The organism is Streptomyces sp. NRRL S-920 (genome assembly GCF_000717945.1).
Classification (GTDB): Bacteria; Actinomycetota; Actinomycetes; order Streptomycetales; family Streptomycetaceae; genus Streptomyces; species Streptomyces alboniger.
Map to the genome: position 1 here is coordinate 1 of NZ_JODF01000040.1, position 99,783 is coordinate 99,783.

Annotated in this window: 93 protein-coding genes, 1 tRNA gene and 4 pseudogenes; 42 read left to right on the forward strand and 56 right to left on the reverse strand. The window is 70.9% G+C overall.

The genetic code is table 11. The features are described 5' to 3' along the window. Nucleotides 1-548: pseudogene (locus tag IG54_RS0125280) on the forward strand (hypothetical protein); the annotation flags it as partial. A gap of 36 nt (nucleotides 549-584) precedes the next feature. On the opposite strand, the gene IG54_RS0125285 reads toward IG54_RS0125280, so the two are convergent. Then, nucleotides 585-1,109 carry a GbsR/MarR family transcriptional regulator gene (locus IG54_RS0125285; RefSeq protein ID WP_030788828.1) on the reverse strand — a complete coding sequence of 175 codons (525 nt, stop codon included), beginning with the start codon at nucleotides 1,107-1,109 and terminating at the stop codon, nucleotides 585-587. 124 nt (nucleotides 1,110-1,233) lie between these two features. Between IG54_RS0125285 and IG54_RS0125290 the strand changes: the two genes are divergently transcribed. Then, nucleotides 1,234-2,169, forward strand: a complete 936-nt coding sequence (locus IG54_RS0125290; RefSeq protein WP_051819921.1) for an ABC transporter ATP-binding protein — start codon at nucleotides 1,234-1,236, stop codon at nucleotides 2,167-2,169. Next, a complete protein-coding gene (locus IG54_RS0125295; protein ID WP_030788831.1) occupies nucleotides 2,166-3,785 on the forward strand; it encodes an ABC transporter permease in 1,620 nt (539 codons plus the stop codon). Before IG54_RS0125290 ends, IG54_RS0125295 begins: the two co-directional genes overlap by 4 nt. Nucleotides 3,786-3,800: 15 nt before the next feature. Here IG54_RS0125295 and IG54_RS0125300 read toward each other — a convergent pair whose 3' ends face one another. From IG54_RS0125300 to IG54_RS0125350, 11 genes are all read right to left on the reverse strand, one after another. Continuing rightward, nucleotides 3,801-5,027: a cytochrome P450 gene (locus IG54_RS0125300; RefSeq protein ID WP_051819922.1), complete on the reverse strand. Its 1,227-nt coding sequence runs from the start codon at nucleotides 5,025-5,027 to the stop codon at nucleotides 3,801-3,803. A 101-nt stretch (nucleotides 5,028-5,128) separates the two neighbouring features. After that, on the reverse strand, nucleotides 5,129-5,797 hold the full coding sequence (locus tag IG54_RS0125305; RefSeq protein WP_030788836.1) for a response regulator: 669 nt from the start codon (nucleotides 5,795-5,797) through the stop codon (nucleotides 5,129-5,131). Continuing rightward, nucleotides 5,794-7,149, reverse strand: coding sequence for a sensor histidine kinase (locus IG54_RS0125310; RefSeq protein WP_030788838.1), 1,356 nt, complete (start codon nucleotides 7,147-7,149; stop codon nucleotides 5,794-5,796). Before IG54_RS0125310 ends, IG54_RS0125305 begins: the two co-directional genes overlap by 4 nt. 74 nt (nucleotides 7,150-7,223) lie before the next feature. Continuing rightward, the gene (locus IG54_RS0125315; protein ID WP_030788840.1) at nucleotides 7,224-7,901 is read right to left on the reverse strand and encodes a response regulator; all 678 of its coding nucleotides are present in this window, start codon (nucleotides 7,899-7,901) and stop codon (nucleotides 7,224-7,226) included. After that, entirely contained in the window at nucleotides 7,898-9,274 is a 1,377-nt protein-coding gene (locus IG54_RS0125320) for a sensor histidine kinase (RefSeq protein ID WP_324615428.1), read from the reverse strand. The genes IG54_RS0125315 and IG54_RS0125320 overlap by 4 nt, the downstream gene beginning before the upstream one ends. A gap of 10 nt (nucleotides 9,275-9,284) precedes the next feature. Then, nucleotides 9,285-10,550, reverse strand: coding sequence for an acyltransferase family protein (locus IG54_RS0125325; RefSeq protein WP_078594473.1), 1,266 nt, complete (start codon nucleotides 10,548-10,550; stop codon nucleotides 9,285-9,287). Next, nucleotides 10,543-11,496 (reverse strand): alpha/beta hydrolase, encoded by a 954-nt coding sequence (locus IG54_RS0125330; RefSeq protein ID WP_030788849.1) that lies wholly within the window; start codon nucleotides 11,494-11,496, stop codon nucleotides 10,543-10,545. The genes IG54_RS0125325 and IG54_RS0125330 overlap by 8 nt, the downstream gene beginning before the upstream one ends. A gap of 199 nt (nucleotides 11,497-11,695) precedes the next feature. Further along, nucleotides 11,696-12,574: an alpha/beta hydrolase family protein gene (locus IG54_RS0125335; RefSeq protein ID WP_030788852.1), complete on the reverse strand. Its 879-nt coding sequence runs from the start codon at nucleotides 12,572-12,574 to the stop codon at nucleotides 11,696-11,698. A gap of 127 nt (nucleotides 12,575-12,701) precedes the next feature. After that, nucleotides 12,702-13,946 (reverse strand): kynureninase, encoded by a 1,245-nt coding sequence (locus IG54_RS0125340; RefSeq protein ID WP_030788855.1) that lies wholly within the window; start codon nucleotides 13,944-13,946, stop codon nucleotides 12,702-12,704. Next, entirely contained in the window at nucleotides 13,939-14,790 is an 852-nt protein-coding gene (locus tag IG54_RS0125345; RefSeq protein WP_030788858.1) for a tryptophan 2,3-dioxygenase family protein, read from the reverse strand. Before IG54_RS0125345 ends, IG54_RS0125340 begins: the two co-directional genes overlap by 8 nt. Before the next feature lie 141 nt (nucleotides 14,791-14,931). Then, the gene (locus IG54_RS0125350) at nucleotides 14,932-15,558 is read right to left on the reverse strand and encodes a CGNR zinc finger domain-containing protein (RefSeq protein ID WP_030788861.1); all 627 of its coding nucleotides are present in this window, start codon (nucleotides 15,556-15,558) and stop codon (nucleotides 14,932-14,934) included. 112 nt (nucleotides 15,559-15,670) lie between these two features. On the opposite strand from IG54_RS0125350, the gene IG54_RS0125355 reads away from it, so the two are divergent. Next, nucleotides 15,671-16,852, forward strand: coding sequence for an NADH:flavin oxidoreductase (locus tag IG54_RS0125355; RefSeq protein ID WP_030788864.1), 1,182 nt, complete (start codon nucleotides 15,671-15,673; stop codon nucleotides 16,850-16,852). 275 nt (nucleotides 16,853-17,127) lie between these two features. On the opposite strand, the gene IG54_RS0125360 is transcribed toward IG54_RS0125355, so the two are convergent. The 7 genes from IG54_RS0125360 to IG54_RS0125390 form a co-directional block, all read right to left on the reverse strand. Beyond that, complete coding sequence (locus tag IG54_RS0125360) at nucleotides 17,128-17,541, reverse strand: DUF3151 domain-containing protein (protein ID WP_030788867.1); 414 nt, start codon at nucleotides 17,539-17,541, stop codon at nucleotides 17,128-17,130. Nucleotides 17,542-17,620: 79 nt separating this feature from the next. Beyond that, nucleotides 17,621-18,649, reverse strand: coding sequence for a class II fructose-bisphosphate aldolase (gene fbaA / locus IG54_RS0125365; protein ID WP_030788870.1), 1,029 nt, complete (start codon nucleotides 18,647-18,649; stop codon nucleotides 17,621-17,623). 115 nt (nucleotides 18,650-18,764) lie between these two features. Beyond that, entirely contained in the window at nucleotides 18,765-19,316 is a 552-nt protein-coding gene (gene pyrE, locus IG54_RS0125370; RefSeq protein WP_030788873.1) for an orotate phosphoribosyltransferase, read from the reverse strand. 10 nt (nucleotides 19,317-19,326) lie between these two features. Beyond that, a complete protein-coding gene (locus IG54_RS0125375; protein WP_030788876.1) occupies nucleotides 19,327-20,121 on the reverse strand; it encodes an aldose epimerase in 795 nt (264 codons plus the stop codon). Between the two features lie 25 nt (nucleotides 20,122-20,146). Further along, nucleotides 20,147-21,097: an SRPBCC family protein gene (locus tag IG54_RS0125380; RefSeq protein WP_030788879.1), complete on the reverse strand. Its 951-nt coding sequence runs from the start codon at nucleotides 21,095-21,097 to the stop codon at nucleotides 20,147-20,149. Between the two features lie 60 nt (nucleotides 21,098-21,157). Beyond that, nucleotides 21,158-22,726: a polyamine aminopropyltransferase gene (locus tag IG54_RS0125385; protein ID WP_030788883.1), complete on the reverse strand. Its 1,569-nt coding sequence runs from the start codon at nucleotides 22,724-22,726 to the stop codon at nucleotides 21,158-21,160. Between the two features lie 67 nt (nucleotides 22,727-22,793). Then, entirely contained in the window at nucleotides 22,794-23,318 is a 525-nt protein-coding gene (locus IG54_RS0125390; protein WP_030788886.1) for a DUF2617 family protein, read from the reverse strand. Nucleotides 23,319-23,575: 257 nt separating this feature from the next. On the opposite strand from IG54_RS0125390, the gene IG54_RS42580 reads away from it, so the two are divergent. Then, complete coding sequence (locus IG54_RS42580) at nucleotides 23,576-23,989, forward strand: hypothetical protein (protein WP_199809589.1); 414 nt, start codon at nucleotides 23,576-23,578, stop codon at nucleotides 23,987-23,989. Between the two features lie 66 nt (nucleotides 23,990-24,055). Beyond that, nucleotides 24,056-25,255, forward strand: a complete 1,200-nt coding sequence (locus tag IG54_RS0125400; protein WP_030788893.1) for a pyridoxal phosphate-dependent aminotransferase — start codon at nucleotides 24,056-24,058, stop codon at nucleotides 25,253-25,255. A gap of 72 nt (nucleotides 25,256-25,327) precedes the next feature. Here IG54_RS0125400 and IG54_RS0125405 read toward each other — a convergent pair whose 3' ends face one another. Together IG54_RS0125405 and clpB are read right to left on the reverse strand one after the other, a co-directional pair. Then, a complete protein-coding gene (locus tag IG54_RS0125405; RefSeq protein ID WP_030788896.1) occupies nucleotides 25,328-25,876 on the reverse strand; it encodes a YbjN domain-containing protein in 549 nt (182 codons plus the stop codon). A 252-nt stretch (nucleotides 25,877-26,128) separates the two neighbouring features. Then, nucleotides 26,129-28,732 (reverse strand): ATP-dependent chaperone ClpB, encoded by a 2,604-nt coding sequence (gene clpB / locus IG54_RS0125410; RefSeq protein WP_030788899.1) that lies wholly within the window; start codon nucleotides 28,730-28,732, stop codon nucleotides 26,129-26,131. Between the two features lie 148 nt (nucleotides 28,733-28,880). On the opposite strand from clpB, the gene IG54_RS0125415 reads away from it, so the two are divergent. Then, the gene (locus IG54_RS0125415) at nucleotides 28,881-29,261 is read left to right on the forward strand and encodes a pyridoxamine 5'-phosphate oxidase family protein (RefSeq protein WP_037897672.1); all 381 of its coding nucleotides are present in this window, start codon (nucleotides 28,881-28,883) and stop codon (nucleotides 29,259-29,261) included. A 114-nt stretch (nucleotides 29,262-29,375) separates the two neighbouring features. Here the strand turns inward: IG54_RS0125415 and IG54_RS0125420 are convergent, their stop codons facing one another. Further along, nucleotides 29,376-29,735, reverse strand: coding sequence for a hypothetical protein (locus IG54_RS0125420; protein ID WP_078594475.1), 360 nt, complete (start codon nucleotides 29,733-29,735; stop codon nucleotides 29,376-29,378). Next, nucleotides 29,732-29,884: a hypothetical protein gene (locus IG54_RS42170; RefSeq protein WP_167532708.1), complete on the reverse strand. Its 153-nt coding sequence runs from the start codon at nucleotides 29,882-29,884 to the stop codon at nucleotides 29,732-29,734. Before IG54_RS42170 ends, IG54_RS0125420 begins: the two co-directional genes overlap by 4 nt. Nucleotides 29,885-30,024: 140 nt before the next feature. On the opposite strand from IG54_RS42170, the gene IG54_RS0125430 reads away from it, so the two are divergent. Continuing rightward, nucleotides 30,025-31,032: a helix-turn-helix transcriptional regulator gene (locus tag IG54_RS0125430; RefSeq protein ID WP_420712281.1), complete on the forward strand. Its 1,008-nt coding sequence runs from the start codon at nucleotides 30,025-30,027 to the stop codon at nucleotides 31,030-31,032. Between the two features lie 23 nt (nucleotides 31,033-31,055). Continuing rightward, on the forward strand, nucleotides 31,056-31,796 hold the full coding sequence (locus IG54_RS0125435) for a helix-turn-helix domain-containing protein (protein ID WP_078594478.1): 741 nt from the start codon (nucleotides 31,056-31,058) through the stop codon (nucleotides 31,794-31,796). Here the strand turns inward: IG54_RS0125435 and IG54_RS0125440 are convergent. From IG54_RS0125440 to dnaK, 5 genes are all read right to left on the reverse strand, one after another. Further along, nucleotides 31,759-32,310: a hypothetical protein gene (locus IG54_RS0125440; RefSeq protein WP_051819924.1), complete on the reverse strand. Its 552-nt coding sequence runs from the start codon at nucleotides 32,308-32,310 to the stop codon at nucleotides 31,759-31,761. The genes IG54_RS0125435 and IG54_RS0125440 overlap by 38 nt on opposite strands. Before the next feature lie 122 nt (nucleotides 32,311-32,432). After that, nucleotides 32,433-32,894: a heat shock protein transcriptional repressor HspR gene (locus tag IG54_RS0125445; RefSeq protein ID WP_030788917.1), complete on the reverse strand. Its 462-nt coding sequence runs from the start codon at nucleotides 32,892-32,894 to the stop codon at nucleotides 32,433-32,435. 1 nt (nucleotide 32,895) lies between these two features. After that, nucleotides 32,896-34,089, reverse strand: a complete 1,194-nt coding sequence (gene dnaJ / locus IG54_RS0125450) for a molecular chaperone DnaJ (RefSeq protein ID WP_030788920.1) — start codon at nucleotides 34,087-34,089, stop codon at nucleotides 32,896-32,898. A gap of 33 nt (nucleotides 34,090-34,122) precedes the next feature. Continuing rightward, nucleotides 34,123-34,848 carry a nucleotide exchange factor GrpE gene (gene grpE, locus IG54_RS0125455; RefSeq protein ID WP_030788923.1) on the reverse strand — a complete coding sequence of 242 codons (726 nt, stop codon included), beginning with the start codon at nucleotides 34,846-34,848 and terminating at the stop codon, nucleotides 34,123-34,125. After that, nucleotides 34,848-36,710, reverse strand: coding sequence for a molecular chaperone DnaK (dnaK, locus tag IG54_RS0125460; RefSeq protein WP_030788926.1), 1,863 nt, complete (start codon nucleotides 36,708-36,710; stop codon nucleotides 34,848-34,850). The genes grpE and dnaK overlap by 1 nt, the downstream gene beginning before the upstream one ends. A 348-nt stretch (nucleotides 36,711-37,058) precedes the next feature. On the opposite strand from dnaK, the gene IG54_RS0125465 reads away from it, so the two are divergent. The 6 genes from IG54_RS0125465 to IG54_RS0125490 all read left to right on the forward strand — a co-directional run bounded on the left by IG54_RS0125465 (nucleotide 37,059) and on the right by IG54_RS0125490 (nucleotide 46,742). After that, nucleotides 37,059-39,326 carry a (Fe-S)-binding protein gene (locus tag IG54_RS0125465; RefSeq protein ID WP_030788929.1) on the forward strand — a complete coding sequence of 756 codons (2,268 nt, stop codon included), beginning with the start codon at nucleotides 37,059-37,061 and terminating at the stop codon, nucleotides 39,324-39,326. A gap of 145 nt (nucleotides 39,327-39,471) precedes the next feature. Further along, entirely contained in the window at nucleotides 39,472-40,857 is a 1,386-nt protein-coding gene (locus tag IG54_RS0125470) for an FG-GAP-like repeat-containing protein (RefSeq protein WP_030788932.1), read from the forward strand. 56 nt (nucleotides 40,858-40,913) lie between these two features. Further along, nucleotides 40,914-42,383, forward strand: a complete 1,470-nt coding sequence (locus tag IG54_RS0125475) for an FG-GAP-like repeat-containing protein (protein ID WP_158708926.1) — start codon at nucleotides 40,914-40,916, stop codon at nucleotides 42,381-42,383. 257 nt (nucleotides 42,384-42,640) lie between these two features. After that, nucleotides 42,641-44,122, forward strand: coding sequence for an FG-GAP repeat protein (locus tag IG54_RS0125480; RefSeq protein WP_078594480.1), 1,482 nt, complete (start codon nucleotides 42,641-42,643; stop codon nucleotides 44,120-44,122). A 92-nt stretch (nucleotides 44,123-44,214) separates the two neighbouring features. After that, nucleotides 44,215-45,654 (forward strand): FG-GAP-like repeat-containing protein, encoded by a 1,440-nt coding sequence (locus tag IG54_RS0125485; protein ID WP_030788941.1) that lies wholly within the window; start codon nucleotides 44,215-44,217, stop codon nucleotides 45,652-45,654. A gap of 119 nt (nucleotides 45,655-45,773) precedes the next feature. Continuing rightward, nucleotides 45,774-46,742 carry a Yip1 family protein gene (locus IG54_RS0125490; RefSeq protein WP_030788944.1) on the forward strand — a complete coding sequence of 323 codons (969 nt, stop codon included), beginning with the start codon at nucleotides 45,774-45,776 and terminating at the stop codon, nucleotides 46,740-46,742. Nucleotides 46,743-46,827: 85 nt separating this feature from the next. On the opposite strand, the gene IG54_RS0125495 is transcribed toward IG54_RS0125490, so the two are convergent. Continuing rightward, nucleotides 46,828-47,325, reverse strand: coding sequence for a phosphoribosyltransferase (locus tag IG54_RS0125495; RefSeq protein ID WP_030788947.1), 498 nt, complete (start codon nucleotides 47,323-47,325; stop codon nucleotides 46,828-46,830). A gap of 8 nt (nucleotides 47,326-47,333) precedes the next feature. Next, nucleotides 47,334-47,909, reverse strand: a complete 576-nt coding sequence (gene dcd, locus IG54_RS0125500) for a dCTP deaminase (RefSeq protein WP_030788950.1) — start codon at nucleotides 47,907-47,909, stop codon at nucleotides 47,334-47,336. A 544-nt stretch (nucleotides 47,910-48,453) separates the two neighbouring features. On the opposite strand from dcd, the gene IG54_RS0125510 reads away from it, so the two are divergent. After that, nucleotides 48,454-48,527: transfer RNA gene (locus tag IG54_RS0125510), tRNA-Gly, on the forward strand. Between the two features lie 50 nt (nucleotides 48,528-48,577). Here IG54_RS0125510 and IG54_RS0125515 read toward each other — a convergent pair. From IG54_RS0125515 to IG54_RS0125555, 10 genes and pseudogenes are all read right to left on the reverse strand, one after another. Next, on the reverse strand, nucleotides 48,578-49,747 hold the full coding sequence (locus IG54_RS0125515; RefSeq protein WP_030788953.1) for a tyrosine-type recombinase/integrase: 1,170 nt from the start codon (nucleotides 49,745-49,747) through the stop codon (nucleotides 48,578-48,580). Further along, nucleotides 49,747-49,959 carry an excisionase family DNA-binding protein gene (locus IG54_RS0125520; RefSeq protein ID WP_030788957.1) on the reverse strand — a complete coding sequence of 71 codons (213 nt, stop codon included), beginning with the start codon at nucleotides 49,957-49,959 and terminating at the stop codon, nucleotides 49,747-49,749. The genes IG54_RS0125515 and IG54_RS0125520 overlap by 1 nt, the downstream gene beginning before the upstream one ends. After that, on the reverse strand, nucleotides 49,952-51,247 hold the full coding sequence (locus IG54_RS0125525) for a replication initiator (RefSeq protein WP_030788960.1): 1,296 nt from the start codon (nucleotides 51,245-51,247) through the stop codon (nucleotides 49,952-49,954). The genes IG54_RS0125520 and IG54_RS0125525 overlap by 8 nt, the downstream gene beginning before the upstream one ends. Nucleotides 51,248-51,418: 171 nt before the next feature. Then, a complete protein-coding gene (locus IG54_RS0125530; RefSeq protein ID WP_030788963.1) occupies nucleotides 51,419-51,664 on the reverse strand; it encodes a hypothetical protein in 246 nt (81 codons plus the stop codon). Between the two features lie 25 nt (nucleotides 51,665-51,689). Further along, nucleotides 51,690-51,884, reverse strand: a complete 195-nt coding sequence (locus IG54_RS0125535; RefSeq protein WP_030788966.1) for a hypothetical protein — start codon at nucleotides 51,882-51,884, stop codon at nucleotides 51,690-51,692. 14 nt (nucleotides 51,885-51,898) lie between these two features. Continuing rightward, nucleotides 51,899-52,090: a mobile element transfer protein gene (locus tag IG54_RS0125540; RefSeq protein ID WP_030788970.1), complete on the reverse strand. Its 192-nt coding sequence runs from the start codon at nucleotides 52,088-52,090 to the stop codon at nucleotides 51,899-51,901. 30 nt (nucleotides 52,091-52,120) lie between these two features. After that, complete coding sequence (locus tag IG54_RS43485; protein ID WP_324615430.1) at nucleotides 52,121-52,798, reverse strand: DUF2637 domain-containing protein; 678 nt, start codon at nucleotides 52,796-52,798, stop codon at nucleotides 52,121-52,123. 66 nt (nucleotides 52,799-52,864) lie between these two features. Continuing rightward, a pseudogene (locus IG54_RS43085) lies at nucleotides 52,865-54,238 on the reverse strand (FtsK/SpoIIIE domain-containing protein); the annotation flags it as partial. Then, nucleotides 54,238-54,594 carry a hypothetical protein gene (locus IG54_RS0125550; protein ID WP_030788974.1) on the reverse strand — a complete coding sequence of 119 codons (357 nt, stop codon included), beginning with the start codon at nucleotides 54,592-54,594 and terminating at the stop codon, nucleotides 54,238-54,240. The pseudogene IG54_RS43085 and the gene IG54_RS0125550, both read right to left, overlap by 1 nt. Nucleotides 54,595-54,758: 164 nt before the next feature. Further along, nucleotides 54,759-55,544 (reverse strand): GntR family transcriptional regulator, encoded by a 786-nt coding sequence (locus IG54_RS0125555; RefSeq protein ID WP_030788977.1) that lies wholly within the window; start codon nucleotides 55,542-55,544, stop codon nucleotides 54,759-54,761. Nucleotides 55,545-55,651: 107 nt separating this feature from the next. Between IG54_RS0125555 and IG54_RS0125560 the strand changes: the two genes are divergently transcribed. From IG54_RS0125560 to IG54_RS43090, 3 genes are read left to right on the forward strand one after another with little or no spacing between them, the layout of a single operon-like run. Continuing rightward, the gene (locus IG54_RS0125560; protein ID WP_030788979.1) at nucleotides 55,652-56,059 is read left to right on the forward strand and encodes an NUDIX hydrolase; all 408 of its coding nucleotides are present in this window, start codon (nucleotides 55,652-55,654) and stop codon (nucleotides 56,057-56,059) included. A 46-nt stretch (nucleotides 56,060-56,105) separates the two neighbouring features. Continuing rightward, nucleotides 56,106-56,537, forward strand: a complete 432-nt coding sequence (locus IG54_RS0125565; RefSeq protein ID WP_030788981.1) for an ATP-binding protein — start codon at nucleotides 56,106-56,108, stop codon at nucleotides 56,535-56,537. Beyond that, complete coding sequence (locus IG54_RS43090) at nucleotides 56,534-56,917, forward strand: hypothetical protein (protein ID WP_420712282.1); 384 nt, start codon at nucleotides 56,534-56,536, stop codon at nucleotides 56,915-56,917. Before IG54_RS0125565 ends, IG54_RS43090 begins: the two co-directional genes overlap by 4 nt. 528 nt (nucleotides 56,918-57,445) lie before the next feature. Here the strand turns inward: IG54_RS43090 and IG54_RS43095 are convergent. The 3 genes and pseudogenes from IG54_RS43095 to IG54_RS43100 all read right to left on the reverse strand — a co-directional run bounded on the left by IG54_RS43095 (nucleotide 57,446) and on the right by IG54_RS43100 (nucleotide 59,519). Beyond that, complete coding sequence (locus IG54_RS43095) at nucleotides 57,446-57,652, reverse strand: hypothetical protein (protein WP_234336342.1); 207 nt, start codon at nucleotides 57,650-57,652, stop codon at nucleotides 57,446-57,448. Between the two features lie 216 nt (nucleotides 57,653-57,868). Further along, nucleotides 57,869-58,198, reverse strand: a pseudogene (locus tag IG54_RS43850) (HNH endonuclease); the annotation flags it as partial. Further along, a complete protein-coding gene (locus tag IG54_RS43100; protein ID WP_234336343.1) occupies nucleotides 58,161-59,519 on the reverse strand; it encodes an AAA family ATPase in 1,359 nt (452 codons plus the stop codon). The pseudogene IG54_RS43850 and the gene IG54_RS43100, both read right to left, overlap by 38 nt. A gap of 945 nt (nucleotides 59,520-60,464) precedes the next feature. Here IG54_RS43100 and IG54_RS0125570 point away from each other — a divergent pair. Next, a complete protein-coding gene (locus IG54_RS0125570) occupies nucleotides 60,465-61,139 on the forward strand; it encodes a DUF4232 domain-containing protein (RefSeq protein WP_030788983.1) in 675 nt (224 codons plus the stop codon). Nucleotides 61,140-61,179: 40 nt separating this feature from the next. On the opposite strand, the gene wecB is transcribed toward IG54_RS0125570, so the two are convergent. The 3 genes from wecB to IG54_RS0125585 all read right to left on the reverse strand — a co-directional run bounded on the left by wecB (nucleotide 61,180) and on the right by IG54_RS0125585 (nucleotide 64,068). Continuing rightward, on the reverse strand, nucleotides 61,180-62,382 hold the full coding sequence (wecB, locus tag IG54_RS0125575; protein WP_234336344.1) for a non-hydrolyzing UDP-N-acetylglucosamine 2-epimerase: 1,203 nt from the start codon (nucleotides 62,380-62,382) through the stop codon (nucleotides 61,180-61,182). Beyond that, on the reverse strand, nucleotides 62,379-63,725 hold the full coding sequence (locus IG54_RS0125580) for a glycosyltransferase (protein ID WP_158708927.1): 1,347 nt from the start codon (nucleotides 63,723-63,725) through the stop codon (nucleotides 62,379-62,381). Before IG54_RS0125580 ends, wecB begins: the two co-directional genes overlap by 4 nt. A gap of 118 nt (nucleotides 63,726-63,843) precedes the next feature. Beyond that, a complete protein-coding gene (locus IG54_RS0125585) occupies nucleotides 63,844-64,068 on the reverse strand; it encodes a hypothetical protein (protein ID WP_234336345.1) in 225 nt (74 codons plus the stop codon). 199 nt (nucleotides 64,069-64,267) lie between these two features. Between IG54_RS0125585 and IG54_RS43855 the strand changes: the two genes are divergently transcribed. The 5 genes from IG54_RS43855 to IG54_RS0125615 all read left to right on the forward strand — a co-directional run bounded on the left by IG54_RS43855 (nucleotide 64,268) and on the right by IG54_RS0125615 (nucleotide 67,520). Beyond that, nucleotides 64,268-65,017 carry a serine/threonine-protein kinase gene (locus tag IG54_RS43855; protein WP_420712280.1) on the forward strand — a complete coding sequence of 250 codons (750 nt, stop codon included), beginning with the start codon at nucleotides 64,268-64,270 and terminating at the stop codon, nucleotides 65,015-65,017. Continuing rightward, entirely contained in the window at nucleotides 65,014-65,274 is a 261-nt protein-coding gene (locus IG54_RS0125600; protein WP_158708928.1) for a hypothetical protein, read from the forward strand. The genes IG54_RS43855 and IG54_RS0125600 overlap by 4 nt, the downstream gene beginning before the upstream one ends. A 140-nt stretch (nucleotides 65,275-65,414) precedes the next feature. Further along, nucleotides 65,415-65,780 carry a PH domain-containing protein gene (locus IG54_RS0125605; RefSeq protein WP_030788999.1) on the forward strand — a complete coding sequence of 122 codons (366 nt, stop codon included), beginning with the start codon at nucleotides 65,415-65,417 and terminating at the stop codon, nucleotides 65,778-65,780. A gap of 217 nt (nucleotides 65,781-65,997) precedes the next feature. Continuing rightward, nucleotides 65,998-66,951 (forward strand): SGNH/GDSL hydrolase family protein, encoded by a 954-nt coding sequence (locus tag IG54_RS0125610; protein WP_234336347.1) that lies wholly within the window; start codon nucleotides 65,998-66,000, stop codon nucleotides 66,949-66,951. A 122-nt stretch (nucleotides 66,952-67,073) separates the two neighbouring features. Then, nucleotides 67,074-67,520 carry a DUF7144 family membrane protein gene (locus tag IG54_RS0125615; protein ID WP_030789005.1) on the forward strand — a complete coding sequence of 149 codons (447 nt, stop codon included), beginning with the start codon at nucleotides 67,074-67,076 and terminating at the stop codon, nucleotides 67,518-67,520. Between the two features lie 93 nt (nucleotides 67,521-67,613). On the opposite strand, the gene IG54_RS0125620 is transcribed toward IG54_RS0125615, so the two are convergent. After that, nucleotides 67,614-68,522, reverse strand: coding sequence for a LysR family transcriptional regulator (locus IG54_RS0125620; RefSeq protein WP_030789008.1), 909 nt, complete (start codon nucleotides 68,520-68,522; stop codon nucleotides 67,614-67,616). A gap of 153 nt (nucleotides 68,523-68,675) precedes the next feature. Between IG54_RS0125620 and IG54_RS0125625 the strand changes: the two genes are divergently transcribed. Together IG54_RS0125625 and IG54_RS0125630 are read left to right on the forward strand one after the other, a co-directional pair. Next, nucleotides 68,676-69,944, forward strand: coding sequence for an SGNH/GDSL hydrolase family protein (locus tag IG54_RS0125625; protein ID WP_030789011.1), 1,269 nt, complete (start codon nucleotides 68,676-68,678; stop codon nucleotides 69,942-69,944). A gap of 89 nt (nucleotides 69,945-70,033) precedes the next feature. Beyond that, the gene (locus IG54_RS0125630) at nucleotides 70,034-71,443 is read left to right on the forward strand and encodes an MFS transporter (RefSeq protein ID WP_106977085.1); all 1,410 of its coding nucleotides are present in this window, start codon (nucleotides 70,034-70,036) and stop codon (nucleotides 71,441-71,443) included. Here the strand turns inward: IG54_RS0125630 and IG54_RS0125635 are convergent. Together IG54_RS0125635 and IG54_RS0125640 are read right to left on the reverse strand one after the other, a co-directional pair. Next, nucleotides 71,428-71,859, reverse strand: a complete 432-nt coding sequence (locus IG54_RS0125635; protein WP_030789017.1) for a hypothetical protein — start codon at nucleotides 71,857-71,859, stop codon at nucleotides 71,428-71,430. The two genes, IG54_RS0125630 and IG54_RS0125635, sit on opposite strands and share 16 nt — an antisense overlap. A 99-nt stretch (nucleotides 71,860-71,958) precedes the next feature. Beyond that, nucleotides 71,959-72,372, reverse strand: a complete 414-nt coding sequence (locus IG54_RS0125640; RefSeq protein WP_030789019.1) for an SH3 domain-containing protein — start codon at nucleotides 72,370-72,372, stop codon at nucleotides 71,959-71,961. 183 nt (nucleotides 72,373-72,555) lie between these two features. Between IG54_RS0125640 and IG54_RS0125645 the strand changes: the two genes are divergently transcribed. The 5 genes from IG54_RS0125645 to IG54_RS0125665 all read left to right on the forward strand — a co-directional run bounded on the left by IG54_RS0125645 (nucleotide 72,556) and on the right by IG54_RS0125665 (nucleotide 79,019). Beyond that, entirely contained in the window at nucleotides 72,556-73,605 is a 1,050-nt protein-coding gene (locus IG54_RS0125645; RefSeq protein WP_037897677.1) for a daunorubicin resistance protein DrrA family ABC transporter ATP-binding protein, read from the forward strand. Then, nucleotides 73,602-74,450, forward strand: coding sequence for an ABC transporter permease (locus tag IG54_RS0125650; RefSeq protein ID WP_030789025.1), 849 nt, complete (start codon nucleotides 73,602-73,604; stop codon nucleotides 74,448-74,450). The genes IG54_RS0125645 and IG54_RS0125650 overlap by 4 nt, the downstream gene beginning before the upstream one ends. Before the next feature lie 167 nt (nucleotides 74,451-74,617). Then, nucleotides 74,618-75,499 (forward strand): hypothetical protein, encoded by an 882-nt coding sequence (locus IG54_RS41455; protein WP_063756263.1) that lies wholly within the window; start codon nucleotides 74,618-74,620, stop codon nucleotides 75,497-75,499. Between the two features lie 436 nt (nucleotides 75,500-75,935). Further along, on the forward strand, nucleotides 75,936-76,955 hold the full coding sequence (locus tag IG54_RS0125660) for an endonuclease/exonuclease/phosphatase family protein (protein WP_051819953.1): 1,020 nt from the start codon (nucleotides 75,936-75,938) through the stop codon (nucleotides 76,953-76,955). 63 nt (nucleotides 76,956-77,018) lie between these two features. Continuing rightward, a complete protein-coding gene (locus IG54_RS0125665) occupies nucleotides 77,019-79,019 on the forward strand; it encodes an FUSC family protein (protein ID WP_051819934.1) in 2,001 nt (666 codons plus the stop codon). Nucleotides 79,020-79,055: 36 nt separating this feature from the next. Here the strand turns inward: IG54_RS0125665 and snpA are convergent, their stop codons facing one another. Beyond that, nucleotides 79,056-79,691, reverse strand: a complete 636-nt coding sequence (gene snpA / locus IG54_RS0125670) for a snapalysin (RefSeq protein ID WP_030789036.1) — start codon at nucleotides 79,689-79,691, stop codon at nucleotides 79,056-79,058. A 219-nt stretch (nucleotides 79,692-79,910) separates the two neighbouring features. Here snpA and IG54_RS0125675 point away from each other — a divergent pair, with 219 nt between their 5' ends. Both IG54_RS0125675 and IG54_RS0125680 read left to right on the forward strand, forming a co-directional pair. Further along, nucleotides 79,911-80,885 (forward strand): LysR family transcriptional regulator, encoded by a 975-nt coding sequence (locus IG54_RS0125675; RefSeq protein WP_030789039.1) that lies wholly within the window; start codon nucleotides 79,911-79,913, stop codon nucleotides 80,883-80,885. A gap of 190 nt (nucleotides 80,886-81,075) precedes the next feature. Continuing rightward, nucleotides 81,076-81,924, forward strand: coding sequence for a hypothetical protein (locus IG54_RS0125680; protein WP_030789042.1), 849 nt, complete (start codon nucleotides 81,076-81,078; stop codon nucleotides 81,922-81,924). Nucleotides 81,925-81,959: 35 nt separating this feature from the next. Here IG54_RS0125680 and IG54_RS0125685 read toward each other — a convergent pair whose 3' ends face one another. Further along, nucleotides 81,960-84,068 carry a PhoX family protein gene (locus tag IG54_RS0125685; RefSeq protein WP_030789045.1) on the reverse strand — a complete coding sequence of 703 codons (2,109 nt, stop codon included), beginning with the start codon at nucleotides 84,066-84,068 and terminating at the stop codon, nucleotides 81,960-81,962. 1,086 nt (nucleotides 84,069-85,154) lie between these two features. On the opposite strand from IG54_RS0125685, the gene IG54_RS43640 reads away from it, so the two are divergent. From IG54_RS43640 to IG54_RS0125700, 3 genes are all read left to right on the forward strand, one after another. Continuing rightward, on the forward strand, nucleotides 85,155-85,787 hold the full coding sequence (locus IG54_RS43640; RefSeq protein ID WP_324615429.1) for a VWA domain-containing protein: 633 nt from the start codon (nucleotides 85,155-85,157) through the stop codon (nucleotides 85,785-85,787). A 98-nt stretch (nucleotides 85,788-85,885) separates the two neighbouring features. Continuing rightward, on the forward strand, nucleotides 85,886-87,505 hold the full coding sequence (metG, locus tag IG54_RS0125695; RefSeq protein WP_030789051.1) for a methionine--tRNA ligase: 1,620 nt from the start codon (nucleotides 85,886-85,888) through the stop codon (nucleotides 87,503-87,505). A 156-nt stretch (nucleotides 87,506-87,661) separates the two neighbouring features. Further along, the gene (locus IG54_RS0125700) at nucleotides 87,662-88,564 is read left to right on the forward strand and encodes an endonuclease/exonuclease/phosphatase family protein (protein WP_078594497.1); all 903 of its coding nucleotides are present in this window, start codon (nucleotides 87,662-87,664) and stop codon (nucleotides 88,562-88,564) included. On the opposite strand, the gene IG54_RS0125705 is transcribed toward IG54_RS0125700, so the two are convergent. Further along, nucleotides 88,491-89,117, reverse strand: a complete 627-nt coding sequence (locus tag IG54_RS0125705) for a TetR/AcrR family transcriptional regulator (protein WP_051819939.1) — start codon at nucleotides 89,115-89,117, stop codon at nucleotides 88,491-88,493. The two genes, IG54_RS0125700 and IG54_RS0125705, sit on opposite strands and share 74 nt — an antisense overlap. A 119-nt stretch (nucleotides 89,118-89,236) precedes the next feature. Between IG54_RS0125705 and IG54_RS0125710 the strand changes: the two genes are divergently transcribed. From IG54_RS0125710 to IG54_RS0125730, 4 genes and pseudogenes are all read left to right on the forward strand, one after another. Then, complete coding sequence (locus IG54_RS0125710; RefSeq protein WP_030789062.1) at nucleotides 89,237-90,112, forward strand: NAD(P)-dependent oxidoreductase; 876 nt, start codon at nucleotides 89,237-89,239, stop codon at nucleotides 90,110-90,112. 71 nt (nucleotides 90,113-90,183) lie between these two features. Continuing rightward, nucleotides 90,184-91,119 (forward strand): hypothetical protein, encoded by a 936-nt coding sequence (locus IG54_RS0125715; protein WP_030789065.1) that lies wholly within the window; start codon nucleotides 90,184-90,186, stop codon nucleotides 91,117-91,119. Between the two features lie 15 nt (nucleotides 91,120-91,134). Continuing rightward, nucleotides 91,135-91,334 (forward strand): annotated as a pseudogene (locus IG54_RS40550) (TetR/AcrR family transcriptional regulator); the annotation flags it as partial. A 319-nt stretch (nucleotides 91,335-91,653) separates the two neighbouring features. Next, nucleotides 91,654-91,833, forward strand: a complete 180-nt coding sequence (locus IG54_RS0125730) for a hypothetical protein (protein WP_030789072.1) — start codon at nucleotides 91,654-91,656, stop codon at nucleotides 91,831-91,833. 146 nt (nucleotides 91,834-91,979) lie between these two features. Here the strand turns inward: IG54_RS0125730 and aspS are convergent, their stop codons facing one another. Then, complete coding sequence (gene aspS / locus IG54_RS0125735) at nucleotides 91,980-93,758, reverse strand: aspartate--tRNA ligase (protein ID WP_030789075.1); 1,779 nt, start codon at nucleotides 93,756-93,758, stop codon at nucleotides 91,980-91,982. Between the two features lie 164 nt (nucleotides 93,759-93,922). Here aspS and IG54_RS0125740 point away from each other — a divergent pair, with 164 nt between their 5' ends. Continuing rightward, nucleotides 93,923-96,139 carry an ATP-binding SpoIIE family protein phosphatase gene (locus tag IG54_RS0125740; protein ID WP_051819942.1) on the forward strand — a complete coding sequence of 739 codons (2,217 nt, stop codon included), beginning with the start codon at nucleotides 93,923-93,925 and terminating at the stop codon, nucleotides 96,137-96,139. 66 nt (nucleotides 96,140-96,205) lie between these two features. Here IG54_RS0125740 and IG54_RS0125745 read toward each other — a convergent pair whose 3' ends face one another. The 3 genes from IG54_RS0125745 to IG54_RS0125755 all read right to left on the reverse strand — a co-directional run. Continuing rightward, entirely contained in the window at nucleotides 96,206-97,240 is a 1,035-nt protein-coding gene (locus IG54_RS0125745) for an AI-2E family transporter (RefSeq protein ID WP_030789081.1), read from the reverse strand. A gap of 49 nt (nucleotides 97,241-97,289) precedes the next feature. Further along, complete coding sequence (locus IG54_RS0125750; protein WP_030789084.1) at nucleotides 97,290-98,246, reverse strand: pirin family protein; 957 nt, start codon at nucleotides 98,244-98,246, stop codon at nucleotides 97,290-97,292. 172 nt (nucleotides 98,247-98,418) lie between these two features. Beyond that, nucleotides 98,419-99,783 (reverse strand): glycerophosphodiester phosphodiesterase family protein (locus IG54_RS0125755; RefSeq protein WP_051819954.1); only part of this gene is annotated, 1,365 nt, incomplete at its 5' end.

The following is a 99,783-nucleotide window of genomic DNA, read 5'->3' on the forward strand; positions in this document are numbered from 1 at the left end:
GGCTGGGCGGGGTCTCCCGGGGGGCTTGGCCTTCGCGAGGGTCGCGGGGTTCTCGGGGTTCTCGGGGCGCTCGGGGTGCTGAGGCGGCTGGGGTCACGGAGGCGGCTGGGGTCAGTGAGGTGACCGGGGTCAGTGAGGCGGCGGGGGGTTCCGGGGTGGCTGCCGGTGGCTCCGGAGAGGGGCATACGTGGCTGCGGAGCTGCCAGTCCTTCGTACGGACCCTCGCCGCGCGGCCCTCGCGGGTGGCGTCGACGCCGGCGCCCGGCCCCTCGCGGCTGCGGGTCGAGGCGGACGGGGTCACGCTGGTCGACCTCGACAAGCCGGTCGAGGGCGTCCGCGTGAGCGCGGGGGACGGCGGGCTTGCCCAGGTGGAGATCCGGCCCTCGTCCGTGGGCGCGGAGGCGGCACCGCTGCGGGTGCGGGCGCGGACCGTGACGGTGTCGGGAGCGGACTTCCGCTACCGCGCGGACTCGGCGGTGGCGGGGCCGGTCCGCACGAGGACGTGGACGGTCCGGCAGGGGGCGTGGGGGCTGACCTTGCCGCGGTGAGGTGTCACGAGGGGTCCCGGGGCCGCGGAGTCGGGGTCAGTGGTCCTCTGGGAAGAGTGACTTCCTGTGGGTGCGCCAGCGGGACATCATCGCGGCCAGCTCCTCCTGGAGGAACTCGAAGAACGCCAGGGTCTCCGCGAGGCGCCGCCCCGCGGGCGTGTCCGCGCCGAGGCCGGCGATGCCGTCGCGCAGCGCGTTCTCCCAGCGGTTGAGGACCGCGTCACGGTTGCCCACCGCCTCGTACCACTGGTTGCTGTGCACCCGGAAGAGATCACGCCGCGTGCCCGGTTCCCGCTCGCGGGAGACCAGGTGCTGCTGGGTCAGATAGCGCACGGCACCGGAGACCGCCGCGGGGCTGACGCGCAGCCGCTCCCCCAGCTCCGCCGACGTCAGCGCCCCCGAGTCGGAGGCGAGCAGCGCGGCGAAGATCCGTGACGGCATCCGCGGCATGCCCGCCTCGACGAGCTGCGAGGCGAACTGTTCTACGAAGCGGGAGACCACCTCCGCGTCCCGGTCCGCCTCGGCCGCGCCCTCTACGTCACCCGCGCGCTCGCTCGTCATACGTCGATCATCTCCCTGCTCACCCTCACCCTTCGCCCTTCTTCGCCCTTCACCCGAGCCCGAACCGGAGTTTATACGGTTCATTAGCTTCACAAGTTTGTGAAATACGCGTATCTTCAGAATCATGACGAAGGCACTCACCGTCTCCGGACTGCACAAGTCGTTCGGCAGGACCCACGCCCTGGACGGCCTCGATCTGGACGTCGAGACCGGCGAGGTGCACGGGTTCCTCGGGCCCAACGGATCCGGGAAGTCCACCACCATCCGCGTCCTGCTCGGCCTGCTCCGCGCCGATTCCGGCGCCGCGCAGCTGCTCGGCGGGGACCCCTGGCGCGACGCCGTCGCCCTGCACCGCCGCGTCGCGTACGTCCCCGGCGACGTCACCCTGTGGCGCAACCTCTCCGGCGGCGAGGTCATCGACCTGTACGGGAGGCTGCGGGGCGGGCTCGACCGGGCCCGGCGCGACGACCTCGTCGAACGGTTCGAGCTGGACCCGACCAAGAAGGGGCGTACGTACTCCAAGGGCAACCGCCAGAAGGTCGCCCTCGTCGCCGCCTTCGCGTCCGACGTCGATCTGCTGATCCTCGACGAACCGACCTCCGGGCTCGATCCGCTGATGGAGGAGGCGTTCCGGCGCTGCGTGGCCGAGGAGCGCGAACGCGGGCGGACCATCCTGCTCTCCTCGCACATCCTCAGCGAGGTCGAGACGCTCTGCGACCGCGTCAGCATCATCAGAAAGGGACGGACCGTCGAGAGCGGCTCCCTGACCGAGCTGCGCCATCTGACCCGGACCAGCGTCACCGCCGAACTCGCGGGCTCGCCAGGCGAGTTGTCCCGCCTGCCCGGCGTCCACGATCTCGACGTGACGGGCCACCGGGTCAAGCTCCAGGTCGACACCGACAAGCTCGACGCCGTACTCCGGTCGCTGACCGAATCGGGCGTCCGGTCGCTGACCAGCAACCCGCCCACCCTGGAGGAACTGTTCCTGCGGCACTACCAGGGCGGTACGGAGGATACGGGCGGTACGGGCAACGCGGAGGACGCGGTGATGGCGCGATGACCGCCGTCGCCTCACGCGCCACCGCCCTCCCGGCGAGCGAACGCGGGACGGGTCAACTCGCCGGGACCGGCACCCTGTTGCGGCTGGCGCTGCGCCGCGACCGGGTCATGATGCCCGTCTGGATCCTCGTCGTCGCCGGTCTTGTGCTCGCGATGCCGGGCTCCCTGGAGAGCGTGTACGGAACGGCCGCTGAGCGCGCCGACGCCATGGAGACGATGAACTCCAACTCCTCGATGCGGGCCATGTACGGCCCCGTCTTCGGCGACTCGCTCGGCGCCCTCTCCGCCTGGCGCATCGGCTGCTACGCGGGTGTGCTCGCCGCCGTCATGAGCCTGGTCATCGTCGTACGCCACACCCGCGAGGAAGAGGAGTCGGGGCGCCAGGAGATGCTCGCCGCGTCCATGGTGGGGCGGCGGGCGCCGCTCACCGCCGCGCTGCTCGCCGCGTTCGTGGCCAACGCCGGGGCCGGGCTGCTGATCAGCGCGGGCATGGCGGGGCAGGGCGTGCGCGGGGCGCTCGCGCTCGGCCTCGGGATCGCCGGCACCGGCATGCTCTTCGCCACCCTGGCGGCGATCGCCGCGCAGCTCACCGAGAGCGCGCGGCTGGCCAAGGGGCTGACCGGCGCGGCCCTCGGGACGGCGTTCGTGCTGCGGGCCGCGGGCGATTCGGGAACGGCGGACGGCTCGTCCGTACCGACCTGGCTCTCGCCCCTCGGCTGGCAGGAGAACGTGCGGGCCTTCGCGGGCGAGCGCTGGTGGGTGCTCGCCCTCGTCGTCGCCGCGACCGTGGCGCAGGGCGTGGTCGCGTACGAACTGGCGGGGCGGCGCGACGTCGGGATGAGCTTCCTGCCGACGCGGCCCGGGCCCGCGCGGGGCCGCGTCGCCACCGCGGGCGCGCTCGCCCGGCGCCTCCAGCGGGGTGCGGTGCTGGGCTGGACGGCCGGGTTCCTGCTCGCCGGGCTGGTGTTCGGGCAGATGGCGTCCGGCGCGGCCGACATCGTCGGTGACAACGAGAGCACCCGCGACATCATCGAGCGGATGGGCGGCCGGTCGGACCTGACGGAGGCCTTCCTCTCCACGATCATCGGACTGTTCGGCATGGTCGCCGGGTTGTTCGTGGCGTCGTCAGTGCTGCGGCTGCACGCCGAGGAGACCTCGCAGCGCGCCGAGCCGGTCCTCGCGGGCGCGGTGGGGCGGCTGCGGTGGGCCGCCGGGCATCTGGTGATCGCCTTCGGCGGGTCGGCGCTGCTGATGACCGTCTGCGGGATCGGCGTGGCCGTCGGGCACGGCGAGGACGCGGGGGCGGTGCTGGGCGCCTGCCTGGCGCAGCTCCCCGCGGTCTGGGTGCTCGGCGGGCTCACGGTGCTGTTCGTCGGCGCGTACCCGAAGGGGGCGGTGGCGGCCTGGGCCGTGGTCGGCGGCTGCCTCGCGATCGGCTGGATCGGCCCGGCGCTCGACCTCCCCCGGGCGGTCATGAACCTCTCCCCCTTCGGCCACCTGCCGAAGCTGCCGGGCGCCGCGCTGTCCTGGCCCCCGCTGATCACGCTCACCCTGCTGGCGGCGGCGCTGACCGGCGTGGGCCTCGCGGCGTTGCGGCGCAGGGACATGACGAACTGACCCACACCTGGCGCCTCACACCTCGACGGGCAGTTCCCGCAGGCCCCGGATCACGAAGTTCGGGCTGCGCTCCGGCTCCCTCACGAGCCGGAGCGAGGGGGCCCGGCGCAGCAACGTCCGCATCGACGCGGCGAGTTCGATACGGGCCAGCGGCGCGCCGATGCAGTAGTGGACGCCCGCGCTGAAGGAGATGTGCGGGTTGTCGCGGCGGGCGAGGTCCAGTTCGCCGGGGCGGGTGAAGGCGACCGGGTCGTGGTTGGCGGAGCCGAAGAGGAGCGCCAGTTCGGAGCCGCGGGGGATCGTCACGCCGTCGATCTCGATATCGTCGAGGACCCAGCGTTCGAAGAGCTGGAGCGGGGTGTCGTAGCGCAGCAGCTCCTCGACGGCCGTGGGGATCAGGCGGTCCGGATCCGCGCGCAGGGCGGCGAGTTGGGCGGGGTTGCGAAAGAGCGCGTACCAGCCGTTGGCCGTGGCGTTGACGGTCGCCTCGTGCCCCGCGTTCAGGAGCAGCACGCACGTCGAGATCATTTCCTGCTCGCTGAGCGACTGCCCGTCCTCGTACGCGGCGATCAGGCCCGAGATCAGGTCGTCCCCGGGCCTTTCGCGGCGACGCTCGATCAACTCCCGCAGGTAGGCGGTGAATTCGAGCGAGGCGCGCACCGCGCGGGCCGCCGTCTCCTTGGACGGGTGCAGCTCGTACATCCCGCAGATCGCCGCCGACCAGGGGCGCAGCAGCGGGCGGTCGCTCTCCGGGATGCCGAGCATCTGGGCGATGACCGCCACGGGCAGGGGCTCGGCGACCCGCGCGACGAGGTCGCCGCCGCCGTCCGCCACGAGGCCTCGCGCGAGGGCGTCCGCCAACTCCTCCACATACGTACGCAGTTGCTCGACCGTGCGGGGCGTGAACGCCTTGGAGACCAGGCGGCGGATGCGGGTGTGCGTGGGGGGTTCCAGGTCGAGCATGCCGTTGTCGTTGAGCATGTGGAACGGCTCCTGCTCGGGGGGCGGGGGTGTGCGTCCGAACTCCTCGTGGGTGAAGCGGTGCAGGTAGGTGCGGCCCAGACGGCGGTCTCTCAGCAGGGCCGTGACGTCTGCGTGGCGCGGGATCAGCCACTGGTCGGTGGGCGCGTAGTAGTGGACTCGGCCGGCCTCGCGGAGCCGGCCGTACGCCGGGTACGGGTCGGCGACGAACTCCGGGTCGGCGGGGGTGAGGATCGCGGAGGGCTCCGGGCGGGCGGGCATGACTCGACGCTAGGCGTGCCCGGTGTTCGACGCCAGGCGCCGTCCGGTGTTCGGGGAACACCGCGGGCGCTCTGTGGCCGGGCCACCGCGGGACACGCCCGTCAGCCCGGTGTCACCAGCCTCGCCTCGTATGCGAAGACCGCCGCCTGCGTGCGGTCGCGCAGGCCCAGCTTCACCAGGACCCGGCTGACGTGCGTCTTGATCGTGGACTCGGCGACCACCAGGCGCGCGGCGATCTCCGCGTTCGACAGACCCTGCGCGATGAGCACCAGGACCTCCGTCTCGCGCTCGGTGAGTTCGCCGTACTGCTGCGCCTGGGCCGCCGCCGAGAGCCGCGGTGTCTGGGCCAGCTTGGAGAACTCCGTGATCAGGCGGCGCGTCACCGTCGGGGCCAGCAGCGCCTCACCGGACGCCACCACCCGTACGCCGTCGGCGAGTTGGCGGGCGGAGGCGTCCTTGAGGAGGAACCCGGACGCCCCGGCGCGCAGCGCCTGGTACACGTACTCGTCGAGGTCGAAGGTGGTCAGCACGAGCACCTTCGCCTCGCCCTCGGACGCGATGATCTCGCGGGTCGCCTCGATGCCGTTCAGCTCGGGCATGCGGATGTCCATCAGGACGACGTCGGGGGCGAGATCGCGGACCCGTTCGATCGCCTCGCGGCCGTTCACCGCCTCGCCGACGACCTCGATGTCGGGCATGGCGTTGAGCAGGACGGAGAACCCCTCGCGGACCATCATCTGGTCGTCCGCGATCAGGACGCGGATCGTCATGCGACGTCCTCCCCCGCCGGGTCGAGCCGGTCGGCGAGCGGAACGGGCAGGAAGACCGTGACCTCGTAGCCGCCCTCGGGCGTCGCCTCCGCCGTCATCTCGCCGTTCAGCATCGTGACGCGCTCCCGCATGCCGGTGATCCCGTGGCCGGCGCCCGGTGAGGGTTTCAGCAGGCCGGTCGCCGGGCCGTTGACGATGCGCAGGCCGAGGCCGCCGAGGACGTAGCCGACCTCGACGCGGGCCGGGGCGCCGGGCGCGTGGCGCAGACTGTTGCTGAGTGCCTCCTGCACGATGCGGTACGCGGAGAGTTCCACCCCCTGCGGGAGTTCGCGGACCGCTCCGGTGACGGCCTTGTCGACGGTCAGTCCGGCGTCCCGCACGTTGTCCAGGAGCCGGTCGAGGTCGGCCAGGGTCGGCTGCGGGGCGTCCGGTGCCTCGTAGTCCTCCGCCCGTACGACGCCGAGGACGCGGCGCAGCTCGGTCAGCGCGGCCACCGCGTTCTCCCGGATGGTCACGAACGCCTGCTCCAGCTCGGGCGGCGGGTTCTCCACGCGGTAGGGCGCGGCCTCCGCCTGGATGGCGACCACCGACATGTGGTGCGCCACCACGTCGTGCAGCTCACGGGCGATGGTGGTGCGCTCCTCCAGGAGCGTGCGCTTGTCGCGCTCGATGGCGGTGACGGTGCGCTGCACGGTGACCTCGCGCTGCGCCTCGCGGCGCACGTGCACCACCGTGGTGACGAGCAGCGCGAGCGCCGAGAAGAACAGCATCGCCGGGGCATCGGAACTGCTGTAACCATTGGCACCGACGTCGAAGAAGGCCTCGGCGGCCAGGGCGTACGCCACCGTCAGGAGCCACATCCACAGGGCGGTACGGGGCCGGGTGCGCAGGGCGACCACGACCATCACCACGATGTGCGCGAAGAAGGCGTCGGGCGTCCACGGCCAGCCCTCCCAGCTGTTCCCGAGCGCCGCCGTGAACGGCGTCGACACCAGCGACACCCAGAACGCGCCGACCGGCCTGACCAGCGTCATCAGGACGGCGACCGCCGGGATGAGACCGCCGAGGAAGAACGCGGCCTCATTGCCCCCGATGCCCACCTGGAAGGCGATGGAGACGGTGATCAGGGCCGCGCCCACCACCAGGGCGTGGCGGTTCCAGACGGCGTACGGACGTATCTGCTTCGGCAGAAGGCGCGCGCCCCGCCCGCTCGCCGTCCGCGGGGGCAGCAGCCGGTAGGCGAAGACGTCTCGGAACAGCGCCTCGCGCAGCCCGCCGAGGATCTCCCGCGCGAGATGGAACTCCGGACTCTTGGGGCCTCTGGCCCTGAGCTGCTCAGTCGTTTCGGTCACGTCTACGACGGTACGGGGGCCCGGCCCGCGCGGCGTCCGCACCAGGACGGGTCCTGGCGGGTCCGTCCCAGGTACTACCCGGCCTGCCCGGAGGGCCTCACCACCCCTGTCTCGTACGCGAACACCGCCGCCTGCGTGCGGTCCCGCAGGCCCAGCTTCACCAGGATCCGGCCCACGTGCGTCTTCACGGTCTGCTCGGCGACGACCAGGTCCGCCGCTATCTCCGCGTTCGACAGGCCCCGTGCGATGAGGGCCAGGACCTCCGTCTCACGCCCGGTCAGCTCGCCGACGCGGGGCTTGAGGGGGCCGCGCGGGCCGCCGTCCATGCGGGAGAACTCGGCGATCAGGCGTCGGGTGATCCCGGGGGCCAGCAGCGCGTCCCCCGCGGCCACTACCCGGACGGCCTCGGCGAGCTGGTCGGCGGAGGCGTCCTTCAGCAGGAAGCCGGAGGCGCCCGCGCGCAGCGCCTCGTACACGTACTCGTCGAGGTCGAACGTCGTCAGGACCAGAACCCGCACCCCGGGCTGCTGGGACGTGATGCGGCGGGCGGCCTCGATGCCGCTCAGCTCGGGCATGCGGATGTCCATCAGGACCACGTCGGGTGTCAGCTCGGCCACCTTGGCGACCGCGTCCCGCCCGTCGACCGCCTGGCCGACGACCTCGATGTCCGCCTCCGCGTTCAACAGGACCGTGAAGCCCTGTCTGACCATGATCTGGTCATCGGCGATCAGCACCCGGATCGTGTCGCTCACTGACTTCCCCCGTTCGTCACAGTCACAGTGCTCTCTTGGTCCTCAAGGGCGCTCTCGCCGTCCCTCAGGGCGCTCTCGCTGCCCGTCGGCAGGAAGGCGGACACCTCATAGCCGCCGTCCGGCAGCGGGCCCGCGGCTATGTCCCCGCCGAGCATGGCGGTCCGCTCACGCATCCCGAGCAGCCCGTGCCCGGCACCCGGTGAGGGCGGGGCCTGGGTGCGGGCGGCGGTGTTGGCGACACGGACGCGCAGCCCGGCCCCGCTGTACGCGAGGCCGATGCGCACGGTCGAGCCCGGCGCGTGGCGGATGGCGTTGCTCAGCGCCTCCTGCACGATGCGGTAGGCCGACAGATCCACACCGGGCGGCAGCGGGCGCCGCTCCCCGGAGTCCTCGCGGTGGACGGTCAGCCCGGCCAGGCGGGCGTTGTCGACGAGGCCGTCGAGACGGTCGAGGGTGGGCAGCGGGGCCTGCGGCGCGGATTCGGAGTCCTCGGGGTCCTCCGAGCGCAGGACGCCGAGGACGCGGCGGAGTTCGGTGAGGGCCTCCACGGCGTTCCCCCTGATGCCCGCGAGGTTCTCCTTCAGCTCCTCGGGCGGGTCCTTGACCAGGTGCGGGGCCACCTGCGCCTGGATGGAGATCACGGACATGTGGTGGGCGACCACGTCGTGCAGTTCGCGGGCGATGCGGCTGCGCTCCTCCAGAAGCGTGCGGCGGGCCCGCTCCTCCGCGGTGAGCGTCTCCTGCTCGACGAGCCTGCTGCGGACCTCGCGGCGGCCGCGCAGCAGCGTGCCGATCACCGTGACGGCTCCGAAGACGATCGCCGAGAGCTGCACCGTCGAGTCGGACGGGCCCGGGTCGATCGTCGCTTGCAGCACGAGTGGCGCCCCGACGCTGACGGCGAACGCCACCACGGCGGCCGGTGTCGTCACCCGCAGCGCGAGCAGCAGCGTCAGGGCGGCGTGCGCGACGAACGACGGCGGCGACCACGGCCACGGCTCGGAACCCGCTCCCGTGGGGATCGCCGCGCAGGCGGCGACGAACATGTTCACCAAGAGGGACAGCCACCACGCGGGGACCGGGCGCACCAGGGCGAGCACGAGGGCCACGGCCTGCGCCAGGCTCGTGAACGTGCCCAGTATGTAGCCCAGTTGGTAACTTCCCGCCACCTGGTCGAGGTTGCCGACCAGCGTGCCGATGGCGACGCACAGGATCACGAAGTGCGGGCCCCAGCGCAGTCGGCGCGGCCTGGCGCGCGGCGGCAGCGGCATGGGCGCCAAGGTCCACAGCTCTCCGCGGAGCCCCCTCAACCCGCCCGCCAGGACGATCCGGTCCACCCGCTCACCCTCGCCGCGCTCGCGGCCCCCACGCTCCACAAGATCAACTCTAGACATGCCGCGCCGCCTTCGCTCCCGCCCCCGGACCGCGGTGCACGCGCACCACCCGGGAGCCTCCCCCACGCCGCTTCGGGCGCCCTCGCTCGAACGTGCGGAACGCCGCCCAGCAGACCGCGAGCGCCACCGCGAAGGGCGGCAGCCAGGCGAGCCGGGTGAGCGCCCAGCCGGGCCCGTCCGGCACCGTGTGCAGGCCCGGCAGGGGTCCACCGGCGAGCAGGCCGAGCGCGGTGACCGCCATCAGGGCCGTCTGGTGCCAGAGGAAGATGGTCATCGCGGAGAGGTTGACCAGCGCCACGGCCGCCCAGCTCGCGGGCCGGCGCGTCCAACGCCGCAGGGGCTCCCGCAGCAGCAGCGCGAGGCCGCACTGGGCGAGACCGAAGGCGACCACGGCCAGGGTGGGCGGGTCGAGGTTCGACACCGGCTCGCCGGGGACGCCGACCATCGAGGCGGGATAACCGCCCCACAGGATCAGCCCGGCGGCCCCCGCCGCCCCGCCCAGGAGCAGCACCCAGCCCGAGCGCCGCGTCAGCTCGCCCCGCGTCCAGGCCGCGCCCAGGGTGTAGGGCACGAGCCAGCCCGCCGCCACATTGACCCAGCCGAGCCCGGCGGGGCCGTCGAAACCGAACCGTATGAGGTCCACGTGCAGTACGACGGCCAGCGGCCACAGCGGGTTGAGCCGTGAGACCAGCGGCGTCAGCGCGGTGAGGACGGCGAAGACCAGCAGGAACCACAGTGGGGAGAGCGCCAGCTTGAGCAGCGTGTGGACCGTGTCCGGGCCCGTGCCCGACAGGCTCAGGCACGCCCCTATGACCGTCCACAGGGCGAGCACGGCGGCGACCGGCCTGGAGAGACGGCCGAGCCGGGCCGCGAGCCACGGGCCGTAACCGATGCCCCGCCGGCGTGCCGCCGCGTGGCTCCTCGCCGCCATGTGCCCGCCCACCAGGAAGAACACGGCGAGGGTCTGGAAGACCCAGGAGATCGGCGCGAGCCATGGCATGTACCGCAGCGGGCTCGCGGCGTGCAGCACGCCGCTGTCCGACACCAGGGCCGTGACCAGCCAGTGGCCGCCCACCACACCGAGGATGGCGAGGGCCCGCAGGGCGTCGACGGCGCGGTTCCGCCCGGGCGGTGTCGCGGCGTCGATGTGCCGGACCAGCGCCCGAGCGCGAGCGACCGCACGCGCCCGTGTACCTACCGCCTCGCGCGCCCGTGTACGTACGGTCTCACGCACCCGTGTACCTACGACCTCACGCATGGGTGACCTCCGGGCCGTCCCCGCGCGCGATCCGTGCGAGGTTCTCCAGTGGGACGGAGCCGGGCTTGAGGTAGTCGCTGTGCCCGCCGCCGCCTGCCGCGAAGACGCGGGCCCCGAAGCCGCCGGAGACCGGGTCGGTGCCGAAGCCGACCGTCGTGCCGAAGAGGTCGGCACTGGTGTGCGGCACGTCGGCGATCCAGTCGTCGGCGCCGCGGCCGGCCCATATCCGCGCCGGGGTGTGCAGATCGGCCGCCTTGTCGACGCCGGTGCCGGGGCTGCCGAAGAACGCGATGTCCGTAACGTCCAGGCCCCTGGGCCCGGATGCCGCGCTCGCGCACACCACCGAGCCGTACGAGTGGCAGAGCAGGGACACGCGCGCGTGGGCGTTGATCCCGTGCAGGTCGTCCACGAACGAGCGCAGCGCGGGCGCCGCGCCGTCCGCGCGGCCCGTGGTCAGTACGGCGGGGCTGACCGTGCCCGGTGTCTCGTATCCGAGCCAGGCCACCACGGCCGTGCGCGGGCCCAGTTCGCCGTGCAGGGCGCGGGCGCCGGAACGCAGCCTGCCGTACGAATCGAGGGACGTGTCCGAACCCGGCACCAGCACGGCGACGCGCTCGGCGCCCGCCAGGTCACCGAACACCTCGGCGGTGCGGCCCGCGCCCCGCCCGTCGAAGGCGAGGAAGTGCCGGTCCGGTGAGGCCATGGCGCGCAGCACGGCGGCCCGCTCCCGTGCGCCGTACCGCTCGGCCATGCGGGCGGCCTCGGCGGCGTTCGACCTGTTCGCCGCATACGCGTCGGTCAGGTCCTGTGCCGTGACACGGCCGAGCGCGGCGGGGGCCGGGGCGGGGATCTCGGGGCGTGCCGCGCCCGACAGCGGGAACGCCACCGCCGCGGCGACACCGGCTGCCAGCAGAGTGCGGCGCAGCCGCCCGGCCCTGATCCTCATCGTGCGTTCCCTTCCGCCCCGCGTGCCGGTTCTCCGACTCGCGTCCATGGGTGGAAAGTTATGGATCAGACCTCGTCGCCCACATCACACCGGGGTATGCAACCTCCGCGTAGCTCTCAGGTATTACGGGTATCACTGGGGACCTCCCCCAGGGGCCACGGGGCCCGCCCCGCGCCCGCCGCCCGCGCCCCCGCCAACCTCAGTACGCCAACTGCGCGATCTCCTCCGCGACCACCGCGCACGCGTCCGCCGCCGGGTCGATCAGCGGAAAGTGGCCCACGTCCTCAAGGAGCGTGAGGCCCACCACCTCGCCCGCCTTGGCCGCCGCGTCCGCATACGCCTCGGCCACCGCCTGCGGCACCCCGATGTCCTCGCGGCCCTGCACGACGGTCGTGGCGATACCCGTCGGGAGCAGCGCGGCCGGGTCCGCGTACGGCAGCCGCTCCTCGAACTTTGCGGGGCCGCCGAGCAGTTGGGACGCGGCGTTGCCGCACACCCCCAGCTCCTCCGCGACCTTGAAGTGCGCGATCGGGGCGAGCGCGACGACGCCGCGCAGCGGGGCCGGGCGGTCGGTGCGCCAGGGTGCGTCGGCGGGCAGCAGGTGCCGCGCGGCCGCCCACAGCGCGAGTTGGCCGCCCGCCGAGTGCCCGGTGACCACCGTGCGGCGCGCGTCGGCCGACGGCAGAGCGGTCCGCACGAGCGAGGGCAGCGCGTCGAAGGCGGCGGCCACGTCGTCGAGGGTCTCCGGCCAGCGCCCCGCCACCGGGCTCGTGCCGCCCTGGGCGGGGATGGGGCTGCCCCTGCGGTACTCGACGTTGGCGACCGCGAAGCCGCGGCGCGCGAGGAAGTCCACGAACGGCGTGAAGTGCCAACGGTCGTACGGCGTGCGCCAGGCCCCGCCGTGCAGGGCGATGACCAGCGGCGCGGGCCGGGCCAGGTCGCCCCGGGGCGCGTAGAAGTCGATGACCTGGTCGGGGTGTTCGCCGTAGGCGGCGGTGGCGTCCGGCTCCACGGTGGGATGCGAGTAGACGGCTTCGGCCTCGGCGGCATCGCGGGCCACGGCGGCGTCGTCCGGCATGCGGCAACCTCTCAACGGCAGTGCGGCTGGCAGGTCCGTCCCGTCCCGCCCAAACTACGGAGTACCGAGAGCGGAGGGACGGGACCAAGATCCGCCGGACGCTATCAGTCCGGCGTACGCGCGGGCATCACGCGTCCAGGGTCTCCGCCAGGACGCGCGCCGCCCGCTCGGCGTCGGCGAAGGAGACATACAGCGGGGTGAACCCGAAGCGCAGCACGTCCGGCGGCCGGAAGTCGCCGACCACGCCCCGCTCGATCAGGCGCTTCATGACGTCCCCGGCACCCTCGCAGCGGAGCGCGACCTGGCTGCCGCGCTCGGCGTGCGCCACCGGGGTGAGCGACTCGACCCGCCCCTCGGGTACGTACGCCTCGACGCACCGCAGGAAGAAGTCGGTCAGAGCGAGCGACTTGGCCCGCAGCGCGTCGACGGAGACCCCGTCCCAGACGTCGAGGGCCGCCTCCAGGGCGAGCATCGACAGGATGTCGGGCGTGCCGACACGGCCGCGCGTCGCCCCTCGCGCCGCCTCGAACTCGGGGTGCATCCCGAACGGCTCGGCGTGCGAGGTCCAGCCGGGCAGCGGCGAGTCGAAGCGGGCCTGGTGCTCCTCGCGCACATAGAGGTACGCGGGCGAACCCGGCCCGCCGTTCAGGTACTTGTACGTGCAGCCCACCGCGAGGTCCACGCCGTGCGCGTCCACGCCGACGGGCAGGGCGCCCGCCGTGTGGCACAGGTCCCAGACGGCGAGGGCGCCCGCCGCGTGGACGGCCGCCGTCAGACCCGGCAGGTCGTGCAGGCGGCCCGTGCGGTAGTCGGCGTGGTTGAGCAGCACGGCGGCCGTGCGGGAGCTGAGCGCGGCGGGCACCTCGGCCGGGGCGAGCGGGGTGATGCGGCAGCCGGTGAGGCGGGCCGCCGACCGCGCGATGTACCCGTCCGTGGGGAAGGTCGTGGCGTCAACGATGATCTCGTCGCGCCCCCCGCCCGGATGACCGCCACCGCCCGCAGCCTCGCCGGAGGCCCCGCCGGAAGCCTCGCCGCGCGCCAGCCGCACCGCCCCCACCAGCGCCTTGAAGACGTTCACGCTCGTCGAGTCGCCGACGACGACCTGGCCCGGGGCGGCGCCGATCAGCGGGGCGACGCGGTCGCCGATGCGCTCGGGCGCGGTCCACCAGTTGCTCTCGTCCCAGGAGCGGATGCGCAGCTCGCCCCACTGGCGGGCGATGACGTCCGCGACGCGGCCCGGCACGTTCGCGGGCAGCGCGCCCAGGGAATTGCCGTCCAGGTAGACGGTGTCATCGAGGACGAACTCCACGCGCTTGGCGCGCAGTTCGTCCTTCTGATCCAGGGAGTCCGCCTCCTGCCGCAGGTCAGACATGGCTCCTCGCCGTCCACAGCTCCGGGAAGACGTTCTTCGTCGCGCGCTTCTCCAGCCAGGCCACCCCGGCCGAGCCGCCCGTGCCCGTCTTGGAGCCCATCGCGCGCCGCGTGGCGACCAGGTGGTCGTTGCGCCAGCGCCAGACCAGCTCGGCGACGTCCGTCAACGTCTCGCCTAGGCGGGCCAGTTCGTCGCTCTCGTCGCCCGCGTAGAGCTTCGTCCAGACGGCCTCCACCTCGGGCGAGGGCTCGTACCGCTGCGAGAGGTCGCGCTCCAGGACGGCGGCCGGGACCGCGTGGCCGCGCCGGGCGAGGAGCCTGAGCACCTCGTCGTACAGGCTCGGCTCGTGCAGCGCCTTCTCCAGCTCCGCGTGGACGCGCGGCGCGCCCCGGTGCGGGACCAGCATCGACGCCGACTTGTCGCCGAGCAGGAACTCCATGCGGCGGTACATCGCGGACTGGAATCCGGAGCCCTCGCCGAGCGCGCCCCGGTAGGAGTTGAACTGCGCCGGGGTCAGCCCGGCGAGCGGCTTCCAGGAGTGGTTCAGGGCCTCGAGCTCGCGGATGCTGCGCTTGAGCGCGGCCACCGCGACGGGGACCTCCTCGCGGCGCAGGGCCTGCGCCGCGGTCTCCCACTCGTGGACGATCACGGTGAACCACAGCTCCATGACCTGGGTGGTGACCAGGAAGACCATCTCGCCGGGATCGTCCGAGCGCAGATGCTGGAGGTGGGTGAGGACGTCCGCCTGGACGTAGTCCTCGTACGGGGTGGTGCCCGCGAAGTCGAGGTTCGGGCTCTCGGCCGCGTGCGCCTCGGTGGGCGTCTCATGCGCCTCTGGGGACATCGCTGTCTCCTCGATACGTACTCCGGGTAGCGGTCCGCCCCTGCCGGTACCGGCACGGGGGCCCCGGTCCCCACCGGAATCTTCTGCAACTTTCCCCGAAACGGCAAGGCACACACGTTCGAGCTAGGAAGCTGACAGCAGCTAACGCCGTACGTTGTTGTCGGCCACGCCCTCTTGTGCGCGGCGCCGCTCCCGGCAGGCGCGCAGATGGGCGGCGTTCCCGCAGCCCCGCACCGAGTGCCAGACGCCGCTGTTGTTGCGGGAGCGGTCGTAGAACGCGGCGGCGCAGGACGGGTTGCGGCAGATCTTCAGGCGGCGCCAGACACCGGACGCCTGGGCGAGCAGCCCCTCGGCGAGGACCGCGGAGGCCAGCCAGCGGGCGCCCGCGCCCTCCGGCTCCACGGTCAGCGTGCCGTCCCCCGCGAGCCCGACGACGACGGGCGCGGAGGTGAAGCGCACCGCGTCCCCGTCCCCGCCGCCCCCCGCGGCGAGCGCCCGCCGCACCTGGTCGCGCAGACAGCGCAGCTTCGGCAGGTCCTCCTCGGTCAGTACGAGGTGTACGTCGGGCCGCCCCGTCTCCCCCGCCCAGCCGCGCACGGCGAGGTCGGCCCACTCCTGGGCGGCGCCGAGCGCGCCGTCCCCCAGCAGGTCGGGCAGGTCGGCGGGCCCGGGGCGGCCGGCGGGCGCGGTGTTCAGGAGTTCCTGGACGAGGGCGAGGCCGCCGGGCGCGGGACTCAGGCAGTGGCGCTCGGTCGCTGGCCAGTTCATGCCCTTCAAGGTACCCGGCGAGGCACCCGCCCGAAGGGGGAAACCAGCTATCGGCCTACAGTGCTGTCAGCAACGTAGGACGTCACTCGTACCGAGAGCCCAGGAGGGCCGCATGGAAGCCACGGAAGCGACGCCGGAAGCCACCGGGACGACAGGGACGGGCGCCCCCACGGACACCTCCACGGACGCCTCACGCGCCGCACGCGTTCTCGGCCGCCCCTTCGCCATCAACGGCCTCACCCTGCCCAACCGCATCGCCATGGCCCCCATGACCCGCGAGTTCTCGCCCGAGGGCGTGCCGGGCGCGGACGTCGCCGCGTACTACGCGCGCCGCGCGGCGGGCGGCGTCGGCCTGATCGTCACCGAGGGCACCTATGTCGACCACGCCTCGGCCGGCAGCAGCCACCGCGTCCCGCGCTTCCACGGCGAGGCGGCGCTCGCGGGCTGGCAGAAGGTCGCCGAGGCCGTGCACGCGGCGGGCGGCAGGATCGTTCCGCAGCTCTGGCACGTGGGCGCGACCCGCGACGAGGGCCAGGGCCCGATCCCCTCGGCGCCCCCGGTCGGCCCTTCCGGCCTCGGTCTGGACGGCGAGGCCAAGGGTCACGCGATGACCGGCGCCGACATCGACGCGGTGATCGCCGCCTTCGCCGACAGCGCGGCCGCCGCCGAGCGGATCGGCTTCGACGGCATCGAACTGCACGGCGCGCACGGCTACTTGATCGACCAGTTCCTCTGGGGCACCACCAACCGCCGTACCGACGGCTACGGCGGCGACCTCGCCTCGCGCACCCGGTTCGCGCGCGAGATCGTCGAGGCGGTGCGGGGGGCGGTCTCGCCGACCTTCCCCGTGATCTTCCGGTTCTCCCAGTGGAAGGCGAACGCGTTCGACGCGAAGCCGGCCGCCGGTCCGGCCGAGCTGGAGTCCCTGCTCGCCCCGCTGGCGGCGGCGGGCGTCGACGCCTTCCACGCCTCCACGCGGCGCTACTGGCTCCCCGAGTTCGAGGGCAGCGACCTGAACCTCGCGGGCTGGGTCAAGAAGCTCACCGGCAAGGCCACGCTGTCGGTCGGCTCGGTCGGCCTCGACAAGGAGTTCGTGGGCCCGCAGGGCTGGGCCAAGGAGACGGCGTCCACGGGGATCGATCTGCTCCTCGACCGTATGGAGCGGGACGAGTTCGACATGATCGCGGTGGGGCGGTCGCTCATCGCGGACCCGGAGTGGGCCCACAAGGCGGTTACTGGCCGCTTGGCCCAGGCGGTGCCATATGACGTGACGCTGCTGGGCCAGTTGCGCTAGTCGTCGGTTCCTCGCCTGCGGGCCGGATGTGGCTGGTCGCGCAGTTCCCCGCGCCCCTGACGGGGCGCTCCGCGAGGCCGCTTGTGGAGAGCCCGTCCGGCGATTGAGGACGAGCCCGGAGGGCGATCGACGGCACGACAGCGCGGGCGCGCGGTGGCTGGTCGCGCCCACGCGGCGGAGCCGCACATGTGACAGCCCCGCGCCCCTGACGGGGCGCCCCGTCAGGGGCGCGGCAGTGCGGGCCCGCGCCGCAAGCGACGTAGGCCCGCCCCAGGTCAGCCCAGCGTCGCCGCCGCGGTCTCCGAGGAGTCCCGCAGGAAGCCCGCGCAGCGCTCGTACTCCTCCTGCTCGCCGATCGCCTGCGCCGCCCGCGCCAGCGCATGCAGCGCCCGCAGGAAGCCGCGGTTCGGCTCGTGCTCCCACGGCACCGGGCCGTGGCCCTTCCAGCCGCTGCGGCGCAGGGAGTCCAGGCCGCGGTGGTAGCCCGTACGGGCGTACGCGTACGACTCGACGACGTTGCCGCGCTCGTACGCCTCGTCGGCGAGCCGCGCCCAGGCGAGGGAGGACGTGGGGTACTTGGCGGCGACGTCGGCGGGGTCCGCGCCGTTCGCGAGCAGCTCGCGCGGCTCCGGCTCGTCGGGCAGGTGGGTCGGGGGCGGTCCCCCGAGCAGATCCTTGTGAATGGCCATGGGCCCAGTCTGCTGCATCGCGGCACGGCGAAGGCCCCGGGTCGGGTGACCCGGGGCCTACACCGTGCGGAACGGGGTGCTACTTCAGCCGCGTGCCCGTGGAGCGCAGGTTCGCGCACGCCTCGGTGACGCGCTTGGCCATGCCCGCCTCGGCGAGCTTGCCCCAGGTGCGCGGGTCGTAGGTCTTCTTCGAGCCGACCTCGCCGTCGACCTTCAGGACGCCGTCGTAGTTCTTGAACATGTGGTCCGCGACGGGCCGCGTGAAGGCGTACTGGGTGTCGGTGTCGAGGTTCATCTTCACGACGCCGTTCTCCAGCGCGGTGGCGATCTCCTCGGCGGTCGAACCGGAGCCGCCGTGGAAGACGAAGTCGAACGGCTGCGAGCCGGCCTTGCCGTACTTGGCGCCGACGCCCTCCTGGAGGTCCTTGAGCAGCTCGGGACGGAGGACGACGTTGCCCGGCTTGTAGACGCCGTGGACGTTGCCGAACGACGCGGCCAGGAGGTAGCGGCCCTTCTCGCCGAGGCCCAGGGCCTCCGCGGTGCGCAGGGCGTCGTCGACGGTCGTGTACAGCTCGTCGTTGATCTCGTGGCTGACGCCGTCCTCCTCGCCGCCGGTCGGGGTGATCTCGACCTCAAGGATGATCTTCGCGGCGGCGGCCTTCGCGAGCAGCTCCTGGCCGATGGCCAGGTTGTCGGCGAGGGTCTCGGCGGAGCCGTCCCACATGTGCGACTGGAACAGCGGGTTCCGGCCGGCCTTGACGCGCTCGGCGGAGACGTCGAGCAGCGGGCGGACATAGCCGTCCAGCTTGTCCTTCGGGCAGTGGTCGGTGTGCAGCGCGACGGTGATGTCGTACTTGGCGGCGACGATGTGCGCGAACTCGGCGAGCGCGACCGCGCCGGTCACCATGTCCTTGCTGTACTGGCCGCCCAGGAACTCCGCGCCACCGGTGGAGATCTGGATGATGCCGTCGCTCTCGGCCTCCGCGAACCCGCGCAGTGCGGCGTGCAGGGTCTGCGAGGAGGTCACGTTGATGGCCGGGTAGGCGAACTTGCCTGCCTTCGCCCGGTCGAGCATCTCGTTGTAGACCTCGGGAGTTGCGATGGGCATGTGTCCGCTCCTTGTGATGTGCGGGTTGGGTGCTGTGCTGCTTGACCCTGACCTGGGGGCGACGACATCGTCGCCCCCATCTTTCCAGACTCGGCCGCCGGTCCGGGCTCGGCCGTCAGTCCAGGCCGAGGTCGTCCTTCGAGTACGCGAAGAGGTACGGCACGCCCGCGCCCTCGGTGATCTTCTCGCCCGCGCCGGTGGCCCGGTCCACGATGGTGGCGACGCCGACGACCTCGGCGCCCGCCTCCCGGACGGCCTCGACGGCGGTGAGCGGCGAGCCGCCGGTGGTGGAGGTGTCCTCGACGACGAGTACGCGGCGGCCCTTGATGTCCGGGCCCTCGACGCGGCGCTGCATGCCGTGCGCCTTGGCGGCCTTGCGGACCACGAAGGCGTCCAGGCGCCTGCCGCGCGCGGCGGACGCGTGCAGCATCGCGCCGGCGACGGGGTCGGCGCCCATGGTCAGGCCGCCCACGGCGTCGAAGTCGAGGTCGGCGGTGAGGTCGAGCAGCACCTGGCCGACCAGGGGGGCGGCCTCGCCGTCGAGGGTGATGCGGCGCAGGTCGATGTAGTAATCGGCTTCGAGACCCGAGGAGAGGGTCACCTTGCCGTGCACCACGGCCTTGTCCTTGATCTGCTGGAGCAGCGCGCCACGTACGTCGTCAGTCATGCCGCTCAGCTTAAAGCCGCGTCCAGGTCCAGGTCGTCGCCGTCTCCAGCGGCTCGATGGGTGTCACCAGGCGCGGCGCGGTGTTGAGCCCGTTGGGCGGGCCGGTCTGCGGCTCCACGCACACGGCCGCCTCCTGCTCGTCGTAGACGACGACCCACTGCTCGCGGCTGGTGACGTTCAGCGCGAGCCGTCCGGGCCAGGTCAGCGTCACGTCGACGCCCTCGGGCATGCCGAAGCAGTCGTCCCAGGGGCCGGGTGCGGGCTCGACGCGGCGGCCGGTGGGGAGGTGGTCGTCGCCGCGCTCCTCCTGCCAGGCGGGGTCGAAGTCGATGCGTACGGGCTCGCCGCCACCGTCGAGGACGCGGTGGAACCACGGGTGCCAGCCCGCCTGCGCGGGGAAGGAGTCGCCGTACGTCTCGATGCCGAGGCGCAGCGTCAACGCCTCCTCGGTGAGTTCCACGATCTGGGTGACGCGGCCGGGGTAGGGCCAGGGAGCGGTCAGGTCGTACGTGAAGACGGCCTCGGTCTTCGAGGTGCGTGCCGTGCGCCAGCGGGCGTCACGGGCGAAGCCGTGGATGGCGTGCGGCGGGGAGTTCAGCGGCATCTGGTGGACGCTCGCGCCGTCGCGGAACTGCCCGTCCCGGATCCGGCCGCACCACGGCACCATCGGGAAGCTGCCGTAGCGCTCCCCCTGCCTCAGCAGCTCGACGCCGTCGATGCGCAGGCTTCCGATGCGGCAGCCGTTGCCCGGCTGCACGGTCACTTCCGCGTCGCCCGCGGTCAGGGTCACGTCTTCGGTACTCACGGGCCCGACCCTACGGCGTACGCGGTCACCGGCGGCGGCGCAGGGCCCTGCCGAGCACGATGGCGGAGGCGAGCGCGAGGGCGGCGGCGGGGGCGGCCCAGCGGAGCGTGGCGCTGCCCGCGAGGGTCTCGGGGGCGGGCGCGGGGGCGTACCGGCCGCGGGGCGGGGCGTGGTCGACCTCCTCGGCGCTGCGGCCGATCATCGTGCGGCGGGCGTGCGCGGCCTCGGCGGGCGGGACGTCGATGTCGCTGACGTCGTCGTCGATGTCGTCAATACCGTCGACGCCGTCGACGCCGTCGACGCCATCGACGCCGTCGATATCGTCGAGGTCCTCGGCGTCGTCCACGTCGTCGATGTCGTCCAGGTCTTCGACGTCGTCCACGGCATCTGCGTCGTCCAGGTCGTCCGCGTCGTCCGCGTCGTCCGCGTCGTCTACGTCATCGGCCTCTTCGCCGCGCCGCGCGAGGGACGGCGGCGGCGCCTCCGTCTCGACGGCGGTGGGGGTCGCGGGCCGGGGCTCGTCCGGCTCCGCGGGGCCGGAGTCCGCGGGCGCCGCCTCCGCGAGCCCCTCCGCGAACCGGTCGAGGAGCCTGCGCACCGCCGATTCCACAACCTGTGGAGAACTTTCCATGATCCGGCCGTCCGCGGTGGCCGTCCCACCGAACACGACCGTCGTCCCCGCGACGGCCGGCACGAGCCGCACCGTCAGCGAGAGCTTCACCGAACCGGAGCCGCGCACCTCCGCGCCCTCGCCCTCGATCGCGTACGCCCCGGCGGCACGGCCCTCGGTCCTCGCCGCCCCCCGGTAGGTGATGGTGTGCCCCCCGACGCGCACCTTGAGGCGACCGGAGAGCGGGCCCGCCGTCTCCTCCGCGGCGCGCTGAAGGCCGGGCACCGCCCCGGCGACCCGCTCGGGGTCTGCCAGGACCTGCCGGAGCCGCTCTGCCGAAACCGGAACGAACACCTCATGCTCCATGGCAGTGGAGCCTACCCACGCACTCGACTCTATGTACGTCGCTTCGCTCGACCGTGTACGTCAGTTCGCGTAACGCGGATGCACCAGGGTCGACGCCGGCAGCCCCGCCACCCTGGTCGGCTCGGCCGAGCGCATCCCCGCGCGCACCACCTCGGAACCGGCCGCGGGCAGCAGCACGGGACGCGCCCGCGAGGCCAGCACGAACCCCCAGTCGCGGGGCGCCCGCGCCCCCTGGGAGGTGCGGTCGGGTCCGGCGGCGAACCCGGACCGGCGCCCGCCCACGCGGTACGGCACGGTCTTCAGGCCCGCCGCGCGCAGCGTCGCCTCCACCGTCCAGAAGGCCCGCGGCCGGACCGACACGGGGCCCGCGTGCACGGCGAGCCGGCCACCGGGGGCGAGGACGCGGGTGGCGAGGCCGTAGAACTCCTGGGAGTACAGCTTCGCGCTCGCGGTGATGCCGGGGTCCGGCAGATCGGAGATCACCACGTCGTACCGCTCGCGGGCCGAGCGCAGCCAGTGGAACGCCTCGGCGTGCGCCACCCGCACCCGGCGGTCGCGGTAGGCGTGGCCGTTCAGCTCGCTCAGGGCCGGGTCGTGCCGGGCCAGCGCGACGACGCCCGCGTCCAGCTCGACGACGTCGACGCGGCGCACCCCCGGGTGGCGCAGCACCTCGCGCGCGGCGAGGCCGTCGCCACCGCCGAGGACGAGCACGCGCGCGTGGGGGCCCCGCATCGCCGGGCGGACGAGCCCCCGGTGGTAGCGGTGCTCGTCGCGTCCGCTGATGCGCAGGCGTCCGTCGAGGAAGAGGTCGAGGGAGCGGCGCCGGCCTCCGGTGAGGACGACTTCCTGTACGTCGGTCTGGACGGCGACGCGCACGTCCGCGCCGTACACCGCACGCCGCGCGGCCCGCTCGAAGTCGTCGACGAGCACGGCCGCCGAGGCGAGCACGGCCAGCACGGTGATGTTCGCGCCGACCAGCACCCAGCGGCCGCGCGTGCTCAGGTCCCGCCCGAACAGGCCGAGGACGAGCGCGCCGCCCGCGAGGGCGTTCACGGCGCCGGTGAACAGGGCGCCCGTGAGCTGCCCGAACATCGGCAACAGCAGGAAGGGGAAGGCGAGGCCGCCGACCAGCGCGCCCACGTAGTCGGCGGCGAACAGGTCGGCGACGGCGCCCCCGGCGTCCTGCCGCCGGATGCGCTGGATGAGCACCATCAGGAGCGGCACCTCGGCGCCGATGAGGACTCCGATGGCCAGCGAGAACGCGACCAGGAGGGAGCGGGAGCCGCCCGCCCAGACCTCGCCGTGGTCACCGGTCCACGCGAAGGCCGCGTACAACGCCATGGCGCTGCACCCGCCGACCAGCGCGAGCGCCGCCTCGACGACGCCGAACCAGAGGGCGGCGCGGCGGCGCAGCCGCTTGGCGAGCAGGGACCCGATGCCCATGGCGAAGACCATCACCGAGAGCACGACGGAGGCCTGGGTGACGGAGTCGCCGATCAAGTACGCGGCGAGGGCGACGAGTTCCAGTTCGTAGACGAGTCCGCAGGCAGCGCAGACGAACACGCCCGCCAGAACGAGGAACCGTCCTGCCCGGGGCGAGACCGGCAACCGCACCGATGACTCGAGCACCCCAGCACGCTACGTCACCGCATGCTCACACCGGGTCCCCCAAATGGGTGCACATCGAAGGCGCCCCTCACAGCGCCGCCGGAAGCGGCATCCGCACGCCCACCCGGGTCCGCGTGGCGACCAGCTGGCCGTCCTGCGGATACGCGTGCCACGTACGCCACATCACCGAGCCCTCGTGCCGCTGCGCCAGCAGGGCCGTGAAGGCGTACGGGCTGCCCGGGAAGACCCCGGCGAGACCATGCGGGTGCTCGGTCACCAGTGCGAGCAACTCCTGGGCGCGGCCCGCGAACCGGCCGCGCGACAGCGTCTCCACGCGCGCGGCGAACTCGTACTCCCAGTCACCCACCCGCTTGGAGACGCCCAGTGGGAGCGGTGTGCTGCTGCCGGGGATACAGGCCACGGTCTCGGAACAGCTGCCCTGCTCCTCCTCCAGCAGCACCTGGTGCGAGGCGCCGAGGAGTCTCAACTGCATCTTCGCGTCGGCCAGTTCCACATCGAGGGTGGCCAGCGCCGGCAACGGCTCGCGCCCCAGGGCCCAGGCGAGGTCCGCGGCGCGCGTGTCGGTATAGACAGTCTTCAGGGTCGTGAGCATGGGTCGGCTCCGCTAACACGCAATGGAGGTGGGGCCGACGCGCCCGGATACGGGCACCGGGCGGTCGGAATACCGGCTCGTGCCCACGAGCACGTCACGTGCAGGTCTCCAGACTTCGGCCTGCCAAACCCGTGACGGACGTCCGAGGGCGGTACTGGCGGTTAAGAGGGAATCATGGTCGGCGACAGTGCCACTGCGTTTTTACCCAACTTCGTAGGGTTTCCATCCCCCTGGGGGCTCCACAGTTCAACTGTTCAATGCCGCAATCAACGTCGGAGCGCCCGGCGGGAGTTGTCTCCCGCCGGGCGCTCACTGGAATCGGTGGACCAGCTGCCCCGTGTCAGCTGCCTCCGCCGCATCCGCCCCCGCCCCCGCACGAGGAGCTGCTGCTCCCGCACGAGGAGCTGCTGCCGCACGAGGAGCTGCCCCCGCACGAGGAACCGCCGCCGCTGTCGCCGCCCCCGGCCCACCAACTGCCGCCGCCCGCCGCGGTGGAGGCGGTGCCCGAGCGCCGGCCCCCACGGTGGCTCCTGCGGCCGTACGAGACATTGGCCGCCGCGACCACGGCAAAGATGATCACCGCGGCGAAGATGAAGGCCACGAACATGACCACCACGCTCCTTCCGTTCCCCCGAAGCGCGGTCCCCCCGTGGGCCCCGCTGCTTGCGTGACAGGGGGATGCCCCCCTGCGGGACGGCCCAAAGCAGAGTTGAGGAACTCCAGAGGTTCGACGGAGGATGGCCGCCATGACCTCCACTTCCGCGAGCGGGCGCCCGCTGCTCAACCGCCGCCTCGCCGAGTTCGGTACGACGATCTTCGCCGAGATGTCCGCGCTCGCGGTGTCGACGGGCGCGATCAACCTGGGCCAGGGCTTCCCCGACACGGACGGCCCCGAGTCCGTCCGCGAGGCCGCGGTGCGCGCGCTGCGCGACGGCCGCGGCAACCAGTACCCGCCGGGCCCCGGCGTCCCCGAGCTGCGCACGGCGATCGCCGAGCACCAACTCGCCCGCTACGCCCTCGCCTACGACCCCGACCGCGAGGTCCTCGTGACGGCGGGCGCGACCGAGGCGATCGCGGCGTCCCTGCTCGCCCTCGTCGAACCGGGCGACGAGGTCATCGCGCTGGAGCCCTACTACGACTCGTACGCCGCCTCGATCGCGCTGGCGGGCGGCGCGCGCGTCCCGGTCACCCTGCGCCCCTCGGACGGCCGCTTCCGCCTGGACCTGGACGAGCTGCGCGACGCGATCACGCCACGCACCCGGCTGCTCCTCATCAACACCCCGCACAACCCCACCGGCACGGTCCTCACCCGCGCCGAGCTGACGGAGATCGCGAAGCTGGCCGTCGAGCACGACCTGCTCGTCGTCACCGACGAGGTCTACGAACACCTCGTCTTCGACGACGCCGAGCACATCCCGCTCGCCTCCTTCCCCGGTATGCGCGAGCGCACGGTCACCATCGGGTCCGCGGGCAAGACGTTCTCGTTCACGGGCTGGAAGGTCGGCTGGCTGACGTCCACACCGGAGCTGGTCGCCGCGGTCCGCTCGGCGAAGCAGTTCCTCACGTACGTCTCCTCGGGCCCCTTCCAGTACGCGATCGCGGAGGCGCTGGCCCTGCCCGGCTCCTTCTTCGCCGACTTCCGCGCGGACATGCGGGCCAAGCGGGACCTGCTCAGCGAGGGTCTGACGGCGGCGGGCTTCGATGTCTACCGGCCGGCCGGCACGTACTTCGTGACGACCGACATCCGCCCGCTGGGGGAGACCGACGGCTTCGCGTTCTGCCGCGCGCTGCCCGAGCGGGCCGGTGTCGTCGCCATCCCGAACGCGGTCTTCTACGACCACCGGGAGGCGGGCGCGCCCTTCGTCCGCTTCGCCTTCTGCAAGCGGACGTCGGTCCTTGAGGAGGCGGCGGCCCGCCTCAAGACACTGGCGGGCTGAGGCCGCCGCCGGTACGCCGAGAGCCCGGCCGGGGTGTCATCCCCGGCCGGGCTCTCGCGCGCGTACGGACCCTCAGGCCTCGTCGTCGCCCTGCTTCTCGCCGGCCTCGCCCTCGGCGGAGTCCACCTCGGACTCCAGGCCCAGCTGCTCGACGAGCCAGCGGTCGAACTCGATCGCGGCGCGCACCCAGCTGACGGTCGAGGACACGAAGTGCTCCAGGGAGACTCCGGTGCCGATCAGCATCTGGGCCTCGCCGATGAGGCGGACCGTGCCGTCGTCGTGCGTGTGGCTGTAGACCTTCGGCCACAGCGTGCGGCGGTTCCAGTCGTCGATCGACTCCAGGAGCTGCTGCTTCTGCTCGATCTGGTGGGGCCGGTCGTAGAACGTCCGCACCGAGAAGACCTGCTGGTCGTCCTCGCCGCGGAACATGAAGTACGTACGGAACTCCTCCCACGGCGCCGCGAGGTCACCCTCGTCGTCGACGACGTGCTTGAGCTCCATCTGGTCCAGGAGCTGCTTGACCAGGTCCTGGTCGGGGACGACGGGGCCCGCCGGTCCTGCGCCCTGCGGCGGTTCGGGCTGTCCCCCGAAATTCGGAATCGAGGACGGGTCGATGCTCACGTGCGTAGTCCCTTCGTACGGATTCCGCCATCCTCTCCCAGAAGGGGGCCCTAATCGCAACCCCGGCACAGCGTCTGCCCGGTTTCCGCCGTCGGCCGACCGCGGGCCGTGGTCCGTCCTCGCGCAGTTCCCCGCGCCCCTGACGGGGCGCTCCTGACGGGGTCGTGCCCCGTAGGGGCGCGGGGAACTGCGCGAGCAACCGACGATCCCCCGCGGTCGGCGGACAACCGCCACCCGGCAGACGGGAAGCCGTTACAAGGACTTCCCGGTCGCGGGGCCCACGAGGAGGCCGTCGCCCACGCGGTCCACGCGGACCGTGTCACCGTCCGTCACCTCACCCGCAAGGATCTCCTTGGCGAGGCGATCGCCGATGGCCGTCTGGATGAGGCGCCGCAGGGGCCGCGCGCCGTACGCCGGGTCGTTGCCCTCCAGGGCCAGCCAGTCCAGCGCCTCGGGAGTGACGTCCAGCGTGAGGCGCCGCTCGGCGAGCCGCTTGGCGAGGCGGTCGATCTGGAGCTTGGCGATGCGCGCCAGCTCGTCCTTGGTGAGCGCGGAGAAGACGACCAGGTCGTCGAGGCGGTTGAGGAACTCCGGCTTGAAGGAGGCCCGGACCACTTCGAGGACCTGCTGCTTCTTCTCCTCCTCGGAGGTGAGCGGCTCGACCAGGTACTGGCTGCCGAGGTTGGAGGTGAGGACCAGGATGGTGTTGCGGAAGTCCACCGTCCGGCCCTGCCCGTCGGTGAGGCGCCCGTCGTCGAGGACCTGGAGCAGGACGTCGAAGACCTCCGGGTGCGCCTTCTCGACCTCGTCGAGGAGTACGACGGAGTACGGGCGTCGCCGCACCGCCTCGGTGAGCTGGCCGCCCTCCTCGTACCCGACGTAGCCGGGAGGGGCGCCGACGAGCCGGGCGACGCTGTGCTTCTCGCCGTACTCGCTCATGTCGATGCGGACCATGGCCCGCTCGTCGTCGAAGAGGAAGTCCGCGAGGGCCTTGGCCAGCTCGGTCTTGCCGACGCCCGTGGGGCCGAGGAAGAGGAAGGAGCCGGTCGGGCGGTCGGGGTCGGCGATCCCGGCGCGGGTGCGGCGCACCGCGTCGGAGACGGCGCGCACGGCCTCGCCCTGGCCGATGAGCCGCTTGCCCAGCTCGTCCTCCATGCGCAGCAGCTTCTGCGTCTCGCCTTCGAGGAGGCGCCCGGCGGGGATGCCGGTCCAGGCGCCCACCACGTCGGCGATGTCGTCGGGGCCGACCTCCTCCTTGACCATGGTGTCCTTGGACTGAACGGCCTCCTCCTCGGCCTCGGAGGCGGCTTCGAGGTCGCGCTCCAGGGTCGGGATCTCGCCGTAGAGCAGCTTGGACGCGGTGTCGAAGTCGCCGTCCCGCTGGGCGCGTTCGGCCTGGCCGCGCAGTTCGTCGAGCTTCTCCTTCAGCTCACCGACGCGGTTGAGGGACTGCTTCTCCTTCTCCCAGCGGGCGGTGAGGCCGCGCAGCTCCTCCTCCTTGTCGGCGAGGTCGCGCCGCAGCTTGTCCAGACGCTGCTTGCTCGCCGGGTCGGTCTCCTTGCTGAGCGCCAGCTCCTCCATCTTCAGCCGGTCGACGGCGCGCTGGAGTTCGTCGATCTCGACGGGCGAGGAGTCGATCTCCATGCGCAGCCGGGAAGCGGCCTCGTCGACGAGGTCGATGGCCTTGTCCGGCAGGAAGCGGGAGGTGATGTACCGGTCGGAGAGCGTGGCGGCCGCCACCAGCGCGCTGTCCGCGATCTGGACCTTGTGATGAGCCTCGTAGCGCCCCTTGAGGCCGCGCAGGATCGCGATGGAGTCCTCGACGGACGGCTCGGCGACGAGCACCTGCTGGAAGCGGCGCTCCAGGGCGGGGTCCTTCTCGATCCGCTCGCGGTACTCGTCCAGGGTGGTGGCGCCGACCATGCGCAGCTCACCGCGGGCGAGCATGGGCTTGAGCATGTTGCCCGCGTCCATGGCGGAGTCGCCGCCGGCGCCCGCGCCCACGACGGTGTGCAGCTCGTCGATGAACGTGATGATCTGCCCGTCGCTCTCCTTGATCTCGGATAGGACGGTCTTGAGCCGCTCCTCGAACTCGCCGCGGTACTTCGCGCCCGCGACCATCGCGCCGAGGTCGAGGGAGACGAGCCGCTTGTTCTTCAGCGACTCCGGGACGTCGCCCTTCACGATCCGCTGCGCGAGGCCCTCCACGACGGCGGTCTTGCCGACGCCCGGCTCTCCGATGAGCACGGGATTGTTCTTCGTACGCCGGGAGAGCACCTGGACGACCCGCCGGATCTCCTGGTCCCGCCCGATGACGGGGTCGAGCCGTCCTTCGCGGGCCGCGGCGGTGAAGTCGGTGCCGAATTTCTCCAGCGCCTTGTACTGACCCTCGGGGTCGGGTGTGGTCACCCGGCGCCCTCCCCTTGTCGTCTCGAATGCGTTGAGCAGTTTCTTGTCCGTGGCCCCGTGACCGGCGAGCGCCTCCCCGGCCCGGCCGCCCTTGGCGGCGATGCCGATGAGCAGGTGCTCGGTGGAGAGGTACTCGTCACCCAGCTCCTTCGCGCGCCGGTCGGCGTCATTGATGACGGCGAGCAGTTCGCGGTTGGGCTGCGGCGGCGCGACGGTGGACCCGGTCACGCTGGGCAGCGCCGCGAGCACCCGCTCGGCGTCCGCGCGCACGGCCGCCTGATCGGCGTCGACGGCGGCGAGGAGGTCGGTGATGTTCTCGTTCTCCTCACCCTCAAGCAGCGCAAGCAGCAGATGCGCGGGGGTCAGATCCGGGTGCCCGTCCTGTACGGCCCGGTCGCCTGCCGCGTTGATCGCGGCCCGGCTCCTGTTGGTCAGCTCTGCGTCCACGTGCGCATGTCCTCCTTACGGCTTCCCACCACTGGCGGCCGCCCACCGGGCGTCCCACCACTCATGCTGACTAAGTCAACGTACACAAAGTTGAGTCTATTCCACTCAAGGGGATGATGGGGAGACGGGGCGGCTAAGTTCCGTACCCATGAGCTTCTGGCGTGAACGGCACCTGTGCACCTTGACCACCCTGCGCCCGGACGGCACCCCGCACGTGGTCCCGGTCGGCGTGACCTACGACCCGGAGGCCGGGATCGCCCGCGTCCTCGCGCGGAAGACGAGCCGGAAGGTCGTCCACATCCTCGCGGCGACGGGCGTCGCGGACGGCCCGGGAGCGCGGGTGGCGGTCTGCCAGTTCGAGGGCCGGCGCTGGGCCACGCTGGAGGGGATCGCGACGATCAGGACGGAACCGGCGGAGATCGAGGCGGCGGAGCTGCACTACGAGGCCCGCTACGGGCGGCGCCCCTCGCCGAACCCGGACCGCGTCCTGATCGAGATCGAGGTGACGCGGACCATGGGGAAGGCGTGACAGCGCCCCTATCTCCTCCCGCACACACCACAGCGGCGCCACCGTGTTCAGGTCCACGGTGGCGCCGCTGCTGGGGGAAGCACCTGCGCGATTTACAACGACGGGGGAATCGCGTCAGGCACTGCGGGGGGTGGCTGTGATGCTGTCCGGGGCGCTCGTCATCGCCCCGGGGTCCTGCTGCTCCTGCTCTCCGACGAGCTGGTGGTCGCGCCGGTCGAGATTGACGAAGACCATGCCGTACCGCACGGCACACCGCACCGGCTGCGGCGCGCCCCGCGGCCGCCGCAGGCACCGGTAGGCCCGGATCTCCTCCTCGTCGTCACGCGTGACGACGATCGGCTCGCCGAGCAGGGTCACCATCAGCGAGTCGCCGCGATGGGGGATCGCGGTCACGAGATCGATGAAGTGCCACCCGGAGCGGTAGGCCGTGGCCATTTCCCGGCGGAAGGTGCGGTCGTCAGGAGGGGTGCTCATGCCTCGCCACCCTTCGGCAGACCATGCCAGGACAGATCCGACTCCGGCGCGGATACCGAAGACCGGCCGGCCGGCTCGCTGTTCCAGGAGAGATCCAGCGTGGTCACCGCGCCCAGGCCCAGCCCGACGGAGAAGGTGGTGACAAGCACCGAGCGAAGCATGCGCTTAAACATGATCGGCTTCGTCCTCACTTGGTAGGTTCGTCTCCCCCGGCCCAACAAGACGATGTCTCAATCGAGCACGTCAAAGCCACAGGGTGGATGCATCATGTTCCTGCACGTTCAGGACCCTGGGGGGTGGAGATTTGCTCACAACACACGCTAAACCGACACATCCTCACCCCTCGACTCCACTTTGCGACGAGGGTTCAAGGCTTTACGCCAGCGCGCTGAGCAACGGTCGCCTGGCGCGTTCGGAGGCTGAGAACGCGCCCTGCCTCCTCGAGTCCAGCCTGCTGCGCCCCGACCCCGACGACGTCGACTGGCTCCGGCCGGTTCCCCCGTCCGCCGCGCTGGCCCAGCGCCTCAACCCCATCGAACGGGAAATCCAGGACCGGCGGCGACTCGCCGTACAGCTCACCGACATCTTCGAGCCATTTATGTCCATCACGGCCCGGAGCGAGCCGACGGGCGGCCATTCGATCACCGTGCTGGAGAACAACGGGCACATCGACGCCGCCATCGAACGGGCCACGGCCGAATGCCGTTTCGAGATACTCACCGCTCAGCCGGGCGGCGGTCGCAGCGAGGACTCGCTCACCGTGGCGTTGCAACGCGGCCAGACCGTTCTCGAACGCGGCATCACGATGCGCACCCTCTACCAGCACACCGTCAGACACAGCCAGGGGACCCTCGCGTACGCGGCGCGCATGGCGAAGGGCAATGTCCAGATCAGGACCCTGGAAGAGCTGATCGACCGGCTGATGATCTTCGACCGCACGGTCGCGCTCATCCCGGCCCGCGAGGACCGCCAAGTCGCGCTGGAACTGCGCCACCCCGGCATCGTCGAGTACCTCGCCAAGGTCTTCGAACACGAGTGGAGCCGGGCGACCCCGCTCCTCGACGAGGTGCCGTACGCCCCCTCCACCGACGGGATAACCGGCGTCCAGCGCTCCATCGCCAAGCTGCTCATCGAAGGCCACGTCGACGAGGCCATCGCCCGCCGCCTCGGCATGAACGTCCGCACCTGCCGCGCCCATATCGCCAAGATCGCCGCGGCCCTCGGCAGCGGAAGCCGCGCCCAACTCGGCTACCTCATCGCCCAGTCGGGGATCCTGGACCAGAACCGCACGCAGTGAGCGCGGAGCAGGAGGGAGCCCGTATGGCAGGCCGACGCGCACGCGAAGCGCGGTTGCCCTCCGCCACGGACACCCCCGCGGCCACCTCCGCGAACACCCCCAGGGACGCCCCCGCGGTCGCCGTCCTCGACGGTCTCGACCGCATCAACTCGGCCATCGACCAGGCCATGAACGACGTCACGGAGGAGTTCCTCGCCATCCAGCCCGGCGGCACCCGCCCGCCCGAGACGCTGGCCGAGGCCTTCCCCAGGGACCAGGCCCTGCTCGGCCGGGGCTGCCGGATGCGGACCCTCTACCAGCACACGACGCGCCACTCCCTGCCCGTACTCGCCTACTTCGAGCAGCTCGACGGCGACGCCGAGGCCCGCACCCTGGACGAGGTGACCGACCGCCTCTTCGTCTTCGACCGGACCGTCGCGTTCATCCCGGCGAGCAGGGACCGCAGCATCGCCTTGGAAGTGCGCCAACCGGCCCTCGTCGAGTACTTCGCCACCACCTTCTGGCGGCTGTGGCGCCTGGCCACCCCCATGTGGCCCCAGGCCGCCCCGCAGGTCTCGGAAGGCGGTGTCACGCCCCGCCAGCGCGCCATAGCGGCCCTCCTCGTCGAAGGCCTCACCGACGCCGAGATAGCCGACCGCCTCGGCATGAACATCCGCACCGCCCGGGTCCACATAGCCAAACTCGCCGCCACCCTCGGCAGCGAGAGCCGCGCCCAGCTCGGCTACCTCATCGGTCAGTCAGGTCTTCTCGACCGCGCTCAGTAGCGCCCGCCACCGCCAGCCACTCCCGCAGCAGCGCCTCCCGCGCGGCCGCCCGCGGCGAGCCGCCCTCGTGCCGCCGCCCCCACTCCGCCATCGCCGCCAGCGTCGTCAGGAGCGTGCCCGCGCCCTCCGTGAGGCGGGTCAGGAGGGCTCGGGAGAGGTCGTACTCCGCGGGGGAGTAGCCGACCGCCGCTGCCGTGTACGCCGTCAGTTCCGTGTCGTCGGCGCCGTCGGGGCCGCTCACGCGGACCGTCATCGTGGGAGCCCCGTCCGTACCGCCCAAGCCGACCGTCAGGACCATGTCGACGGCCGCGCCCAGATGGCGCTTGAGGGACTTCACCGGCACGTCGTCGACCATCAGGGAACGCACGTCCTCCCATGGCCAGAACTCGTCCTGCTTGTCACCGAGAGCCACCACGCCCTCCGGGGTCAGGCGCACCCCCGGAGCGAGGCCGGACGGCTTCGCTCCCACGTACACATCGCCCTCGGCTATCCAGAACAGTCCCACCATGGCCATGCCGAACTACCCACTTCCCCCAGTACCGACAATCACTTCAGGTCGTCAGACGCAACGCGCGTCGGGGCCGGGAGGTTCCCACCTCCCGGCCCCGACGGGCGTCCCGCACAGAGATCGCCGAGCTACTCCGTCGCCCTCTTGGGACGCCAGACCACCAGCGCGCTCGCCTGCTGCACGTCCTGGTAGGGGACGAGGTCGCGGCGGTACGAGGCGTGCACCGCCGCTTCACGTTGCTGCATGGCGGCGGCGGCTCCCTCCACGGCCGCGGACAGCTCCGCGACGCGCGACTGGAGCGCGGCGACCTGGTTCTCCAGCTCGATGATGCGCTTGATGCCGGCGAGGTTGATGCCCTCCTCCTGCGACAACTGCTGCACGGTGCGCAGCAGTTCGATGTCGCGGGCGGAGTAGCGGCGGCCGCGGCCCGCGGTGCGGTCCGGGGAGACCAGACCCAGGCGGTCGTACTGGCGCAGGGTCTGCGGGTGGAGGCCGCTCAGCTGGGCGGCCACCGAGATGACGTACACCGGCGTCTCATCGGTGAGTTGGTACGCGCTACTGAAACCGGACTGTCGACGACGGCCGTCCATCTCATGCTCCCTTCGCGGCCTGGAACAACTCTGCGCGCGGGTCGTCGCCCGCGGTCGCCTCGCGGTAGGACTCCAGGGCTTCCCTCGCCTCGTCCGACAGGGATGCCGGGACCGACACCTCCACCGTCACGAGCAGGTCGCCCCTGGTGCCGTCCTTGCGGACCGCGCCCTTGCCGCGGGCCCGCATCGTACGGCCGTTGGGGGTGCCCGCGGGCAGCTTGAGGGTGACGGCGGGTCCGCCCAGGGTCGGCACCTTGACCTCGCCGCCCAGTGCCGCCTCCGGGTACGTCACCGGCACCGTGACCGTGAGGTTGTCGCCCTTGCGGCCGAAGACCGGGTGGGTGTCGACGTGCACCACCACGTAGAGGTCACCGGCCGGGCCGCCCCGCTCGCCGGGCGCGCCCTTGCCGCGGAGCCTGATCCGCTGGCCGTCGCTCACCCCCGCGGGGATCCGCACCTGCATGGTGCGGGACGACTTCGCGCGTCCCGAACCGGCGCAGACCTCGCACGGGTCCTGGGCGATGAGGCCCCGGCCCTTGCAGTCGACGCACGGGTCGGTCAGCGAGAAACCGCCACCGCCGCCGCGCGAGACCTGGCCCGTGCCGACGCAGGTCGGGCACACGCGCGGCGTGCCGTTCTTGTCGCCGGTGCCGGAACAGGCCTTGCAGGCGGCCTGGGAGGACATGCGGAGCGGCACCGTCGCGCCGTCCACCGCCTCCGTGAAGCTCAGCGTGACCTCGGACTCGATGTCCTGGCCGCGCCTCGGCTGCGTACGCGTGCCGGAACCGGCACCCGCGCCGCCGCGGTTGAACAGGCCCCCGAAGACGTCACCGAGGCCGCCCCCGAAGCCGCCGCCGGCCGCTCCACCGCCACCCGGGGCGCCGCCTCCGAAGAGGTCGCCCAGGTCGAAGTTGAACGAACCGCCGCCGCCTCCGGGGCCCTGCCGGAATCCGCCGTTGCCGAAGAGAGCACGCGCTTCGTCGTACTCCTTGCGCTTCTTGGGGTCCCCGAGGATGTCATTCGCCTCGGAGATCTCCTTGAAGCGCTCCTCCGCCTTGGCATTGCCCGTGTTGGCGTCCGGGTGGTTCTCGCGGGCGAGCTTCCGGTACGCCTTCTTGATCTCGGCCTCGGTGGCGTCCTTGGGGACGCCGAGGACCTTGTAGTAGTCCTTCTCGATGAAGTCCTTGGTGCTCATCCTCGACGTCCCTCCTCACTCATGTCGTAGCCGTCAGCCCTCGTCCGGGCCACCGGTCTCCTTCTCGTCCGAGCCCTCCGCGGCGGCCGCGGGACCCGCGGTGCCCTCGGGGGATTCGTCGCCCTTGACCGGCTGCGCGCCCGGCTGCGGCTCGGCGACGGCCACCCGCGCGGGGCGGATGGTGCGCTCGCCGATGCGATACCCCGGCTGGAGGATCGCGACGCACGTCGTCTCGGTGACGTCCGGGGCGTAGCTGTGCATCAGGGCCTCGTGGATCGTCGGGTCGAAGGGCTCGCCCTCCTTGCCGAACTGCTGGAGGCCCATCTTGGCGACGACGGTCTCCAGCGCCTCGGCGACCGACTTGAAGCCGCCGACCAGCTCGCCGTGCTCACGGGCGCGGCCGATGTCGTCGAGGGTCGGGAGCAGCTCGGAGAGGAGGTTCGCCGAGGCGATCTCCTTCACCGCGACCTTGTCCCGCTCCACGCGACGGCGGTAGTTCTGGTACTCGGCCTGAAGCCGCTGGAGGTCCGCCGTGCGCTCGTTGAGCGCGGTGCGGGCCTGGTCCAGCTGGGCGGTCAGGCCCGTGACACTCGCGTCCTGGGCGGGCGTCGTCTTGCTTTCCGCGTCCCCGGCCGGGGCCGCCGGGCCCTCCTCGGTGGAGGGCTCGGCGGCCTTCGGCGCCGCGTCATCAGGGGTGGCGCCAGAGGGGACGTCAGGCTTCTCGGCGTTCTCACCGAAGCCCGGGGTCTCCTCGGTCATCAGGCAGCGCCGCCCTTCGCGTCACCGGGCTTCTCGTCGTCGACGATCTCGGCGTCGACGACCCCGTCGTCCTCCTTGGGCTGCTCGCCGCCGGGGGCCGCGCCCTCGGCGCCGGCCGCCTGCGCGCCCTGGGCGTCGGCGTACATGGCCTGGCCCAGCTTCTGCGAGACGGCGGCGACCTTCTCGGTGGCGGTGCGGATCTCGGCCGTGTCCTCGCCCTTGAGCTTCTCCTTCAGCTCGGTGACGGCTTCCTCGACCTCGGTCTTGACGTCACCGGGGACCTTGTCCTCGTTGTCCTTGAGGAACTTCTCGGTCTGGTAGACGAGCTGCTCGCCCTGGTTGCGGGACTCGGCGGCCTCGCGGCGGGCGTGGTCCTCGTCCGCGTACTTCTCGGCCTCCTGGCGCATGCGGTCGACCTCGTCCTTCGGCAGCGAGGAGCCGCCGGTGACGGTCATCTTCTGCTCCTTGCCCGTGCCGAGGTCCTTCGCGGTCACGTGCATGATGCCGTTGGCGTCGATGTCGAAGGAGACCTCGATCTGCGGGACGCCGCGCGGGGCCGGGGGCAGGCCCGTCAGCTCGAACATGCCGAGCTTCTTGTTGTACGCCGCGATCTCGCGCTCGCCCTGGTAGACCTGGATCTGCACCGACGGCTGGTTGTCCTCGGCCGTCGTGAAGATCTCGGAGCGCTTGGTCGGGATGGTCGTGTTGCGCTCGATGAGCTTCGTCATGATGCCGCCCTTGGTCTCGATACCAAGCGACAGCGGGGTCACGTCGAGGAGCAGGACGTCCTTGACCTCACCCTTGAGGACACCGGCCTGGAGCGAGGCGCCGATGGCGACGACCTCGTCCGGGTTCACGCCCTTGTTGGCGTCCTTGCCGCCGGTCAGCTCCTTGACCAGCTCGGCGACGGCCGGCATGCGGGTGGAGCCACCGACGAGAACGACGTGGTCGATCTCGGAGAGCTGGATGCCCGCGTCCTTGATGACGTTGTGGAACGGCGTCTTGCAGCGCTCCAGGAGGTCGGACGTGAGCTGCTGGAACTGGGCGCGCGTGAGCTTCTCGTCCAGGTGCAGCGGGCCCTCGGCGGAGGCCGTGATGTACGGGAGGTTGATCGTGGTCTCCGTGGAGGAGGACAGCTCGATCTTGGCCTTCTCGGCCGCCTCGCGCAGGCGCTGGAGCGCCATCTTGTCCTTGGAGAGGTCCACGCCGTGGCCGTTGTTGAACTGCTTGACCAGGTAGTCGACGACGCGCTGGTCCCAGTCGTCACCACCGAGGTGGTTGTCGCCGTTCGTCGCCTTCACCTCGACGACGCCGTCGCCGATCTCGAGGAGCGAGACGTCGAAGGTGCCGCCACCGAGGTCGAAGACCAGAATGGTCTGGTCGTCCTTGTCGAGGCCGTAGGCCAGGGCGGCGGCGGTCGGCTCGTTGACAATACGCAGCACGTTCAGACCGGCGATCTCACCGGCCTCCTTGGTGGCCTGGCGCTCCGAGTCGTTGAAGTACGCCGGGACGGTGATGACCGCGTCGGCGACCTTCTCGCCCAGGTACGCCTCGGCGTCGCGCTTCAGCTTCTGGAGGATGAACGCGGAGATCTGCTGGGGGTTGAACCCCTTGTCGTCGATGTCCACCTTCCAGTCGGTGCCCATGTGGCGCTTGACCGACCGGATGGTCCTGTCCACGTTGGTGACCGCCTGGCGCTTGGCGACCTCGCCGACCAGCACCTCGCCGTTCTTCGCGAAGGCGACGACGGACGGCGTGGTCCTGGCGCCTTCGGCGTTGGTGATGACGGTGGGCTCGCCGCCTTCGAGAACGCTGACGACGGAGTTAGTCGTGCCCAGGTCGATGCCGACCGCACGTGCCATTTCGGTTCCTCCAGATGTACTTCTTGAGTGGATCTGGCTCAAGCATGCAGGAGCGCTTCGCTGGAGTCAACAGAGCTGAGTCAAGGAGGCTCAACTCTTATCCCGGGCTTACGCGCAAGTCGGGCCTCCCGGGGGCTCCGTATTCGGCTGCGAGTCTCGTTTGGTTGCGCGCGCAGTTCCCCGCGCCCCTTCGGGGCGCCACCCCGACCGACTCGGCAAGGGTTGCCTGAGCGACGCAGATCACCGGGTTGCTGGCTACAGTGCGGCGGAGTAAGTGGGTAGTCTCAGACGGACTGCATAAGTTACCGCTTAGTAATAGTTCGCCTCGCAGGCCCGAGGAGCCCCCAAATGCAACTCGCCGCGATCATCGTGTCGCTGGTCCTAATCGTGGTCGGCGTCGCGCTGTTCGGCCGTGCCATCGTGCGGATCTACCAGTTCATGCGGCTCGGCCAGCCCGTGCCCGCCGGAACCCGGACCGACTACCCCGTCCAGCGCACCCTCACCGTGGTCAAGGAGTTCCTCGGCCATACGCGCATGAACCGGTGGGGCATCGTCGGCGTCGCGCACTGGTTCGTGGCGGTGGGCTTCTTCTCGCTGCTGCTGACGATCGTCAACGCCATCGGCCAGCTGTTCAAGGCCGACTGGATGCTGCCGATCATCGGCGAGTGGGCGCCGTACAACGTCTTCGTCGAGTTCCTCGGCACGATGACCGTGCTCGGCATCGTGACGCTGATCGTGATCCGGCAGCTGAACCGTCCCGGCAGGCCCGGCCGCAAGTCCCGCTTCGCCGGGTCCAACACCGGCCAGGCGTACTTCGTCGAGACCGTCATCCTGATCGTCGGCATCTGCATCTTCACGCTGCACGCCCTGGAGGGCGCCCAGCACCACGTGGACAGCTACGAGGCCTCGTTCTTCATCTCGTACCCGCTGGTCTCGGCGCTCCAGGACCTGGACGTCTCCACCCTCCAGAACCTCACGTACTTCTTCGCGGGCGTGAAGATCGCGACGTCGTTCATCTGGATGATCACGGTCTCCCTGAAGACCGACATGGGCGTCGCCTGGCACCGCTTCCTCGCCTTCCCGAACATCTGGTTCAAGCGGGACGCGGACGGCTCCACCACCCTCGGCGAACTCCAGCCCATGACCAGCGGCGGCAAGCCCATCGACTGGGAGGACCCGGGCGAGGACGACACCTTCGGCGTCTCCCAGGTCGAGCAGTTCTCCTGGAAGGGCCTGCTGGACTTCTCCACCTGCACCGAGTGCGGGCGCTGCCAGTCGCAGTGCCCCGCCTGGAACACCGGCAAGCCGCTCTCGCCGAAGCTCCTCATCATGTCGCTGCGCGACCACGCGCACGCCAAGGCGCCGTACCTGCTCGCGGGCGGCGGCAAGACCATGGAGGGCGAGGAGAAGGCGTCGGCCGAGCAGCTCGCCGATGTCCCCGCCGCCGCTCTCGCCGAGGCCGAGCGTCCGCTCATCGGCACCCTCGAAGAGAACGGCGTCATCGACCCCGACGTCCTGTGGTCCTGCACCACCTGCGGCGCCTGCGTCGAGCAGTGCCCGGTCGACATCGAGCACATCGACCACATCGTCGACATGCGCCGCTACCAGGTGATGATCGAGAGCGCGTTCCCGTCCGAGGCGGGCACGATGCTCAAGAACCTGGAGAAGAAGGGCAACCCCTGGGGCCTCGCCAAGAAGCAGCGCGTGGAGTGGACCAAGGAGGTCGACTTCGAGGTCCCGATCGTCGGCAAGGACGTCGAGGACCTCACCGAGGTCGACTACCTCTACTGGGTCGGCTGCGCGGGCGCCCTGGAGGACCGGGCCAAGAAGACCACCAAGGCCTTCGCCGAGCTGCTGCACATCGCGGGCGTCAAGTTCGCGATCATGGGCGGCGACGAGAAGTGCACCGGTGACTCCGCCCGCCGCCTGGGCAACGAGCCGCTGTTCCAGCAGCTCGGCCAGGAGAACGTCGCGATGCTGAACATGGCGTACGGCGAGGACGACGACGACCCGGCGACGAAGAAGCCCAAGTCGTCGAAGAAGATCGTCGCGACCTGCCCGCACTGCTTCAACACCATCGCGAACGAGTACCCGCAGCTCGGCGGCGACTTCGAGGTCATCCACCACACCCAGCTGCTCCAGCACCTCATCGACGAGGGCAAGCTGATCCCGGTGACGCCGGTCGAGGGTCTGATCACGTATCACGACCCCTGCTACCTGGGCCGTCACAACAAGGTCTACACGCCCCCGCGCGAGATCATGTCCGCCGTCCCCGGCCTGCGCCAGCAGGAGATGCACCGCCACAAGGAGCGCGGCTTCTGCTGCGGTGCCGGTGGTGCCCGGATGTGGATGGAGGAGCGGATCGGCAAGCGCATCAACACGGAGCGGGTCGATGAGGCGCTGTCCCTCAACCCCGACATCGTCTCCACCGCCTGCCCGTTCTGCCTCGTCATGCTCACCGACTCGGTGAACGGCAAGAAGAACGACGGCCAGGCGAAGGAATCGCTCCAGGTCGTCGACGTCGCGCAGCTGCTGCTCGACTCCGTGAAGACACCGGCCGACCCGGCGGGCGACGAGGAGTCGGCGGACACGCCGGAGCCCGAGCCGGTCAAGTAGGCATCCTGGTACGGCGAAAGGCCGGTTCCGCCCTCTTTTTTGGGCGGGGCCGGCCTTTCCCTTCGCACAACCCTTCGTACACCTCGCGAGTCACACACCCGGAAGCCCAGCTCCATCCAAAGGCCCCCACTTCCGGGAGTACCACGTGCGCGTACGAAACCTCGCCGTCACCGCCACCGTCGCGGCCCTCGCCGCCACGGGGCTGACGCTGCCGCTGGCCGGTTCGGCGAGCGCCGCATCCGTGCGGAAGGACGACTTCAACGGCGACGGGTACCGCGACCTCGCGATCGGCTCGCCGCGCACCAACTCCGTCACCGTGACCTTCGGTTCGGCGGCCGGGCTCGCCTCCAACCAGGCGACGACCCTCACCCAGAACTCCCGCCAGGTGCCCGGCGTGACCGAGCCCGAGGACGAGTTCGGCGAGAACGTGACCACGGGCGACGTCAACCGCGACGGCTACGCCGACCTCGTCGTCGGCGCCCCCGGCGAGAAGGTCGACGGCAAGCCGTCCGGCGCCGTCACCATCATCTGGGGCGGCAAGAACGGCTTCCACGACGGCGGCCGCGTCGTGACCTCCCCCGCCGACACCACGGGCCGCTTCGGCGAGGCCACCGTCTGGACCGACTTCGACGGCGACGGAAGCCAGCAGCTCGCCGTGGTCAGCGGCGACAACTGGTGGTACTACAGCGACGGGAACGAATTCGAGCGCCCGCTCGGCCTGGAGGTCGACTTCATCCCCGAGGGCACCCGCCTCGACGGCATGGTCGCCGGGAACTTCAAGCAGGCGGACGGCATCAGCCTCGTCCTGTACGGCGAGCGCGCGGACGGCGGCGCCTGGACCGCCCACATGCACGGCGGCGCGGGCGACTACGGCTACAACGCCGAGATCCTCGGCGAGGGCGACGACCCCACCGCCACCCGCGACGCGGCCACCGCCGGTGACGTCAACGGCGACGGCTACGCCGACCTGATCACCGGCAACGCCCGGGGCGGCAAGGGCGGTTCGGTCACCGTGCGCCTCGGCGGTGACCGGAAGTTCAGCGCCCCGACGACGTACCACCAGGACAGCGCGGGCATCCCCGGCACCGATGAGACCGGCGACGGCTTCGGCGCGTCCGTCTCCGCCGGCGACGTGACCGGCGACGGCCTGGCCGACCTCGCGGTCGGCGCCCCCGGTGAGACCGTCGGCGCGGTCGCGGGAGCGGGCAGCGTGACGTTCCTGAAGTCCTCCGGCGGGCACTTCACCTCGGGCAAGTCCTGGCACCAGGAGACCTCGGGCGTACCGGGCGTCGCGGAGCCGGGCGACCACTTCGGTACGTCCGTACGCCTCAAGGACATCAACAAGAACGGCAAGGCGGACCTGGCCACCGGTGCCATCGGCGAGGACATCGACACGACCCGGGACGTCGGCGCCGTATGGTCCCTGCGCGGCACGGCGACCGGCCTGACCTCGTCCTACGCCACCTCCTTCAACGGCAGTGACTTCGGCGTCGGGGGCGTGGACGCGGGCTTCGGACACACTCTGCGTTGACCTTCCCCGCCCGCGGGGCGACTTGCCTTCCCTTTAACTCAGTTGGAGACATCTCAGTGACTCAGCACGTGCGCAAGTCCGCGCGCAGGCCCGCGCGGAACAAGCTCATCACCGCGGGCGCCCTCTGCGCCGCCACGGCCCTCGGCCTCACGGGCCTGACGGCGGGCGGCGCCTCGGCCGCCACGCCCTCCCAGCTCCGCGCCGACTACAACGGCGACGGCTACGCGGACCTCGCGGTCGGCGTACCCGGCGCGACGGTCGGCGGCAAGACCGGCGCCGGATACGTCAACGTCGTCTGGGGCGGCAAGGGCGGCCTCGGCAAGCACGGCTCGGTCACCGTCAGCCAGGCCACCACGGGCGTGCCCGGCACCGCCGAGGCGGGCGACAAGTTCGGCAAGGCCGTCGACTCGAACGACATGAACGGCGACGGCTACGCGGACCTGGTCGTCGGCGCCCCCGGCGAGGACATCGACGCCGCCCTGGACGCGGGCACCGTCACGATCGTGTGGGGCTCCGCGAGCGGCTTCAAGGGCGGCTTCACCGCGGCCTCCGGAGGAAACAGCGAAGCCCGCGGGTACGGGGCGGTGCTCACCACCGGCGACTACGACAGGGACGGCGACAAGGACATCGCCCTCAACACCCACTTCGACGAGAGCAGCTCGCTCGCGATGCGGCCGGGCCCGTTCACCGCGGGTTCGCCCGCCACGCTCTCCCGTATCCAGGGCTGGCACTTCGCCGGGCCGACCGTCGTGACCAGCGGTGACTTCGACGGTGACGGCGGCGACGACATCGCCCTGGCGTACGACGGCATGGAGATCAGCGGCACCGAGGTGCTGAGCCGGGCGTCCGGCACGTGGAAGACGACGTGGTCCAGCGGCGAAACCACCTACTCCGCCCTGGCCGCCGGTGACTTCGACGGCGACGGCACCGACGACCTCGCCATCGGCCACGTCCAGCCCAACCCCGAGTCCGAGCGCGCCGCCTGCGAGGACCGCCTCGGCGGCGCCATCCTCACCGTCTACGGCAAGAAGGGCGGCACGTTCGGCGACGGCGGCTCCTCCTGCACCACGCAGGACAGCCCGCAGGTCGGCGGCACCGCGGAGGCCGACGACAACTTCGGCGCGCACCTGGCGTCCGCCAACGTCGACAAGGACGGCATCGACGAGCTGATCGTCGGCGCCGACACCGAGGCCGTCGGCACCGCGAAGAACGCCGGTTCCTACTCGGTCCTCGCCTCGCTCGGCACCGGCGAACACCTCGTCGGCCCCTCCTTCAGCCAGAACTCCACGGGCGTGGCGGGCACGGCGGAGACCGGCGACCGGCTCGGCGCCGCCGTAACCACCGGCGACTACAACGGCGACACCTACCCGGACATCGCGGTGGGCGCGCCGGGCGAGGACGGCAAGGGCGGCGTCTGGTACGCCGCGACCCCGAAGGACGGCCCCAACCCGCCGGTCACCTCGGTGACGCCGGGCAAGCTGGGGCTCTCGGGCGCCAAGGAGTACGGGGCGGTGCTTGGCCGGTAGGCCTTGGACGGTGTCTTCAGTTGGCCGGTAAGTCACCGGCTTCGCCGAGTTCGTCCTCAAACGCCGGACGGGCTGGAGAGATCCAGCCCGTCCGGCGTTGGCGTTTCCCCGCCAAACCCCCCGAACACCAGCAACCTCTCCCAACTCCCCATTCCCGTACAACCCTTGAGGCCCCCCGACGGTCTCCCCTTCGCCGACCACGGCGTGACGCCAGGGCCAACGCCCGGTGAACGCCCCGCCTGCCGCAGGAGATCCGCATGGCCCAGCACAAGCGCACCACCGCCACCAGACCGGGACGCATACGCCTCGCCGCGGCGACGGCCGTCGCTGCCGCGCTCTCCGGTGGACTGCTCACCGCCACGGCGACCACCGCCACCGCCGCGCCGGCCCCCGCCACACAGCCGGACGAGGCCGACTTCAACGGCGACGGCGTCGCGGACCTCGCCACCTCCGCCCCGAGCGCGTACGTCGGCGGGAAGGCCGAGGCCGGCCAGGTCACCGTGACCTACGGCGGCGCCGAGCGGCACCACACCACGTACAGCCAGAACAGCGCGGGCGTGCCCGGCGACGCCGAGAAGGGCGACAGCTTCGGCGCCGACACCGCGTACGGCGACTTCAACCGCGACGGGTACGACGACCTCGCGGTAGCCGCGTTCGGCGAGGACGTCGGCTCGGACGTCGACGGCGGCACCGTACAGATCCTGTGGGGCTCGAAGAACGGCCTGGCCGGGGGGACCACGCTCAAGGACCCGCGCCCCACCAAGCACGACTTCTTCGGCGGGCCCCTCCAGGCGGGCGACTTCGACGGCGACGGCAAGGACGACCTCGCCCTCGGCGCCCGTTCCGGCACGGCCACCATCGACGTGTACGAGGGCGGCTTCACCCGCGCCGGCGGCACCGGCCGCCACTACACCGTCACGCCGCCCATCCAGAGCGGCACCGACGCGGGCCCGTTCAACCTGCACTCCGGTGACGTCAACGGCGACGGCAAGGACGACCTGATCGTCGACGGCTACTCCGTCGCCGGGGGCGAGAACGCGAACCTCTGGCTGCCCGGCAGCGCGAACGGCGTCACGACGACCGGTGTACAGCGGCTGCCCGGCGGCGTCATCACCGACGTGGGCGACACGGACAGCGACGGCTACGGCGACATCATCATCGGCCTGACCTGGGACGACGGCATCTCCGGCGCGCACAAGGGCGGCACCGTGTACGTCGTGAAGGGCAAGTCCACCGGCCCGTACGGCGGCAGCCAGGTCATCACCCAGGAGTCCGAGGGCGTGCCCGGCAGCGGCGAGACCGGCGACGCGTTCGGCACCGAGCTTGACCTCGGGGACATCAACGGCGACGGCCACCTCGACCTGGTCGTCGGCACCCCCGGCGAGGACCTGGAGGGCGTCAGCGACGCGGGCTCGGTCACCGTCGTCTACGGCGCCGCGGACGGTTCCGGCCTCTCCACCAAGAACGCGGTGCTGCTGAGCCAGAACACCCCGGGCGTCCCGAACGCCAACGAGAAGAACGACTTCTTCGGCTCGGAGGTCCACGTCGACGACCTGAACGACGACGGCCGCGGCGACCTCGCGATCGGCGCGTCCGGCGAGAACGGCTCCAACGGCGCCTTCTACCTCCTGGACTCCAAGACGGACGGCACGCTCTCGGGCACGTCCGGCGTCTACACCTCCACCGTGGGCATCTCGGGCACGGGCACCCCGCGCCTCGGCACCAACTTCGCCGACTGACCGCCCCTCCGCCGCCTCCCCACCGCCTGGCCCGCGCCGTCGAGCGCGGGCCAGCCCCCATCCCTCCAGCCCCTCATCCCCCGGAGCCCCCCGTGCGCATCCGTGCCCTCCTCCTGACCGCGTCCCTGACGACCACGGGCCTGCTGGCCCTTCCCGCCGCGCCGGCCCTCGCCGCGCCCGCGAAGCCCACCGCCGACTTCAACGGCGACGGCTACGCGGACCTGGCCGTCGGCGTGCCGTCCGGCACCGTCAACGGCAAGGCGAGGGCCGGTTACGTGAGCGTCGTCTTCGGCGGCGAGGGCGGGCCGGGCCGAAACGGCGTGCGGCGCATCACGCAGGCCACCGTCGAGGTCCCCGGCACGCCCGAGGCCGGCGACCGCTTCGGTGGCGCGGTCGCCACGGCGTACGTGGACGACGACAAGTACGCCGACCTCGTCATCGGCGCCCCCGGCGAGGACATCGACGCCAAGACGGACGCGGGCTCGGTCACCGTCCTGTACGGCACCGGCGACGGCTTCGCCCTGGCCAACACGGCCGCTCGCGGCGACAAGACCGGTGCCGCCTACGGAAACGCCCTGGCCGCCGCCGACTTCACCGGCGACACGGACGTCGACCTGGCGATCGGCGCCAAGGACAAGGTCGTCGCCAACCTCAACCCGTACGCGGCACGGACCGAGCCCGTGATGGCCTACCCCATGGGCGGCCGCGCCCCCGTCATGACGACCGGCGACTTCAACTCCGACGGCCGTCCCGAGCTGGCCGTGGCCTACTACACGCAGAACCAGCCCCACACCCAGTCCCACGTCCAGCTCTACCGCTACAGCAAGGACGAGGCCCGCTTCGGCCTGACCTGGAGCAGCGACAACAGCGCCGCCAACGCGCTCGCCGTGGGCGACTTCAACGGCGACGGCCTCGACGACCTCGCGCTCGGCAACTGCCGGGAGATCGCCGACGAGAACATCGACGACCCGTGCGGCCCCGAGGAGATCGCCAAGGGCGGCGGCATCCACATCCACTACGGGGGCGGCGACGAGCCCATCTGGCAGGGCCAGACCCTCAACCAGGACACCCCTGGGGTTCCCGGCGTCGCCGAGACGGGTGACGACTTCGGCAACGCCCTCGCCGTCGCGGACATCGACGGCGACGGCAAGGACGACCTGATCGCGGGTGCTCCCGGCGAGGCGATCGGCGGGGCGGCGCGCGCGGGCGCCGTCACGGTCCTCAAGGGCGGTCCGAAGGGCATCCTCGACGCGTCGGGGGCGGCGAGGGCGGTCGCGTACCAGCAGAACTCCCCCGGCATCCGCGGCACCGCCGAGCAGGGCGACGCCTTCGGCGCGGCGCTCGCCACCGCCGACCACAACGGCGACGGCCGCCCGGACCTCTCCGTCGCGGCGCCGGGCGAGAACGCCTCGGCGGGCGGCGTGTGGAACCTGCCCTCCGTCACCGCGGGCGGCTCGGTCGTCACCCCGAACTCCCTCGGCCTGCCCGCGTCTTCGGCCCCGTACGCGTACGGGGCGGTCCTGAGCCGCTGAGCCGCTCAGCCGGTGCGGGCCTCGGGGTTTCCCCTAAGGGTTGTCACAGGTCGGCCGCAAAGCCGCTCTCCTCCCGAGGGGGGACGACCCCGCTCCGTGAGACCAGGTACGTTCGATTCGTGGCTGGATTCAGGATCGGACGCGGCCGGGACAACCGCGCCCCGCAAGCGCGACCGCAACAACAACCGCGGCAGCAGCCGTACGGACAGCAGGCCCCCCAGGGCCAGCAGCAGCCGTACGGCTACCCACCCGTGCCGCCGAGCCCGCAGCAGTACGGCGGTGGCGGCCCCCAGTACGGGGGCGGCGGCCCGCAGCAGCGTGGCGGCGGTGGCGGCCAGCAGTGGCCGCAGGCGGGCGGCGGCGGTCACGGGGAGCCGGAGTACTTCGGCGACCAGGGCCCCGGCCATGGTCCCGGCCCCGGCCCTCAGGGCGGCTACGACCCGTACGCGGCCAACAACCCCGGGCACACCCAGGCCTTCTCCATCGGGGACGACCCCTACAACCAGGGCGACACCTACCGTGCGGGCCAGGCCCCCGCGCCCATCGGCCCGCGCCTGCACTGGAAGGACCTGCTGCGCGGCATCGTGCTGCGCCCGGCGCCGACCTTCCTCCAGATGCGGGACTACGCGATGTGGGCCCCGGCGGTCGTCGTCACGTTCCTCTACGGCCTGCTCGCGATCTTCGGCTTCGACGACGCCCGCTCCGACGCGATCAACGCCACACTCTCGGCGGCGGTCCCGTACGTCCTGACGACCGGCGTCGCGATCACCATCAGCGCGTTCATCCTGGGCGTGGTCACGCACACCCTCGCCCGCCAGCTCGGCGGCGACGGCGCCTGGCAGCCGACGGTCGGCCTCTCCATGCTGATCATGTCGCTGACGGACGCGCCCCGCGTGATCGTGGCGATGTTCCTGGGCGGCGGCCAGCCCTTCGTCCAGCTCCTGGGCTGGGCGACCTGGCTGGCGGCGGGCGCGCTGCTGACGACCATGGTGAGCAAGTCCCACGAGCTGCCGTGGCCGAAGGCGCTGGGAGCGGCCTCGATCCAGCTCCTCGCGATCCTGTCGATCGTCAAGCTGGGCACGTTCTAGCGGCCGGAACGGCCCATGACCATGCGGGAGGGCCCGGCGGACTTGAACGTCCGCCGGGCCCTCCCGCGTAGCTGAACGACCCCGGTCAGGCGTCGAGTACCTGCCCCGCCCGCTTCACGACGGGCGGCTCGACGCTCCAGGGGAAGTTGATCCACTCGTCGGTGCGCTTCCACACGTACTCGCACTTCACGAGCGAGTGCGACTTCTCGTAGATGACGGCGGAGCGCACCTCGGCGACGTGGTCGAGGCAGAAGTCGTGCACGAGCTTCAGCGTCTTGCCGGTGTCGGCGACGTCATCGGCGATGAGCACCTTCTTGTCGGTGAAGTCGATGGCGTTGGGCACGGGCGCGAGCATGACGGGCATCTCAAGAGTCGTCCCGACCCCCGTATAGAACTCCACGTTCACGAGGTGGATGTTCTTGCAGTCGAGCGCGTAGGCGAGCCCACCGGCGACGAAGACACCACCGCGGGCGATGGAGATGATGATGTCGGGCTGGTACCCGTCGTCGGCGATGGTCTGCGCCAGCTCGCGCACGGCGCCGCCGAACTTCTCGTACGTAAGGTTCTCGCGTACGTCACTCATACCGCTGCTCACACCTGCGTCCGATGGAAATTGAGGAAGGACCGGGAGGCGGTCGGCCCGCGCTGCCCCTGGTAACGCGACCCGTACCGCGCCGAGCCGTAGGGCTCCTCGGCGGACGAGGTCAGCCGGAACAGACACAGCTGCCCGATCTTCATGCCCGGCCAGAGCTTGATCGGCAGCGTCGCGAGGTTCGACAGCTCAAGGGTCACGTGCCCGCTGAACCCCGGGTCGATGAACCCGGCGGTGGAGTGCGTGACGAGCCCGAGCCGCCCGAGGCTGGACTTGCCCTCCAGCCGGCTGGCGAGATCGTCGGGGAGGCTGACGACCTCGTACGTCGAGGCGAGCACGAACTCCCCGGGGTGCAGGATGAACGGCTCATCGCCCTCGGGCTCCACGAGCCGCGTCAGATCGGCCTGCTCCACGGAGGGGTCGATGTGGGGGTAGCGGTGGTTCTCGAACACCCGGAAGTAGCGGTCCAGCCGCACGTCGATGCTCGAGGGCTGCACCATGGATTCGTCGTACGGGTCGATCCGCACCCGTCCGGAGTCGATCTCGGCCCGGATGTCCTTGTCTGAGAGAAGCACGCACCGAGGATACGCAGAGCGCGCGGGCCCACCACAATCTCGTCGACCGTGAGGGCGTCGCGCGCTGCCTTCCTGCTTACGGAGTTCCGGGCCCCGCCCTACCGCTTCTGCAAGGTCACCGGCACGGAGTGCCGGAGCCGGGCGCAGCGCGGACACCGGATGAGCCGGCCGGGACCGAGCCGGCCCGCCTGCTGCATCGGGAACGACGCGGTGCTGAACACGTGCCCTTCGGCACATCGGACGACGGTGCGGTCCATCAAGTCCTCGAGTCCCTTCCCCAGAGCCGTATGTGAACTCGTACGCCTGAGGCTCGTTTCCGAGCCGACGACGAATGCCACATTACGGTATGAAAGGGACGCCACTCCAGGCGGCACGACTTAAGCCGCGCCCCTCGGACGGCCCACCCACGGTACGCCCCAACTCCCTCCCACCGCACGGCGCATCCGCCTCCCGGACAGCACGCGGGCCCCGGGGCGAGAGCGCCCGGGGCCCGTGATGAGGTAGAGTGTGCGACGTTACGACACCGCTTCTAGCGGGGCGTTTCGCGGGTGTAGTTTAGTGGTAGAACATCAGCTTCCCAAGCTGAGAGTGCGAGTTCGATTCTCGTCACCCGCTCCACGAAGAAGGCCCAGGTCATTGACCCGGGCCTTTCTGCTGTCCGCTTCCGCTCAGCCGTCGCGTGCCACATCCGTGCCAGATGCTTGATCATCCGGCTTCCGTGCCACAGCCCGGCGGGCCTTCCGAACACTCCGATCGAGCATCCCCGCGACCTCTTGCTGACGCTCCTCCTCGGAGTGCTGATAGATCATCGCCGCCTTCTCGGACGACTGGCCGGCGCGAACCATCGTGTCCTTCAGGGTCGCGCCGGATCGGGTCGACAGGGTGTGCCCGGTGTGGCGGAGATCGTAGAACCGGAAGTTGTCCGGCAGACCGGCGACCGTGCGCGCCCTACGCCAGTACTTGCCGAAGGTGCTCCGGCGGAAGGGCGCTCCCCGATCACCGACGAAGACGAGCCCGTTCGGTCCTTCCTCGGCGAACGACTCCATGTGCCAGCGAACCTCACGCTCCAGGAACGCGGGCAGGTAGATCGTGCGGGTACCGGCGTCCGACTTGGTGTCGCCGGGCGCGCGTCGCCCGTTCGTCCTCTCAGGTTCGGCCGTCCGCACCGTGATGCGCAGAGCGTCGAGGTCGACGTCCCGGCGGCGGAGCCCCGCCAGTTCCTCGGGCCGGGTCGGGCCGTAGGCGCCGAGGTAGACCATGAGGCGCCACCGCATGCCGACCGCTTCGGCGAGGGCATCGACCTGCGCGACGGTGGCCGTAGGCCGTTCCTGTGCCTTCTCCGCACCCGCGCCCTTGATGCGGCACGGGTTGCGGCGGATCAGGTCGTCGTCGACGGCGGTCTCCATGATGGCCTTGAGGAGGCGGTACGCCTTGGCGGTCGCTGTCTTGGCACCGGTACGAAGACGCTCGGTGCGCCAGGTGCGGACGCGGGGCGCGGTGATCTCGTCGAGGTCGTCATCACCGAAGGTCGGGAGGATGTGGCGGTCTAGGAGGTAACGGTACAGGTCGCGCGTGAGCACGCTGAGTTCGCGCTCCTCGACCCACTTGTCTGCGTAGGCGCGAAGGTTGACGGCCCCGGCCTCTGGGTCCCGCCAATCACCTCTGCGGATCTCGGTCTGCTTCTCGGCCAGCCAGTCGTCAGCATCGGCCGACGTCTCGAAGGTGAACGGCGCCGGGCGCATCACGCCGTCCGGCCCCGGATACCGCGCCTGGTAGCGGCCGGACGGCAGCCGCCGAATCGCACCGAAGCGGCGACGCCTCCCCCTGCTGTTCGCCATCAGGCAGCCCTCCCGTAGCGAGCACGGGACCGCTTGATCGGCTCGACGGTGTGGGAGGTGATGAACTCCTCGACCGCGCTTTCCGGGATGCGCACGTGGCGGCCGACCTTCACGTACCGGATGCGGCGCTCCTCGATGAGCCGACGCGGGAAACGGGCGGTCGTGCCGAGCAGCTCGGCGACCTGGTCGACGGAGAGATGGCGCTCAGCCACGGGTGGGCTCCCCTTCGGTTCCGGGGGCGGGTTCGAGGGTTTCGGCAAGCCAGGCTTCGGCGTCGGTGAGGCCGGTTCCGGCGTAGACCCAGTGGGCGAGGACGAGGGTCGTGTCTGGGGCGTCCTGGTCGTCGGTGACGGCTTGGGCCCGGCGCCATTCGGCTCGGGCGTCGCGGAGTGTGCCGAGGGTGACGGAGTAGCGGCGACTCTTCGTGGAGAAGTGGCCTCGGAAGCCGAGCATGTGGGCCCAGGCCCGGAGCCGGAGTTCTTCCAGTTCCTTGCGGGCGCCGAGGGCCCGTGCGGTACGGATCATGCGGCGGGCGTGGTCGCTGATGTCGAGCTGGGCGAGTTCGGCGAGGAACTTGAGGGGACGGTCCAGCGCTCCCGTGGCGGTTTCGGCGCCCTTAGTCGCGTACTTGGCGATGTACGCGGCGACGGCCCGCTCAGACAGCTCCTGACCGCCGTCGAAGCCGACGGACCGGATGGTGCGTACGTCGAGTTGGTGGCCGAAGGTGAAGGCGTGCGCGCGGTTGTCGATGACCGGGCCATCCACACGGGCAGCGGTCGCAGCGGCGCGGATGGCGTCGGTCAACAGCTCGGGGGTTGCCCAGGCCGGGGGCGGGGTGTCGCCGCCGTCCGGGCCGTCGATGCGGATGACCGCGTGGAAGTGGACCGCACCACGTTTCTGGTACTCGGCGACCTTGGCGAAGGAGATCCGTGCGTACTCGCGGAAAGCGCGTTGGGTGAGGCCGGCACGCTTGGCGACCTCCCGGCGGAGGTAGATCGAGAAGCGCCGCCAGAGCAGGCCCGCGTGAGCGTTCCAGAGCACGGCTGCTTCGTAGTCGTAGGTGTCCGGGTCGAGCGGGGTGCCGAGGGCGGTGTCGTCCTGGTCGTGGACGACACCGCAACGGCAAGGGCGGACCGTTCGGGCCGGGCCCGTGGGGCGGTTGTGGACCGGGCCGAAGCCGGGGGCCGTGAAGGTGGCGAAGGCGCGGGGGTGGGCGGCGACGCGCTCGGGGACGCCCTTGCCGCCTCGCAGGCCGGAGGTGATCAGGTGCAAGGTGTCGCGACGGTAGACCTCCGCGCAGGCCGGGCAGCGGGTCGTACGGCGGTTGTTGCAGCGGACCAGGAGGTGACCGGCCGGGAGGGTGGCCGAGTCGAGGTGGCGGAGGACGTTGCCGATCTCGCCAGTCCGGGTGTCGACAGCGTGCTCGGTGCGGTGGCCGTCGAGGCGGATCGGGTGCGTGCAGCCGCCGAGGCCGGAGAGCTGGCGCAGGAGCGCGGGCATGGTGCCAGTTGCGGCCAGTTGACCGAGTTCGCTGAGCGGGGGCGGGGTGGTGCGGGTAATGATGGCTTCTCCTTCTGGCTTCGATCAGGAGGGACAGGGCCCCCGGGGCGGCGGATGCTTGGCGGTATCAGGGCCGTCCCGGGGGCCTGGGTGTGTCTGGAGCCGGGCAGGTCAGTGACGGCGCTGGTCGCGGAGCATCGAGCGGATGACCACGGCACACACCGCGACGGAGGTGGCCGACACGGCGACAGCGGCCAGGAGCGCGGTCAGCACGACGCCGCCGACGAGCACGGCCACGACCGCCCCGCTCGTGATGGAGATCTGAGGCGCGGACCGCCGCACGGGCGTCGGGTCGGCCACCGTGTGGTGGTGGACGGGCGGGGGCGTCGGGCTGTCGGGGTACCTGGGCAGGAACACGGCGAAGGTCTCCTTACCTACTCGTCTAGTCATGTGAGCCGTTTACGACGTCCACGCCGGAGCGCGTGCCGGATTCGATGGCCGGGGCCATGAAGGTGTGCGAGAGCCAGAAGCCGAAGAGGGCGATCACCACGACGATCCAGGTGCGGACGCCGAGGAGCTTGACCGCTCCCCAGGCGAAGAGGCCGAGGACGAACACGAGCGGCAGGCTGACGGTCACGGGAGCGGGTCCTTTCAGCGAACGGGGCAACGGTGGGTACGGGCGGCCAACTCGGCGGCGGCGCGGCTGTCGTAGTCGGCGGAGAAGCCGCAGCGCGGGGCCGTACACGCGGCGGTGTGCTTCTCGCGACCACGGCCGTCGTACGCGGTGCCGACCTGGACGGGACCGATACGGGTGACGGAGCGGAAGCGACGGTTGGCGCTCATGTGGATCTCCCTTCGGGACGTTCCGGGTTTTCAGAGCTGAGCGGCGATGGCGTCGGCCATGGGCATCGGGACGCCGAGACGGGCGCGCAGGGTCGTGGTGTCGATGGCAGTGCCGGTGCGGGCGTGGTGTTCGGTGGCGACTTTGCGGGCGTGGTCGACGAGGGCGGCCGGGAGGGCAACGGTGAGCGGAGGGGTCGAGGTGGGGGCGGACTCGGTGGCCGGGGCCGGTGACGACGAGAGCTCCGGTACGGGATCGGGCGCGTCCTCCTGGTCGTCGATGCCATCGGGGGCTTGCTCCCGGACCTCGTCGGGCGGTGTCGGCGTCGAGTGCGCGAGGAGCGTCCCGCCGAGGAAGGCGACCGCAGGCCAGCCCGCGACGAGGATGCGGAGCCAGGCCGGCACATGATTCATGTCGAGCAGTCCGGCGGTGGCGACGTTCGCGCCGAGGGAAGCCGCGAGCGCGATGACGAACCAGCACCAGCCCGCGGCTTTGGCCTCACCGGTCCGCAGTCGACGCCAGGCGGCGACGAGCAGCAGGTCGACCGAGATCGGATAGGCCCACGCCTTCCACCCGTCCTGTCCAGCCGCCGAGGCGACGTCGTGCAGGTGGGCGAAGGACAAGGCTGCCGCGATGACGGCCTGTACGAGCACCGCATCGATACGGGCGAGTTGGGCGCGCATGGTGCGGCTCCTTCCGGATTCAGGCATGGCAGGGGCAGGGACTTGGCGCGAGACGGTCACGCCGACCGGGGTGCAGGAGAGTGCGGCTAAGCCGGTGATCGGTCGCGGCTGCACGACCGGGGCGGCCGCGGACTCGACCGGCTGCGCGGGCACGGAGGGCCGAAAGGGCTTCAGCGCGGGCAGGTCAGAAACCAGGTGGGCCGACGCGCGACAGGTTTCGGCGGCGTCGGACAGGGAGAGATACGGCGTGCGGATGCGGGACCAGCCGCCCGAGGTGTCACCGGCAACGGCGAGGCCGGGCCGTTCGGCAGGGATAGCACAGGCGGCGGAGACCGCTTCGGGGGCGACATCGCCGAGCGCCATTTTCGCGGAAGCTTCATCGTTCACGCGGTGGCAGACGCGGCCGGTCAACTGGGCCCGGAGCATCGTGGCGCCCTTACCGAGCTCAGCGCCGAACCGCTGCCCGCACACCTCCAGGTAGATGCCGGCCGCGCGATCGAGTTGGGCAAGCCGGATGAGCTGAGTGACCATCTCGTCCCGCCGCTCTTCCTCCTTCTTCGTAGCGACGAGGAAGAGTTCCGCCACTTCGTCGACGAACAGGACGACGGGCACGGGTCGTTCCTGTTCGGGAAGCCCCCAGATGTCGGAGGTGATCTCCTCGTTCGGCGTGCCCGGTGCGATCCTCTGGCGTGCCTTGATCAGGTCGTACCGGTCCTCCATCTCCTTGATGAGCACGGGCAACAACTCGGCAGCCTGCTCGGGATCGGTGGCGAGCGCCGACAGCCGCGAGGCGAAGGGCGCCAGCTCCACACCGCGCTTGCAGTCGATGCCGACCAGGGCGACGGGCTGCGGTGCGAGCCCGGCAACGAGGTGCCGCAGGTACATGGACTTGCCCGACAGGGTGGCGCCCAGGGAGAGGCCGTGCGGCACCACGCGGTAGTCGCGTACGAATGGTGTGGCGTCTTCCCGCAGCGCTACGGGCACTTTCAGGAATCCGCCCACCGCTTTGCGCGGCATACGGACCTCTCGCAGCACGTCATAGCCGACGAGTCGCAGGTCGACCACGCCAGGCTTGACCGTGGTCACGTAGACGGCGTGAACTCCCCAGGCGTGGCGCAGCCGTTCGGCCGAGGCGGCCACGTCGGCGGGTTCCTGGCCCGGTGCGAGCCGCAGACGGAGCCGTAAGCCGGTCGTGGTCGGGCGGATGATTCCGCGCCGAGGCGGTACGGGACGGATCTCCCCACGGGTTGTGGCCTTGACCGCCAGGACACGCAGTCGGGACGGCGTCACGGACAGGCCGCAGGCCTCCATGACCGAGCCGTACGAGCTGAGCAGCCGGGCCGTGGATATCGGCAGGCCGACCGCAGACCAGTAGACCCCGGGGTGCTTGGCCCGGGTGTAGGCAGCCCCGCCGCCGAGTGCGGCGACAGGACCACCCACCTCCAGAAGCGTCGTCAGATCGGTCATCAGGCCGAGGCCCCCATGGCGGCCGGGAAGGCGGCAGGAGTGACGGCGGCACAGCGGTAGGCGATGCCGTGCCGCTGCTGGCCGTTGAAGACGCTCTCCCACGGTCGGGCGACGAGTCCCGGCAGCGAGACCGGCGCACCGAGCGTCAGCCCCTCGGACACTCCGCTCTCCGGGATGGTCACCTTGATCAGGGACGACTCGCCCTCCTCGATGTAGACGACGCCGATCGTCATCAGCGATTCACCGCTGGTGGCGTCCTTGGCGATCTCGCCGGTCTGACGGTCGCGGACCTTGGGCTCGGGCGCCTCAGTGAGCAGGATCGTCGCGGCCGAGGTCTCCACGCGAATGGTTCGCAAGGTTCTCCCCATCTACTCGTCTAGACAAGATGCAGCGTTCGAACCCGATCCCCGGGAACGCCGTCCACTGTGCCACACAACTCGCCAACTCGTCTATACGAGTAGGCCTGTTGGCGTATACGAGTTCGGGGTGCGGACCACCGCACGCCACAGCCGTCAGCCCCTCACGTGGCCGGGAGCTGGTACGACAGGACGTAGGCATCCGCCGCCATGACGGTGTCGCAGACCTCCACGGCCCGTCCTTCGGTGTCGTACGCGGTGCGGACCAGGTGGATCACGGGTACACCGGAGGCCAGCCGGAGCGTCTTCACCTCGGACGGTGCGGGCATTCGGGCCCGGATCTCCTCGTCGAAGTGGTCGAGGTGGTGGCCCAGTTCTTCGAGGCGGGCATAGATGCCGCCGGGACCGGGGTTGGGTTCGGCGATCTGCGTACCACGTGCGATGTCGAGCGGGAGGTACGAGGTGGCGAACTCGACCGGCCGGCCATCGAGCAGGTACCGCCGCCGACGAGCGAGCACCCGCCGCACCGAGCCAAGCCGTGTGGAGATGTCCTGACTGGCCTTCTCCTCCTTGACCTCCAGGCTGTCGACCTGGGGGTGGCTGCCCGCGGCGTCGGCCTCGACGACGAAGGCGGACTTGCCCTGATCACGGTGGCGCCGGGCGAAACGGTCGGAGGCCAGCCGCCGGACAGGCGGCCGGGGCCGTACGAAGACACCCTTGCCATGCTCGGCATGGACCAGGCCCTCGCCCTGCAACACGGAGAAGGAGTTCCGAACGGTCATCCGGGATACGCCGTAGTGCTCGACGAGTTCGGCCTCCGAAGGCAGCTTTTCGCTCTCCTTGAATCGCCCACGGTCGATGGCCTCGCGCAGCTGGTCGGCGATCTGTCGGAAGACCGCACGATCACTCGTGGGGTCGATGTCGCCGAGCAGGCTCGGGAGTGACGTCACGTGTACTCCTTTAGGTATCTAGACGAGTGGGCGAGTGTTGTTGCTACGGTGGAAAGCCTAGCTATCCGAGAGGGTCGAGGACCGTGAGCACTGACCGTCCGCACTCCGTGAGCGTTGCCGGAGTCATCGTCGACGATCAGGATCGTGCCCTCCTGATCAAGCGCCGTGACAACGGCAAGTGGGAACCCCCGGGCGGCATCCTCGAACGCGAGGAAACCATCCCCGACGCCCTGCAACGCGAGGTCCTCGAAGAGACCGGAATCAAGATTGTGCTTCCGGCGACCCTCACAGGCATCTACAAGAACATGGCGGGCTTGATCGTCTCCATGGTCTTCCGCTGCGAGGCCGCCGACGGTACGCCCACGACCGGCGGCGAGACCCGAGCTCTGCGCTGGGCGACCCGCGAAGAAGTCACCGAACTCGCCGACGAGGCCTACGCGATCCGCGTCCTGGACGCACTCGACGCGGCTTCCCCACCGGCCATCCGCGCCCACGACGGCGTGAAACTCGTCTAGCTCGAACCCGCTGCACATGGCGGCCTACCAGCACGAAGGAACTTGTATGCACGAGTATACGAGCACTATCCGAGTCTGGGGCCTCACTTGCCCAGGTTTCCCAGAAGAGGTCAGCAGGGCCCGACGCTGGACGCGGGACATCCTTCGTGACTCGCCCCTGGCGGAGGACGCCGAGTTGATCGTGAGCGAGCTGAGCGCGAACGCGCTCCTGCACACGGCCAGCGGTCACCAGTCGGGCAGCTTCTCCCTGGCCATCGAGGTATCCCCGCAGATGCTCACCCTGTCGGTCACCGACGGCGGAGGCACGGGAACCGCCCCCAAGGTCGAGCACCAGGACGAAGAGGCTGAACACGGCCGGGGCCTGGAGATGGTCAGCGCCATCGCGCACCGCGTCATCGTCAACGACAGCGACCACGGCCACACGGTCACCGCGGCTTTCTTCACCGAGGCCGGCAGGGGAGGCCAACGATGCGGATGACCAAGCTCCGACGCGGCTACTGGTGCGAGTGCTGGACGGAGCCCACCGCCACGGACGGCCGTGCGGGGCCCCAGCTACGAGCATCCTTCGACGCCTACTCTGCACCGCAGGCGGATCGGTGGGTAGCGGTGGCCCTCCGCACGATCTCCCCTGCACTGAACACTCACGCTTCAGGCGAAGCCTGGGAGTGGCTGTACGAGGGCCGCGTCCGCACCCGCAGAGCCCTTCTCCAGATGCAGCCCTGCACGGTCTCAGTGACTCACTCGGACACACGCATCACCTGGACGATACGACCAGCCCTCTTCCTACCCCTCGCACACCGCCAAGCGGCAAAACTCCCGGCCTGCGCCCACGACTTCAAGCCTCGGCAGACCGGCTGAGTTACAACTTTCTCTACTGGTTCAAGAGCCCGCGCACGGCGCGGGCGCGCGCCGCCTCTGCGGCGCGGCCTGCCTCCTGTCTGCGCCCCGGCTGGCCGCGCCCGGCGGCGCGCTACGTGCATGCGGGCAGAAGCGAGGAAGTCACCCGCAGGTCAAAGACATGCCTCCGGCGGGGGCGCTCAGGCTCCGAGATGGCAGGGGCGCCGTTTGCGAGTGCCGGCCGTGAGTGGCTGGTGCGGGGGCTCCCATCCCGTCTGCCGTCGACCCAGGCAGAGCCGAGCAGCCGTGGCTCAGGGCGTCAAGGTCGTTCGTACAGTGGCGCGCTCCACCTTGACGCCCTGAGCCACGCCCGCTCCACGGTGTGTGGGTCGACGGCAGACGGGATGGGAGCTGGGGAAGGTTGCTGTTGAAAAATGGGCTCTCTGTCAGCCCATCTGGCTACCATGCACGGCGTGGCGGCATCGAGACCCAAAATGCTTGCTCAGCTACCGAGTGCGCTCGATGGCGCTTTGCTTGCCCATTGAGGCATCACCGCTGCTGTATCGAAAGATTATTCCATGCCTTCAATGCCTCTACAACATCGCCACCAAATACGATGGAGGCGCCAGGCGCTTCTGCCTGCTGAAGCATCGCAAAAAAGACGTCCGCGAAGGGCTGTTCAAGCATAGAGTTCTTCACTTCCTCGACCGCTGAAACGTTCCCCTGAATCAACTGTCCGTTGAAATCGCGCAACATGGACTTATTTCTAATAAACGCGGATGCGCGGCCTCGCTCTAGGGAGATCCGTGAAAGGCCAAAAACCTCAATTGTCGCCATACCTTTCGGGGACCTTGGGATGTACTTGCCCGTGGTGAAGACCAGTCTGATGTGGTCATACGGGTCTTCGCGCGTGGGGTCAATCAAAAGAGGATCACCGCAACTATCGCACGGATACTGGTCCCTCTTCTTGTTGCTGTTGCAGTGGGAGCATGCAAGTAGGTGGTTCATCCATTCGAATGCCCGGTGTGGATTTCTCGACAACGGTTCAAAGTGATCAATGTCTGTTCCGAGGCTGTCCCCGCAGTACATACATCTGTGGACGCCGGGCGCCATGCGTTCGAGTAGTCCGAGGATATCTCTTCGAAGGGTTCGCGCTCCCTTCCATTGCGACCGGGTAAAATCTACTGTGGGGTTGTTGCCTAAGTTTTTCGTTTTCCGGTCTAGGCGCGCGAGAAGCGAAGCATCTGCACTGACGCGATCTAGTTTAATCATCGCTATTAACCAGCCTCGCGGCCACCTCATCAACACGCGCACTGAGAGAGCTCTGCAATTTGTGAGAAAGGGCTTCAAATTGCTTCACTTCTGATTCTGTCGCTTCCCCTGAGAGCACCTTCTCTTCCAATCCCACAAGGTCGCGACGGGCTTCCTCAGCCCGTTTCGAATATGGGCTATCGAGGCCGAAGAGAGACGACAAGGCTGCATCGTCACCGCTGCCGTACACGATGCGTTGATGCAATTCAGCATCAACGATCTGTGCCGGGGCATCCTCGTCTGGCCCAGGCAGGCGAATCAGCCCGGCAGGGTCAGCGGCTTGGCAGATGTATGGGCTATGAGTTGTGACGATGAACTGAATTTTAGGGAAGTGATCCTTTAGCCATTCACCTACACGCATCTGCCAACTGACATGAAGATGTGCGTCGATTTCGTCAATCAACACGACCCCCGCCAGGTCAATTGAAAGTCCATTATCGTGCTGCGTCACGTTGAGATCGCCGTAGTGCGCGAATAGGTGGCGCACAAGATCCAATACGAGGGCAGACACGGTTCTGTATCCGTCGCTCATCTCGCGAAGGGGGAAGCTTTGACCGCCTCGATTAACCCAAAGGCCGCCTGAGTTAACCTCCTCAACCGTGCAGCCGTCAGGCAGCAGGCCTTCGCTCAAGAGATTTAGGACTGTTTCCAGGACCGATTCGGCTTCTGTGTCGCCTTCTAGACGCCGTAGGTGCAGTCCTACTAGCCAGGCGACTCCTTCTGCCAGTGATGCATCCTCATTGAATAGTGTAGAGAAGCGGTTAGCCCTTTCCAATACGTCGGACTTTTCACGAATGTCTGCCATCTCTCGAGAGAGGCGCCTGAATGCCCCATACCCGGCGGCAAATAGAGCATCTGTGACCGGAGTGGGTTGCGCTTCTTCCTCATCATCATCGAGTCGAGGGGAAATCATCACTTCCATCCACTCGGACTGAACGTATGAGCGAATGCCGCCTTTCGACTTTGCTTCCCGTGGGATGGGGAGCTTGATTTCTACTTCAGCGTGAATCCCTGGACTGGCTGGCTTATTTGAGAATACGACAGACTCAGCCTCGTCTGCATCAAGATACAACTGTGCAGCGATCAAGCCATCTTTTTGGTCACTCGAACGCCATGTAGCGTAATTGGGTGCCATTGTCTGAGCGACTTTGGATCCACCTAGCGTCAGTGCGATCGCACGCAGGATTGAAGTTTTCCCAGACCCATTGCGCCCCGCAATGACCGTCCATCCGGCATAGCTGCCATCTGGGCGAAGGAAGTCGAGCTCAACCGTGCGATTTCCGAAGAAGCCTCGAATTTCGGTAATCTTCACGCGCGCTAGGTACATTCTTTACTCCGTTGATTGCAGCTTAGGCTGATTCTAAGGCGGTGCATCGTCTGTGCGGACGTGACACCAGCGGCCGACTGTCCGTCGCGGAAAGTGACGGCAGCGCTGACGGCAACGACGGCGGACGGCAGCGACACTCGGCGACCCGGCACGGTGGCGGCACGGGACGATCTGACCGCCCCACCATGGCATGCCCGCATCTTCCAAGCGCCGCGTCTGGGCCGTCCCTGGGCCGTGCGAAGCCGACGAACGCTGACAGTCGGCACCCACAGGTGACCACCTCCACCCCGCTGTGGCCTGGGCTCCCCGAGTTGATCTGCGACACTGGACGGGTTATGCCGAAGCCCGGAGAACTGAGCTCACGCCCTCCGAGAACCGGATAGTGACCCGTCTGCCTTCCTGCTCGGACCCGTGCCAGAACCGTGCCAGGTTAGCCGGGGAACCACGGGGAATGGCGGGCACGAAGTCGGCCGCGCCGAGGGGTCGTCAGAGTGCTCAGCCGCAGGCCAGAAACCCAACTCCCCCTAGATCACCCGAGCTTCCCAAGCTGAGAGTGCGAGTTCGATTCTCGTCACCCGCTCTTGAATTGAGGCCCAGGTCAGCGACCTGGGTCTTTTTGTTGTGTCGGTCGCCCGGCGGCTGGGGGCGTGTCTGGGTCGGCTGGGGGCCGGGGCAGGGTTCGGAGTTTGGTTACCGGGGACAGGGCCAGGGCGATGAGTACCGCCGCCGAGGCTGTCGCCACGCGGCCCCGGCGCGTCCGGTGCCGGATGTCGTCCGTGGCGCTGAGCGCGGCCCGTCCACGGAGGGACGGCAGCCGGACGTGAGTAGCGCGGCAGCGGGGCGTTAGTGGTGGGCGGCAGGGTTGGGGATGGCAGCGGGGCAGTTGGTCGCTCGGGTCTGCCTCTCGTTCTATCTCTCAGGGGAAGTCCCATGCGTACGTTCCGCAGCCGCACCACCGTTCTCGCCGCCGCCGGCGCCACCGCGGCGCTCGCGCTGTCGCTCACCGCCTGTGGTGGCGGTTCGGGGGTCAAGGCGTCCGGGACGGGCGGGCATGGCGGGTCCGACGGGACCGTTGCCGTTTCCTCGTCCAAGTCGCCGGGCGCGTCCGCGTCGTCCGAGGCGGGCGCCTCGGCCGCGAAGAGCGGCGGCAGCAAGGCCTCCCCCGCCTCCGATGCCACGGGTACCGCCCCCGTCTGCGCCGCCAAGGACCTCTCCATCAGCGCCGCCCGCCACAACGGCCCGCCCTACACCCACATCGTCCTGACCGCGAAGAACACCTCGGGGCACAGCTGCAAGATGACCGGCTATCCGGAGATCCAGTTCCTGGAGAGCCACCGCGAGAACGTGCCGCCCGTCGCCAAGAGCAAGCCCGCCGCGCCCGTCGTCCTCAAGGCGGGGGCCCCGGCGTACGCGCTGGTCAGGCTGTCGGACGGGGGTACCGACGAGGACACCGAGATCGTCAACGGCTTCTCCGTGACGCTCCAGGGCGGGGGCGGCATGGCTGCCGTCACCGCTCCGGGCAAGGGTGGCATCGCCGTGGACCCGGCCAAGTGGGCCACCGGGTACTGGACTTACGAGCTGCGTAATGGCGCCGACGACTTCTGAGCCGTTGCGAGTGTCTGAGTAAGCAGGGGGGCGGGCGTCGTCAGCGTGCCCCGGTGGGCTCCGCGTGGGGTGCGGGGCGAGGGGCCGGTGACGTCGGCGGCAGTGCGGCGGCGGGGATGGGCGCCCTGAGGCCCGTGGCCAGGTGGGCGAGGATGCGGCGGGAGGCGTGGCCGTCTCCGAAGGGGTTCTCGGCGGTCGCCATCCGCGTGTACGCCTCGGGGTCGTCCAGCAGTCTCGTCGCCGCGTCCACGATCGCGCGGGGTTCGGTGCCCACCAGTTGCGCGGCGCCTGCCTCCACCGCCTCCGTCCGTTCCGTGGCCGTGCGCAGGATCAGGGCCGGTTTGCCCAGGGCCGGCGCTTCCTCCTGGACACCGCCCGAGTCCGTCATGACGAGGTCACAGGCGGCGAGGCTCGCGGAGAAGTCGGGATAGTCCAGGGGCTTCACCACGCGGATGCGCGGGTGCGCGGCGAGCGCGGGGAGCAGAACCTCGCGGACCGCGGGACTCTTGTGGAGAGGGAGCAGGATCTCGACGTCCTCCCGGTCGGCGAGAGTCCGTACCGCACCCGCCATGTCGCGCATGGTCCCGCCGTGGCTCTCCCTGCGGTGCAGGGTGAGCAGGATGCGCCGCAGCGACGTGGTGAAGTGGCTGCGGCCTGTTCCCGTGGCGAGCACCCACAGCAGGTTGTCGACAACGGTGTTGCCGGTGACGAACACCGCGCGCTCCGGTACGCCCTCGGATCTCAGGTGGGCGGCAGCACCCGCGGTGGGCGCGAAGTGCCAGCGCGCCATACGGGCGATGAGGATGCGGTTCAGCTCCTCCGGAAAGGGGTTGTCCAGCATGCCCGTACGCAGCCCGGCCTCTACGTGCGCGACGGGCACCCGTTCGTAGAAGGCGGCCAGGGCGCCGGTCAGCGCCGTCGTCGTGTCGCCCTGGACGACGACGAGGTCGGGACGCCGCTCCCGGATCACCGTGCCCAGGCCGTCGACCAACCGGGCGGTGAGGGTGGACAGTTGCTGGCGTTCCCGCATGACGTCGAGGTCGGTGCGGTCACCCGTCCGGAGAAGGTCCAGCATCTGGTGGAGCATCTCGCGGTGCTGCCCGGTGGTCACCACGAGCGGCTCGAACAGCGGGGAGGCGGTTATGGCGCGGGCCACGGGCGCCAGCTTGACGGCTTCCGGCCGGGTGCCGAGGACGAGCATGGCTCGCACGGGCGTGCCCGTCATGACAGGCGCATCGCTCACGTCCGAGAGCCCATGTCCGCGGGCGCCCGCGGGTCCGCCGCCGCCACCAGGGGCTCCTCCTGGGAACGCTCGGTCTTGGCCCACCCCCTGCGCAGCGTGATCATGCGGCCCACGGCTCGCCATGCGGCGATGAAACTGACGTACACCCACAGCACCAGGGCGTGGGAGTAGACCAGCGTCTTCCACAGGGGTTGGTCGCCCGTGCGCCGCCAGTAGACGGCCGCCACGGCCAGGTGCCCGGCGAAGGCCAGCGCGTAGCAGCCCAGGCCGCTCAGCGCCTGGAGCCACAACGGCCCCACCGGGAGGGCGAACAGCCCCGGCCCGTGCCCCTGTACGAGGCGCAGGAGCAGGTACTGCTGGACGACGGACCAGGGCAGGGTGATCAGGTAGGGGATCAGGAGGTATCCCGTGAGTTCGATACGGGTCCCGCGCCGGATGCCGGGGGCGGTCCACAGCTGGGGAAGGCGCGCGAGGGCCGTCATGTGGCCCTGGTGCCAGCGGGTGCGCTGGCGCAGCAGGCGGCGAGGGCTGGTCAGCCCCTGCTGGGAGACGTAGGCGCCCGTCGTGGACGTCACCGTCCAGCCGTGCACCGCGAGGCTGATGCCCAGGTCGAGGTCCTCGGTCAGGGAGGACGACCACGGCTGCTCGCCCACGCTGTCCAGCGCGGACAGGCGGGTGAACTGGCCGTTGCCTCCCATGCTCACCGACCCCGTGGCCACCCGGCCGAACTGGCTGATCGCGCTCAGCCCCCAGAACTCGAAGTCCTGGAACCGGAGGGCGACATGGCCGCGGTCACGGATCCGCACCGCCAGCTGCGCGCCACCGACCTCCGGCGCCTCGAACAGCGCCGCCACGCGGGCGGTGGCCCCCGGCGTCAGCCGGCCGTCCGCGTCGAGCACGCACACCAGGACGCGCGCCGGATCGAGGCCCTCGTCCCGCACCCGGTGGCGCACGTGCCGAAGACCGGTGTTGAGAGCGGCTCCCTTTCCGCGCCGGGCCTCGGGCAGCGCCCGCCGCATCACCTCGATACGGCCCGCACCCGCGGCTTGTGCCAGTGCGGCCGTACGGTCGTCGCTGCCGTCGTCGATCACCACGGCCCGGACGCCGGGCTGGAGGCCGAGCAGGCAACGTACGGTGTTGCCGATGACCCGCTCCTCATTCAGGCAGGGGATCAGGACGAACACCGTCCAATGGCCGGGCGGCGCCACCGGCACTCCGCCACTCAACGCGAGCTGCCCGCGCAGCGATGCGCCGCCGCGGCGGGCGAACAGGATGCCGCTGATGATCACGGGGCCGTTGTAGACCAACGTGACCGCCATGATGAGGAAAGCAACGTCGCGCACGACGGCATCCAACGAGTCCACAACACGCCCTTCAGCCCGCCGAGGCGCTCATGATCCCGCACTCCAGGTGACCGAGCAAACACCTAGCGTGCCTGGAGGGCGGTGCGGCTGACGCGGCCTAATCGGTGGTGTTGCCGTTGCCCCCGCCGCGACGGCTCATTTTGGTGGCCGACGCGGCCAACTCCGCCGCGGCAGTCGTGGCCTTGGCCACGCCGTGGACCCAGCGCGGGCCGCCCCGCGCGGCCCACACGACGGCCCCGAGGCCCGCCGCCGCGATCAGCACCCCCATGCAGAGCAGCAACACCATCATCGACATCCCCACCCCACCTGGCCTGGCCTTCATCGGGCCCTACGTACGGGCCCCGATCCTCTCAGACCTGTGGGCAGAGCTTCACTCCGCGGCGGCCGCCATGGCCGATTCGGTGCCCGCCTCCGGGGGCGAGCATCCCAGTCGTCGCACGGATCGGGACGGATTCCGTGAACCCTGGCAACATCGTCACCATTACCGAACCGGCGGTAGCACGGACGAGGGGCGGGCGGCTATGACCCAAGGGGTGGAAGGCTTGCTGTTAGGCGGCCGCTTCCGGTTGTCGCACGTCCTGGGCACGGGTGGCTTCGGCCGGGTCTGGGCGGCCAAGGACATCGCCAGACGCGAGGCGCGCAACGCGGCAAAGCTCCGGGACCACCCGCACATTGTCAGCGTCCACGACGTCGTCATCGTGGATGAGGCGCCCTGGATCGTGATGCAGCTGGTGACCGGTGGCACCCTCCAGGAACACCTCGTGAAGAAGAAGCGCCTGTCGGTGGGCAGTACCGGGCGCATCGCCGACGCACTCCTGCAAGCCCTCGAAGCGGCCCACCAGCGGGGCATCGTCCACCGGGACGTGAAGCCCGCCAACGTCATGGTGACAGCCGACCGCACCATCCTGCTCACCGACTTCGGCATCGCGACCAGCCGGGGCGACTCCACGCTCACCGCGACCGGCATGGTCATCGGCTCCCTCCCCTACCTCTCCCCACCGCCACCGAGGCCCTCGAACTGCTCAACTCATCGGCCCGGAAGACCAAGCAGTACAGCAAGTCGCAGCTCAGGCCACTCCCCGAACCAGAGGCACCGCGCGACAGGGGGCAGGCCCCTCCCGCTGCTGCGGCATTCGTTCCCGCCTCCAAGGAGCCCTCAAAGGAACCGTCAAAGGAACCGTCAGAGGAACCCTCAGAGGAGAGCGAGTGGGAGAGCGGCCTGCTTGCCCTCGGTGCAGTCCTCCTCGGCCTGTTTCTCTTGCTGTACGTGACTGAAGAATCCTTCGCGAACTGGGTGGTCAGCGGCGGCGTCCACGGCGACGTGTCCTCCGCCCGGGAAGGCGACTGCGTCCACGAAACCAACGGCCATACGACCAACGACCGCGACGACCCACCGTTCGCCGAGTGGGAATGGGTCAAGGTCCCCTGCTGGTCCGCCGCCACCAAGTACCGGGTGGTCCCCCGACCCAGCCACGGGTGCCCCGTGTACTTGCCCTCAGATCCCGAGAATCTCTGCATCAACGTCTGATCCGCCGGCGCCGTGGCCTCCGCCCAGGAAGGCGCCCGCGCCCCCGGGTAGGGTTGGCCGATCCCGTGGCTCGTCCCGGGCACGGGGAACAAAAGGGGATCGGCCACCGCGAGCGGTGACCATCCAGTGGGGGGCATTACATGGCACTTTTCGGAAACGCGCACACCGTCGACCCGTCGAAGGCGCAGGGCGACTACGCGCGTCTACTCGGTCACGGTGAGCAGGTGCACGCCGCGTACCAGCTGATACGCGACACCATGCTGTTCACCGACCGTCGGCTGATCATGGTCGACAAGCAGGGCATAACCGGTAAGAAGGTCGAGTACCACTCGGTGCCGTACCGCAGCATCACGCACTTCGCCGTCGAGACGGCCGGGACTTTCGACCTGGACGCCGAGCTGAAGATCTGGATCTCCGGCAACCCGACGCCGCTCCAGAAGACGTTCACCAAGGGCGTCGACATCTACGAAGTGCAGGCGATCCTCACGCAGTTCGTCGCCCGCTAGGGCTGTCTCCGGGCGCCTCGTTGCATCGCGCCGCGCCGCTCCCTTCGGTCAGGGTCCCGTAGACCTTCGGCCGAAGGGTGCGCGGGCCCGGCCGTCCTTGGCCGTGCCCGGCCGTACTTGGCAGGCCGACGCCTTCCGTCGCCGTCGCGCATGTGTTTGCCTGGGGGCCGTTTCGGCTGTCTGGGGTGGGGGTTGTCGCGTGCGGAGGCTGTGGGGCATGGGGGTGGGCGCCGGGGTGCTGGCGGGCGCGCTGCTGCTGGGGGCGTGCGGCGATCCGGGCTCCGGTGGCGAGACGCGGGCCGCCGCGCCCGTGCCCAAGCGCCCCGGGCCAGCCGACGCCGGCCCGTCCGAACCGGGCCGCCCCGACACCGACCGTCTCGATGCCCGCTCCCCCGCCCCGTCCTCCACCCCTGCCACCCGGCACCGGAAAGCCCCGAAGGTGCTCTACCTCGGTGACTCCCTCGCCATGGAGAACCAGGACGTCCTCGGTGCCCAGTTGAAGGACGAACTCGGCGCCCGCTACCGCAGCGCGCCCTACTCGGGCACCACCCTGTGCGACTACCTCGACGGCACCGGCAAGGACTCCCTCGTCCCCGACCAGCACAAGGCCGCCGCCCTCGTCCGCGCCGAGCGGCCCGACTATGTAGTACTCCAGTTCTGGGGCAACGCGTGGGGCTACACGCCCTGCATGGACGGCATCACGTACGACAAGGCCCGCGAGAAGTACTTCGACCGGTACGCGGCGGGCGCGCGTGCGCTGGTCGGCCAGATCAACTCCGCCGGCGGGGCGGACCGGCCCCGCATCGTCTGGGTCCTCCAGGGCCCCGACCCCATCACCCCCGACCGCGTCCGCCGCGTCAACGGCCTCTACCGGGCGCAGGCCCGCGCCTCGAACGGCCTCGTCGCCGACGCGGGCCGCGCCGTGGCCCCGGCGTCCGCGCGGTACACGTGGACGGAGAAGCTGCCGTGTACCGCGTACGAGACGAAGAACCCCGCCTACTGCACGGAGCCCGGACGGGGGCGGACCGCTCTGCACCGGGGCGACGACTACCTGCACTTCTGTCTGGCGCCGACCACGGCCAAGTCCCGGCCGTGTCCGGTCCGTTCGCCGGGCATCCGGCGGATGGCGGCGGCGATCACGCGGGCGGTCGCCGACGCGTCGGCCTCGTAGCCCGTAACCCGTCATCCGGCATCCGGCATCCGTCTGCCGTGACCCGTTCGGAGTAGGCCCGGTCGCCTCCCCGCAGGGCCCGTCACACGCTGTGAGTCCTGACAGCGAGAGATGGGGTGGCCATGAGCGGCGCGACCACGCACCACGGCAAGCCGGATCACAGCAGGCCGGGCCACGGCGGCGACGAGGACGTGTGGACCACCGGCGGCACCCTGTTCGCGGGGGTCCTGATGCTGGTCAACGGGCTCCTCGGCGCGTTCGCGGGGATCGCGGGCATCGCCAAGGACGACGTCTACACGCGGATCGGCGACTACGTCTACAAGTTCAGCCTCACCGCGTGGGGCTGGATCCACCTGGTCCTCGGCATCGTCATCGTCGTCGTCGGCTGGGGCATCCTCAAGGGCGCGAGCTGGGCGAAGGCCACGGGCGTGGCGCTGGCGGCGCTGGGCATCGTGGCGCAGTTCCTGTGGCTGCCGTACACGCCGGTGTGGGCGTTCATCTCGATCGCGATCGGCGTCTTCGTCATCTGGGCGCTGTGCACGGACCGTCCCGACAGCGCGGGGCCCTGACGGGCGGTCTTGGGCGGCGTCCTTCCTGCGGGTGCGTCGTGGTCGCTCGCGCAGTTCCCCGCGCCCCTTGAGGGGCGCCCAGCCTCGGCCCCCTCAGAACGCGGCAGGACCGCCGTTCGCGGTGACCGTGTCGGCGGTCGCCCGGATGAACGCCCCCACGCGGGGGCCCGGCGTACCCGTCCGGTAGATCAGCGCCACCTCCGCCGCCGGAACATCCCGTAGGGGGACGAACGTCACGTCAGGACGTGAGTAGTACCGCTCGACGGAGGCGATCACCGGGGAGATCCCCCGCCCCGTCGCGATCAGCGTCATCAGCTCCTGGAACGACGCCACCGCCTGGCCGCGACGGATCTCCCGCCCACTGGGCGTACGCGGCGGGACGTGGAAGTCCCACCAGTACGCGGGCGCGCTGTTGACCACGCCGAAGAACGTCTCGCCCGCCATCTCCTCCAGGGACACCGACGTCCGGCCGGCGAGCGGGTGGCCGAGCGGCATCGCCAGGAGCCGGGGTTCCCTGATGACGACGGGCCCGACCGTCAGGTCCGGCTCCTGCACCGGCAGGCAGGTGAAGAGCAGGTCGATCTCGCCGCCGCGCAGCGCCCCCAGCGGGTCCTGGAACTGCGTCTCCCGCATCGTGACCTCGCACCCCGGGCAGCGCTCGCGGAACGTCGCGAGGACCGGCGCCGTCAGCGAACCCGCTCCCGAGCCGAGGAAGCCGACGTTCAGCACGCCCTCGACGCCCCGCGCGGAGTCCTTCGCGCGCGCCACGGCCGCCTCCATCTGAGCGTGCAGCGGCGCGACATCCTCGTACAGCTGCCGTCCCAGCGGTGACATCCGCACCACCCGGCTGGTGCGCTCGAAGAGCGGGGCGCCGATCTTGCGCTCCAGCTTCTTCAGCGTCTGGCTGACCCGCGCCTGGGAGAGCAGGAGCCGCTCGGCGGTGCGGCCGAAATGCAGCTCCTCGGCCAGCGTCAGGAAGGTCTCCAACTCCTGCCGTTCCATTGCGTACCCCCCTGTGACCTGCGTCGATAAGCGCTGCGCGCAGATCGTTTCACGGATCGTCGTTGATGAGCCATCGGGTTCGGCGGATCTTGGGGTTGTCGGTCCGGCACACCGCCGGGACGGCCCCCTCCTCCCAACTCCCTGGAGCCTTCGATGATTTCGCGTGCCCGTTTGTCCGTCGTCGCCGCCGCCTCCGCACTCGCCCTGACCGCCGGGGCCGCACTGACCGGTGCCCACGCCTCCCCGGCCGCACAGGACCGGGGCCCGGGGTGGTCCGCCGCCTGGGCGGCAGCCCCGCAGCGACCCAGCGCCGGTTTCGGCGCCAACTGGTCCGAGGCCGGATTCGACCGCCAGACCCTGCGCCAGGTCGTGCGCGTCACCGAGGGCGGCACCAGAGCCCGCATCCGGCTCTCCAACGCGTACGGGGCGTCGCCGCTGCGCGTCGAGAGCGCCACCGTCGCCCGGACGGAGAAGGGCGCGGCCGTGGAGAAGGGGTCGGTGCGGCGGCTCACCTTCGACGGGAGACGGTCCGTCACCATCCCTGCCGGCGGGCAACTATCCAGTGACGCGGCGGGATTGCGGCTCGACGCCTTCGAGTCGGTGACCGTCACCCTGCACTTCTCGGGCACGACCGGCCCCGCCACCTTCCACGCCCAGTCCTTCGCGACCAGCTACCGCGCGGAGGGCGACCACACCGCCGACCCGGGCGCCGAGGCCTTCGGCGCGTCGACGGAGTCCTGGTACTACCTCTCGGGCGTGGACGTCAGCGGCCCCCGGCCCGCCGAGCGGGACGGCGTCGTCCTCTTCGGTGACTCCATCACCGACGGCTTCGCCTCCTCCACCGACCGGAACCGCCGCTGGTCCGACGCCCTCGCCGAGCGCCTCGCCAAGGCGGGCCACCAGCGGCCCGTCCTCAACTCCGGCATAGGCGGCAACATGGTCCTCAACGACTCGGCCTGGTACGGCGAGAAGAGCGCCAACCGGTTCGCGCGGGACGCCCTCGACCTGCCCGGCGTCGGCACGGTCGTCGTCCTCGAAGGCGTCAACGACATCGGCTTCAGCGAGACCGACAAACCCACCTACAAGCCCGGCCCCGCCGTCTCTGCCCGCCAGCTCATCGACGGCCACCGCAAACTGATCCGCGAGGCCCGCGCCAAGGGCCTGAAGGTCGTCGGCGCGACACTGCTGCCGCTCGGCGGCTCCGACCACTACGGGCCGCGCGCCGCCGCCGTGAGCGACGAGTTCAACGCGTGGGTGCGCACGTCCGGCGAGTACGACGCGTACGTCGACTTCGACAAGGCCCTCGCCGACCCGGCCGACCCGGAGCGGATCGCCCCCGAGTACGACAGCGGCGACCACCTGCACCCGAACGAGGCCGGTTACCGGGCCATGGCCCGCGCGGTCGACCTGGAGCAGCTGTGAGGCCCGCCGCCGGCACCCCGGACCCGGCTCGCACATCGGCCCCGGCCCGCACGTCGGCCCTGGCCCGCGCGCCGAAGCGGCCGGGAGCGATGAGCCGCCGACAGCAGGTCGTCCTCGTCCTTCTGCTCGGCTCGCAGTTCATGGTCGCCGTGGACTTCTCCATCCTGAACGTCGCCCTCCCCGTCGTCGGGGAGGGGCTCGGCTTCCCTCTCGCCCGGCTCCAGTGGATCGCCACCTCCTTCGCCCTCGCCGCGGCCGGCTTCACGCTCCTCTTCGGGCGGATCGCCGACCTCTTCGGGCGCAAGCGGCTCTTCATCGGCGGGATGGCTCTTCTCGGCCTGTCGTCGGCCCTCGGCGGGCTCGCCACCACTCCGGAAGTCCTGTTGGCGGCCCGGGTGTTGCAGGGGCTCGCCACCGCGGCCGTCACCCCGGCGGGGCTCTCGCTACTCACCACGGCGTTCCGCGAGGGGCCCCAGCGGGACCGGGCGCTCGGGCTCAACGGAGCGCTCATGTCCGCCGGTTTCACGACGGGGGCGCTCCTCGGCGGGCTCCTCACGGACCTGCTCTCCTGGCGCTGGGCGTTCCTCATCAACGTGCCGGTCGCCGCGGCCGTCGTCGCCCTCGCGCCCGCGCTGCTCACCGACTCCCGGATCGTGTGCAGGCACCGCCTGGACGTGCCGGGCGCGGTGACGGTCACGGGCGGTCTGCTCGCCCTCGTGTACGGGCTGACGCGGGCGGGCGAGAGCGGCTGGGGCGACCCGGTGGCGCTCACCGCGCTGGTGGCGGGCGCGGCCCTGCTCCTCGCCTTCCGGGGCGTGGAACGGCGATCGGCGGCGCCCCTGGTCCCCGTACGCATCATGCGGCGCCGCACGGTGGTCTGGGGCAACGCGGCCGGGCTCATCGCCTTCGCCACGGAGACCTCGCTGGTGTTCCTCCTGACGCTCTACCTCCAGGAGGTGCTCGGCTACTCGGCGCTCGCGACCGGACTCGCGTTCGGCGTGCTCGGCCTCGGCACGGTGCTCGGCGGGATGCTGGGCGGCCGAGTGGTGAGCCGGTTCGGGGGCCGCGCCACGATCCTCGGCGGCGGCGCCGTGCAGGCCGCCGCCACGGCCTCCCTCGTCGCGCTCGGCACCTCGGGGGGCTGGATCTGGCTGGTACTCGCCGCGGCCTTCGTCGGCGGCGTCGGCAACATGCTGCTGATCGTCGCCTTCATGGTGACCGCCACGTCCGGCCTGCCCGACTCCGAACAGGGCCTCGCGACCGGGCTCGCCACGATGACCCAGCAGGTCGGCATCACCCTCGGCATCCCGGTGATGAGCGCGATCGTGGCGGCCCGGACGGGGGCGGGCGCGGGCGCCGCCCCGGAGGCGGTGCTGTCCGGGGTAAGCGTGGCGTTCGCCGTCAACTCGGCGCTGGTGCTGGCCGCTTCACTGCTCGCGGCGCACCGGTTGGGGGGCGGGGGCCGGGCCCGGGGCCGGGGGGCTCACTCGGTGGTGTAGTACCGGTAGAAGGTCACCGCGAAGACGCCCCCGGCGATCAACAGGGCCATGACCGTGGACCGCAGCACGCTCGCCCCGGCCAGGCTGTAGAGGAACCCGAAGGTAACCCCCGCGAACGCCGCCCAGGACAGGGCGCGCAGCTCGCGGGGGAGCGCGGGCGCCATCCGGTGCACGGCCAGCATGAGGGCGGCGAAGAGGAGCCCGGTGACCACGCCGAACAGGACGTTGCCGGTGGTGATCGGTCCGCCGTCGCGCCGGATCGCGCAGGCCCAGAGGCCGTAGACGACGCCCATCAGCAGAGCGAGGCCCGCCCAGCGGGCGGCGGGGGTCGAGGCCGCCCTTGAGCGGGGCGTGGCGGGTCCGGAGCGCCTGGAGGGCCTGGAGTGCCTGGAGTGGACGGGTGCGGCGTGTGCCATGGCTGGTCCCCTTCCGTGCGGTCGAGCAGTCGTACGGTCGAGCATTCGTACGGTCATGCAGGCGGCGGTCAGTAGTCAGTGGTCGCGGCTCAGGTGCGGTCAGTGGTTGTGCGCGGCGCACGGGTCGTGGTGGCAGTCCCGGTCACGCCACTGGGGGCACGGGTCGGCGGAGGTGCAGCTCGGCACATGGCGGCCGCCGGTGTCGACGTACGCCGCGCTCACCCAGCCGCGGACGCCGCTCAGCCAGTACCAGTGCGGATCGCCGTGGACAGCGGTGCCGTGCGTGACGCATTCGACGCGGTCCTGACTGCCGTGCGGCAGCTTCGCGACGATCTCGCCCCTGGTGGTCGGCTGGTCCCTGACCTTCAGATCGGGACCGGAGACGACAGTGCCCCAGATGACCGAGCCGTCGTTGCCGACGGGCGTGGACGCGGTAGCGCTCGCGGTGGCGGCGGATCCGGCGGTGAGCACGGCTGCCGCGCACGCCGCCCCCAGGGTCAGAGCGATTCGCATGATCGGCCTCCTCGTTCCCTCATCCAGGAAACACCCGTTCGGCCGAGCGCTCCACCGGAGCCACCGGGGCCACCGGAGTCCTCCGAAGCCGGGCAGGGGCCTGCGGCGCCCCGCACCGATGAGTTTCGGCCGCGCGACCGGTCTGTACCCCCGACGACACTCCTTGCGAGAGGGCGGACGGACATGAGCACCCTGGCCATCGAGACCGCGGGTCTGGTCAAGACCTTCGGCGACAACCGCGCGGTCGACGGCATCGACCTCACCGTCCGGGCCGGCACGGTCTACGGCGTACTCGGGCCGAACGGCGCGGGCAAGACCACGGCGGTCAGGATGCTCGCCACGCTCCTGCGTCCCGACGGCGGCGAGGCGCACGTCTTCGGCCACGACGTGGTGCGGGAGGCCGACGCCGTACGCGGCCTGGTCAGCCTCACCGGGCAGTACGCGTCGGTCGACGAGGACCTGACCGGCCTGGAGAACCTGATCCTGCTGGGCCGCCTCACCGGCCACACCAAGAAGGCGGCGCGCGCCCGTGCCGGACAGCTCCTGGAGGCGTTCGGCCTGACCGAGGCGGCCGGTCGGCAGGTGAAGAACTACTCCGGCGGCATGCGGCGGCGCATCGACATCGCCGCGTCCATTCTCAACACCCCCGACCTGCTCTTCCTGGACGAGCCGACGACCGGCCTCGACCCGCGCAGCCGCAACCAGGTCTGGGACATCGTGCGCGCGGTCGTCGCCCACGGCACGACGGTCCTGCTCACCACCCAGTACCTCGACGAGGCCGACCAGTTGGCCGCCCGCATCGCGGTCATCGACAAGGGCAAGGTGATCGCCGAGGGCACCAAGGGCGAGCTGAAGGCGTCGGTCGGCGCGGGCTCGGTGCATGTGCGGCTGCGGGAGGCCGCGCGGCGCGAGGACGCGGCGCGGCTGCTCGGCGCGGTGCTCGACGCGCAGATCCAGCTGGAGCCCGACCCCGTCGCGCTGACGGCCCGCGTCGGCACGGACGGCGGCGCCCGCGACGGCCGCGGCGCCGCAGAGCAGGCCTCGCGCGCGCTGGCCGAGCTGGCCCACGCCGGCATCACCGTCGACAACTTCGCGCTGGGCCAGCCGAGCCTGGACGAGGTCTTCCTCGCCCTGACGGGTGCGGACGCCGGCCACCGCGCCCCCACGACCGACGCGCAGAAGGACTCCCAGAAGGACATGCAGAAGGACTCGCAGAAGGAGGCCGCGGCATGAGCACCACCGCCCCCGCCGAGACCCAGGACCTCGCGCCCGTCAGGACCGAGTCCCTCGCCGAACTCCTCATCGCCACCGAGCGGCCGCCCCGGCCCAGCGCGCTCTCCGCCTGCCTCACCTTCGGCTGGCGCGCGATGCTGAAGATCAAGCACGTACCGGAGCAGCTGTTCGACGTCACGGCCTTTCCGATCATGATGGTGCTGATGTACACGTACCTGTTCGGGGGCGCGCTGGCCGGGTCGCCGCAGGAGTACATCCAGTACCTGCTGCCGGGCATCCTGGTGATGTCCGTCGTCATGATCACGATGTATACGGGCGTCTCGGTCAACACCGACATCGAGAAGGGCGTCTTCGACCGCTTCCGTACGCTGCCGATCTGGCGTCCCTCGACGATGGTCGGCTACCTCCTCGGCGACGCCCTGCGCTATGCCATCGCCTCCGTCGTCATCCTGACCGTCGGCCTGATCATGGGCTTCCGCCCCGACGGCGGCCCGCTCGGCGTGGTCGGCGGCATCGCGGTGCTGCTCGTCTTCTCCTTCGCGTTCTCCTGGATCTGGACGATGTTCGGGCTGCTGCTGCGCACGGAGAAGTCAGTGATGGGCGTCAGCATGATGGTGATCTTCCCGCTGACGTTCCTCAGCGACATCTTCGTGAAGCCCGAGACGATGCCGGGCTGGCTCCAGGCCTTCGTCAACAACAACCCCATCACCCATGTCTCCTCGGCGGTCCGCGCCCTGATGGACGGCACGTCGCCGACGACGGAGCTGACGTGGACGCTGGGGTGGGTGGTGCTGCTGGTGGGGGTGTTCGGGCCGGTGACGATGCGGTTGTACAACCGCAAGTAGCGGGTGCCGCGCCCCCTGGCCCGCTCTGCCTCCGCTCGGCCGGCTCGACATGGCTCGGCTGACTGGCTCGACATGGCTCGGCTCGGCTGCTCTGTCGGCTGATCTCTTTGCCCCATATGCAGTCGCCCCGCTCGCGTCCCGTGCGAGCGGGGCCTTGCCTGGGATGCGTGCCCCGCAGCGTCCGCAGCACCCTGTCCGCCGTTCTCCTGGTCCTGGCCTGCCTCCTCGTGCCCCTCGGCGCGCTCTCCACCTGGTCGCGGTACGAGATCGGGGACGCGGACAACTACGTCGCCACGATGGCGCCGCTGGCCTCCGACCCCGCGGTGCGGTCGGCCGTGGCGGACGCGGTCACCGGCGCGGTCATGGAGGAGATCGACGTGGGGCCCTTGCAGGGGGCGGTGGAGTCCTTCGTACGGGACGCGGCGGGGTCCTTCACGGAGACGGCGGCGTACAAGACCGCCTGGAACGCGGCGAACCGGGCGGCGCACGACGCTGTGCAGCGGGCCTTGAGCGACGACTCCGACGGGGCGGTCACCATCGATCTCGCGCCGATCACTCAGCGGATCAAGCAGCAACTGTCCGACGACGGGGTGCCGTTCGCCTCCAAGATCCCCGTTGAGCACACGGAGGTCACGGTCATGCGGTCCAAGGACCTGGGGTGGCTGCGGCAGGTCATCCAGCTGCTCCAGTCGGCGGGGCTGTGGCTGCCTGTGGCGGCGGTGGTGTGTGCGGTGGGCGGGGTTCTCGCCGCGGTTCGCCGGCGGCGGGCGGTGGTGGTGGCGGGGCTGGGGATCGCTCTGGCGGCGGGCCTGCTCCTGTGTGCCGTGGCGGTCGGCCGGGCGCTCACCCTCTCCGACCTCCCGCCGGACATTTCCCGCGGGGCGGTGGGGTCCGTCTACGACGCGTTGACGGAGTCGTTGTGGGTGGCGGGGTGGGTGGTGCTGGGGGCAGGTGCGCTGCTGTCCCTGGGCGCTCGCCTAGCACCCCGGTGCGGTTGGCCAACGCCCCCTCGCGCAGTTCCCCGCGCCCCTGAGGAGCTTGTTCTATAGCTGCGGGTCCGTCGTGCTTACTCGCGCAGTTCCCCGCGCCCCTGAGGGGCCCGTCCCGAAGCGCGGGTCCGTCGTGCTTGCTCGCGCCGTTCCCCGCGCCCCTAAAGGGGCACGTATTGCGACTGCGGGTCGGACGTGGTTGCTCGCGCCGTTCCCCGCGCCCCTTACGGGGCGCCTCGTCAGCGTCCCCGCCAGGGCCCCGTAGGGGCGCGGGGAACTGCGCGACCAGCCACGACACACCCGCAGACAACCACCAAACAGAACGCCCCGTCAGGGGCGCGGGGGGCGCGGGGAACTGCGCGACCAGCCACCACCCACCCGCACACGCAACCCCGAAGCACCACTCCCTCGTCCCTAGGACTAGGAAAGGATCTGCCACGACATTCGACCAACGCGACCCCGCGAGAACAAGCGAGAGGCCCCCGCCTTGGACAGCGTGACCACCACCCCGCCCACCAAGCCGGAGGCAGAAGCAGGGACGCCCACGCGAGGGAGAAGAAGGAGGCGAGGCACCGCGTGGAGCGGTGGAATCCTGCTGGCCGGCGTCAGCGCCGTCCTGGCCTTCCGCCTCGCCGACTCCGACGGCCCCACCCCCGTACCGCAACTCCTCGCCTTCCTGCCCTGGCTCCTCCTGCCCACCGCCACCGCACTCCTGCTGACCGTCCTCGCCCGCTGGCGCACCGGCATGGTGTGGGGCGTCGCCGCCCTGGGCCTCCTCGCCTGGTACATGGAGCCCTACGGCAACACCGACGCCCCGAAGGGAAGGGCCGTCGCCGAGCTGCGCGTCATGACGTCCAACGTCGAGTACGGCCGGGAGACGGCGGGGCTGCTCCGCGCCGTCCGCGAGGAGCGGCCCGACCTGCTCTTCGTGGAGGAGTGCGACCACGCCTGCTCCGCGACCCTGCGCGAAGAGCTGCCCCGCGCCGCGTACCCCTACCGGGCGTCGGTCGACGCGTACGGCCCGGAGGGTTCCGTCCTCCTCTCCAGGGTCCCCCTCAAGCGCGCCCCCCGCATCGACGCCACCCTCGGCATGCCCGCGGCGGTGGCCGACGTGAAGGGGCACCCCGTGCGCGTCCAGCTCGCCCACCCCATGCCCCCGATGCCCCGCCAGGTCGGCCTGTGGCGCGAGGAGCTGGGGAAGCTCCGGGAGTACGCCGCCGCCGGCGAGGGGCGGTCCACGATCATCGCCGGTGACTTCAACGCCACCCAGGACCACGCCGCGTTCCGCTCCATCCTCGACGCGGGCCGCCTGCGCGACGCCGCCCGCCTCGACGGCTCCTCGCGCGCCCCCAGCTGGCCCACCGCCATGCCCTCGCCGCTCGGCGCGCAGATCGACCACGTCCTCGCGACGCCCGACTTCTCCGCCCGCGACGCCCGTTTCCTGGAGATCGGCGACACCGACCACCGGACACTCGTCGTCACGCTCACCCTGCACCGCCCCGAGAAGGAGAGCTGATCCCGCCCACCCGGCCGCCCCCGCCCTCCCGGGCACCCCGCGCAAAGCGGCGATAATGGGCACATGCCTCGTGAGACCCCCACCGCACCTCCGGTTCCACGCGGCCCCCGGCGCCCCCGCCCACTGACCCCACCGGACTGGCTGGTCAGGTCACTCAGGCCGCAGTCCGCGCCCGTCCCCTGGGCGGCCGTCGCGCGCGCCTCCCTCGCCATGGCGCTGCCGCTCGCCGTCGGCCTCCTCGCGGGACAGCCCACGTACGGCGCGCTCGCCTCCATGGGAGCGCTGTCCGGCGTCATCGGCGACACCGCCGACGCCTATCGCATGCGCGTCCTCAACATCGCCGTCCCGCAGCTCTTCGGCGCCCTAGGCGTCACCCTCGGCTCGCTCGTCTTCGGGCACGGCTGGGTGGCCGTCGGCGCGGTCACCTTCGTGGCGCTCGTCTCCGGGATGATGTCGACGATCGGGGCCGTCGCGTCCGTATCGGGACTGCTCCTGCTGCTCAACTGCGTGATCGGCGCGGGGCTTCCGATGCCCGGCCAGTGGTGGCTCGCCCCGGCCCTGATGACCGGCGGCGGCTTCCTCGTCCTCGCGCTCGGCCTGCTCGCCTGGCCGCTGCGGTCCGGCGTCCCCGAGCGCACCGCGGTCGCCGCCTCCTACCGCGCGGTGGCCGCGCTCCTCGACGCGGCGGGCACGGAGGCGTACGACGACGCGCGCGCCGCCGTGACCACCTCGCTGAACCAGAGCTACGACCTCGTCCTCGCCCGCCGCGCCCGCGACCACGGCCGCAACCCCGATCTGGTGCGCCTCGTCGCCCAGTTGAACGCCCTCACCCCGATCGTCGAGGCGGCCCCCGCCACCCACCTCGCCGCCCGCCACGCGCGCGTACGCCTCCCCGCCGAGGTCCCGGCGGCGGTGCGGTCCCTGGCACAGGCCGTGGAGCGGGGCGGGCAGGACACCACGGCCCTCCCGGTGCCCGGCGACGAGCCCGGTGACCACGCGGCCCGTGCCCTCGACCACGCCGTGCGGCACGCGGTGGAGACGCTGGGCGACACCGACCCGCTCGGCGTCATCGAGACCGACGACCGCCTCGGCCGGCCGGCCGCGCTGCGGGTGCGGGCCCGGCGCGCCGCCCGCAACGTCGTACTCTCCGGGGCGTCCTGGCGCTACGGCCTGCGGCTCGCGCTGTGCATCGGCGTCGCGCAGGCACTGGTCTCGCTGATCGACGTGCCCAGGTCGTACTGGGTCGCCCTCACCGTCACCTTCGTACTGAAGCCCGACTTCGGCTCGGTCTTCTCCCGCGCCGTCCTGCGCGCGCTCGGCACGGCCGCGGGCCTGGTGGTCGCGGCCGCCGTCCTCGCCGAGGTGCCGCACGGCTGGTGGGACGTGCCCGTGATGCTGCTGCTCGCCCCGCTCATCCCCGCGCTCACCACCCGCGGCTACGGCTATCAGACGGCGGCGATCACGCCCGTCATCCTGCTGCTCTCCGACATCCTCAACCACCAGGGCCTCGGCCTCGTCGTCCCGCGCCTGGTCGACAGCCTCATCGGCTGCGCCATCACGCTCGTCGCGGGGTATCTGCTGTGGCCCGAGAGCTGGGGGACGCGGATCGGCGACCGGCTCGCGGACGCGGTCGCGGACACCGCCGGGTACGTGGAGTGCGCGTTCGGCGCCACCGTCGAACCGGCCGCGCGGGCCCGCCTGCGGCGCCGTCTCTACCGCGACCTGTCGGTGATCCGCTCCGAGTTCCAGCGGGCCCTGACCGAGCCGCCGCCCACCGGAACGCGCGCCACCGCATGGTGGCCGCTGGTCGTCGCCGTCGAACGCATCCTGGACGCCACGACCGCCGCCCGCGTCCGCATCAAGCACGGGGCGCGGCCACCGGACCCCGCCGAGGTGGCGGAAGTGGCGCGTGAACTGCGGGAGTTGGCGGAGGGCCTACGCACCTCGGACGTACTGGAAGAGGTGCGCTCACACTTCACGGTCGGCCCCAAGGAGAGTGTCCTGGAACCGCTGCGCCAGGAGGTGGGAGCGGCACGAGCGATCGCGACCCCGAAGACGCCATAAGCGCCCCGCCGCTCCCTGACGACAGCTGAGCCCCCGCTAGCGCACCTTGTTCAACGCCTTGGCGAGCCCGCCGGCCCAGAGCTTCTCGACCTTCCCGCGCTCGGCCGCGTCCGGCTGCGCGTTCGTGCAGGAGGGGCCGGGCCCGCCGCCGGACATCAGCTGGCTGCACGGCCCGTCGTAGGTGTCCGGCAGCCCCAGCACGTGCCCGGTCTCGTGCGTGGTGACGCGCGTCGAGTCGTACTCCTTGTTCTGGGCGTAGTCCAGGAAGATGTAGCCCTTGCCGCGGCCGTCGGTGCTGGCGTACGAACCGCGCCGGTCATTGCCCTCGCGGTACGAGAAGCTGGCGCCGGAACTGCCCTGCTGGAGCTTCACGTTGGAGACCGCGGAGTTCCATATGGACGTGGAGGCGGCTATCTGCCGGGCGAAGGTGGGCGCTCCCGAGGCGTCGTAGACGACCGTCACGGACTTGGCGCCGGGGTTGGCCGCGCGCTTCTCGGCGACCGCCTTCACGACGGCTTCGAAGAACGCCTTGTTGGCCTTGGCCTCCCGCGCCGATCCCTCGTACGGGGCGTACGAGGATGCGGCGGACGCCGAGTTCGCGCCGAGGCCGGCGACGGTGAGACCGAGGACGGCCGCGACGGACAGGGATCGGGACAGGTTGCGCTTGCTCATGTGTGGGGGGCTCCCTACTCGTTCCAACGACCGTGGGGGGTCGATGAAAGATGAACTTTTCGGTGGCTGTGAGTCTCGGGGAGCCCGAGCCGCGCGGGGATGATGGCAACTCCCGATAGCGCGGGGCTATCACCCGGCCCCGACCTGCCCAGAACGGCTGGTTCTCATGGGGTTTGGGTGTCTGGTGCGGCAGCCGTACCGCCTCTACGCTCATCGACCATGGAGCTTGAGGTCAGGCACCTCCGCGCGCTGTGCGCCATCGCCGACGCCGGCAGCCTGCACAAGGCCGCTCGCCAGCTCGGCATGAGCCAGCCGTCGTTGACGACCCAGCTGCGGCGCATAGAGAACGCGCTCGGCGGCCAGCTCTTCTCCCGCGAACGCACCGGCTGCCGCCCCACACCGCTCGGCCGGATGGTCCTCAGCCGCGCCCGCCCCCTGGTCACGGAGATGCGCGCCCTGGTGGCCGAGACCAAGGCCGCCGCCGCGGGCTCGGGCGACGGGCCGCGGCTGCGCATCGGCTCCACGGCGAGCCGCGCCATACCGGGCTGGCTGCGCAGACTGCGGGTGCGCCTGCCGGGGACCGAGATCTCCCTCCAGATGGACGTGTCCGCCAACGCGCTGCTGCGCATGGCGGCCGCGGCGCAGCTCGACGTCGTGTTCGTGCACGAGGTCGAGGGCAGCCCGCTGCGGCTGCCCGAGTCGCTGCGAAGACGGGTCCTGCTCGACCGCGAGCCGCAGTTCGTCTCCCTCGCCGCGGACCATCCGGCGGCCGAGCGTCCCGTCGTACGCCTCGGCGACCTCGCGGCCGACCGCTGGATGGTCGACCCCACCGTCGACGGCGAGTGGGACGGCCTGCGCCGCGTCCTGTCCGCGGCCGGGCTCAACCCCACTGTCCTGCACGGCGATTACCTCACCGCGGCGTCCCTCGTCGCGACCGGCGAGGTCGTCACGCTCTGCCAGCCGACCTCGCGGGGCCGCGCCGACATGGCCGTACGCCCCCTCTTCGGCGACCCTCTCGGCGTACGGCTCCTGGTTGCGGCCCGCACGGAGGACGAACTGAACGCGGTCTACGGCGAGCTGGAGGCCGCCTACTGGGAGGCCGCGCGGCAGTCCGCCGCCTATACGGAGTGGCTCCTGCGGGCCGGCGACCCGCGAGGCGCCACCGGCGGGCCCTTGGTCCCCGCCACCCGGTGACCTTCGGCCACACCGCCCCCCACCTGCACTTTTACCCGTTTTACGGTACTGCGCCCAGGCATGAGGGCAGTTGTTACCTTTCCTACGGATGACGCACACATAGCGCCCGTAGCTTCATGGCCGTCGCCCCACAAAGGGGCACAGAGACGGACAACTCGAAGCTCGAACGACCAGTCACGAGGGGCCACTCATGCGCGCCACCCGCCGTATCCTCCGTACCGCCGCCATCGCCACCGGAGCCATCGCCGCTCTCGCCGTCCCCGCCACGGCCGCCTTCGCCGCGGACGCCCCCTCGCCCTCGCCCTCGCAGGACCGGACCGCGTCCGACGCGCGGGACGGGACGGATTCCGAGACCCCCGCGCCGCCCGGCAGCTGGGAGTCGAAGGGCACCACGGACCTCGGCCACGGCTGGTCCGCGAAGGTCGACGTCAACGTGTCCGCCCGTACCGCCAAGGCCGCGCTCTCCCTGAACGGCACCGCGAAGGGCTCGCTCACCGCGTACGAGAGGGCCGCGAGCACCACCGTCGACGGCAACACCTTCACCCTGACGCCCGACGGCACCCTCTCGATGTCGGCCAAGCCGGCCCCGCCCAAGCCGAAGCCGGAGCCGAAGCCGGATGCCAAGCGCGTCTACCAGACCACGGTGAAGCTGGCCGACGGCTCCCTCGCCAAGATCTACAAGCTCGGCCCGCACCACTACCAGGCCGACATCGTCGCCCACGGCAGCAGGCTCGACACCCTCGACGCCAACGGCAGGGCCGCCTATGGCCAGGACAACGGCCTGCACGTCGCCCTCAACCCCGATGGCACGATCAAGTCCTGGGTCGAGGGCAAGAACCACCACAACACCGGTACGAAGCCGGGGCCCCGGAACGGCTCCCACCAGGTCGTGCCGAAGGGGGGCGTCAAGGCGGGTGCCGAGGGGGTCACCCCGGATTCCGCCACCGACGCCCCGCTGGTCGCCGCGGGCGGCGGCATGGCCGCCCTGGGCGCGGGCGGCCTCGGCTTCGCGCTCTACCGCCGCAGGCAGAACGGCTGAGCCGAGCCCGGCCCGCGATCAGACACCGACGTCGATCAGACGCCGATGTCGCGGCCGTCCTTGCGCCACACCGAGACGACCGACGGCCGGACGATCCTGCCCGGCCCGTCGGGCCAGGCGCTCGCGGGCTTCTCCACGGACGCGCCGTCGACCTCGCCCGGGTGCTGCACGGCGACGACCACGCGCCGCTCCTGGACGAGCGGCCCGCAGGTCTCCGCACCCTTCGGCATGGTCAGGAACTGCTTCAGCTCGCCGCGCCGGTCACCCCGCGTGGCGACGCCGAACAGGCCGTCGTGGGAGCCGAGCTGATTGCCGTCGGTGGAGATCCACAGGTTGCCGTGCGGGTCGAAGGCCACGTTGTCCGGGCAGGAGATCGGCGAGACGCGGTCCTTGGGGAAGCCCGCGAAGTACGTCGAGGGGTCGTTCGGGTCACCGGCGACGAGGAAGAGCGACCAGGCGAACGTCGTGGCGTCCGCGCGGTTGCGGCGCTCGGTCAGTTCGAGGACCTGCCCGTGCTTGTTGAGGTTGCGGGGGTTGGCCTCGTCCACGCCCGGCTTGCCGGGCTTGCCGCGGTCGGAGTTGTTGGTGAGCGCCACGTACACCTTGCCGGTGTGCGGGGACGGCTCGATGTCCTCGGGCCGGTCCATCTTGGTGGCGCCGACCTTGTCGCCCGCGAGGCGCGTGAAGACGTACACCTCCTCGGCGGTCATGCCCTCGACGTGGCTGACGGCCTTCCCGCCGGGTCCGGCGGTGGCGAGCGGGATCCACTTGCCGCCGCCGTCGAACTCGCCGTCCTCCGGAAGGGTCCCCTTCCCGTCGATCTCGCTCGCGGGGGAGTCACCGGTGAGCTTGGCGACGTACAGCGTGCCCTCGTCGAGGAGCGTGAGGTTGTGCTCGTGCGCGGCACGCGACCTGCCCTTGGCGACGCGCTTGCTGCTGACGAACTTGTAGAAGTAGTCGAACTTCTCGTCGTCGCCCATGTAGACCACGGGCCTGCCGTCGTGCGTGAGGCGCGGCTGCGCGGCCTCGTGCTTGAAGCGGCCGAGCGCGGTGCGCTTGCGCGGGGTCGAGTCCGGGTCGTACGGGTCGAGTTCGACGACCCAGCCGAAGCGGTTCGCCTCGTTGGGCTCCTTGGCGAGATCGAAACGGTCGTCGAACCGCTCCCACTTCCGCTCCGACGCCTCACCCGCGACGCCGTACCGCTTCAGGCGGGCGGCGGCCGTCGGGTCGGTCACCTTCGCGGCGTTGGCGAAGTACTGGTTGAAGTTCTCCTCGCCGTGCAGCGTCGTGCCCCAGGGAGTGGTGCCGCCCGAGCAGTTGTTGAGCGTGCCGAGGACGGTGGTGCCGCGCGGATCGGCCTTCGTACGTACGAGGGGGCTGCCCGCGACCGGTCCCGCGAGGCGGAACCGGCTGGTGGCGGTGAGCCGCCGGTTGAGGTGGTGCCGGCTGACGGCGCGCAGGCCGCCGCCCTTGCGCTCGCCCTCCACCACGACGACGGACAGGCCGTGCGCCGCCCACGCGATCTCGACCTGCTCGCGGGTCGGGTTCTCGGGGTCGTACCCCTTGAACATCAGGATCTCGTCGGTGTACTCGTGGTTGGCCACGAGGACCTGGCGGCCGTGCTCGCCGTGCTCGCCGCGGAGGGGGAGCAGGGAGAGGAAGTCGTTGTTGTAACCGAACTGGCCGGCCTGCGCCTTGGCGGTCTGCTGGTCCGCGTCGAAGGCTGGCGCACCGCGCAGGATCGGTTCACCCCAGCGGATGACGACGTTCTGCTCGTAGCCGGTGGGGACGGTGACGGCGTCGGTGGTGTTCGGAGCGACGGGCGCGAAGCGCAGCCCGCGCGCCCCCTTGTCCTTCCCGCCCTTTCCGCCCTTGATCCCGTCGGGGGTGGCGGCGGCGGCCTCGCTCGCGCCGGGGCCCGCTATGACCGCGCTGCCCGCCGCGGCGGCGACCGTCACGACGGCGGCGGCGCGCATCATCGAACGGCGGCTGAGCGCACCGGCGATGACGTCGCCGACGTACTCGTTGTCGCTGGTGTTGGGCACCTCGTTGAAGCAGGCGTCACCGCAGCGGAAGCGGCAGGTCAGGGCGGAACGGCCGCCGCTCCCCTGATGCGAGGTGATGATCGGCAGCAGCTTGGGCACGGATCCTCCGTCGTCGTGGCGTGGCTTGGCGTGGCTTGATTCCGCCGTGACGTTAGGTGTGGGTTCCGGCAGGGCGGCGGCGTCCGGGTGAACGGCGGGTGAATCCGTGGCACATGGGAGGAAGTTGACCCGGAAGCGGCCGGGGATGGCTCGGCCGGGTGATGGGCGGCGACCCTGCCCAAGATCACCCAGGGCGGCGGCTAACCTTACGTGTCCGCCCTGGCCAGGGATTTCGGGAATCAACTCACGCGAAGGGTTGCGCACATGGGCATTCTGGATCGCCTGCGGAACGCGTTCGGACGGTCACGCAAGGAGAGCGTTCCTGAGGCGCGGGAGCCTGAGCGTGCGGCTGCGCCTGAACCGGAGCGGGAGTCCTCGGCGCCGGGCGCCGTCTCACTCCCCTCCCCGTCCCCGGAGCCGACGCCGCCCTCCAAGGCCTCCGTCCCGTCCCCGAGCCCGGAGCCCTCGCCTTCGGCGGTGAACGATTTGGTCGCGGCCGCGTTCGACAATGTCTCGGTACCGGGGCCTGCGGCGCGGGAGCGGAAGCCTGAGCCCGAGCTGGAGGCTGCCCCGAAGGAACTGCCTGCGGCGCGGGAGTCGAAGCCTGAGCGCGAGACTGAGCCTGAGCTGGGGGTTGCCCCGGAGGCCCGTCCAGAGGCCGAGGCGGCTGAGCCCGCCGTCGCGGAAGCCTCGGGCCAGGCCACCGCCTCTCCCGCCGCCGACGAAGTTGTGCCCACCCGTCCCGCCCTGCGGGACGCCTGCCCACAACAGGAGCAGACCCCCGCCGCTGAGGCTGCCACCGCTGACGCCGAAGGCGAGGCGCCCGCCACTGTGGGCAATCGTCCCGCTGGGCGGGACGGGTGGGCACAGCCCGAAGGCGCCGGAGCCGATGAAGCGACGTCAAGCACCACCCCCTCGGCGGAGCCGGAACCCACCGCGGAACCCGAAGCCCCCTCGGCAGAGCCGCACGCCCCCGCGGCAGAGCCGCACGCCCCCGCGGCGGAGCCCGAGGCCCCCTCGGCAGGGCCGGAAACCCCGGCGGAGCCGGAAAGCGGTGGGGGGAAGCCCGCCGTCCCCGCCGCAAGGGTGAGGTCCAAAGCCCCGGGGCTAGCCACCGCGTACAAGGCCGCAGCCACCACCCTCAAGAAGCACGGCCTGACAGGAACCCGAGCCCAGGTCTACCTGGTCCTCGACCGCTCCGGATCCATGCGCCCGTACTACAAGGACGGCTCCGCCCAGAGCCTCGCCGAGCAGGTGCTCGCCCTGGCCGCCCACACGGACCCGGACGCCACCGTCCACGTCGTCTTCTTCTCCACGGACATCGACGGCACCGGCACCCTCACCCTCACCGAGTACGAGGGCCGCGTGGACGAGCTGCACGCCGCCGCGGGCCACATGGGCCGCACCAGTTACCACCGGGCGATCGAAGAGGTCGTATCGCACTACGAGAAGTCGGCCCACGAGGGCCCCGCCCTCGTGGTCTTCCAGACGGACGGCGCCCCGGACGCGAAGGGCCCGGCGACCCAGGCCCTGGCGGCGGCCGCCGCGCACCCCCTCTTCTTCCAGTTCGTGGCCTTCGGCGAGCACGACGCGAAGGGCTTCGACTACCTCCGGAAGCTGAAGGCGCAGAACGCGGCGTTCTTCCACGCGGGCCCCGCCCCGCGCGAACTCACGGACAAGGAGCTGTACGAGGGCCTGCTGGCGTCCTGGCGCCCGTAGTGCCCAACGCGGCCCCGACGGGGTGGTCCCGGAACCTCCGGGTCCACCCCCCGATATCGATGTGAGTCGATCTTCATCCGGCCGTTAGGATTTCGACCATGGCGGCCACTGGATCCGAGAAGCAGGGAGCGGACGAGAACGCGAAGGCGTTCTACGTCTCGACCCCCATCTACTACGTAAACGACGCTCCTCACCTGGGCCACGCCTACACGACCGTCGCAGGCGACGTGCTCACGCGCTGGCACCGTCAGCGCGGCGAGAAGGTGTGGTTCCTCACCGGCACGGACGAGCACGGTCAGAAGATCATGCGCACGGCCGAGGCGAACGACGTCACCCCCCAGGAGTGGTGCGACAAGCTCGTCACCGAGGCCTGGAAGCCCCTCTGGGAGCACCTGAACATCGCGAACGACGACTTCATCCGTACGACGGAGAAGCGTCACACGGACCGCGTGCAGGAGTTCGTCCAGGATCTCTACGACAAGGGCGAGATCTACAAGGGCGGCTACGAGGGCCCGTACTGCGTGGGCTGTGAGGAGTACAAGCTCCCCGGCGACCTCGTCGAGGCGGAGGACGGGACCAAGCTCTGCCCCGTCCACAAGAAGCCGGTGGAGATCCTCAAGGAGGAGAACTACTTCTTCAAGCTGAGCGAGTACGGCCCGAAGCTGCTGGAGTTCTACGAGGCCAACCCGGGCTTCATCCAGCCGGAGTCCGCGCGCAACGAGGTCGTGAACTTCGTGAAGCAGGGCCTCCAGGACCTGTCGATCTCGCGCTCGACCTTCGACTGGGGCGTGCCGGTCCCGTGGGACGACAAGCACGTCATCTACGTATGGATCGACGCGCTGCTGAACTACGCGACGGCGGTCGGGTACGGCTCCAACCAGGAGAAGTTCGACGAGACCTTCCCCGCCGACGTCCACCTGGTCGGTAAGGACATCCTCCGCTTCCACGCGGTGATCTGGCCCGCGATGCTGATGGCGCAGGGCCTCCCGCTCCCCGGCAGGGTCGTCGCGAACGGCTGGCTGATGGTCGGCGGCGAGAAGATGTCGAAGTCGAACCTCACCGGCATCAAGCCGCAGGACCTCACCGGCCACTTCGGCGTGGACGCGTACCGCTGGTACTTCCTGCGCGCGATCACCTTCGGCAGCGACGGCTCCTTCTCGTGGGAGGACTTCACCGCCCGCTACACCTCCGAGCTGGCCAACGACTACGGCAACCTCGCCTCCCGCGTGGCCGCCATGGTCGGCAAGTACTTCGGCGGCACGCTCCCGGCCGGTGACGCGTCCGGCGACGCCGAGAAGGCCGTACGGGAGGGCCTCGCGAAGGCCGTCTCCGAGGCCGACCGGCTGATCGGCGACGAACAGGACTTCCAGGCCGGCATCCTGGCGATCTTCGACTTCGTGAAGCAGGTCAACGGCTACATCACGGAGCAGGAGCCGTGGAAGGTCGCCAAGGACGATTCGGACGAGGGCCGGGCGCGTCTCGGGACGATCCTCTACACCTCCGCCGAGTCCCTGCGCGCGATGGCCGTCCTGCTCAACTCCGTCATGCCGGAGACGTCCCAGAAGCTGTGGGACTCCCTCGGCGCGGAGACCTCCCTCGGCGCGCTCGCCGAGCAGCGCGTGCAGGACGCGGGCACGTGGGGCCTGCTGCCCGCGGGTACGACGGTGACGAAGGGCGCGGTGCTCTTCCCGCGCCTGGAGGAGAAGCCGGAGGCGTAGCGTTCGCATAGCGGTACGGCCGTAGAAAGTCCCGGTGGCACCCCGTACTTGACGGGGCGCCGCCGGGACTTCCACGTATCGGTTCTTCGATCTCCGATCGGCGGCCCAGAGGAGGCCAGGGTGCGCGGAAGAGGCACACGGTTGCTCGCGGGCGCCATGACCGTGACCTGCATGGTGCTCATCGGCCCCAGCGCGCCGGGCGATGTCTTCCTCAGCAGGTCGCTGCCCGCCGAGGCCGCCGGGGACGTCGTGCCGAACCGGGTCATGACGTGGAACATCTGCAACCCCTGCGGCGAGGGCAACGCCGGCCGGGCGGCGGAGATCGCCAGGTACGCGCCCCAGGTCGTCGGCCTGCAAGAAGCCTGCGTACGGGACGTCGAGAAGATCCGCGACTATCTGAAGGGCCTGCACGGGCTGGACTACCACGTCGAGTACGGGACAGTCCTGCGCAACCGGGGCCGCTGCGGAGGATGGCCCTGGCGGCCGGGCGCGTTCGGCCAGGCGATCCTCTCGGCGGCACCGATGACGGACCGCGTGAACGCGGAGTACCCCGACGGCGGATCCGAGGACCGTGGCTACCTGGCCGTGACCACCGCGGTGGGCGGCAGGTCCACCCGCGTCTTCAACACCCACCTCGCCCAGCGGCGGCAGGAAGCGGTCCGGGCCGAGCAGACCGGCGTACTCGCCAAGGCGGTCGCCCGGCACGACCGGGCGATCGTTCTCGGCGACTTCAACGCCGTACCGGACACGCCCGAACTCACCGCTCTGTGGTCACTGGCCACCGACGCCGACCCCCACTGCCTCCCCATGGGCGCCAGTTCCGCGGGGGACGGCGACACCGGAAGCGGCGTCTGCGAGACCACCACCGACTGGCACGCCAAGTTCGACTACGTCTTCCTGCGCGACTTCGTCCCGCTCAAGCACGGCGTGCGTCCCAGCCCGTACTCGGACCACCACCTGCTGCACACCGACCTGGCCCCCGCCCCTACACCCCGTACGTCCCGACGAGCCGCGCCAACTGCCGTCCGGCCGCCCGCAGAGGCTCCTCGCTCCGGCTGACCTGCGCGGTCACCTCCGCGCCCTCCAACGTACTGATCACGGTCATCGCCAGCTCCCGCGCGTCATCGGGGGCGATCCCCGCCGCGGCGAGCCGCTCCTCGACGATCCGCTCCCAGCCGCGCAGGGCCTGCGCGCAGACCCGCTGGATCTCGGAGTCCGTGCCGAGGGTCTCCAGCGCCGCGGCCGTGACCGGACAGCCGTCGACCCAGCCCGACTCCCGCAGCGCGACGGCGAGTTCGGCCGCGCACCGCTCGACGGCCGCGCCCGGACCGCCCTGCCCCTCCCCCGCAGCGGCCAGCCCTTCCCGCAGCAGGTCCGCGAACTCCTCGGCGCTGTAGGAGAGGGCGGCCACGGCGACGGCTTCCTTGCCGCCGGGGAAGAAGTGGTAGACGGAGCCGAGCGTGGCGTCGGCCTCCTTGGCGATCTGCTTGATGCCCGTACCCACGTATCCCTGCCGCTGGATGAGGCGCGCGGCGACGACGACGATCCGCTCCCGAGTACCGGGAGTCGCACTCTTTTCCTCGCTGCTGCGGCCTGCGCTGCTCTGGGTCATGCCCCCACCCTACCCACTCCTAAGTAGAGCGTTCGTTCTAGAGCTGTGCTACGTTCTCCCCACGCCCTAAATAGAGCGCTCGTTCTAGTCACGAGTAACGTCACTTGGAGCTGAAGAACATGCCGCAGACGTCACGAACCGTCACCGTCATCGGTCTGGGTCCGATGGGCCAGGCCATGGCCGCCGCCTACCTCGACCGGGGCTACCGCGTCACCCTCTGGAACCGCACTCCCTCCCGCGCGGACGCGTTGGTGCGGGCCGGCGCGACGCTGGCCGCGAGCCCCGAGCAGGCCCTGGCCGCGTCCGACGTGACGGTCCTCAGCCTTACGGACCTCGACGCGATGTACGCGATCCTCGAACCCGCCAAGGCGGCGCTCGCGGGCCGCACCCTGGTGAACCTCAGCTCGGACACCCCGGAGAAGGCGCGGGCGGGCGCCCGCTGGGTGACGGAACTCGGCGGGACGCACCTCACCGGCGGCGTACTGTGCCCGCCGCCGCTGATCGGCACGGCCGAGGCGTCGGCGTTCTACAGCGGCCCGCGCGAGGCGTACGACACCCATCGCGACGCCCTCGAAGTGATCACCGGCAAGACCGACTACCGGGGCGAGGACCCGGGCCTGGCCGCCCTGATGTACCAGCTGAACATGGCTGTTTTCTGGCCATCGATGATCGCCTTCTGGCAGACCGTGGCCCTGGCCGGCGCCCACGGCCTCACCGCCACCGAGATCGCCCCCTACGTCACGGAGAACTTCGCGGGCATGGGCCACTTCGTCGACTTCTACGCCGCCCGCATCGACGCGGGCAACCACGAGGGCGATGTGGACCGCACCGCGATGGGCCTGGCCAGCATGGACCACGTCGTCCACACGGCAGCGGACGCGGGCACGGACACGGCGTTCCCGGAGGCGGTGCGGGAGATCTTCCGCCGCGTGGTGGAGGCGGGCCACGGCGCGGACAGCTTCAGCAGGGCGGTCGAACTCATGAGGAAGCAGTGACGCCACACTCGAAAGGGTGATCGCAGTCCACTCATCGGATTTCCGCACCCGGCCCCGAATAGCTTCCCCCCATGGTCACCTCACACCACGAGGCCTCCCACCGGATCTTCCAGGAACGCCCGGAGATCCTCGGCCCCGTCTTCGGACTGCTCGGCATCCCGCCGCCCGCCAAGGCCGTCGTGGAAGTCCTCACGCCCGACACCACTGAGATCCGCCCGATCGAGCGCCGCGTCGACAGCGTGCTCCGCGTCGAGCCGTCGGACGGCCGCGACAGCTTCCTCCTCGCCATCGAGGCCCAGGGGCGGCGCGATGCGGACAAGGCGAGGAGCTGGGCGTACTACGTCGCGTACCTGCAAGCGAAGTACGACCTGCCGGTACTGCTGCTCGTCGTCTGCCAGGACAAGTCGACGGCGAACTGGGCGGCGGGCCCGTTCACCTGCGGAGCCCTGGGATGGACGGCGCTCACCACCCATCCCCTCGTCCTCGGGCCCGAGAACGTACCCGTCATCACGGATCCGTCCGAAGCGGCACGGGACTTGGCGATGGCGGCGTTCTCGGCCCTGACACATGGCCGCAGCAAAGACGCCGGCGCCATACTGGAGGCGCTGGCTCGTGCCCTGCGAGCGACCGACAAGAAGTCCGCCGACTACTACAGCGATCTGCTGGACGTCGGCCTGGGAAACACCCCGGCCGCAGCGGAATGGAGAGAACTCATGACGTTCGTCAGCTATTTCCCGGGCCGGGGCACCTTCCGTGAGGAGGCCTATCTCGAAGGCAAGGAGGAGGGAAGGGCCGAGGGCGCGACCGAGGCTCTGATCGAAGAGCGTGTACGCACCGTCATCCACCTCCTGGAACACCGCCTCGTCCCCCTCCCAGGCTGCGCCCGCGAACGCATCACCACCTGCACCGACCCCGACACCCTCGCCCGCTGGCAGGACCTGGCCTTCACCGTCCACACCGTCGACGAGCTGTTCGCCGAGGACACGCCCCCGGAGGCAACGGCGTAGCAAGCCCCCGGCTCGGTGTGGACCCGGCCGCGCCGGCAGCGCGAGCAGCTGAGCCGAGCCGGGAGCAGATCGCGGGCGAGGCCGTGCGGCTGCTCGACACCGACGGGCTCTAAGCGCTCAGCATGCGCAAGCCCGGCACCCGTCTCGACGCGGGTGCCACCTCCCTCTACCGCCACGTCGCCAACAAGGACGAGCTGATCCAGCGGGTCGTCGACTGGCGCGACGCGGCCGCCCGCAGCGGCAGGACCCAGCGCGAGTTCCCCGCTACCCTGCGCGGCTCGGAGCAGGTGAGCGGGGAGCGGGAGCCGGGGGGGGCAAGGACCCGGCCAGGGCCCCCGAGGAGAACTTCGACTACGGACTCGGCGTGCGGCTCACGGCGATCTGAGTGCCGCCTCGCGGCCAACTGGGCGCGGTCCAGGGCGAACTGAGTACAGCTCACCGTGCGCTGAGCGCTTGCTCACGGTGAGCTAAGTCATGCGCGGTCATGGCTTAATTTGACGCCGCCTTCACACTCGCCTACGTAAGCTTCACTACATGGCCACGACTCCCTCCCCCGACCGGCGGCGCACCGCCGACGAGGTCAACGAGGAGATCCGTGCGCTGTGGCTGGGCGCCGGCGGACGCCTGAGGCCCGACGAGCGACGGGTGTACGAACAACTCGTCACCGAATGGGCCGAAGCGGAAGCCAACTCCTCCCCCACGCACGCCGCGTGATCTGAAACCCCCTGGCAGGAGCGCCCCAAAGGGGCGCGGGGAACTGCGCGACCAGCCACAACGCACCGGCACTCGAGGACGAACACCGGCAGACGCACAAGAAAAGGCCCCGGAACCGACCAGGTTCCGGGGCCTTAAAGCAATCGCTACTGCGCCGCAGGCTTCGGCGCCGCCGGCTTCCGCAGGGAAATGTTCAGCTCCCGCAGACGCGACTCGTCCAGCTCGGTCGGCGCCCCCATCATCAGGTCCTGCGCGTTGCCGTTGAGCGGGAACGCGATCGTCTCGCGGATGTTCGGCTCGTCGGCCAGGAGCATCACGATGCGGTCGACGCCCGGCGCGATGCCACCGTGCGGCGGGGCGCCGAGGCGGAACGCGCGCAGCATGCCGGCGAACTCGTGCTCCACGGTCTCCGCGTCGTAACCCGCGATCTCGAAGGCCTTCAGCATGACCTCGGGCTCGTGGTTCCGGATGGCGCCGGAGGACAGCTCGATGCCGTTGCAGACGATGTCGTACTGCCAGGCGAGGATGTCCAGCGGGTCCTTCTCCTCAAGGTCCTTCATGCCGCCCTGCGGCATCGAGAAGGGGTTGTGGGAGAAGTCGATCTTGCCCGTCTCCTCGTCCTTCTCGTACATCGGGAAGTCGACGATCCAGCAGAAGCGGAAGACGCCCTCCTCGAAGTGGCCCGCACGCTTGGCCGCCTCGACGCGCACCGCCGACATGATCTTCGAGACCTCGTCGAACTCGCCCGCGCCGAAGAACACCGCGTGACCGGCCTCGAGGCCGAGCCGCTTGGTCAGCTCCGCCACGTTCGCCTCGGTCAGGAACTTGGCGATCGGGCCCGACAGCGAACCGTCCTCGGCGACCCGCACCCAGGCCAGGCCCTTCGCGCCCTGCTCGACGGCGTAGTCACCGAGGCCGTCGAAGAACTTGCGGGACTGCGAGGCCGTGTCCGGCACCGGCAGCGCGCGCACGTGCTTGCCCGCGAATGCCTTGAAGTCGGAGCCCTCGAAGATGTCCGTGATGTCGTGCAGTTCGAGCTTCGCGCGCAGGTCCGGCTTGTCGTTGCCGTACTTCAGCATCGACTCGCGGAACGGGATGCGCGGGAAGGGAGACGTCACCTCGCGGCCGTTGCCGAACTCCGTGAACAGCTCCGTCATCAGCTTCTCGATGGGCTGGAAGACGTCCTCCTGCTCCACGAAGCTCATCTCGACGTCGAGCTGGTAGAACTCGCCCGGCGAGCGGTCCGCGCGCGCGTCCTCGTCGCGGAAGCACGGCGCGATCTGGAAGTAGCGGTCGAAGCCCGAGATCATCAGCAGCTGCTTGAACTGCTGCGGCGCCTGCGGCAGGGCGTAGAACTTGCCCGGGTTGAGGCGGGAGGGGACGACGAAGTCGCGCGCGCCCTCGGGGGAGGTCGCGGTGAGGATCGGCGTCGCCATCTCGTTGAAGCCGAGGGCCACCATCTTGGAGCGGATGGAGGCGATCACGGCCGAGCGCAGCATGATGTTGCGGTGCATGCGCTCGCGGCGCAGGTCCAGGAAGCGGTACTCCAGGCGTCGCTCCTCGTTCACCCCGTCATCGGCGTTGATCGTGAAGGGCAGCGGGCCCGCCGCACCGAGCACCTCGACCTCGACGGCCTCGATCTCGATCTCGCCGGTCGGCAGCTCCGGGTTCACGTTCTCCGCGCCGCGCGAGACGACCTTGCCGTCGACGCGGACGACCGTCTCCTTGGAGAGCTTGTCGAGCGTCTCGGCGGCGGGCGTACCCGGGCGGGCCACCAGCTGCGTGATGCCGTAGTGATCGCGGAGATCGATGAAGAGAATGCCGCCCAGGTCTCGGCGATTGTGCAGCCAGCCGCTCAGCCGGACGTCAGTGCCGACGTCAGAGGCGCGGAGCTCGCCGCAGGTGTGGGACCTGTACCGATGCATCGTCGTTCATCCAGTCTTCGCGAATAGGGGAGAGAGCAGACCCCCCAAGGCTACCGTCCGGGCGAAGATCGCTTTCCGGATATCCGCCGGGGCCACCCCGTCCAGGGGCCCGTGGCGCCGGGGCTCGGTGGCGGCGGGCCCGTACATCTTCCTAAAGTGGGTCAATGCGCACCGACGATCCCCCCTCGCAGGTGGGGAACGATCCCCTCTCGAAGGTGGGGGACGAGTCCCTGCCTCCCGTAGGGGATGTCCTGGCCGCCATCGCGACCGGCCTGTGGCGGTGGGACAACGCGTCCGGGACCGTCACGCTCGACGCCGAGGCGGCCCGGCTCCTCGGTCTGCCCGCGCGCGCCCAGACCCTCACGGAGGCGGCCGTGCGCTCCCGCTTCCACCCGGTCGACTGGAACGAGATCTACGGAACCGTCCAGCTCGCCGTCGCCGAGGGCACCCTCGCCGAGGCCCGACTGCGGATCATGGACGACACGGGGCGCCGGGTCCTGCGTACCGTACGCAGCCGCTCCAAGCCCGTACTGCACGACGCGACCGAGGCGTACGAGCTGATCGGCACCCTGCAAGAGGTGTCCGAGCCCACGCCGGGCACCGCCGCCCGCACCCCCGTCACGGGTGACTGGCGGCGCTCCCGCGAGGCGTTCCTGCTGGACGCCGGACGGGCGCTGGCCGAGGCGCGGTCGACGGAGGAGGTGCTGCGGGTCGCCGCGGGGCTCTCCATGCCGGGGTTCTCGCCGGACGGGCTCGCCGTCTTCGGCGTGGCGGGCGACCGGCTCTCGATCATCGGGCACCACGGCCACCAGCCGGGCGACGACGGCCCCTTCTCCGCGATGCCGCTGGACACCGACTACCCGGCCGCCGAGGTGGTGCGCACCGGCCGCGCCGTCTACCTCTCCTCCCCGGAGGACTACCGCCGCCGCTATCCGGCGGCCTGGCCGCTGGCGCGGCGCTTCGAGCGGCAGTCGTGGGCGTTCCTGCCGCTGACCGTCGCGGGCCGCACGATGGGCGCGTGGATGGCCGCGTTCGCCTATCGGGTGTCCTTCACCCCCGACGAGCGTTCCGTCCTGACGACGGTCGCCCGGATGCTGGCGCAGGCCCTCTCACGGGCCGGGGTCGCGGAGTCCGAGCGGGAGCTGACCGAGGGCCTCCAGCGGTCGATGCTGCCGATGCTCGGACCGCGGATCCCCGGGATGAGCGTCGCGGCCCGCTATGTGCCGACCGGCGGCGGCCTCCAGGTCGGCGGCGACTGGTACGACATGATCCCGCTGCCCAACGGCCGCATCGCCTTCGTGATCGGCGACGTCCAGGGGCACGACGTGCGCGCGGCGGGCCTGATGGGGCAGCTGCGGATCGCCCTGCGCGCGTACGCCTCCGAGGGGCACCGCCCGGACGCGGTGCTGTCGCGGGCGACGCGTTTCCTCGCGGGGATCACGGAGTCCATCACCTACGGGTCGAGCGGCAGCGGCGCCGACGAGTCCACGGTCTACGACCCGCGCTTCGCGACCTGCCTGTACGTCGAGGCCGACCCGGCGACCGGCGTCCTGGAACTGGCCCGCGCCGGCCACCCCGAACCCGCGATACGCACGAGTGACGGAACGGTTCTGCAACGGCCCACCGCGGGCGGTCTGCCGCTGGGCATCGACCCGGACGCGGACTATCCGACGACCCGCCTCGTCCTTGAGCCCGGCGAGACCATGCTGATCTGCACCGACGGCCTGATCGAGACCGGCGGCCACGACCTGGACAGCGGCTGGGCGCGGATCAGGTCGACCCTGGAGGGGTATCTGGGCGAGGACGAGGAGGACGGCCTCGAACTCCTCGCCGACCGGCTCGTGCAGACCGTGCACGGGCCCACCTCGCACTACACCACCGGCCCGCTCGCCGACCGCCGCGAGGACGACATAGCGGTACTGCTGCTGAGCAGGACGAGCCGCCCCGAGCACCGCACGGACGCCCGCCGCACGGTCCTCACGGTCGCGCAGGCGGAGCCCGAGCGGGTCGCGGGAGCCCGCCGCCACCTGCGAGAACTGCTGCACGACTGGGCGGACGACGACCAGGTCGACTCGGCGGTCCTGATGGTCTCGGAGATGCTCACGAACGTCCTCGTGCACACGGACGGGGACGCCCTCCTGGTCGCCGAGGTCACCGGCGAACCGGGCGCGCGCCGGCTGCGTGCCGAGGTCGCGGACGCCAGCGACGACCTGCCGCACAAGCGCCAGCCGGGCGAACTGGCCTCCTCCGGGCGCGGCCTCGTCCTGATGGAGCTGCTCGCCGGGGCGTGGGGCGTGGACCCGCGCGGAGACGGCAAGAGCATCTGGTTCGAGCTCTATGAGGGCGCGGGGGCCCCTGACGGTTCGGCGGGGGGTCTGTAACGCGCGGGTTGTCGTGGGCTGGGCGCGCAGTTCCCCGCGCCCCTTCGGGGCGCTCTCCTCGGGGCGCTAGAACGTAGCGGAGTAGCGGGAGCGCAGCTCCGACAGGACGCCGAAGGCCGCTGCCGTAAGGGGTACGGCGAGCAGCATCCCGAGGATCCCTGCCACGGACGCGCCCGCCGTGATGGTCAGCATCACCACGGCCGGGTGCATCTGCACCGTCCGGCTCTGGATCACCGGCTGGAGGACGTGCCCCTCCAGGACCTGCACGGCGAGCACCACCCCGAGCGCCCACAGCGCGATGACGAAGCCGCGGTCGGCGAGGGCGACGAGGACGGCGATCGCGCCGGACAGGAACGCCCCCAGGTACGGGATGTAGGCGCCGACGAAGACGAGCGCGCCGAGGCCCACCGCCCCCGGCACATCGAGGATCAGCAGGCCGACGGTGATGCAGAGGGCGTCGATGAAGGCGATGATCGTCGTGCCCCGCATGAAGCCCTCGATGGCGCCGAAGGCACGGTGAGCCATAGCCTCCACGACATCGGCGGAGTCCCCCGGCGACAGCGAGCGCAGTGCGGCCATCGCCTTGCCGGAGTCCCGCAGGAAGAAGAAGACCAGCAGGAGGGCGAGTACGGCCATGGCGATGACCTCGCCGACGACGCTGAGCCCGCTGAGCACCCCCGAGGCCGCGGTCCCGCCGAACTTGCCGAGCAGTTCCTTGGCGTTCGACGCCAGGTCGTCGAGCGAGGTACCGGCGGCCCCGAAGTACTTGGCGAGGTCGGTCGCCGCGGTCCGCAGGGAGGCGATGATCTGGTCGCCCGTGTCGATCAGGGCCTTGGCCACGATGTAGGTGACCCCGCCGACCACGGCGACGACGGCCGCACAGGTCAGCCCGGCGGCCAGCGACCGCTGCACCCGCATCTTGAGCAGCCGCCGGTAGAGCGGCCCGAGGAGCGCGGTCCCGAGGAGGGCGAGCAGGACCGGCGTCACGGCCGTCTGGAAGGTGACGCACAGCCAGACACCGACGGCGGCCACACCCACGACGAGCAGCACCACCGCGCACCAGGCGGCGAGGCGCCGGACGGGTTCGGGGAGAAGGGTCAGCACCCTCCCACCCGAGCACGCCGCCCGGCGCCGCGCACGTTATGTACGGCTACATGCCGTGCACGGCCGGAACCGTGCCGAGCAGCCCCTTCTGAAAGTCCTCGAAGGCCTGCCGCAACTCGGCCTGACTGTTCATCACGAACGGGCCGTAGTGTGCCATCGGCTCACGGATCGGGCGGCCGCCGAGGAGTACGACCTCCAGGTCGGGGGCGTGCGTGTCCTGTCGTTCGTCCGCGCGGACGGTCAGCGAGGAACCTGCGCCGAAGACCGCGGTCTGGCCGCTGTGTACGGGGCGGCGCTCGGCGCCGACCGTGCCGCGCCCGGAGAGGACGTACGCGAGTCCGTTGAAGTCCGCCTGCCAGGGCAGCGTCACCTCGGCGCCGGGTCGCACGGTCGCGTGGATCATCGTGATCGGCGTGTGCGTGATGCCCGGGCCCTCGTGGCCGTCCAGGTCACCGGCGATGACGCGGAGCAGCGCGCCGCCGTCGGGGGAGGCGAGCAGCTGGACCTGGCCGCCGCGGATGTCCTGGTAGCGGGGGTCCATCATCTTGTCCTTGGCGGGCAGGTTCACCCACAGCTGGAGGCCGTGGAAGAGGCCGCCGGACATGACGAGTTCCTCCGGCGGCGCCTCGATGTGCAGCAGGCCGGAACCCGCCGTCATCCACTGGGTGTCGCCGTTGCGGATGGTGCCGCCACCGCCGTTGGAGTCCTGGTGGACGAAGGTGCCGTCGATCAGGTACGTGACGGTCTCAAAGCCGCGGTGCGGGTGCCACGGAGTGCCCTTCGGCTCACCGGCCTCCCACTCCACCTCACCCATCTGATCCATCATGATGAACGGGTCGAGGTACTTGTAGTTGATCCCCGCGAAGGCCCGGCGCACCGGGAAGCCCTCGCCCTCGAAGCCGCTCGGCGCGGTGGTCACGGCGAGCACGGGGCGCGCCACGGCATCGGCCGGGGCCACCACTCGGGGCAGGGTCAGCGGGTTCTCGACGGTCACTGCGGGCATGGTCGGGACCTCCTTGTGCGCTCACTTTAGTTGAACATAGAACTTTCTGCCACTTGAACGAACGAAACCCGGAGGGCATTCCCTCCGGGCTTCTCCGGTCTGCGCGGGTGGCTGGTTCTGTCCCGTCCCCTTCCGGCTCGGCCTCCGGTCCGGCCTCCGGTCCCGTCTCCGGTTACGGCCCGACCGGCTCCAGCTGGAGGTAATCGAGATTCCAGTTCTGGAACGCGCCCGCCTCCAGGGACACGCGTACGGTGTGGCGCCCGCGCGTGAGGCGGCGCGGGTCGCGGCTGTCCTGGAGTGCGAAGGCGTAGTGGGCCGTCGTGTTGGCCACGTGCACGGGCCTGCCGGGCGGGCCGCCGTCGTAGGCGATCCGATAGGTCCCCGCGGGCGTGTACGGGGACGACGCCCGCGCCTTGAGCGTGTAGCTGCCGTCCTTCGGTACGTCCACTCCGTACGTGATCCACTCCGCGCCGCGCATCCAGCACACCACCACGGCGCCGTCGTGGTCGCACACGTCGACGTGGTCGCCGCGCCGCCCCGGCCCGTCCCCCCGGTTCCCCGCATCGGTGTCGTGGTAGGAGACGCCCGCGCCGCCGGGGGCGTAGTTCTCCGCCTGGACGCGTACCGCTCCGGGCGGCACCGCGTCCGCGACGCCCTTGGTGAGGTAGGACTCCAGCGTCTCGACGTTGTCGGTCTGGATGATCGTCGCCTGGAAGCCGGCGATGAGCGCCGCCCAGCCGCGGGCGGGGTCGATGAGGGAGGCCTCGTCGGTGAACTTGGCGGCGTAGTCGTTCCGCATGGTGTTGAACCACACACGGCCGGTCGCCCGCAGCCCCCGGAGGAAGGCGGGCTGGGCCACCCTGTCGCGGACGTCGTCGAAGACCACCTCGAAGGCGGGCGGCCTGCTCCTCCCGAACTCCTCGACGGATGCCGCGTTGGTGTCGTCCACCAGGTGCATGTACAGCGCGCCCCGGTGGCGGTCGAGGAACGCCCGCACCTCGGGCACCGGAGCGGGTGACTTGAAGAGGCCGTTGCGCACGGTGCCGGTCTCCTCCAGCACCCGCCAGACGGCCTCGCGGTCCTTCCACGCCTGGTCGAGATTGACCAGGCCGAGCGTGCGGGCGGTCTGTATGGCCTCGGCGAGCGTGGGGATCCGTTCGCCGGTGAGTGGTGCCTGGCGGCCGCCGAGACCCGCGCGCAGGCGCAGGCCGCGCAGCTGGGCGTGGGTGAGGTCGGCGACGCGGCCGGTGCCGTCCGTAGTGCGGTCCACGGTCGCGTCGTGCATCAGGACGGGCACCTTGTCCCTGGTCAGTCGGACGTCCACCTCAACGATCTCGGCGCCGTCCGCGAAGCCCGCGCGGATCGCGGCGAGACTGTTCTCGGGCGCCTTGCGCCACTGCCCCCGGTGGGCGGCGGTCATCACCCGGGCCCTGGGCCCACGGTCGAGGAAGTCACGGTGGGCACGGTCGGCGGGACTTTCGGCGCGCGGCTCGGTGCGGGGTAAGGGGGCCGGGGGCTGCTCGGTGCGGGGCAAGGG

What these genes read in the sequence shown, in the direction of transcription:
- IG54_RS0125285 (WP_030788828.1), bottom strand. Translation starts at nt 1,109, where the DNA reads ATGACGAGCGAGCGCGCGGGTGACGTAGAGGGCGCGGCCGAGGCGGAC.
- IG54_RS0125290 (WP_051819921.1), top strand. Translation starts at nt 1,234, where the DNA reads ATGACGAAGGCACTCACCGTCTCCGGACTGCACAAGTCGTTCGGCAGG.
- IG54_RS0125295 (WP_030788831.1), top strand. Translation starts at nt 2,166, where the DNA reads ATGACCGCCGTCGCCTCACGCGCCACCGCCCTCCCGGCGAGCGAACGC.
- IG54_RS0125300 (WP_051819922.1), bottom strand. Translation starts at nt 5,027, where the DNA reads ATGCCCGCCCGCCCGGAGCCCTCCGCGATCCTCACCCCCGCCGACCCG.
- IG54_RS0125305 (WP_030788836.1), bottom strand. Translation starts at nt 5,797, where the DNA reads ATGACGATCCGCGTCCTGATCGCGGACGACCAGATGATGGTCCGCGAG.
- IG54_RS0125325 (WP_078594473.1), bottom strand. Translation starts at nt 10,550, where the DNA reads ATGCGTGAGGTCGTAGGTACACGGGTGCGTGAGACCGTACGTACACGG.
- IG54_RS0125330 (WP_030788849.1), bottom strand. Translation starts at nt 11,496, where the DNA reads ATGAGGATCAGGGCCGGGCGGCTGCGCCGCACTCTGCTGGCAGCCGGT.
- IG54_RS0125335 (WP_030788852.1), bottom strand. Translation starts at nt 12,574, where the DNA reads ATGCCGGACGACGCCGCCGTGGCCCGCGATGCCGCCGAGGCCGAAGCC.
- IG54_RS0125340 (WP_030788855.1), bottom strand. Translation starts at nt 13,946, where the DNA reads ATGTCTGACCTGCGGCAGGAGGCGGACTCCCTGGATCAGAAGGACGAA.
- IG54_RS0125345 (WP_030788858.1), bottom strand. Translation starts at nt 14,790, where the DNA reads ATGTCCCCAGAGGCGCATGAGACGCCCACCGAGGCGCACGCGGCCGAG.
- IG54_RS0125350 (WP_030788861.1), bottom strand. Translation starts at nt 15,558, where the DNA reads ATGAACTGGCCAGCGACCGAGCGCCACTGCCTGAGTCCCGCGCCCGGC.
- IG54_RS0125355 (WP_030788864.1), top strand. Translation starts at nt 15,671, where the DNA reads ATGGAAGCCACGGAAGCGACGCCGGAAGCCACCGGGACGACAGGGACG.
- IG54_RS0125360 (WP_030788867.1), bottom strand. Translation starts at nt 17,541, where the DNA reads ATGGCCATTCACAAGGATCTGCTCGGGGGACCGCCCCCGACCCACCTG.
- fbaA (WP_030788870.1), bottom strand. Translation starts at nt 18,649, where the DNA reads ATGCCCATCGCAACTCCCGAGGTCTACAACGAGATGCTCGACCGGGCG.
- pyrE (WP_030788873.1), bottom strand. Translation starts at nt 19,316, where the DNA reads ATGACTGACGACGTACGTGGCGCGCTGCTCCAGCAGATCAAGGACAAG.
- IG54_RS0125380 (WP_030788879.1), bottom strand. Translation starts at nt 21,097, where the DNA reads ATGGAGCATGAGGTGTTCGTTCCGGTTTCGGCAGAGCGGCTCCGGCAG.
- IG54_RS0125390 (WP_030788886.1), bottom strand. Translation starts at nt 23,318, where the DNA reads ATGCTCACGACCCTGAAGACTGTCTATACCGACACGCGCGCCGCGGAC.
- IG54_RS42580 (WP_199809589.1), top strand. Translation starts at nt 23,576, where the DNA reads ATGCCGCAATCAACGTCGGAGCGCCCGGCGGGAGTTGTCTCCCGCCGG.
- IG54_RS0125400 (WP_030788893.1), top strand. Translation starts at nt 24,056, where the DNA reads ATGGCCGCCATGACCTCCACTTCCGCGAGCGGGCGCCCGCTGCTCAAC.
- IG54_RS0125415 (WP_037897672.1), top strand. Translation starts at nt 28,881, where the DNA reads ATGAGCTTCTGGCGTGAACGGCACCTGTGCACCTTGACCACCCTGCGC.
- IG54_RS0125420 (WP_078594475.1), bottom strand. Translation starts at nt 29,735, where the DNA reads ATGAGCACCCCTCCTGACGACCGCACCTTCCGCCGGGAAATGGCCACG.
- IG54_RS0125435 (WP_078594478.1), top strand. Translation starts at nt 31,056, where the DNA reads ATGGCAGGCCGACGCGCACGCGAAGCGCGGTTGCCCTCCGCCACGGAC.
- IG54_RS0125440 (WP_051819924.1), bottom strand. Translation starts at nt 32,310, where the DNA reads ATGGCCATGGTGGGACTGTTCTGGATAGCCGAGGGCGATGTGTACGTG.
- IG54_RS0125445 (WP_030788917.1), bottom strand. Translation starts at nt 32,894, where the DNA reads ATGGACGGCCGTCGTCGACAGTCCGGTTTCAGTAGCGCGTACCAACTC.
- dnaJ (WP_030788920.1), bottom strand. Translation starts at nt 34,089, where the DNA reads ATGAGCACCAAGGACTTCATCGAGAAGGACTACTACAAGGTCCTCGGC.
- grpE (WP_030788923.1), bottom strand. Translation starts at nt 34,848, where the DNA reads ATGACCGAGGAGACCCCGGGCTTCGGTGAGAACGCCGAGAAGCCTGAC.
- dnaK (WP_030788926.1), bottom strand. Translation starts at nt 36,710, where the DNA reads ATGGCACGTGCGGTCGGCATCGACCTGGGCACGACTAACTCCGTCGTC.
- IG54_RS0125465 (WP_030788929.1), top strand. Translation starts at nt 37,059, where the DNA reads ATGCAACTCGCCGCGATCATCGTGTCGCTGGTCCTAATCGTGGTCGGC.
- IG54_RS0125480 (WP_078594480.1), top strand. Translation starts at nt 42,641, where the DNA reads ATGGCCCAGCACAAGCGCACCACCGCCACCAGACCGGGACGCATACGC.
- IG54_RS0125495 (WP_030788947.1), bottom strand. Translation starts at nt 47,325, where the DNA reads ATGAGTGACGTACGCGAGAACCTTACGTACGAGAAGTTCGGCGGCGCC.
- IG54_RS0125515 (WP_030788953.1), bottom strand. Translation starts at nt 49,747, where the DNA reads ATGGCGAACAGCAGGGGGAGGCGTCGCCGCTTCGGTGCGATTCGGCGG.
- IG54_RS0125525 (WP_030788960.1), bottom strand. Translation starts at nt 51,247, where the DNA reads ATGCCCGCGCTCCTGCGCCAGCTCTCCGGCCTCGGCGGCTGCACGCAC.
- IG54_RS0125540 (WP_030788970.1), bottom strand. Translation starts at nt 52,090, where the DNA reads ATGAGCGCCAACCGTCGCTTCCGCTCCGTCACCCGTATCGGTCCCGTC.
- IG54_RS43485 (WP_324615430.1), bottom strand. Translation starts at nt 52,798, where the DNA reads ATGCCTGAATCCGGAAGGAGCCGCACCATGCGCGCCCAACTCGCCCGT.
- IG54_RS0125565 (WP_030788981.1), top strand. Translation starts at nt 56,106, where the DNA reads ATGCACGAGTATACGAGCACTATCCGAGTCTGGGGCCTCACTTGCCCA.
- IG54_RS43090 (WP_420712282.1), top strand. Translation starts at nt 56,534, where the DNA reads ATGACCAAGCTCCGACGCGGCTACTGGTGCGAGTGCTGGACGGAGCCC.
- IG54_RS43095 (WP_234336342.1), bottom strand. Translation starts at nt 57,652, where the DNA reads ATGTTGCGCGATTTCAACGGACAGTTGATTCAGGGGAACGTTTCAGCG.
- IG54_RS0125570 (WP_030788983.1), top strand. Translation starts at nt 60,465, where the DNA reads ATGCGTACGTTCCGCAGCCGCACCACCGTTCTCGCCGCCGCCGGCGCC.
- IG54_RS0125585 (WP_234336345.1), bottom strand. Translation starts at nt 64,068, where the DNA reads ATGAAGGCCAGGCCAGGTGGGGTGGGGATGTCGATGATGGTGTTGCTG.
- IG54_RS43855 (WP_420712280.1), top strand. Translation starts at nt 64,268, where the DNA reads ATGACCCAAGGGGTGGAAGGCTTGCTGTTAGGCGGCCGCTTCCGGTTG.
- IG54_RS0125605 (WP_030788999.1), top strand. Translation starts at nt 65,415, where the DNA reads ATGGCACTTTTCGGAAACGCGCACACCGTCGACCCGTCGAAGGCGCAG.
- IG54_RS0125610 (WP_234336347.1), top strand. Translation starts at nt 65,998, where the DNA reads ATGGGGGTGGGCGCCGGGGTGCTGGCGGGCGCGCTGCTGCTGGGGGCG.
- IG54_RS0125615 (WP_030789005.1), top strand. Translation starts at nt 67,074, where the DNA reads ATGAGCGGCGCGACCACGCACCACGGCAAGCCGGATCACAGCAGGCCG.
- IG54_RS0125620 (WP_030789008.1), bottom strand. Translation starts at nt 68,522, where the DNA reads ATGGAACGGCAGGAGTTGGAGACCTTCCTGACGCTGGCCGAGGAGCTG.
- IG54_RS0125625 (WP_030789011.1), top strand. Translation starts at nt 68,676, where the DNA reads ATGATTTCGCGTGCCCGTTTGTCCGTCGTCGCCGCCGCCTCCGCACTC.
- IG54_RS0125630 (WP_106977085.1), top strand. Translation starts at nt 70,034, where the DNA reads ATGAGCCGCCGACAGCAGGTCGTCCTCGTCCTTCTGCTCGGCTCGCAG.
- IG54_RS0125635 (WP_030789017.1), bottom strand. Translation starts at nt 71,859, where the DNA reads ATGGCACACGCCGCACCCGTCCACTCCAGGCACTCCAGGCCCTCCAGG.
- IG54_RS0125640 (WP_030789019.1), bottom strand. Translation starts at nt 72,372, where the DNA reads ATGCGAATCGCTCTGACCCTGGGGGCGGCGTGCGCGGCAGCCGTGCTC.
- IG54_RS0125645 (WP_037897677.1), top strand. Translation starts at nt 72,556, where the DNA reads ATGAGCACCCTGGCCATCGAGACCGCGGGTCTGGTCAAGACCTTCGGC.
- IG54_RS0125650 (WP_030789025.1), top strand. Translation starts at nt 73,602, where the DNA reads ATGAGCACCACCGCCCCCGCCGAGACCCAGGACCTCGCGCCCGTCAGG.
- IG54_RS0125665 (WP_051819934.1), top strand. Translation starts at nt 77,019, where the DNA reads ATGCCTCGTGAGACCCCCACCGCACCTCCGGTTCCACGCGGCCCCCGG.
- snpA (WP_030789036.1), bottom strand. Translation starts at nt 79,691, where the DNA reads ATGAGCAAGCGCAACCTGTCCCGATCCCTGTCCGTCGCGGCCGTCCTC.
- IG54_RS0125675 (WP_030789039.1), top strand. Translation starts at nt 79,911, where the DNA reads ATGGAGCTTGAGGTCAGGCACCTCCGCGCGCTGTGCGCCATCGCCGAC.
- IG54_RS0125680 (WP_030789042.1), top strand. Translation starts at nt 81,076, where the DNA reads ATGCGCGCCACCCGCCGTATCCTCCGTACCGCCGCCATCGCCACCGGA.
- metG (WP_030789051.1), top strand. Translation starts at nt 85,886, where the DNA reads ATGGCGGCCACTGGATCCGAGAAGCAGGGAGCGGACGAGAACGCGAAG.
- IG54_RS0125700 (WP_078594497.1), top strand. Translation starts at nt 87,662, where the DNA reads ATGACCGTGACCTGCATGGTGCTCATCGGCCCCAGCGCGCCGGGCGAT.
- IG54_RS0125705 (WP_051819939.1), bottom strand. Translation starts at nt 89,117, where the DNA reads ATGACCCAGAGCAGCGCAGGCCGCAGCAGCGAGGAAAAGAGTGCGACT.
- IG54_RS0125710 (WP_030789062.1), top strand. Translation starts at nt 89,237, where the DNA reads ATGCCGCAGACGTCACGAACCGTCACCGTCATCGGTCTGGGTCCGATG.
- IG54_RS0125715 (WP_030789065.1), top strand. Translation starts at nt 90,184, where the DNA reads ATGGTCACCTCACACCACGAGGCCTCCCACCGGATCTTCCAGGAACGC.
- IG54_RS0125730 (WP_030789072.1), top strand. Translation starts at nt 91,654, where the DNA reads ATGGCCACGACTCCCTCCCCCGACCGGCGGCGCACCGCCGACGAGGTC.
- aspS (WP_030789075.1), bottom strand. Translation starts at nt 93,758, where the DNA reads ATGCATCGGTACAGGTCCCACACCTGCGGCGAGCTCCGCGCCTCTGAC.
- IG54_RS0125740 (WP_051819942.1), top strand. Translation starts at nt 93,923, where the DNA reads ATGCGCACCGACGATCCCCCCTCGCAGGTGGGGAACGATCCCCTCTCG.
- IG54_RS0125750 (WP_030789084.1), bottom strand. Translation starts at nt 98,246, where the DNA reads ATGCCCGCAGTGACCGTCGAGAACCCGCTGACCCTGCCCCGAGTGGTG.